The following is a 112,143-nucleotide window of genomic DNA, read 5'->3' as shown; positions in this document are numbered from 1 at the left end:
GCGCGCGCCTCGGCCTGGCTACGGCCCGTCTTGGCGGCGATGACCTCGACCGAGTGGTCGGTCATCGGTGTGTCCAGAAAGCCCGGACAGATCGCGTTCACCGTTACCGGACTGCGCGCGATTTCCAGCGCGAGCGATCTGACAATCCCGATTACTCCATGTTTTGCAGCAGCATATGGCACGACCTTCGCGTATCCCTTCAACCCGGCTGTAGACGCGATCGCGATGAGCCGGCCCCATCCGTCCATCTGCCGAAGCCCCTCGCGCAGCGTCAGGAACGCGCCCGTCAGGTTTACCGCGATCATGGCGTTCCACTGCGCAAGCGTGGTCCTTGTCATCACGCCGCTATCCGCGGCCCCCGCGTTCGCGATCACGATCTGGCAGGCGCCGGCCTCGGCAAACATCGCACGAACCGCGTTTTCACTGGTAACATCGCTTTGGACCCAGCGGATCGCCTCATGCTGGGCGGCGGCGGTCTGCAGCGCCTCGGCCCGGCGGCCAGTGATCACGACCTCGGCACCTGCGCGGGCGAAGCCAAGCGCGAGATCGGCGCCCGCGCCAGAGCCGCCCCCGGTGATCAGAACCCTCTTTCCTTCCAACGTCATGCCCTGATCACCTCCACCGCCTTTTCGTGAAGCCGCCGCGCCTGATCGCGCCCGCGATGATAGGGCGTCGGCCATTGCTCGGCCTCGTCGCCCAGTTCGACTGCGGCGTGCAGAGTCCAGTAAGGATCTGCCAGATGCGGACGCGCCAGGCAAACCAGGTCGGCCCGCCCCGCCAGGAGGATCGAGTTTACGTGATCAACCTCGGTGATGTTGCCGACCGCCATGGTCGCCAGTCCCGCCTCGTTCCGGATGCGATCGGAAAACGGGGTCTGGAACATGCGGCCATAGACCGGCTTCGCCTCGGTCGAGGTCTGGCCGGCGCTGACGTCGATGATATCGGCCCCGGCATCCGCGAACATCCGCGCGATGCTCACCGCCTCCTCCGGGGTCACGCCGTGATTGCCGACCCAATCATTGGCAGAGATGCGCACCGACATCGGCCTGTCCTCGCCCCACGCGGCGCGCATCGCGCCAAACACCTCCAGCGGCCAGCGCATCCGGTTTTCAAGGCTGCCGCCATAGTCGTCCGTGCGCCGGTTCGACGTCGGGCTGATGAAGCTGGAGAGCAGGTAGCCGTGCGCCGCGTGCAGTTCGATCATGTCGAAACCGGCCCGGTCCGCCATCCGGGTCGCACGGACGAATTCGTCGCGCACCCGCGCCATGTCATCGGGCGTCATTTCCCGCGGCACTGGATGAAGGGGCGACCAGGCAATCGCCGAGGGGCCGATCGTCTCCCACCCGTCGGCCAGGGGCATCTCGTCGTCCTCCCACGGGACCTGGACCGAGGCCTTGCGCCCCGCGTGCCCGATCTGGCAGCAGACTTTCGCCGTCGTCTCGGCATGGATGAAACCGGTCAGCCGCTTCCATGCGGTCTCATGTTCGGGCGCGTAGAGGCCGGTGCAGCCAGGGGTGATCCGACCCTCGGGACTGACGCAGGTCATCTCGACGCAGACAAGCCCTGCGCCGCCCTTGGCGCGTTCGGCGTAGTGGACGAAATGCCAATCCGTCGGGCAGCCATCCATGGCTCGGTATTGGGCCATGGGCGATACGACGACACGGTTCTTGAGCTTCATGTCGCGCAGGCGGAAGGGCGCGAACATGGGTGCCCGGCCGGGCTGCCCCCCCGCCTGTTCCTGAAACCAGTCCTCTGCCCCGCGCAGCCATGCCGGATCGCGAAGGCGCAGGTTTTCGTGGCTGATGCGCTGCGACCGGGTCAACAGCGAATAGGCGAACTGCAGGGGCGGCATGTCCAGGTAGCGCTCTACCTCCTCGAACCACTCAAGGCTGTTGCGCGCCGCAGACTGCAGGCGCAGCACCTCGGTCCGCCGCTCTTCCTGATAGCGTTCGAAGGCCGCCTGCAGGGTCGGTTCCGCATGCAGATAGTCGGCAAGGGCGATTGCACTGTCGAAGGCAAGGCGTGAACCCGACCCGATGGAGAAATGGCCGGTCGCCGCCGCATCCCCCATCAGGACGACATTTCCGTTGTACCATCGTTCGCAGATCACGCGCGGAAACTGCATCCACACAGCCGAGCCGCGCAGATGAGCCGCATTCGACATGAGCGCGTGCCCGCCCAGGTGGCGTTCGAAGATCTTGCGACAGGTTTCGACCGTCTCTTCCTTGGACATATGCTCGAATCCCCAGCGATCCCAGGTCTCGGGCAGGCATTCGACGATGAAGGTCGCCGTGTCGGCGTCGAATTGGTATACGTGGGCCCAGACCCAGCCGTGCCGTGTTTTTTCGAAGATGAAGGTGAAGGCGTCATCGAATTTCTGATGCGTGCCAAGCCAGACGAACTTGCAGCGGCGCAGGTCGATATCGGGGCGGAACACATCTTCGTATTCCTTGCGCACCCTCGAGTTGATGCCATCGCAGCCGACAACCAGATCGTAGTCCTTCCGATAGCTCTCGGCGCTGTCGAATTCGGTCTCGAACCGCATCTCGACGCCCAGTTCGCGGGCCCGCTCCTGCAGCAGGATCAGCATCTGCTTGCGCCCGATCCCCGCGAAACCATGCCCGCCCGAAACGGTGCGGTGACTATCGTGGATGACGGCGATGTCGTCCCAATAGGCGAAGTGGCTGCGGATCGCGTCGGTCGACTGCGGGTCGTTCCCTTGCATGCGGCCAAGCGCATCATCCGACAGCACGACGCCCCAGCCGAACGTGTCGTTCGCGCGGTTGCGCTCCAGCACGGTCACTTGGTGCGAGGCGTCGCGAAGCTTCATCGAGATCGCGAAGTACAGACCCGCCGGCCCTCCCCCTAGACACAGGACCTTCATCTGCCGCCTCCCTCCTCAGACGCGGATCAGACTGGCATTGGCGCAAATTAATTTCAAGCTTGAAATTTCTAGCTTGAAGTTTTGGCGGCGGGCGGCATCATGGATTCGGGTATCCGCCAGGGGCAATCATGACGAAACCTCGGATCGGCATCGCCGGGCTTGGCACAATGGGACTTGGGATCGCACAGGTCTTCGCGTCGGCGGGCTTCAGCGTTGTCGCGACGGACGCTCAGGCTTTGGCACGCGAAAACGCCCGCGACCGAATGGCCAGCGCCTTGGGTAAACGGGTCGAGGCGGGCAAGCTGTCGTCCCAGGCGCGCGATGATACCCTGTCGCGCCTGACGATCGTAGCCGCGCCCGAGGACCTGACGGGGTCATCGCTCGTGATCGAAGCCATCATCGAGGACATGGTAGCCAAGCGCGCCCTTTTCGCGCAGATCGAACCCGCGCTTTCGCCCGAAGCGGTTCTGGCGACCAACACCTCTTCGCTTCCGGTCGGCGGAGTCGCGCAGGGCTTGACGCGTCCCGGGAGGCTTCTTGCCCTTCACTTCTTCAACCCCGCCCCCGCCATGAAGCTTGTCGAGCTGGCCGGTCATGCCGATACGGACGGGGACGCCATCGCGCTTGCCCGAAGATTAACCGAAGCGGCCGGCAAGACCGTGATCGACTGCCCGGACAGACCGGGGTTCATCGTCAACCGCTGCGCCCGCCCCTATTACGGCGAGGCCCTGGCACTTCAGGAAGAAGGACGAAGCCCTGCCGATATCGATGCCGCGATGCTTGCAGCGGGCTACCGGCTTGGCCCGTTTTCGCTGATCGACCTTGTCGGTGCTGATGTGAACCTTGCCGCGACGCGCGGCATGTGGACCGCGATGGATGGCCATCCACGCTACCATGTCTTCGACTCTCTCATACGGCAGGTGCAATCGGGCGCGCTTGGGCGCAAGGCGGGGCGCGGCTTCCTGTTTCCGGATGCGCCGGGCGCCCCTCCCGCCGACGCCCAGGCCATCGTCAAGCGGATCGAGTCCACGCTGATCAACGAGGCGGGCTGGCTGTTCGCGGAAGGTGGCGTGACACCCGACGGCATAGACACCGCGATGCGGCTGGGGCTGAACTTCCCCTACGGCCCCTTCGCCGCCCTGCAACGACACGGGCGGGACAGCGTGTTGGAAACGCTTGCCGCCCTTGAAACGGCGGCGCCGGCGCATCTGGCGGGGCGTTATCGGCCCGCGCCGATAGTGACCGGCGGATAGGCTAACCCACCACCCGGCTCACCCCGTCAATGGTGGCGATGGCCCCATACATGTCGGGCCTGCGGTCGCGGAACACGCCCCAGAACCTCCGTTGACGTTCGATCGCTGCCAGATCGAAGGTTGCGGTGATCACCGCCTCTTGATCGCGCCCTGCCTCGGACACCTTGGCCCCGGTCTGGTCCGCGATGAACGAGGATCCGTAGAACGTCACGGATGTCTGCCCGTCCCTTTCGGTCCCGATGCGGTTCGAAGCGACCAGGGGCATGATGTTCGCCGCCGCATGGCCCTGCATCACGCGCTGCCAGTGCGCCGCGCTGTCAAGTTCCGGAAAATGCGGCTCCGATCCGATCGCGGTCGGAAACAAGAACACCTCGGCCCCCAGCAGCGCGAGCGAGCGTGCCGTTTCGGGGAACCACTGGTCCCAGCAGATGCCGCAGCCGACACGGGCAAAGCGCGTCTGGAAGACCTTGAATCCGGTATCGCCCGGCGTGAAGTAGAATTTCTCTTCGTAGCCGGCGCTTTGCGGGATATGGGTCTTGCGGTAGGTGCCCAGGATTTCGCCATCCGCGTCGATCATCGCGAGCGTGTTGTAATGCGCAAGACCCGCGCGCTCGAAGAACGAGATCGGGAGAACGACGCCCAGGCGGCGCGCCAGATCGCGGAAATGCGCGACGCCGCGATCTTCGCTCAGCGTCCGCGCAAGGTCCAGGTGACGCTCTGCGATCTCAAGGCAGAAATAAGGCGCCTGGAAAAGCTCCTGCAGCAGGATGATCTGCGCGCCCGCATCTGCCGCCCGCATCACCAAGGCCTCTGCCCGGTCGAGCGTTTCGTCGGCATCCCAGCTGCAGGCCATCTGGGTCGCGGCAAGCGTCACTACGGTCATATTGCCCTCCGTCGTCGCTGGAATGAGACATAGCAGGGCAAGACGGCACGCCATATTCCCCCAAAGGGATAGGCGGCCCCGTTCCCCTTCTCGCCCGCCACGCGACCGAAGCGCCCGCGCGACTTGGCGCGGATCGGTTCGGTCTATGCGCAGCGCATTAACGCGCGCAGAATTTTCAAACATTGTTCACCAGTGGATAATTCAGCGCCACAAAGCGCATACACACGGCAAAGGGAGACAGGATGACGATGGATCGCAAGGTTGGATTTGCTCTTCTTCGCCAGTGCGGCTGGTTGGCCGCCACGTCGCCCGAGTTCCAGGACGCGGTGCTGACACGCGCCAACTACTACACGTTTGAAAAGGGCAAATGGATCTACCGCCCCGGCGATGCTGGTGATGGCCTTTGGGGGATCATCGACGGCGGGGTGCATGTGGTTCTGACGCAGGGCAAGGACGGGCCGCGCGCGGGCGTCTTTGCTTCGACGGGGTTCTGGACCGGCGAAGGTAGCCTTCTGGCGCGGGAACCGCGCACGATCGGCCTGCGCACGACGCGGGAAACGCAGATGGCGCACCTGCCCGGCCGGGCCTTCTTGACGATCGCAGCCGAACAGCCGGACGCCTGGCGTTGGGTGGGGTTGCTGACCTTCTTCCACATGGTCGGCGCGCTGTCGCTGCGCGAAGACCTGTGCATCCGGGACCCCGAGGCGCGGGTGATTGCATCGCTTTGCCGGATGCTGACCCCGCATTGGGGCGGCCCGGCCATCAACAGCGGCATCGAAAACGTCGAGGTGACCATCGACATAAGCCAGACCGAACTTGCCGAGCTTTGCAACGTGTCGCGGTCGCTGCTTGCCAGCCTGCTGGCAAAGCTGCGGCAGCAGGGGGTGATCGAGTCCGGCTACGGCTCGATCACGGTTCTGAACCCCGCCGCGCTGGAGCAGCGCCTGCGCGACTTTGACTGAACGGCGCGCTCACGATCCAGGGAGCCGAGAACGCGCCGTAACCGAAAATACAAAGAGAGGGAGAAATCTCGAAATGGACAACAAAATCAATACTTCAGATATGCCAAATGGGCACTGCGCAGGCGCCGGAATCAGCCGCCGCCAGTTCGTCGCCGGAGGCACCGCGATCACGGCCGCCGCGGCAATCGGGATCGCGCAGCGTGCGGCTGCCGCCGGCGCGACACCGCCGAACATCGTCTACATCATTTCGGACGATCAGGGCTATGCGGACGTCGGCTATAACGGGTCGGACATCATGACCCCGAACATCGACAAGCTTGCGGCCGAAGGTGCGCGGCTTGAGCAGTTCTATGCCCAGCCGATGTGCACGCCGACGCGCGCCGCGCTGATGACGGGACGCTATCCTCTGCGCTACGGCTTCCAGCTTGGCGTGATCCCGTCCGGCGGCTCCTACGGGCTTCCGGCCGACGAATACCTTCTGCCCGAGGCACTGAAGGATGCCGGTTATCGTACCGCCATGGTCGGCAAGTGGCACCTGGGCCATGCGGACGTGAATTTCTGGCCGCGCCAGCGTGGCTTCGATTCCTTCTACGGCGCCCTGGTGGGTGAGATCGACCATTTCGAACACGGGGCCCATGGCGTGCTCGACTGGTACCGCGACAACGAATTGCTTGAGGAAGAAGGCTTCGACAACACGCTGTTCGGACAGGAAGCCGCCCGCGTCATCGAAGGCCATGACACCGCGACGCCGCTGTTCCTGTACCTTGCCTTCACCGCGCCGCACTCGCCGTTCCAGGCGCCCGAAGAATACGTGGCGAAATACGCCCATATCGAGGATGAGCAGCGCCGCTACTACGCCGCGATGATCGGCGTGATGGACGACGAGATCGGCCGTGTCGTGGCCGCGCTTGAGGCGAAGGGAATGCGGGAAAACACCTTGATCGTATTCCAAAGCGACAACGGCGGCGTGCGCTCGGCCATGTTCGCAGGCGAATCCAAGGTGGGCAACAACCTGCCCGCCGACAACAGCCCCTATCGTGACGGCAAGGGCACAACCTACGAGGGCGGCACCCGAGTCTGCGCGCTGATGAACTGGCCGGGCAAGGTGCAGGCGGGCGAGGTCACTGGCATGATGCATGTCGTCGACATGCTGCCGACCCTCGCCAGCCTGGCAGGCGCCTCGCTTGAAAAGAGCAAGCCGCTTGACGGGATGGATGTCTGGGCGACTGTAAGCGAAGGCCAGCCGTCCCCGCGCACGAGCATGGTCTACAACGTCGATCCGACGAACGGGACGATCCGGGAGGGCGACATGAAGCTGCGCTGGACCGCCGCATTGCCCGGTATGGTCGAACTCTACGATCTTGCCGCCGACCCGGGCGAGACGACGAACATCGCCGAACAGAAACCCGAGGTCGTCGATGGGTTGAAGGCGGAAGTGATCGAGATCGCCAAGGAAATGGCGCCGCCGCTTCTGATGATGGAAGCGATCAAGCTGACCTTCGGGGCGCCGCCGGTCTCGGCCGATCCGTCGTCGATGTTCAACCAGCTCGGCGAGTAAGCCGCCAAGGATACGAGAATACCATGCGAACCCAGGCCAATGTCACCTCTATTCGCCCAGCCGGGTCCAATCCACCCGACGGAATGGTGCGACTGTCCGGCGGCCTGTTTCGCATGGGCTCGGATCATCATTACCCCGAGGAAGCGCCTGCGCACATGGTCAGGGTCGATCCGTTCGCGATTGACGAAACACCCGTCACGAACGACCAGTTCGCCCGGTTCGTCGCCGCGACCGGATATGTGACGCAGGCTGAAATCGCACCGCGCCCGGAGGATTATCCGGGCGCGCTGCCGGAATTCCTCAAACCAGGCTCGGCGGCATTCGTGCCGCCGGGTGCACCGGTTCCCCTGGGCACGCCCCTGCCCTGGTGGCGCTACGTCGTGGGCGCCAACTGGCGGCACCCCTACGGCCCGGACTCCTCGATCGAGGGCTTGGGCGATCACCCGGTCGTGCAAGTCACCGTCGCCGATGCCGCGGCCTACGCCGAATGGGCGGGCAAGTCGCTTCCGACCGAGGCGGAGTGGGAATTCGCCGCGCGTGGCGGGCTCGAGGGCGCGGATTACGCCTGGGGCGACGAACTGACACCGGGTGGGCGACACATGGCCAACACCTGGCAGGGCGCGTTCCCCAACGAAAACCTGGCCGAGGACGGATACACCCGCACATCCCCGGTCAGGGCCTTCCCGCCGAACGGATACGGGCTGTTCGACATGATCGGCAACGTCTGGGAATGGACCGAGGATTGGTACATCGCGCGACATGCCTCGGACGCGGCGAAGCCGTGTTGCGCACCGCAAAACCCGCGCTCTCTGGACAGGGATGGCAGCGTCGACTCGGCGGATCCCGCACGGGTTCCGCGCAAGGTGCTGAAGGGCGGATCCCATCTTTGCGCGCCAAGCTATTGCCGACGCTACCGGCCGGCAGCCCGCCAGCCCGAGGCGATCGACACCGCGACCACGCATATCGGGTTCCGGTGCGTGCTGCGGGGCTGACCCCGCCGAACGTCAGAACGATTGGCCGATATAGACGTAGGTGAAGGAGTCGCCCTCGCTGTTGAGGGTCTGGTCCACGCTGAAATCCAGCGGGAAGTCCTTTGACAGGCGGAAGCGGAACCCCAGCCCGCCTGCGTACAGCGGCGCGCCCATGTCCGAGAAATTCGCCCCGACCATCGAAGCGCCAGCGAAGACGGTAGCGCCCCAGCGGCTGCCAAGACGGTAGCGGAACTCTGCCTGGGCAGAAAGCAGGGCATTGTCGATGTATTGCCCAGCCGCGAAGCCGCGCAATCCGTCCGTCAGTCCGACGCTGCACATGTTGAAGAAAGGCGCCTCGCGCGAAGCGCGACACGCGGTGGCGCCAAGCGCCAGGACACCGTTTTCGGCGACCGGCATGTAGGTTCTGGCAAAGGCCGTGCCTTTGGTGAAGGCGTTGTCGAAGTCGCCGATCCCGATCCCACGCTGCACCAGGAACGAACCGTAGAAGCCCCCGGTCGGATAGATCGTGTCGTCACGCGTGTCGAAAGTGATCTCTGGTCCCAGCACGACCTGCCGCACCCCGACGTCAAGGCCGGGCAGGTTCGGGAACTGAACGCCGCCCGCCTCGGCAGAGCGGATGGTCGTATCAAGGTACTGCGCGTCGATGCCCAGCGACAAGCTGTCGGTGAGGCCGTAGCCGAAACCGAGCCTGGCGAAGTCCCCCTCCTGCGACAGGGGCACCGGGTCGAAGCGAACGCTGCCGATGCCGTAGATCGAATAGTTGACCTTGGCCTTTCCAAGCAACGCCTGAATGCTCCAGCGCGCATCGTCGAAGCTGAGGTTGGCTGCGGCACCGGTGCCGATGCTGCCGTTCGACGTCTTCATCCTGGCGGCGCCAATGAACGACGTGTCCGATCCTTCATCCAGCTTGAACAGGTAGCCGCCCGTAAGGATCAAGCCATTCCCCAAGGCCGGGCTTTTCAGCGGGATCGGCGCGACGATTATCGACCCGCTGCCGAATCCGAACTTCGCGTCCTCGGCTTTGGTCATGTTGTCGGCCAGCAGGGTCGACACCTCGTCCTCGGCAGCGGCGCTGGATACGCCTCCTGCGATTGCGACGGACGCGAAAAGAACCCCGCGGCAGACCCTTTCCAGACCGGTTCGCCAGCGATGTGCAAGTGGGGTTCTCATTGCGCGCCTCCTGCGGGACCGCCTGCAGGGGCCGCCCCGTCAAACGATGCGCCGGGCCGGCAGGCCCGGCTGCAGGCAGGGGTCAGAACCGGCGCGTCATGCCGACAATCGGACCATATTGCCGCATGTCGTACGAAAAACCGTCCGAGGAGTAATCCACGCCCATCGCCCTGAAACCGAAAGCTGCCGACCAGTTGTCGCTGAACCGGTAATCGAACGCGGCAAGCGCATCCCAGCTCAGGTCCGAACCGCCAGCGCCGACAAGCGCCCAGGTCTTCAGCGTCCACTTCGGCGCCACGTCGAACGAGGCCTTCACACCGACCGTCGCGTCGGTCCAGCTTTCGGTGTCCGCGGCCGCAAGCGGGCCGGGCGAGAGGCTCAGTTCGTTGTCGAAGCGGAAGTACTTGAGGCCGCCGACAAGGTCGACATTGTGATGGTCCGACTCCGCGACCCGCCAGGTGGCCGCCGCCAGCGCGAAGAACGCCTTTGAATCCATGCTGCCCTGAAGAACGCCGCCCTGCGCGGTCGCGGTGGCGCCCAGGCTGACGTAGTTGAACTCGCCCAGAAAGCCCATGCGGTTGCCCTGGACCTCGAATATCCCGGCCGCCGCCATGTCCACGTTGTCAAGGATGTCCCCGAAGCGCAGGTCCACATCGGCCTCAGGCAGGCCGAGGATGGACTGGGTGCCTTTCAGACTGGATCCCCAGAGATAGAACGTTCCCGAATATTCGAGCCCAGAACCGCCCGAGCCCGCCATTTCATCCGCCATGGCCGGTCCCGACGCTGCACAAGTCAGCGCCAATGCGGCGGCCAGCCCGCAAAAACCGGAAGCGGGTCTCCCGTTCGCCGGCACGGCGCGGCTGGATTGCTTGCGACCGTCACGATGATTGCCCACCATTTTCCGACCCTCGAATTTGTTGCCAAATGACAGGACCCTACCGCCCTTCGCGATACATCTCCTGTCCGGGTGACGCTCGCACGCCAAAAGGCGGCAGAGTGTCCATGGGTGGACGGTTCGATTAAATATGTTCGCCTCTGCCACCTGCTCGCGCGGCATCCCGGGCGGCCGGGCGCAGTCTTGCACGGTATCGTAGGGCCGCAGGGACTGGCGCCAGGCCCGTCATTGAACGCGTCACGCATGGCGTCGCCCCGTCACCCGAGTTCCGGTGGCGCCGACCCTCAGACGGCCGTTGCAAAATTCTGCCAGAAGTCGCGCCGATCATTGGTTCGCGGAAAGGGAACCTTTGGCACGGGCACGCCAAGGAAGTCGCATAGCGGCGCCCATCCCTCGGCCACATCGAAGACCAGAAGACGGTCTTCGGGGATCGCTTCGCGAACCTCGGCAAGACGCCTGTCAAAGGCCTTCAGGCCGGCCTCCTGGTCCCTGAAATCGCTTCCGAAGGTCTTTTCGCCGATGGTCTGGACGCACCAATCGCACATGTCGCGAATGGGCCCATCCGGCAGTTCCATGCCGGCGTCGATGAACTTCATGATCGTGTCGGAATAACTCTGCCACCATGATTCCGCGGATCTGGTCGTGTGGATGATCCGCGCATCCGGGAACGCGACAGAGAGTTCGCGCCAGAAATGCGCTGAGGGCCAATCTATGCTGGCACCATAGCCCGACAACAGAAACTCCCAGTCAACGCTCTCCCCCCTGGAGGCGGCTTGCCAGTAGGGAACCTGCCAGAAGTTGCCGTAGATCTCCCCCATGTGGTGGCACTTCCCAATTCCCAGCATTTCCAGCGCCCGCTTGACACTCATAGTGCCGGTGCGTCCGAACCCTGAGCCGATGACACGCAACGTCATGCCCGCTCCATATGAAGATGCCTCTATGAACGTGTTGGATCAATGCGTGCTTGATAGCAGAGAATCGCCGTCAGCGCTGCAACATCAATGCGCCTTGCAAGAGGGTTTCGCGGCTGCATCACGTAAGGACGGCGAAGCATAAGGCGACCCGAGGGGCCGAGCTCGCGCACAGATGGGCTGGATTGTTTTGGTGGAGCAGAGGGGGATCGAACCCCTGACCTCGTCATTGCGAACGACGCGCTCTCCCAACTGAGCTACTGCCCCGCACCGGTGGCGTATTTGGCCGAAGCGCCGGGGGTTGTCAAGCGATCCCCCCGGCGGCGGCGCGAGATTTTTCGTCAGGCGGCCGCCGGCGCCTTCTGACGGACGAAGGCCTCGATCTCGGCGGCGGGGCGCGCACCGGCAAGCCGCGCGACCTCGCGCCCGTTGGCATAGAGGATCAACAGCGGAATGCCCCGGATTCCGAGGCGCTGCGAGATGTGGGGGTGGTCCTCGGTGTTGATCTTGGCGAACCGGGCCCTGCCCTTCAGGGCCATCGCGGCCTGGGCAAACTGCGGGGCCATCATGCGGCATGGGCCACACCAAGGCGCCCAGTAATCAACCAGCAGCGGCAAGGTGTCGCCTCGCACCATCTTGTCGTGCGCAGGCGGATCCAGCTCGGCAACCTTGCCGCTGGCAAGCGGGTCACCGCAGGTGCCGCACTTGGGCCCGCCGGCGATCTTGTCGGCGGGCACGCGGTTGGTCTGACCGCAGGTGGCGCAGGTGAGTTTGAGGCTTTCAGTCATCGCACCCTCACATAACATTTATTGAATATATTGGGTGAGCCACGGGCCGCCGCAAGTCCCGGTCAGAGAAGATCTTCCTCTTCACCCGTCACGTCGATGCCAAGCGCTTCGAGCCCTGCCTCCAGATTTTCCGGGAGATGCGGCATCCCCATCAGATAGTCCGAGGTCGGTGTCGTCGCCTCGGACATGGCGGTGGCCACGGCCTCGTCGAAATCCTCGACGTCGAATGACCCGCGCCCGATCCAGGCAACGGCCGTGAGCTCGGCCTTTTCATCGGTATTGAGCGCGTCGATGAATTCGCGAAGCTCCTTCGCGGCGATGGCACCCTCACGGGCAAGCAGGATGACCTGCACGGCAGTGGCGGGGGCAAGTTCATTCATGTCACGGCCTTTCCAAAACGTGCCTTGGATCAGATCATGCCCTTCAGACCCGCACCTTGTCCAAGATCAAATCGCGGCAGGTCTGACCCCGACGGCACGCATGGCGGGGCAAGGTCGCTGCCGCAGGCCCCGGACGCTGATCCGGAACCCGCGGGAGTGGATGCCCCGTTCCTTGGGTGCCTGGGCGCTCTATTCGGCCGCCTCGGCGTAGCTTTCGACCGGCGGGCAGATACAGACAAGGTGACGGTCGCCATAGACGTTGTCCACCCTTCCGACGGGCGGCCAGTACTTGTCGACCCGGAAGGCCCCCGGCGGGAAGCAGCCCTGTTCGCGCGAATAGGGCCGGTCCCACTCGCCGATCAGCGCGTTGACCGTGTGCGGCGCATGCTTCAGCGGATTGTTGTCACGGTCGATCTTTCCATCCTCCACGGCCGCGATTTCCTCGCGGATGGAAAGCATGGCGGCGACAAAGCGGTCAAGCTCGGCCTTGGTTTCGGATTCCGTGGGTTCCACCATCAGCGTGCCGGCGACGGGCCAGCTCATCGTCGGCGCGTGAAAGCCGTTGTCGATCAGTCGCTTGGCGATGTCGTCCACGGTGATGCCGGCGCTGTCGGCAAAGGCGCGGGTGTCCAGGATGCATTCATGCGCAACCCGGCCCGCCCGGCCCCTGAAAAGGATCGGATAGGCATCCTCCAGCCGCTTGGCGATGTAGTTGGCGTTCAGGATCGCGACCTTGGTCGCCTGCGTCAGCCCCTGCCCGCCCATCATCAGGATATAGGCCCAGCTGATCGGCAGGATCGAGGCCGACCCCCAGGGCGCGGCGCTGACCGGCCCCTCGGTCCCGCCCGTCGCAGGGTGGCCAGGCAGGTGCGGCGCCAGATGCGCCTTGACCCCGATCGGCCCCATGCCCGGGCCGCCGCCGCCATGCGGGATGCAGAAGGTCTTGTGCAGGTTCAGGTGGCTGACGTCGCCGCCCAGGTCCCCGGGCCGCACCAGGCCCACCATCGCGTTCATGTTGGCGCCGTCGATATAGACCTGGCCGCCGTGGTCATGCGTGATCTTGCAGACCTCGCGCACGGTTTCCTCGAACACGCCGTGGGTCGAGGGATAGGTGATCATGCAGGCGGCAAGATCGGCCCCGGCCGCTTCGGCCTTGGCGCGGAAATCCTCGACGTCGATGTCGCCATTCGCGGCCGACTTGACCACGACCACCTTCATCCCCGCCATCTGCGCCGAAGCCGGGTTGGTGCCGTGGGCGGACACCGGGATGAGGCAGACGTCGCGATGCGCCTGACCGCGCGCACGGTGATAGGCCTGGATCGTCAGAAGACCCGCGTATTCGCCCTGCGCGCCCGAGTTCGGCTGAAGGCTCATCGCATCGTAGCCGGTGATGGTGCAAAGCTTGTCGGACAGGTCGCGGAACAGTTCCGCGTAGCCCTGCGCCTGATCCACTGGGGCGAAGGGGTGAAGGTTCGCGAACTCGGGCCAGGTGATCGGCATCATCTCGGCCGCCGCGTTCAGCTTCATCGTGCAGGAGCCGAGCGGGATCATCGCGCGGTCCAACGCAAGGTCGCGATCGGCCAGGCGGCGCATGTAGCGCATCATCTCGGTCTCGGCCCTGTTCATGTGGAAGACCGGATGCGCCAGGTATTCGCTGTCGCGCAGAAGCGCGTCAGGGATGCGATAGCCCGGCGTAATCCGGTCGTCCTTCTGGTCGATCCCGAAGGCGCGCCAAAGCCGCTCGACGGTTTCGGGGCGCGTCGTCTCATCGACCGAGACGCCGACCTTGGTCTCACCGACCTTGCGAAGGTTGATGCGTTCCTTCCGAGCGGCCTTCAGGATGATGCCCTGCATCGGGCCGACCTCGACCGTGAAGGTGTCGAAGAAGTGCTTCGGCGCGACCTTGTAGCCTGCCTTCTCCAGCCCCGCGACGGTGCGCACCGCTTTGCGGTGGATACGCTGGCCGATGGCCTTCAGTCCTTCGGGCCCGTGGTAGACCGCGTAGAATGAAGCCATGTTGGCCAGCAACGCCTGCGCGGTGCAGACGTTCGAGGTCGCCTTTTCGCGGCGGATGTGCTGTTCGCGCGTCTGAAGGCTGAGCCGGTAGGCCTTGCCGCCCTGCGCATCGATCGAAACGCCGACGATGCGGCCGGGCATCTGGCGCTTGTGGGCGTCCTTGCAGGCCATGTAGGCCGCCGAGGGACCGCCATAACCCATCGGCACGCCGAACCGCTGAGTCGAGCCGACGGCGATGTCCGCCCCCATCGCACCGGGTTCCTTCAGGATCGTCAGCGCCATGATGTCTGCGATCACGATGCCGACCGCGTTCGCGGCATGCAGCTGTTCTATATGAGGGGTGAAATCGGTCAGATCGCCGTGGGTGCCCGGATACTGGAAGATCGCGCCGAAAACCTTGTCCGCCTCGATCTTCGCCGGGTCGCCCACGATGATCTCGATTCCCATCGGTTCGGCCCGGACTTTCATCACCTCGATGTTCTGGGGATGGCAGTTCTCGTCGATGAAGAAGGCCGTGGCCTTGGACTTCGCCACGCGCTGCGCCATGGTCATCGCTTCCGCGGCAGCCGTCGCCTCGTCCAGAAGCGAGGCATTGGCGATCTCGAGCCCGGTCATGTCGCAGACCATGGTCTGGTAGTTCAGCAGCGCCTCAAGCCGGCCCTGCGAAATCTCGGGCTGGTAGGGCGTGTAGGCAGTGTACCAGGCGGGGTTTTCCAGGATGTTGCGCTGGATCGCGGGCGGGCAGACTGTGCCGTAGAAGCCCTGCCCGATCATCGAGGTGAAGACCTTGTTCTTCTTCGCGACCTGCCGCATGAACCACAGAAGCTCGCGCTCGGACTTGGGCTTGCCGAAATCCAGCGGTTCTTCCTGGCGCAGGGATTTCGGAATGGTCTGGTCAATCAACTCGTCCAGATCCTTCACCCCCAGCACCTTGAACATCTCCTCCATCTCAGCCGGAGAAGGGCCGATGTGGCGGCGGTTGGCAAAGTCATAGGGCCTGTAGTCGGTGGGGGTGAAGGTCATTTCCCTTGGTCCTTATCCGATCATCTCGTTGTAGGCAGCCTCATCCATCATGCCGTCGAGCGCGGAGAGATCGGCCACCTTCATCTTGAAGAACCACGCCTTGCCGGTGGGGTCCTCGTTCACCATGGCGGGATTGTCCGCCACATCGCCGTTGACCTCGACGATCTCGCCATCCAGAGGCGCGCGGATGTCGGACGCCGCCTTGACGCTTTCGATGACGACGATTTCATCGCCGGTCGACACCGACGTTCCCGGCTCGGGCAGTTCGACGAAGACGACGTCACCCAGCTGCTCGGAGGCGTGCGAGGTGATCCCCACCACGACCACGTCTCCATCGACGCGCAGCCATTCATGATCTTCTGTGTATTTCATAGTGGGACTCTCCTGTTGATCAGCGTTTGTATCGGTTGGGAAGGAAGGGCATCGGGACGATCGCAGCCGGCAGGCGCTTGCCGCGCACGTCGCCGTAGACGGTGGCACCTTCCGACAGATCGGCCGGAAGATAGGCCATCGCCATCGGCCCCTCGATCGAGGGGCCGAAACCGCCCGAGGTTATGGCGCCGATGGGCTCACCGCCCTCGGTCCCCGCAAATATCCAGGTGCCCTCGCGCATCGGTGCGCGGCCCTCCGGCCTGAGACCCACGCGCAGGCGGGACGGACCCTTGGCCAGTTCGCGCAGGATGCGATCGGCGCCCGGAAAGCCGCCTTGGCGCGCGCCGCCTTCGCGCCGGGCCTTCTGGATCGCCCAGGTCAGGTTCGCCTCGACCGGCGAGGTGGTGGTGTCGATGTCGTGCCCGTAAAGGCACATCCCCGCCTCGAGCCGCAGCGAGTCGCGCGCACCCAGACCGATGGGTGCAACCTCCTCCATCGCAAGCAGCGCCTCGCACAGGGCGCGCGCCTGGGCGTTGGGTACCGAGATCTCGAAGCCATCCTCACCCGTGTAGCCAGAGCGTGAGATCCACAGGTCTACGCCCTGCCAGTCGAGGACCGCGACCTGCATGAAGTTCATCCCCGCCACGGCAGACACCAGCCGCGACAACGCGGCCTCGGCCTCAGGTCCCTGCAGCGCGACCAGCGCGCGGTCGGTGATTTCTTCGATCTCGCAGACGGCGGACAAGTGGGCGCGCATATGGGCCACATCCTGACCCTTGCAGGCGGCATTCACCACGACGAACAGGTGATCGCCCCTGTTGGCGAACATGAGATCGTCAAGGATGCCGCCCGCGTCGTTGGTGAAAAGCCCGTAGCGTTGCTTGCCCTCGGGCAAGCCCAGCACGTCGACCGGCATCAGCCTCTCGAACGCCAGCGCGGCGTCGGCAAGCGTTCCGGACTTTGGCCGCAGGATCACCTGCCCCATGTGGCTGACGTCGAAAAGACCGGCCCGGCTGCGCGTATGCAGATGCTCCTTCAGCACACCCATCGGGTATTGCACCGGCATCTCGTATCCCGCGAAGGGCACCATCTTGCCGCCAAGCTCGATGTGAAGATCGTAAAGAACCGTGCGTTCAAGGTCGGCCATGCCGCTGTCCCCCATCGCCGGTTCGCATGATCCGGCACCGCTCAGGGCGGAACCATTCCCCCCTTTCGATGCCCCCTCTGTCCTTTCGCCTGAGATCGTTATCCCTTCGGCGCCCCGCTGGTATTCCGGGGTCTCTCCAGAGTCTTTCGTCATCAGGACGGTCCTGGTGCCTGAGAGTTTACCGGGGCGGTTGCTCCTTCGGCACCGGCCCGGGTCTTGCCCTGCCGGATTCTCCCGATCCTGACAGGGTAGCAATAGCCGGGCCAGGGGGTGTCTGGCAATAGAGTATGCAATGGAATACATCATTGCGCGGGTCACCCCCCTGAACGCAATTTGCTTGCGCGCAGCGCCGATGCCTAAGATGAAGGCACCATGACCAACGCACGTCACCCCGCCTTTTTCGGCTACGGATCGCTTGTGAACCGTGCCACGCATGATCATGCGCCCAGCGCGCCCGTCACCCTGTCGGGCTGGCGTCGCGTCTGGCGGCAGACGGTTCTTCGGCCCTATGCCTTTCTGTCTGTGGAACCCGCAGAGTCAGAGATTCAGGGGCTGGTGGCCGCTGTGCCGGACGACGACTGGGCGGCCCTTGACCGGAGGGAGTCCGCCTACCTGCGCCACAGCGTCAGCCCCGCCAGCCTGAGCGCGCCCGACTGGGCCGAGACGGTCCAGATCTACGCGGTCGACGACACCCATCATGCGCCGGACGCCTCGCACCCGATCCTGCTCAGCTACCTGGACGTCGTCGTTCAGGGGTTCCTGCGGGAGTTCGGACGCGACGGCGCGCGCGGCTTCTTTGCCACGACCACGGGTTGGAGCGCGATTCATGACGACCGTGCGGCGCCGATCTATCCCCGCCACCAGGCGCTGACGGGGACGGAACGGCGGCTTGTCGATGACTGCCTTGATGAATGGGGCATAGTCCGGCTGCCAGGCTGATGCGTCGCGCCTAGCCGCGCAGCGGGAACATAAGCTCATAGATGCTGACGTCGGGTGCGCCCACGACCTTGTAGGCGGCAGGGATGGTCTTGGCCATCTCGCTTTGCCGGAACTCCGCGATCGCCTCGGCCGAGTCCCACAGGTAAAGACCGCCGTAGTGGTTGGGCTTGGTGGACTTCAGGTAGAACTTCTGGACCAGCGCGGGCAGCGCGCGGAAAGCGGGCGCGCGTTCATGGGCAACCTGCAGCGCTTCGCGTTCGGTCAGGGTCGTTTCGAACTGGACGAATTGAGCGAACATCTTTCTTCTCCCTTTTGCGTGTTCCTGATCGGGTCATTCGACCTGTCCCCATACTCGACTGTTCATCTGCGCAAATAAATTCGCTATATTAGCAAAACTGATTTGCAAAAACGGACATCAAGGTGCCACAGGACACGGGCGCGCATTCCTCACGGCTGGACTGGAACGATCTGGAACTGATCCTGGCGATCTGCCGGGCCGAAAGCCTGTCGGGCGCGGCGCGGATGCTGGGTCAGACCCATTCGACGATCTTCCGTCGGATCAACGCAGCCGAGGCACGCACCGGCGTGCGCTTCTTCGACCGCTTTCCCCATGGCTACGTGATGACCGATGCCGGGCGCGCCGCCATGGCCCATGCCGAAAGGATGGAGAACGAGGTCCACGCCCTGGGCCGGACGATCCTGGGCCGGGACGAAAACCTGCGCGGCCGGATCCGCGTGACCTGCCCGGAATCTTTCGCCGAGGAACACGCGCCCGGCATGATCGCGCGCTTCTGCCGCAAGCATCCTGAGATCCAGATCGACCTTGCGCCGGGCCACGGCGCGGCCGACCTGAACCGGCGCGAGGCAGAGGTGGCAATCCGCGCAACGCGCGCCGCCCCCACCAGCGCCTTCGGCCGCAAGATCTGCGACTTTCGCTTCGCGCTTTACTCCAGTTCGGCCTACCTTGCGTTGGCAGGGCGCAAGCCATTGCCCGACCATGATTTTTGCCTGATCGAGGGGACGCTTGGATGGCTGGTTCCGCGGATATGGAAGACCGCCGAGCAGGGCGAACAGCGCGTCGTGTTCCAGTGCCGCGCCTCGCGCGCGGTGCAGAATGCGGCGGCCGAGGGGTTGGGGCTGACCTTCCTGCCCTGCTACGTCGGCGATGCGGACGACCGCCTGCTGCGCGTGTCGGACCCGATCGCCTGGCTCGATCTCGATCTATGGGTCCTGACGCACCGCGATCTGACCAACACTGCGCGGGTTCGCGCGTTCATGACGCACCTTTACGGCGAGCTCAGCGCGCGCGCCTACCATTTCGGAGGCGACATGAAGCCGACGGACAAGGTGAACCTTCTCAGGCGCGGCGAGTAGGGCCGACTAGCCCTTCGCGCGCACCTCTTGCAGAAGCGGCATAAGCTCGGCCATCTCCGGCCCATGCGCCTGCCCGGTCAGGGCAAGCCTGAGCGGCATGAACAGCCCCTTGCCCTTGCGGCCGGTCTTTTCCTTGACCACGCTCGTCCACTCCGACCAGGTCGTGTCGGTGAACGGCGGCTCGGGCAGGAGCGCCATCGCTTCGCGGACGAAATCGGCGTCCTCTTCGGCAATCACCGGTTCTGCCCCGTCACGGCACAGCGCCCACCATCCGGCCAGGTCGTCGAGCTTGGTGATGTTCTTGGATGCGACCGCCCAGAACCGTTCGGCCTTGTCCGACGGCACGCCCAACGCTGCGATCCGGTCCCTGACAGCTTCGTAGGGCAGCGCCTGGTTGCGCGCGCGCGTCAGGGGCCAGAGGTCCTCGGCGTCGAACTTCGTCGGCGCGGCGCCGAACTGCGACAGATCGAACCCATCAGCGATTTCGTCCAGCGACATTTTCAGCTCGACCGGTTGGGACGAACCGAGCCGCGCCATCAGGCTCAGCAGCGCCTCCTTGGCGACACCCTGCGCCCGCAGGTCACGCAGCGACAGCGTGCCAAGCCGCTTCGACAGTCCTTCGCCCTGGGGACCGGTCAGCAGTGAATGGTGCGCGAAGGCGGGCGGCGTGCCACCGATCGCGTGCATGATCTGGACTTGCGTCGCCGTATTGGTGACGTGGTCAGCGCCGCGCACGATATGGGTGATGCCCATGTCCACGTCGTCGACCGAGGACGCGAAGGTGTAAAGCACCTGCCCGTCCGCACGGATCAGGACCGGGTCCGACACTGACGCCGTGTCGATCGAGACTGCGCCCAGGATCCCGTCCTGCCACTCGGTCCGTTGCTGGTCGAGAAGAAACCGCCAGTAGCCTTCGCGCACGCTGCGCAGCTTAGCCTTTTCTTCTTCGGACAGCTTCAGCGCCGCGCGATCGTAAACCGGTGGCTTGCCCATGTTCAGAAGCTTCTTGCGCTTCAGGTCAAGCTCGGTCGGCGTTTCGAAGCATTCGTAGAACACGTCCTTGGCCCGCAGATCCTCGGCCACTGCGGCGTAGCGATCCAGCCGGTCGGACTGACGTTCGACCCGGTCCCATTGCAGGCCCAGCCATTCCAGGTCCTGCTTGATCCCGTCGGCATATTCCTGTTTCGACCGTTCGCGGTCGGTGTCGTCCAGACGCAGGATGAAGGTGCCGCCGGTCTTGCGGGCGATCAGGTAGTTCATCAGCGCGGTGCGCAGGTTGCCCACGTGGATGTAGCCGGTTGGCGAGGGCGCGAAACGGGTGACGGTCATCGGAAGCCTCCTGTTGCCGCCCCCTCTTTCACAGGACGCGCATTTTGTCCATATGAGGGCGGTTGAAGGAGAGCGGCATGAACGACTGGCTGGGGCGCGCGGCGCCCGACCTGGAAGCGATCGAGACGCTGGCGCGCGCGACCATCGCGGAACTGCCCGGGCAGTTCGCAGGACCCGCACGCAGCGTTCTGCTTCGGGTCGAGGATTTCGCGCCCGAGGACATCTTGGATGAGATGGGAATAGAGGACCCATTCGAACTGACCGGCCTTTACGAAGGCATCCCCATGACCGAGAAATCCGTCATGGACGTGGTCGACAGGCCCGATACCATCTGGCTTTTCCGTCGTCCAATCCTGGATGAGTGGACCGAGAGAGGCGACGTCACGCTGGGCCAGATGGTCGCGCACGTGCTGGTCCACGAACTGGCGCACCACTTCGGCTGGTCGGACGAACAGATCGCCGCGATCGACCGCTGGTGGGAGTAGCGGGGCGCCCCGCCCGGCGACGGGCGCCCCGCCCCGATCCGTCAGAGATAGCCTTCGTTCGTCAGCGACATGGGCCGCGACGTGCTGCCGTCGGCGAAGCCGATGCACCGCCAGCGTGCACGGTCAGGGCCCACGCCCACGATCACTTCGGTCCCAGCTTCTGAATAGCTGGAGCTTAGCAGGACGACGTCCGGGTTGTTGGTTTCGACCGTCACCGCGCGAAGGCAGGCCTGGTCTGCCGCCGACGGTGCCATGCCCGAACCGCCGCCCATGTCGTCGACGCAGCCCGCAAGCAGCCCCGCCGAAGCAAGGACGAACCCGTACTTGAGATATCCCATGTCATTTCCCCCTGTTTCAGACACTTGCACCAATTCCGTTCACTCGATGCCTACGATGAAGCTGTAGGACGTCTCTGCGCTGCCCCGGTTGATGACCTCGACGACGTGGTCGCCCGACTGCCAGAGCTGACCGCGGTATTCCTGCGCGGCGGTCATTTGATCCAGCAAGAAAGATCCGTCGGGGTTGAATATCTGGTAGTACATATCCGGACCGAAGGCCGCGACGCGGGCGTAAAGGAACTGCCCCTCGCCGGCACCGATCACGTAACTGCGGGATTCACCGGGCGCGAGAGAGCCTTGGATCTCTGCGCCGCTGGATCCGGGCGCGAAGGAAACGCGCTCTCGCGATGTGCCGCCGACCTCGCCCGCGGTGAACGCGGACGGCGCCGAAACTTGTCCGGTACCTTCGACAAGGAAATCCCCGGCGGCCCAGCCTTCGTAGCCGGGATCGGCCAGCGTGGCCACGCGGCACCACCGCCGACCCTCGGTCATGCGGCAGCCGAGATTGCGAAGCTGCGTGCCGTTGGCAAGCTTCGCGACAAGCCCGGCTCCAGCCGATGGACCCGCGCGAAGATTGAGCCCGCCGCCGGTCGTCTGAACGGCGTAATAGTCCGGCCCGCCCTGCAACCCGTCGGCGTAGTCGCCGGTGACGACGGGACCGGTTTCTCCGGTGATGGCGACGTCAAGCGTATAGTCGGAAACCTCGTTCCGGCGCGCGGCGGACCGCATCATGTAGACGGAAATCGTGTATTCACCCGACGTTTCCAGCATTCCGTCGAAGCGATTGAGGTCGGGCACGTTCGCGCCGGTCAGTCCGCTGTTGGCGATCGCCTGGTCTCCGGGACCGCTACCGGGCGCATAGACGTTGAAGTAGGTAGCAAGGTTCGACGGCGCGAGGCTGATGGTCATTCGCTGCCCCGCTTCGGCACCGATCATGTATGAGACGGACTCATAGCCGGTGATGCGGCCCCTGATCTCGGCACTTGTCTCTCCAGCGGCAAAATGGATGGACTCCGTCCTGATATCCTGCGCGGCGGCGGCGCTTGAAAGGGCAAGAAACACGGCTGCAGACCAGTTGAACAATCCATTCACGGCGGTGCCCCCCCCGAATTTGACAGCTCAATCGGATTGCAAAAACGAAACCACGTCCGTGCACCCTCAAGAGCGGGAATACAATGTTTGGGAAAGTGTCCCCAAATCCGGCCGGAACATCCACTAAAAACCGTGTAAATTTGGGCAGTTTGCACATGGTTCAAATCCGTCAGCCAATTTTTCAGCAGAATGAAACAGCTGATCATCTGCTGCTGATGCCTGATGAGTTCCGCCAACCGACCTGAGCGAGATTCGATTGCCGGCGAAGGGCATAGCTGCTGGAATAGGGGTGCCTTTTGCAATTGATCGACCCCGTCAGTCGATCTGGCCACCGATCGCATCGCCGGGGACATAGCCTCATGCCACAAGCGCTTCTCGTCCTTCTTCTCTGTCAGCTGGCCGGAGAGGCGATCGCGCGGCTCATACCGGCCCCGCTGCCGGGACCTGTATTCGGAATGCTGCTGATGTTGGGGCTCTTTGCGGCATCGCGCCGCTTCGTCGATTTCATGCGACCCCTTGCAGAGGGGATACTGGCAAACCTTTCGCTGCTGTTCGTTCCGGCCGGTGTCGGCGTGGTCGGCCATATCGCGACGCTGGGCACACAGGCGGCGACGCTGATCGTCGCCGTCGTGATTTCGACAATGCTCGCCATTGCGGCCGGTGCGGCTGTCTTCGTGGCGGTCGCGCGGATGACGGGGGCCACGGATGACTGATCTGGCCGCATTCTGGAGCTATCTGTCCGAAGGTCCGCTTCTTTGGCTGTCGCTGACCCTGCTCGCCTATGTCGTGGGCGACGCCTGCTTCCGATGGTCCGGCCGCAAGCCCTATGTCAATTCCGTCCTGATCGCTGTGGCGATCCTTGCGGCCACGCTCTGGCTCACCGGGACGGCCTATGCCACCTATTTCGAGGGCGCCCAGTTCGTGCACTTCCTGCTGGGTCCAGCGACCGTCGCGCTGGCGTTGCCGCTTTTCGACAACCTCGACCGGTTGCGGCGCGCGGCGCTGCCGGTGATTGCGGCACTTATCGCGGGCTCCGTGACGGCCACGGCTTCGGCCGTGGCGATTGCGGCCATACTGGGCGTGGGCCCCGTCGAGCTGGCGTCCATCGCGCCGAAGTCGGCCACCGCGCCGGTCGCCATCGGCATATCCGAACGCGTCGGCGGCGCGCCCACACTGACAGCGGTCCTGGTCATCCTGACAGGAATCGTGGGCGCGGTCGTGGCGACGCCGCTTCTGAACGCGCTGCGGATCCGCGACTGGCGCGCGCGGGGATTGGCCGTCGGGATCGCAAGCCACGGCATCGGCACCGCGCGCGCATTTCAGGTCAATACCACCGCCGGCGCATTCGCGGGTTTGGGCATGGCGCTGAACGCAGTCGCCACGGCCTTCATCGCGCCGATCGTGTTGTGGCTGTTTTCATGAAGGCGACACCACACGGCATTGTGAAATACACGGCCGTTTCGGCACCCTAGAATTTCCCGACCAAAAAAGAGGGAGATACGCATGACTGTCAAGACCGGACTGTCCCGCCGCAGGGCGCTTCTTTCCGCCGCAGCCCTTCCCCTGGCCGCTGCCATACCGGGCCGCGCCGCCGCAATGGTCGCAAAACAGGGAATGAGCATTCCCACCTTCAAGCGCTTCGCATTGGGGGATTTCGAGGTCACCACGCTTCTGGCCGGAACCCGCGCGGTGGAAAACCCGCATGACATCTTCGGGCTGAACGTCAGCGACGAAGAATTCGCCGCGGCCTCCGAAGCGGCCTTCATTCCGACCGACGTCGCCCAGTTCTTCTTTACCCCCACGCTGGTGAACACCGGCGACTCGATGATCCTATTCGATACCGGACTGAACCCGGAGGGCATCACCGCGGCCCTTGCCGCCGCCGGTCACACGCCCGACCAGATCAACACCGTCGTGATCACACACATGCACGGCGACCACATCGGCGGGCTGATGGGCGAGCAAGGCGCGACATTCGCGAACGCGGGCCACGTGACCGGCGCGGTCGAGCACAATCACTGGATGGGCGCGGGCAACGAAACCTTCGACACCAAGGTCCGTCCGCTGAACGACCGCTTCACGTTCCTGGACGACGGCGGCACCGTGGCCCCCGGCATCACCGCGATCGCCGCTTTCGGGCACACGCCCGGCCACATGGCCTTTCGCATCGAAAGCGCCGGCAAGGCCATCGTCCTGATCGCGGACACCGCCAATCATCCGGTCTGGTCGCTCGCGCGACCTGACTGGGAGGTGAAGTTCGATGCCGACAAGGCGCGCGCCGCCGAAACCCGCAAGAGCCTTTTCGGCATGATCGCCGCGGACCGACTGCCCTTCATTGGCTATCACATGCCCTTCCCTGCCACAGGCTTCATCGAGCCTGCAGGCGACGGGTTCCGCTATGTGCCGACCTCGTACCAGCTGATGCTGGGCTAGGCGTGGCAGCGATCGCGCTTGGCGCGGCGGCGTTTTCGCGGCACTCTGTCAATGAGCATTCGGAGAGCCGACATTGACGCCCATCGTCACGCTCACGCTGAATCCCGCGCTCGACCTTGCCGTCGAAACGGACGCCGTAATCGCCGGCCCCAAGCTTCGCTGCAGCGCCCCGCGCGTCGATCCGGGCGGCGGTGGGGTGAATGTGTCCCGCGTGATCAAGCGCCTCGGCGGAGAGACTCTGGCACTTGTCGCAATCGCAGGCGCAACGGGTGAAAGGCTGGCGGCGGCGCTGACGCGCGAAAACGTGCCATTCTGGTCCTTGCCCGCCCCCGGCGAGACGCGCGAAAGCCTGACGGTCACGGACCGCACGAGCGCACGGCAGTACCGCTTCGTCCTGCCCGGCCCCGCTTGGCGCCGCGGCGATGTCGGCGCAGTCCTTGACACCGCCAGCCAGTCCGTGACGCGGGGCCAGTTCCTGGTCCTGTCCGGGAGCCTGCCACCGGGCGTGCCCGAGGACTTCGTCGCGGAACTTGCGCATCGTATCGCCCAAGCGGGCGGGCTTCTGGCCGCCGACACATCTGGCGGGGCGCTGGCCGAAACCTCGGCCCGCGCCCCGAGGCTCGACCTGCTTCGCATGGATGAGCGCGAGGCAGAGGCGCTTGCCGGGCATGCCCTGCCGGAGCCGGGCGACAGCGCCGACTTTGCCGAAGCGCTTGTGCAAAAAGGCGTGGCCAGACGCGTGGTCGTGTCTCGCGGGGCGGAGGGAACCGTCATGGCGGGCCCCGAGGGCCGTTTCCATTCAAGGGCCGCCGCTGTTCCGGTCAAGAGCAGGACGGGCGCGGGTGACAGCTTCGTGGCCGCGATGGTCCTGTCGCTTGCGCTTGGGGAACGTCCCGAACGGGCCTTGCAGGCCGGCATGGCCGCGGCCAGCGCCGCCGTGATGACTGGCGCGACGGAACTTTGCCTGGCCGAGGATGCCCGGCGTCTGATCCGGGAATGCCCGGTCACGGAGCTTTGACCGGCATGAAGGGATCGCCCGACAGCACGCGCGATACGGCCAAGGGAGCCTTTGGCGGGTCTCGTCACCGGCTGCGCATGGCGTGGCTGCCGGGCCTGCTGTGGGGTTTGATCGCCCTTGTCGCGCACCCCGCCCTTTCCGCGCCTCTGGACTACCTTCTGGATGTCCGAGGCTCGCAGGTCGGGTTCGAGGTGGAATTCAACCAGGGCATCATCCGCGGCACGATGCCGATCGCCTCCACCGCGGTCGTTCTGGACTTCGACAATGCCGCCAACAGCCGTGCCGATGTGATCCTGAACGCCGACGGCGCGCGCGCGAACGTGCCATTCGCGACCCAGGCAATGAAAAGCGAAGGCGTGCTGGACACCGCGCGGTTTCCGACGATCACATTCACGGGCACGAAGTTCCGCCGCGACGGCGATGCGGCGTCGGTCCAGGGCACGATCACGTTGCGGGGGCAGACCCGGCCCATCACGCTGGACGCGCAAATATTTCGCCCGCAGGGAACCCAGCCCGGCTACCGGGAAAGGCTGTCCGTACAGCTGACCGGAACGCTGCTGCGATCGGAATTCGGCGCCACCGGTTTTGCCGACATGGTAGGCGACAAGGTCCGGCTGAGAATCCTGGCGCGCCTGGTGCTGTCGCCATAGCCGGTTTTCCGCCCGCGCCCCGCGTTTTTGGTATGGGCATTCCGCGGCGCAGGCGACAAGGTACCGCCGAATACCAGAGTCCCGACGATGCGCCTTCTCATCACATTTGCCGCCCTCTTCCTGTCGGTCTTCCTGCTGCAACTCGGCACGGGGTCCGTCGCCCCGCTCGACGCGCTTTCCGGCGTGGAGTTGGGCTTTTCCAAGTCCGAGATCGGGACGCTTGGATCGGCTCATTTTCTTGGCTTCTTCATCGGCTGCTGGTGGGCGCCAAGGTTGATGGGTGCGGTTGGCCATTCGCGCGCCTTCGCGGCTTTCACCGCGTCGGGCACGATCGGGGTGATCGCGCACATGATGATCGTCGACCCCATGGCCTGGGCGGCGCTCAGGATGCTGTCAGGGCTTTGCGTCGCAGGCGCCTACACCGTTATCGAGGCATGGCTGCAGGCCAAGGTCACGAACGAAACGCGCGGCCGCGCCATGGGAGTCTACCGGATCGTGGACACCGGCGGATCGCTGGCCGCGCAGCTGGTCATCGGCGTTCTGACGCCGGCGGCCTACTTCTCCTACAATCTGCTGGCGCTGCTGTGCTGCGCGGCGCTTCTGCCGATGCTGGTGTCCAAGTCAGAGGAGCCGGCAATGAACGCCGCCCCCAGGCTGCGGCCTGCGCTGGCATGGAAAAGATCGCCGCTGGGCGCGGTAGGCGTGATCGTGTCGGGCGTGACCAGCGCCGCGTTCCGAATGGTCGGCCCGGTCTACGGACTGGAGGTCGGACTGACACAGGACATGATCGCGCTGTTTCTTGCGGCCTTCGTCGTCGGCGGCGCCCTGGTCCAGTTTCCGCTCGGCTGGCTCGCGGACCGCTATGACCGACGCCACGTGTTGATCGCAATCTCCGCCGCCGCAATCGTGTCCTGCACCGTGACGATCGGAGTTTCGGGGATGGGCACCGTTGCGGTCTTTGCCGCGACGGCCTTCTTCGGTGCGACCACGATCCCGATCTATTCGCTCTCGACGGCCCATGCCCACGACTTTGGCCAGGACGACGAACGGGTGGAGCTTTCGGCGGCGCTGATGTTCCTCTACGCCGTGGGGGCCATCGCCTCGCCCGCGGTGGCGTCGTGGCTGATCGAGGTCTACGGCCCGTCGGCCATGTTCGTCTTCATCTCTGCCATACACGTCCTGCTGATCGTATTCGGTGCACTGCGGATGCGTGCGCGTCCGTCGCGCGGGCCACGAACCCCCTATATCTACACGCCGCGCACGTCCTTCATCGCAGGCCGCCTGTTCCGGCGCACGCCCAGGGAAGGATAGCGCCGGCGGCGGGGGGCCGTCTGCCCCCCGCACCCCCCGAGGATACTTGAGAAAAGAAGACGGAAGGCGCCGCGTGATGGCCGCGCGCCCCGTCCCCTCTGGCCCTTGACGCGCGCAGGCGCTAAAGGGGCCGGGACAAAAGGCAAAGGCGCGCGCATGGCCCGGATTCTCATCACCTCCGCAATCCCCTACATCAACGGGATCAAGCACCTTGGCAATCTTGTCGGTTCGCAACTGCCGGCCGACCTTTACGCCCGCTACAACCGCATGCGCGGGCACGAGGTGATGTTCATCTGCGCAACGGACGAACATGGCACACCAGCCGAGCTGGCCGCGGCCAAGGCCGGAAAGCCGGTCGCGGAATACTGCGCCGAGATGCACGGGATCCAGGCAGAGATCGCGCGTGGATTTCGCCTGTCCTTCGACCACTTCGGGCGCTCGTCGTCCGAGCGCAACCACCGGCTGACCCAGCACATGGCGCGGAAGCTGGGAGAAAACGGGCTGATCGCCGAGGTCGTCGAAAAGCAGGTCTTTTCCGTCGCCGACAACCGCTTCCTGCCCGACCGCTACATCGAGGGCACCTGCCCCAACTGCGGCTACGAGAAGGCGCGCGGCGACCAGTGCGAGAACTGCACCAAGCAGCTGGACCCGACCGATCTGATAAACCCACGTTCCGCCGTGTCAGGGTCGACCGAGCTTGAGGTGCGCGAGACCAAGCATCTTTACCTGCGGCAGCGCACGTTGAAGGAAAAGCTGGGCGAGTGGATCGACAGCAAGACGGACTGGCCCGTGCTGACGACCTCGATCGCGAAGAAGTGGCTGAACGACGGCGAGGGCCTGCAGGACCGCGGCATCACCCGCGACCTGTCCTGGGGAGTTCCCGCGCAATTCGAGGGCGCGCCCTGGACCGGAATGGAAGGCAAGGTCTTTTACGTCTGGTTCGACGCGCCGATCGAATACATCGCCGGAACCGCCGAATGGGCCGATGCCAACGGGCTGGACGACACCGCCTGGGAACGCTGGTGGCGCACCGACAAGGGCGCGGACGACGTGACTTATGTCCAGTTCATGGGCAAGGACAACGTGCCGTTCCACACGCTTTCCTTCCCGGCGACGATCATCGGATCGGAAGAGCCCTGGAAGCTGGTCGACTACATCAAGTCCTTCAACTACCTCAACTACGACGGCGGGCAGTTCTCAACCAGCCAAGGGCGCGGCGTCTTCATGGATCAGGCGCTGTCGATCCTGCCGGCCGACTATTGGCGCTGGTGGCTGCTGAGCCACGCGCCCGAGAACTCGGACAGCGAGTTCACGTGGGAAAACTTCCAGGCCAGCGTGAACAAGGACCTGGCGGACGTGCTTGGCAACTTCGTCAGCCGCGTGACCAAGTTCTGCCGCTCGAAGTTCGGCGAGGTCATCCCCGAAGGCGGCCAGACCGACGAACGCGCCGCCACCCTTGTCGAAGAACTTGAAACCCGCGTCCGCGCCTACGAAGGGCACATGGAGGCGATGGAAATCCGCAAGGCGGCGGGCGAGCTGCGCGCGATCTGGGTGGCGGGGAACGAATACCTTCAATCGGCCGCGCCCTGGGCAGTCTTCAAGGACGACCCGGAGCGCGCGGCGGCGATGGTTCGGCTGGGCCTGAACCTGGTCAGGCTCTACGCCGTCCTTTCCGAGCCGTTCATACCCGACGCCTCGGCGCGGATGCTTGCGGCCATGGGGACCGAAGACCGGACCTGGCCCGGCGCGATCGCAGAGGCGCTGGCCGCGCTGCCGGCCGGACATGCCTTCGAAACGCCCGAGGTCCTGTTCCGCAAGATCGCGGACGAAGAACGCGAGGACTGGCAGGGCCGCTTCGCGGGCGTCAGGACCTGACAGAAGGCGTTCTGGCCGGGGCACGCATCCGACTGACACGCGCTTGCGGTCCGCCGCCGATGCGGCAAAACTCGGCGCATGCAGATGGACGCAGGGCGGGAACGCGATGACCAGATCCAGCGGGGAACCCGAGGGCACGGCCACCGAGGTTTTTTCCGCCTTTCTCAAGCTTGGCCTGACGTCTTTCGGTGGGCCGATCGCGCATCTTGGCTATTTCCGTGATGAGCTGGTGACACGGCGCGGCTGGCTGTCCGATCACGCCTATGCCGATCTGGTCGCCCTTTGCCAGTTCATGCCGGGACCGGCTTCGTCCCAGGTGGGATTTGCACTGGGCCTGATGCGGGCCGGGTGGCTTGGTGCGCTGGCGGCATTCGTGGCGTTCACCCTGCCTTCGGCGCTGATCATGCTGGTCTTCGCCATGACGGCGGCCAGGATATCGGGCCCCGTCGGCACCGGCGCCCTGCATGGACTCAAGATCGTCGCCGTCGCCATCGTCGCGCAGGCTGTCTGGGGCATGGCCCGCAGCCTTTGCCCGAACCGCGAAAGGGCCAGCATCGCCGTGGGGGCCGTCGCGATCCTCGCGTTCGTTCCGGGGGCCTTGGGGATGGTGGCGGCGATCATCTTTGGCGCTGCCGCCGGGGTGATGTTGGGCCAAGGTACGAGCCAGGCCGTCGGCGGCCATGTCCCCATGCCCGTGCGGCGCGGCCAGGCGGGGCTTGCACTGGCCATCTTCGTGGCGCTGCTCGCGATACTGCCGATCGCGGCCGGCGGCGCGCAGATCCTGGCCGTCATCGACGGATTCTATCGTGCGGGCGCGCTGGTCTTCGGCGGTGGTCACGTCGTGTTGCCGCTGTTGCAGGCAGAGGTGGTCAGCCCGGGCTGGGTATCCCCGGACCAGTTCCTGGCGGGCTACGGCGCAGCCCAGGCGGTTCCCGGCCCGCTGTTTACCTTTTCGGCCTATCTCGGGGCCACGCTTGGGCCAGAGCCCAACGGGATTGCCGGCGCGATGGTAGCTCTGGCGTCGCTGTTCCTGCCTGGTTTCCTGATACTGATCGCGATCCTGCCGTTCTGGGACCGGTTCCGCGCGATGCCCTCGGCGCAGTCGGTGATGCAGGGCGCGAATGCCGCGGTCGTCGGCATTCTTGGGTCCGCGCTTTACACTCCGGTCTTTACCGGCGCGATCGGCGACACGCGGGATTTCGCCCTCGCCATTGCCGCCTTCGTCGCCCTGACCGCATGGCGGGCGCCGCCCTGGACGGTGGTCATGTTCGCCGCGGCCGGGGGGATTGGCCTGAGACTCGTGGCGTGATCCGTCAGGACGCTGAGACGCGGCAGCCCTGCCCCTACTGGCGAACCAGCAGATAGCCCCTGGAACGGTTGTCATTGTCGGAATCCGGCGTGTTCATCGCCTGGAAAAGGTCATCGGTGCGAACCCAGACGGGCGGGTACTTGTAGCGGGTCACGTCGAGGATCAGGAACCTGTCGGTCTCCGCGTCATAGGCGCCCAGCGGCGAGATGTGCCCGCCCCTTTCCTGCCCGATGCTCGAGCGCAGGTAATTCACCAGGACAAAGCTTTCCGCGTCGTCGATGCTTTCGCGCGCCAGCGTTCGGAACTCCTCGACCGAGGACTCCTCGGCGTGGCGGACGGTCGCCTTGAGCGAATGCGCCTCGAACATGGCGCCAAGCTCGTCCAGGGTCAGGCCGGCTCTTTCGATCAGGGCCCTGGGTTTGACGGCCTCGGTCGCGGGGGTGAAGACGTTGTCCTGGTCGAACATCCCAAGCCCCAGCGTCATGTTCGACGCGGGCCGTGGCACGTTCAGCGCATTCAACACCATCGACATCGACGCCGGCCCGCAGAAGGCGGGATGAACCTGGTTGGTGAAGTGGATGGACAGTTCGAAATAGTCGGACCTCGCTTCCGACCCGATCAGCAGCGCCTGGCCGTCGACGCTGTTGAGCGCGATCAAGCCGTCCGGCAGCGGCAGGGTCTCTGCGATGGCCGGCGCCGCAAAACCAAGCAACAGCAGGCAGGACAGCTTGCGCAGCATTCCACATCCCCTTGAAAGGGCCGCTGCTGACGCGTCCGCGGCCCCTACGGAAAAGCGTAGCCCCGACGCCCTTCCAGATCAATCCTGACGGACGTGCATCCCCGCTCACGCGCCCTCGCCCCAGGGAGCCGAACGCGGGCACGCCCGAGCCAAACCGGAACCGCCCACCTTGAGAAATCGCCTTTAAAGCAAGGAATTTAGCCCTGCACATGCCACATGGTTGAACCGCCCGGCGATGCCGTTCGCGTTCGCTATTCGGCAGCAGTCATGGTATGCTCTCGCACTCACAACAATCCAGAAGGAGGGCGGTCATGACCCCTTGGGAATTGCACGGACGTGAGCTTGCCAACTGCAACTGCGCAACGGGCTGCCCCTGCCAGTTCATGGCTTTGCCGACGAAAGGCAACTGTGAAGCCGCAGCGGCATTCGAATTCGACTCGGGCCACTACGGGGACGTCGATCTGGGTGGAACGCGCTCGGCCATGGTGGTGCACTGGCCCGGTCCCATCCATGAAGGCAACGGAACGATGCAGATCATCATAGATGAAGATGCCTCGGCCAAGCAGCGCGAAGCGCTGTACAAGATCATGACGGGCGAAGACACCGAGGACATGGCGACGATGTGGTGGGTCTTCTCTGCAATGTCCCCCAACAAGCTTGAGACACTCTACAAACCCGTCAAGCTTTCGATGGACATGGAAAGCCGCAAGGGCCGGGCGAACGTCGCCGACGTCTTCGAAACCGAGGCGACCCCGATCCTCAACCCCGTGACCGGCGCCGAGCATCGCGCGCGGATAAACCTGCCCCACGGGTTCGAGTTCCGCATCGCGGAAATGGCGAAGGGGACGACACGCACCCATGGGGCGATCAATCTGCCCAACAATAACGACACCCATGTCCACATGGTCGAGATTCACCTGTCGCACAAAGGTGTCGTCGAGGCCGCCTGACGGAGTGCAGGATCATGACCAGCGCAGGAATGGCGGAGCGATTGCTCCGGCGTGACAAGGCCGTGCTGATCGCGGCGATCGGCGTTCTGTTCATGCTTACCGGACTTTACACCGCCTACGGCATCGGCATGAACATGACCGCGCTCAGAATGACCGCGATGCGCGCGATGCGGGACATGCCCGGCGCAAGCGCGCCTGGCGACTGGACGGCGGTCTATGCAATCCTGATCTTCCTGATGTGGTGGGTGATGATGATCGCGATGATGCTTCCCAGCGTGTCGCCCACGGTCCTTCTCTATTCCGCGCTGCTCAGACAAGGCGGGTCCAAGGACGGGATCCCGCAGATCGCGATGGTCTTTCTTGGGGGCTACCTGACCGTCTGGGCCGTTTTCAGCGCCATCGCCGCGTCGACGCAATGGGCGCTTGAGGCGACGGGATATGTCTCGGCCACCATGATGACGCTGATCGACACGGTTCCGGGGGCACTGGTCCTTATCCTGGCCGGTTTATTTCAGTTCACGCCGCTGAAGGGCGCATGCCTGCGGCACTGCCGCGCCCCGGCCGAGTTCATCACCCGCAGAAGGCGCCCCGGCGCCACGGGCGCCTTCGTCATGGGTCTTGAACATGGCGCCTATTGCCTGGGGTGCTGCTGGTTCCTGATGGCGCTGCTCTTCGTCGGCGGAATCATGAACCTTTTCTGGATCGTCGGGATTGCGGCCTTTGTCGCGGTCGAGAAGCTGACACCCTTCGGCGGGACCTTGGCGAAGCTTGCCGGCGCGGCGCTTGTCCTTTGGGGCGGCTACATACTGGTTGGCTCTGTCTAGCAGCAGACCACGCTTGCCCGGCGCCGTCGGGCAAGCGCGTCCCTGGCACTATCCGGCCACCTGAACCAGGGCGGGCATCGCTTGCCGCGTGCCTTTCCTGACCATCAGGAACAGCGTCGTGACAAGCACAAGGTTCACGACGCCTGCGCCGACCGCGACCGCGAAGGTGAGAACGTAGGTCCCGCTGAGATCGAAGAACAGCCCGCCCAGGTACCCGCCCAGTCCGTGACCGGCCCAGGCGAAGGCCAGGATGATGCCGGTTGCGCCCGCCCTGCTTTCGGCCGGGGTCAACGCCCGGATCGAGGTCAGGACACCGGTCATGACGCCCGCATATCCGAAGCCGTAGATCGGCGCGAAAAGGTAGAACAGGCCAAGGTCGTCGATCGTGGTGAAGACGAAGACCAGCGCGGTCTGCCAGGCAGAGGCCGCCAGGTAGGCCGGCACCGCGCCGATCATGTCGGAAAGCCGCCCAAACGCCACGCGCCCGAAGATCGCGGCGATCATCATGACGAACACGACGCTGCCTGCCTCGGGGGCCGGGACACCACAGCCTTGGATCAGCGGGACCAGGTGCATCAGCGGCACCGACATGAGACTGCAGCAGAACAGGACAGCGGCGCTCATCAACACGACGACATGCGGCAAAGGAATCGACGGAGAGGGTTCGGCGATGGCCCGCCCAACGGCGGCGGGCGCCGGTTCGGGCTTGCGCACTAGCAGCGCAAGCGGGACAAGCGAGACAAGGGAGAAAACGCCAAGCGCAAGCAGGGCGCCGCGCCAGCCCAGGGCGTCGATCAGGATCGCGTTGGCGAACGGGATGCCGCCCTGCCCGATTGCCTGGCCGGCGGCGACGATGCCAATAGCAAGCCCCGCCCCGGTCCTGAACCACCCGCCAACCAGCGCGAACAGCGGCGCGAACAGCGCACCGCCCCCCAGGGCGCCCGCCACGAAGAAGATCGCATAAAGCTGCCAGAGTTCCGCCGCCCAGGATGCCGCGATCATGCTGCCAGAGGTCATGGCGGCGCCAAGCAGCACCACCAGCCGGATGTTCAACCGGTCCGCGGCAAACCCCATGAAAATCCCGCCAAGGGATATTCCCACGAGTCCGGCCGTATTGATGAAGGCGATGTCGCCACGCCCCCAGCCGAACTCCTGTTCGAGCGGGCTGAAAAAGGCCGACAGGCCGTTCACGAGCTGGCCCATGGCAATGGCAAGCATCGCGGCGGCGATCGCGACGACGACCCACCGGTAGCGGCTCGGGGCGTCTGACATCGGGGTCATCTGAATACTCCTCTTGGATCTGGACCGCGCCTCAGGCCGCGGACTTGCGGGGATGAAGCCAGCCGGGAAGGAAGCGATAGGCGTCCCCGGCAGCGGTTTCTGGCAGCTCAACGCCGGCCGCCTTGACCAGCTTCTGCAAGGCGCCGCTGTTGTGCGCGTCGAATGTCTCGGTCGCACCTCCGACGTGCGTCCCGCCGACGAAGATCTGCGGGATCGTCACGGCGCCGGTCTTGCCGGCCAGCGCCTTGCGAACGGCGCCGCCCCAGTCGTTTTCGCGGTATTCCCCCGCATCCAGGTCGACCGAGCGGTACAGGATGCCCGCGGCGGCAAAAAGCTTGCGCACCGACCAGCAGAATTCACACCACTCAAGTGCGAAAAGGACGACCGGTTGTTCCGTGTCGGCCAGGATCGCATCGACATGATCGACGGCGGCGACCGTCGGCGCAGGCGCAGCGGACCGAGCGGCGGGCGCTGGCGCGGGCGCAGACGCCGCATCGAACCTGAAGCGCGGGGTCGACGCCGCGATCGCGTTTTCCTCGTCGCTCATGGTTTCGTCGATGTCGGCGAAGAGCGGCGTCGACAGGTAACGCTCGCCCGTATCGGGCAGCATCGCCAAGATGCGCGATCCCTTGGGCGCGTGGCGTGCGACCTCAAGTGCCGCGGCAAAGGTCGCCCCGCCTGACGTACCGCACAGGATGCCCTCGTGCCGGGCAAGATCGCGGGCACATTTCAGCGCCGCACCGCCATCCACCGGCTGTATCCGATCGATGTGGCCGGCCTCAACCACGTCCGCCGCCAGCTTTGGAATGAAGTCCGGCGTCCAACCCTGCATCAGGTGCGGACGGAAGGCGGGGTGGCTGGCGGCCGGTGTGCCGTCATCCGCAAAGGCCTGCGCGATCCCCGATCCCAGCAGAGCCGAGTTGTCGGGTTCGGCCGCAACGACGTGGGTTGCGGGGCTTTCGGCCTTGATGACGCGGGCGACGCCCTTCATCGTGCCGCCGGTACCAAAGCCGGAAACCCAGTAATCCAGCGGCTTGTGGCCAAAGGCATCCAGGATTTCGCGCGCAGTCGTGCGGGAGTGGATGTCCGGCCCGGCCTCGTTTTCGAACTGGCGGGCAAGGAACCATCCGTGCTGATCTGCCAGTTCCTTGGCCTTGGCAAGCATGCCCGACCCCTTTTCGGAGGCCGGCGTCAGGATGACGCGCGCGCCCAGAAAGCGCATGAGCTTGCGCCGTTCCACCGAAAAACTTTCGGCCATGGTGACGACCAGCGGATAGCCCTTGGCCGCGCAGACCATGGCCAGGCCGATACCGGTGTTGCCCGAGGTGGCCTCGATCACGGTCTGGCCGGGCTTCAGCGTTCCATCGCGTTCGGCGGCCTCGATGATGCCGAGGGCAAGGCGGTCCTTGACGGAGCCCATCGGGTTGAAGGCCTCGAGCTTGACGTAAAGCTCTATACCTTCCGGGGCGAGCTTGTTGATGCGCACGATCGGGGTGTTGCCGACGGTGCCAAGGATGGAGGTGTGGGGGGCATTCATCGTGACGGCTCCTCAGATCAGGGGGACGACGCAGTGGGCGAAGACGGCGGCAGCCGTGGCTGCCGAACCCGCGAGCGCGTAGGTGCGCGCTGCGCGCTTCGACGTCCGGCGCGGCCAGTGGCTGTAGGGTCCGATGATGTCGGGCTTGGGCGCGTGCATTTGCGGGGATGTGAAGGTCTGGGGGGGCATGCTGTTTTTCCTTTCGGGGATGGGGATCAGGCGCTTTTGCGGAACGCGGTGGCGGCGCCCGCCTGCATCGTCGCGGCGACCGCCGTGTATGCGGCAAGCCAGGCGTTGCGGATCTTGGGAGTGAAAGAGGGGCCGTGGATTTCGGCGATGGCATGGATCAGCGCCCGTCCGACGGCATCGTAGTGCGCATCGGTGACGCCATAGCCGACGTGGCGGCGGCCAAGGTCTTCCAGGGCGGGGACAACGGCGGCCAGCCTGTCGGCGTGGTGAACGACCATTCCGATCGCGGCGGCAAGCTTGCGGCGTTGCGATTGCAGGTCGGAGCCGGCAAACATCGGCCTTACTTCAGGCGCGATGCGGAAGAGTTCCGCGTAAAAGCGCTGCGTCAGGGTTTCCGGGTCCATCGACAGGGCGGTCCAGCTCTGGCGGATGGCGGTGACGTCTTCGGGGCTGAGGGTCATGGTGGCATCCTTCCTTCCGGTTGATGCCGCCAACTTGCCTTCGGACCGTTTCAGCGCTTTGTCGCCCCGGCCCCTTCAGCGTTTCGATTGTTTCAGGAGGGATCGTAGATGTATCCCACACCGCGCACGGTGCGAATGACCTCGGGCTTTTGCGGATTGATCTCGATCTTCTTGCGTATGCGCGAGATCCGGATGTCGATCGACCGGTCGAAGGGATCCCAGTTGCGATCATGCGCCCCCTCTAGGATCTGATCGCGATTGAGCACTCGGCCGCGGTTCCTGGCGAACAGCTTGAGCAGGTTGAACTCCATCGAGGTCAGCGGCACCTCGTTCCCCTCTTCGTCGAGAAGCTTCGCCGCGTCGAGGTCAAGCCAGGTCTTGCCGAAGCGAAAGCGCGCGCGCTCGGTCGCGGGTTCGGCCGTTGCCGTTACGCGGCGGCGCAGCACGGCCTTGATGCGGGACGCCAGTTCGCGCAGGTCCACGGGCTTGGCCAGGTAATCGTCCGCGCCCATTTCCAGCCCGACCACCCTGTCGACCACCTCGCCCGCCGCCGTTAGCATGATGACAAGCGGCGCGTCCGGCCCCTGCAGGCTTCTGAGGACCGACAGGCCGTCCTCTCCGGGCATGTTGATGTCCAGCAGGATCAGATCGGGCTTCTGCTTGCCGATGGCCGCGCGCAGCTCTTCCGCGTGCGCTGCAAGGGTCGTCCGGAAGCCGCGCTTTCCCAGATATTCGGCCAGCATATCGCGCAGTTCGCGCTCGTCGTCGCAAATGAGGATGTGATCACTCACGCCGACCCCCGCCGTTTCCCCAGCATGGACTGCGCAAGCTTGCGAAGCTCGGCCGGTGCGATGGGTTTTTCAAGGAAGGGGCGGCCCGCGCCGTCAAGGAAGCCGCGTGCCTGGGGGCTCATCGTGTCACCGGTCACGAAACCGACGCGCCGTGCAAGCGAAGGGCGCTTGCGAAGCAGGGTCTCGTAGAACCCGCGCCCGCCCATGCCGGGCATATTCAGGTCTGTCAGGATCAGGGTGAAGTCCTGGTCATCGGTCATTTTCAGCGCCGCCTCGGCGGTATTGGCAATCGCAACGTCGAACCCGTCCCTGACCAGGATTTCGCGGATCAGATCGGATACGTCCTCTTCATCGTCGACGACCAGAATTCGGCCCCTGGACTGGTTCGCCTCATCCGCCTGCCGGGCCATGACGCCTGGATCGGCCTCCGTCGTCGAGGGCAACCGAACCACGATCACGGCGCCCTTGCCGCTGTCGGGCATCACCCGGATCTGCCCCGCATGGGCCGTCGCGATCCGGTGGCAAAGCGCAAGTCCGATCCCGGTGCCAGAGCCCACGGGCTTGGTCGTGAACAGCGGGTCGAAGATGCGGCTCTGGATCTCGTCCGGGATGCCGGGGCCATTGTCGGCCACGGTGATTTCAAGCATTCCGGCGCTGGCGTCGTGCCGCGCCGTGATGCGGATAAGGTCCCCCCTGCCGCTTTCGCTGATCGCCTGATCGGCATTGGTCACGAGGTTGATCAGGATCTGCGCGATCTGGTGCGCGTCCCCTCTGATCGGTGGCAGATCCGGGTCGAAATCGGCTTCGATACGGGTCGAGATGCCGTCAGCCCCGTTCAGCAGCGCGTCGATGGCTATTTCGAGCGTATCGGTCACGTCGATAGGCACCAGCCGCGCGGGCTGCTGCCGGGCCATCGCCAGGAAGGACTTCACGATCTTGGCGCAGCGCTCGGCGGCCTCACTGATCTTTTCGACGCGGCGCAGCGTTTCGGGCGCGATGTTTTCGTCGCGCAGCATCAGCGCGTGTCCGACGACGACGGACAGCGGATTGTTCAGTTCGTGCGCGACACCGGCCAGAAGCTCGCCCAGGGCCGACATCTTCTCCGCCTGGAATATCTGTTCGCGCTGCTCGGCCAGCGTGCGGCGAAGTTCGACCTCCTTGCTGATGTCGACGGTCGTGGAAACGATCACGTCCTCGCCACGATAGTCGATCAGGCGGGCCGAGATCATGCAGGGAAAGCGCGCGCCGTCGGCCCGGACCCCCATCACGGTCATGTCGTCCACCCGACCGTCGGGCAGAAGGGCGGTGATGAAATCCGCGCGCTCCTCGCGCGAGGCGAAGACGCCGTTCGGGCGCTTGCCTGTTCCAAGCAGCTTGGCGGCGGCGGGGGTGCGATAGATCACCTCGCCGTCGCCGACACGGGTCATGACGATGTTGGCCGGGCAGGCCTCCAGAACCTGACGAAGCAGCATGTCCGCCTCGCGTTCGTTCTCCTCGAAGCTCAGGCGTTCGGTGATGTCGTTCTGGACCAGGACGAAACCGCCCGTCGCAGTGGCCCGCATCAGCACCTGGTAGACGCGGCCGTTCGCGTCGAACTCGACGGGCATGGCGCCGCGCTCGCCATTGGCCAGGCGTGCCTCCATCCAGGCCAGCCTCTCCCGTGCGGTTCCAGGTAAGCCCCCCCGGCCGACCCATTCGCGCAAAAGGATGTCCCAGCTCAGGCCCGGGTGCAGCAGGTCGGCGATCTGCGGGTTCATGGTGCGGAATCCGGCGTTCAGCCGGATCAGTATCGCTTCCTCGTCGAAAACCGCGAGCCCCTCGGACAGGGCGTCGATCACTTCGTCCAGCATGTCCGCGGCACGTTCGGGAATGCCGTCATTGCGGTGCGTGTCGGGCACCGATGGATCGAAACGCACCGCCATCGTCAGGTCCCCTCGGCGGCGTGTACGTCGGCCTCGATCCGGAAGACCTCTTCGGGTTCCGCGTCGGTCAGTTCGATCTTGCCTTGGGAAAGGGCGACGAACCCGTCATCGAGCTGCTCGGTCATCATGCGGTTCGCGACGATGCACATGGGGTTGGCGAAGTACCGCAAGCGGCTGGCGTGGATGACCGCCGCGCCGAAGACGTCATAGATGTATTTCTGAACCCCCACGACGGATCCCACCACCGGGCCAGCGGCGATCCCGATGCGGCAGGTCCACTTGATCGGATGCGTCTCGTTGCGCTGCTTCAGGTAGCGGATGAAGCGGACGGCTGCATTCGCCGCCGACTGTGCGAAATCCTCTGCCGGGTCCGGCATGCCGGCCATTGCGATATAGAAGTCGCCCACCGCGCGGATGCGCGCACAGCCGAACTGTTCTCCGATCCGGTCGAAGGCGGTGTAGATGTCGTTAAGCTCGCTGACGATGACGCCGGGGTCGTGGGCGGTGACCATCTCGGCGAACCCGATGAAGTCGAGGCAAAGAACCGCGACCGGATCGTAGAGGCGCGGGGTCACGATGCCGAAGGTCTTGTACTCCTCGTAGACCGAGCGCGGCATCATGTTCAGCAGCAGCTTTTCGACCTGCTCCTTCTCGCGCTTGATCTCGCGCGTATTGCGCTCGACCATCATCGAGTAAGAGTCGATCATCGATTCCAGTTCCTTGATCCGCGAGATGTTCTGACAGACCAGGACCGCGATCGCCTCGTCGCTTTCCAGCGCCCGGTTGAATGCCAGCGCGACCGTCATCGTACGCCGTCGCAGGCGAAAGGTCGTTTCCGTCGTATGGCGCCCCTCACCGGCCAGGGCGGCTTTGAGCGCCTCGGTGTCGAAGCCCGCGAAAAGATCGGTCAGGTGCTGGCCCACCTCGATGTCACCGAACCATTCCTTGAATGTATCGTTGCAGAACCGGAGCCGCAGCGTCTCGAGGTCCAGCAGCGCGACGCCAACGCCGATCGCGCGCAATAGCTGTTCGTTGATCGCGGCTATCGACAATCGTCTACTCCACCACCAGTTTCCGACGCGCCTCGAAACCGGCAACCACGGTCTCCGCGTCCTCTTCGCTGACGCCGTGATCCAGCAGGGTCCGGCAAAGGATGCCCTTGAGCGTGTCGAAATGCGCGTTTGTGATCGTCAGTCGCGCGTGCATCTTCTCGATCTGGTCGTCCGTGTAGGACGCCGGCCCCCCCATCAGCGAAGACACGAATTTGGTCTGATGGTCCACGATGCGCGCCATCTCGACGTCGTCGAAGAAGGGGCCGACTTCATCGTCGTCCAGAAGCCGGTCATAGAGATCCAGAACGATCTTGCTGACAACGGAAAATCCACCGTACTTGTCGAACAGTGTCCTTGCCAAGTGAACCCCTTTCTGGCCCGTGGGGGCCGTCTGGTCACCGATGTTCCTGTGCTTTGTGACATCGAGCATGATCAAACCGGGCCCATGTGGCAAGCGTTTCGGTCGGTCTTCGCGACCAGCATTCCGCGCAGTTGTTTCATCTCTGTGTCTCGCGGCACCCCGCTTCGTTTCAAATGTTTCAGCCATTCGCCGCGCGCCGCAGCAAATGAAGCACGCCGACCGGTCCGAGGACATTCGGCTGAAACGGTGTGGGGCGATATTCACTGCATCGAAACGATGAATGGAGACAGACATGAAAGCCCTGAACGACCTTCACTGCGCGCTGATGAGCCGCAAGGAGGCGCGAACACTCTACCGCGCCACACGCCACCTTGAACCCTGGTTGGCGCGCGACATCGGCCTGCATCTCGATCACACGGCGCGCCTTGCGCATCGCTTTTGATCGCCAGCCGGTTCCCGGACTTCCTCCCTGACTGACCCGCCCTTGCCGGCGGGTCTTTTTTTTGTGGATGCTGACGATGGTTTCCGCGCGCGGTGATGCCCGGACAGGAAAAGCCCGCCGAACGGCGGGCTTTCGTTGGATCCAGAAGTTACTCAGGCGGCCAGTTGCAGCGATGCGCCCAGTTCGGCGATGCCGTCCTGATTGGCCTTCATCGCCTTGTTCAACCTGCGGTGATGGCCCTGGATCGCCTCCATCGACCACTCGAGAGAGGCGATCTGATCGGTGATCCCGAAGAAGTCCGACGACATCGTATCGCGCAGCACGGGGTATTCGCCAAGGCGGCCCCGCATGATCGCCCCCGCCAGCAGCTCGGCGTCGCGCAGCGCGTCGGTGATCCCGTGCGCGGTCAACGGGTCGCGGAAATAGCCCGCATCGCCGACCAGTGCCCATCCCGGACCGACGGACTGCCGGAAATAGCCAAGGGCGCCCGGAAACGTCACGGGGCGTTCGACGGGAACCGCCCCGGCGATTTCCTGCGCCAGAACCGGAAGATGGCGCTGGATCAAAGTTTCCTGCGCGGCGCTGCCGGTGGCCCGGGACCGAGCCAGAACGGCAGGTGCGACGGCCACGAAAACGCAGGCCAGGCCATCGTTCGTCGGGATGATGCCGCCGGCGGCGCCGGGTGCGAAATGCCAGCGATACCCGCGGTTGGGCAGCCCGCTCATGTAGCTGTAGACACAGGCGATGGAATTGTGTGCCTGCCGGTTGATGCCCGCGCCGACATGCCGCGCGATGGCGGAGCGGCGGCCGTCCGCGCCGATGACCAGATCGGCCCCGACGAATTCGTTCGCACGCGACGCGGCGCGCAGCGTGACGCCGCGGACACGGCGGTCGTCATCGAACACGAGGCCGCTGCAGCCGGTGCCGTAGCGGAACTCGGCGCCGGCGCGGATCGCGGCGTTTGCGATCGTCGCGTCCAGAAGGCTCCGCCGCGGGGCGTAAAGTGCGTCGACGCCGTGTTCGGCCTTGATGTCGACGTCGAACACCTGATCCTCGTAAAGAAAGCTGGTGCGGCGGATGGCGGGCGTCCCGGCCTTGATGATGGTGTCGAGCAGGCCCCACTTCTTCAACTGGAACACCGCGCCCCGCATGAGCGCGTGCGTCGACATCGTGTCGGTTCCGGGCTGATCGTGATCGACGACAAGGACCTTGGCCCCCTGCCGGGCAAGCAGCAGCGCGGTCGCGGCCCCGGCGCAGCGGGCACCGACGATGATGGCGTCATAGTGGGTCGTATTCTGTTTCGTGGTCATGTTCTGTCCTTTCAGGCGGCGCGCGCGGCGCCTTGGTCAAGGTGGCGGGATACGGATGCTGCGATGGCCTCGGCGTCGGGGCCGAAGCCGTAGATGAAGGCAGAGCTGCGGTGCCGCATGAACGGCAGGCCAAGCGTGTAGAACCCGGCCACTGGCGTGTGGCCGCCATCGCTCATGACCTCGCCCGAGGCATCAAGGACGGGAACCTGCAGCCAGGGATAGCTGCGTCGGAAACCCGTGGCCCAGATCACCGTCGCGAACTCCCCCGTCGAAAGACTGGATGCGGCGAAGTGCGATGTCGGCGGGACTTGCACTGTCCACGCCTGCGCATCTGCGGGCGCGTCGATGCCGGACGACAGGATGTGCCCGTCGATTACTGACATCAGCTTGCGCCGACGAACCTCGGCTGCCGCGCATTCCATCGCGAGGGTGGGAGCGAAGCGCAGGCAATCCCCCGACAATCCGGAGGTGCGGCCCGCGATCCGAACGCCCTGCCCCGCCAGCGCGGCAAGGCTGATTTCATGGCTCTCCGGGCTGCCGATCAGCTGCAGAGAGGGCAAGGCCACCGGTCGGGACCTGCTGCGCGACCGGGGTTCATACAGGAAGCCGCTGGCATCGAGCCAGTGGAACAGATCCCGCCCGCGGTAGCGGCGCGGCGCACGCACGTGCCGTCCGGTCGAAATCGTCACAGGCCGGCCGCTGGCCCGGATTTCTGCGGCCAGTTGAACTCCGGTGGCGGATGCGCCGACAACCAGAACGCCGCCCGATGGCAGCGCGTCCGGCCCCCGGTAGCTTGACGGGGTCAGTTGGCAAAGCCGGTCCGGCAGGCCCCCCGCCCAGGCGGGGACAGCGGAGCGGTCGCACGCGCCCGTCGCCAGGACGACGGAGCGGCAGGTCCACTCACCGTTGGTGGAGACGACGCGGAACCCGCGCCCGGCGCGCATCACCGACAGCACGTCGCATTCCGTGATGACCGGCGCCGCGATCCCATTGCCGTAAGCGCCAAGCAAGTGCGCGAACCGGCTGGCCGCCATGAAGGCATCCGGCGCTTCGATCGCGCCCATGCCCGGCAACGCGTTCATCCAGTTTGGTGTCAGAAGCCGCAGACCGGGCCAGCGCTCGGAATGCCAGCGCTCGCCGATCCTGCCGCGCTCAAGCACGGCGTGATCGATGCCGCGCTGGATCAGCGACCGGCTCATGGCAAGGCCGGCTGGCCCTGCACCGATGATGATGGCATCCCTGCGCGTCGACATGGGTTTGCTCCTGAATCCTGCGTTCCCGGGCAATCTGACGGTGCGGTGTTTCAGCCCGACTTCGCCGGGCCGCGCATCGCGTTTCATTTGTGTCCGGCCCGTCTGCCGGCACGGACAGGGCACGATTTCCGACGCAAACGAAAACGCCCGCAGCTTTCACTGCGGGCGTTCAGCCGGGCCGGCGCGCAGGCTCAGGCAGCCATGGGCCAGTCCTGGCGCTTCTCTTCCATCGCGTCGAAGGGAAAGTGGCTTCGTTCGTTCCACCAGGCGATGAAGTCGCGAAAGGTTTCTCTGGTTTCCATGTGACTGAAGCCCTGGCCGTAGGTCGGGAATTGCGGGGTCTTGGACATTTTCATTGTTCCTTGCGTTCGCTGTGTTGATGGATGGCGGGGACAGGCCCCGCCATCTCAGTTCGCGACGGCCGCGACCGTCACCGGGACGCCGTTGGTCAGCACGTCGAACACGGCAGAGCGCGCGACGGACTGCTGGACGATCTGCTCAAGCACCTCGTCATCCGCGTCGCCCTTGATCTTGAACGTCGCGCGGATGCCCGCGAAGCCGTTGCGCACGCCCTTGTCGAGACCAAGGATACCGTTGAGGTTGATGTCGCCCTCGACGGTCGTCTCGACCGAATGCAGCTTCACCTGGCGGATCGACGCGATGTTGCCGATCCCGGCGGTGATACAGGCCGACAGGCCGGCAAGCAGCATCTCGACCGGCGTGACGCCGTTGTCCGTGCCGCACAGGACCTGCGGGTGATCGCCGTCGATGGAATATTCCTGGCGGTGCTGCTGTTCGGCCATGGCGCCGAAGTAGCCCGGAAAGGCGGTCCGGGAATGGGTGCCGGAAAGCCATTCGCCATTCGCGCGGAAGGTGAACTTCGCGATGTCTGGCTGCTGGCCCACGACGCCAAGCGTGGCGATGAAGGTCGGCACATCGACGCCGTTCATCGCGACTTTCGCGGGTTTTTCGGTGGTCATAACGGTCATGGTAGTCTCCTGTCTGTCGGTTTGAATGGTCCGGGCGATCCGTTCGCCCGATGGACAGGAGGTCTAGGCGCCCTTCGTTTCAGCGGAATTGCGGCGCATGTTTCAATGGTTTCGGGACATGGATCAAAGCCGCTGCACCGGGGCGAGCGGCGGCTGACGGGGCCGCCGGCTTCAGCGCGCGACCAGCCGTCGCGCGGCAAGCCAGCTCGCTAGGGCCATAAGACCGGCGGTCGCAAGACACAGCGAAAGCCCGCCCCACTGGTAGCTCAGACCGGACAGCAAGGTGCCGATCAGCCGACCGGCCGCGTTGGCCATGTAGTAGAAGCCCACATCGCGGGTGATGCGCTCGGCCGAACCGAAGGCAAGGATCAGGTAGGAATGGACCGATGAATTCACGGCAAAGACGAAGCCGAAAAGGATCAGCCCGGCGGCCAGCGTCGCCGTCAGCCAGACCGAAGGCTCTCCGGCGGCCCAGACCACGGCGGACAGAACGAAGGGGATCGGCACCAGCAGACCGGACCAGAGGATCGCCTTGTGCACGGTCTGCGCCTGTGACTGGCTGCGGGCACCCAGAAGCATGGGGGCAGCGGCCTGCACCGCGCCATAGGCGATGATCCAAAGCGCCATGAATCCGCCGACAAGAAAGAAAGCCTCACGCCGCCCTTCGGCTGTGCCGTCGGTCAGAACCGCGTGGAAATAGACCGGGATACCGACGACGAACCAGACATCCCGCGCGCCGAACAGGAACATCCGCGCAAGGCTGAGCCGGTTGACGCGCGCATCGCCAGAGCGCCAACCACCCCACCGCTCGGCCGCCTTCATCCGGCCGGGCAGGCCCGCGGGCAGGAACAGGACGACGGACACCAGGATTGCAGCCAGAACGGCCGCCATGCCCCATATCGCCGCCTTGAACCCGGCAAGCCCCAACAGCGCGGCGCCAAGGAAGAAACCCGCGCCCTTCACCGCGTTCTTCGATCCGGTCAGGGCGGCGACCCATCGGAAAAGGCCGCCATCCTCGGCCGGCGCCAGCAACTTGACCGCGGATTTCGACGACATCTTGGTCAGGTCCTTGGCCACGCCCGAAACCCCCTGCACCGCCATGACGAAGGCGACCGAGGCCGCGACGCCCCAGGCTGGGTCAAGTTGCGCCAGGGCCGCAAGCGCCGCGATCTGCAACGCAAGTCCGCCGTAAAGCGTCGCCGCAAGCCCGAAGCGCGCGGCCAACCATCCGGCGCCAAGATTGGTCGCGATCCCCGCAACCTCGTAAAGCAGGAACAGCCACGCCAACTGCACCGGCGAAAAGCCAAGCGTGTTGAAGTGCAGCAGCACCAGCATCCGCAGCGCGCCGTCCGACAGCATGAACGCCCAATAGGCAGCCGTCACGGCGGCGTAGGCGCGGATCGGATTCGGAGCAGCCGCCGCGTTCGTCACATCGACCCCGCGACCATGCGCGCGATGTCGCCAAGCCGGCAGGCATAGCCCCATTCGTTGTCATACCAGGCGTAGATCTTCACCTGGGTGCCGTTGACGACCATTGTGCACGGCCCGTCGACGATCGAGGATCGGGGGTCATTGGTGAAATCGCAGGACACCAGCGGACGGGCCTCATACCCCAGCACGCCCTTCAGCGGCCCGTCGGCCGCGGCGCGGAACAACGAATTGACCTCTTCGACCGTGGTCGCGCGTTCGACCTCGAACACGCAATCGGTCAGCGAGGCGTTCAGAAGCGGCACACGAACGGCGTGGCCGTTCAACCGGCCCTTAAGTTCCGGATAGATCAGGGTGATCGCGGTGGCGCTGCCCGTGGTCGTCGGGATCAGGTTCATCAGGGCCGAGCGCGCGCGGCGCATGTCCTTGGCGGGCCGGTCCACGATGGTCTGGGTGTTTGTCACGTCATGGATCGTGGTGATCGACCCATGCCGGATCCCAAGCGATTCATGGATGACCTTGACCACCGGAGCCAGACAGTTCGTCGTGCAGGACGCGGCTGTGATCAGGTTCTGGCTGCCGTCGTAAAGCTGGTGATTGACGCCGTAGACCAGGTTCAGCGCCCCTTCGTCCTTGACCGGCGCGCTGACCACGACCTTTCTTACCCCCGCCGCGTAATAGGGCGCGATCTTTGCCGCGGTCTTGAACACGCCCGTGCAGTCGATCACCAGATCGACGCCCAATTCGACCAGCGGCAGCGCCTCGTTCGCCTTTTCATGCGTCAGGCGGATCTCCTGCCCGTTCAGCACCAGCGCCCCGTCCCGATGATCCACCGGCGTGCGCCAGCGACCGTGAACGCTGTCGAACTCCATCAGAAGCGCATGTTGCGCTGCGTCCCCGATGGGGTCGTTCAGAAGGACGACCTGGCCGCCCGCGCCCGTGTCTATCAGGTCCCGCAGCAGGAGTTTTCCGATCCGGCCAAGACCGTTCACTGCAATTCTGGTCATTCGATCAGCCTTTCTGGGCGGTTTTGGCGTCCCGGCCGATGGCATCGACGCGTGATTGAAGCGACATGCGGCCAAGGCTTGCGAACGGCAATTCGACAAAGGCCGCGATCCGGCGTCGCAGCGCGGCGTAGGTCTGCGCGAAGACCAGCGCCTTTTCCGCATCGGTGCCGGTGGCCTTCACCGGGTCCGGCAGCCCCCAGTGCCCGGTGATCGGTTGACCCGGCCAGGGCGGGCATTCCTCGGCCGCGGCGGTGTCGCAGACGGTGAACACGAAATCCATGGCTTCGGAATCGGGCTGCTGAAACTCGGACATGTGCTTCGAACGCAGTTCCGCGACATCATGGCCGTTGCGCCGCAGGACCTCCAGCGCGAAGGGGTTCAGCGCGGTGTTCGGTCGCACACCGGCCGAGAAGGATCGGAACTTGCCCTGTCCCAGGTCGCGCAGAAGCGCCTCGGCGAAGATCGAACGGGCAGAGTTGCCGGTGCAGATGAACAGAACGGCGAAGTCGGTATCGCGCATGGCGGTGGAACCTTCATGGGTGCGAAAGAGTGGCGACAGAATATCCGGGCGCGCCCGCCCGACATCCAGCGCCAGGTAGCCGATCAGGGCTTCCGTCGCGCCGATGTCGGCCGCGTAGTATAGCGACCGGCCCTTTCGCTCGACCCGGACCAGGCCGGCAGAGGCCAAGTCGGACAGATGATGCGATAACGTGTTCTGCTTCAGTTGCAGCGCCTCTGCGATTTCGGTCGGGCGGACGCCGCCGGGCGCGAAACGCATCAGAAGCCGAAACACCGCCAACCGGCCGGGGTGGCCGAGCGTCGCGAAGGCAAGGGAGGCTCTATTACTTTCCATATTTCCTGAAATACGGATATTTTCGATCTCGTCCAGTGAAGATTTCATGACAATACGGGCTGGTGCGGCCAATAGCCGCCTAGGCACAGGGTGGCTGATTGACCCAGGTTAATGCGACGGTTTGGGTACTGGGATCATGTGCAACCAACCCTTCAGCCCAAAGGAGTTCAAGATGGTAACGAAATCGAAGACGACCGTCAGCGAACTGATGAAGCAGGCTCAGGACTCGCTCTTGCCCACGCGGCTGGCCACGCCGCAGATAGAGCAGTTCTGGCGCGCCCAGGACCGCATCCTGGAAGACGCTGAGGTATATTCAAGGAACTGGTTCGCGCGGCGCCACCAGGCTGCGCAGAGCGCGCTTGAAGCTGTACGCGAGGCGAACGGAGAGGCCGCAGACCACGCGGCGGCGCTGCAAGTGATGATCGGCTGGCAACAGCATTCGATGCAGCGGATGACAGAGGACATGCAGCAGTGGCTGGATCTGTGCAGCCGCTGCGCCAGCAGATTTGCGGACGACACGACTGCATCGAGGAAAGGCGCTGACTGAAGGCCGGACACCCCGCCACACCACCACAACGAAAGCTCTGCAATATGGATGACAAGACTGCATACCGCCAGAAGCTCGAAGCGAAGCTCGACAGGTGGCGGGCCGAAATTGACAAGCTGGAAGCTCAGATGGCCGTGGCGAATGTCGACACGCGCTCGGAGGTCAGAAACCTCATCGTGCACTTGCGCAAGCGGCAGACCGAAGTGCAGGAAAAGCTGGAGGAGATGAACAAGGCCAGCAGCGATGCGTGGAAAGAGATGACGCACGGAATCGAAAAGGTTCTGGACGACTTCGCCACGTCTGTTTCCAAGGCGATCGAGCGGGTCGACAAGAGTTCCTGAGCCGACGTTTCCCGCGACCGGCCCCTGCTGCCCTGCGTGGCCCGGAAGCGCGCACGCTGGCGTCGTTCGACAAGACCAAGGGGGCAAAGATGATCAGCATCGAACACAGCAGGTACAACAACCTGATCGTCATCCGCGCGACGGGCACATTGACGGCGCGGGACTACGAACTTGGTGTGCCAGAGTTGGAGCATGCCCTGGAATTGTCCGAGGGTCCGCTTCGTGTCATGATCAAGCTGGAGGATTTCAGAGGTTGGGAAATCGAGGCTCTTTGGCGCGATCTGAAATTCGACTACAAGCACTGGAGTTCGTTCCGCAGGATCGCCGTCGTGGGCGAGAACGCGTTGGAGAAATGGGGAACGATCCTTTCCAAGCCATTCACCAAGGCCGAGATGCGATATTTCCCGGTAAGCGAGGAGGCCAATGCCGAGGCTTGGTTGCTTCAGAACCCGGCCTCGGTCGCTCAGGGTGTCTAAGCGGCATCAGCCCCCTGCCCCTCTGTCGACATCAGGAGTTCAGAGCGTCTTTCGGCCTGTCGCTTTTGAACGGGCCGATGCGCGGCAGCGCGGCACAGAGGTCGCCAAGCAATCCGCGCACATGGTCCTGCGCGATGACGCCTTTTCGACGATCATCGTCGCAATGCGCCAGGGCCGCGTAATATTCGAGAACATCCGCAGGTTCGTGGTCTACCTGATGTCCTGCAACGTGAGCGAAGTCCTTGTGGTCGGCCTTGCCGTGGCGTGTGGCCTGCCAGCGCCACTGCTGCCCTTGCAGATACTTTATCTGAACCTGGTGACGGACGTGTTCCCGGCCTTCGCCCTTGGCCTCGGCCGGGGGGATGAGAACATCATGCGAAAGCCGCCGCGCGACCCCAAGGACCCTTTCGTCACGCGCAGGCACTGGGTCCTGATGGGCGTGCTGGGCGGCGCGATAACGCTTGCCACGCTTGGCGCATTCGCCCTGTCGCTGTTCTGGCTGGGCCTTGGAACCGGCCCCTCGGTCACTGTGGCTTTCGTGACGCTCGCGCTTGCGCAAACCTGGAACGTCTACAATCTGCGCGACCCGGAGGCGGGTTTTTTCAGGAATGACGTCACTCGCAATCCCTATGTCTGGGGGGCGGTGGCGCTGTGCATCGCCCTTGTCGCGCTTGCGCTCTGGCATCCGCTCCTTGCGGGGCTGCTCAGGCTTGCGCCGCTTGAACCGCCTGGCCTGGCGCTTGCCTTCGGTTCAAGCCTGGTGCCGCTGGCACTGGGACAACTCTGGATAGTGACGGCACGGGAAAGCGTCGGACAAGGGGGATGCAGGACAGCACCCGCCGCGCGCTGATCCGCCGGACCGTGCGGGCGTCGCGGGGCACGGCGACTATGTCGCGTAGGGCAGCTGATGCTTGCGGACGATCCTGGCATCGGCTTCGGCCATCACGACCATGCCGCGCTTGTTCCGGATCTGCTTGTTGGTGCGCTTGATCATCCCGTGCCGCTTGCCCGCATGCGCGCGCAGGACCTTGCCGGTGGCGGTTACCTTGAAGCGCTTCTTGGCGGAACTCTTGGTTTTCATCTTGGTCATGCCACCCCCTTCCATTCCGGGCATTGGGCGTATCGGGGCAAGAATAGCAGCCAGCGAGCAGGGCGAATTAACCAGCGTTAAGGCATTCATGCCGCCCGGCGGAGCATTCTGAAGGCATGACGTCAAGTCATGCGATCCCTGCCGGGTCGGGGCGCACTTCGTTCGCGAACTGACCCTGCCGGCCACCCTTTGTCCATCGCGCAACAAGGAGCCCTGATGCAGTCGCCCCTCGAAATCGCCTTCATGCACGTAGCCCCCTCGGACGAGATCAAGGCGCTGGTTGCAGAGAAGGTCGCAAGTCTGGACGGTGTCTACGGCGGAATAACCAGCTGCCACGTCTACATCAGCGCGCCCCACCAAAGCCAGCGCCAGGGAAACCTGTTCGAGGTCACGGTCGAGGTCCGGGTGCCGGGCAGCGAACTCGTGGTGCACCACCACAAGAAAGATGTGCCCGAGCATGAGCATCTTCGCGTCGCAGTGCGCGATGCCTTCGCGGCAATGGACAAGGAACTGAAGCGCTGGAAGGATCAGGTCAAGGGTGAGGTCAAGGCCCACGACGGCCCCCTGCAAGGCCGTGTGACGGAAATCCACCGCGATGAGGACTATGGCCAGATCATCGCGACCGATCAGCGGCTGGTCTACTTCCACAGGAACAGCGTGGTCGACGGCAGCTTCGACGAACTTAGGCCCCGCGATCCCGTAGAACTGGTCGTGCGGAGCGACGAAAGCGAGATAGGACCACAGGCCAGCACGGTCCGGCGCATCGGGGCGCTTGAGTTCGATCCGACACCGAAAGGAAGCCGTCGATGACTGTCTGGGCCGTCGACGTCGCCATCATCGGCGCGGGCACCGCGGGTCTTTCGGCCCGGGCAGAAGTGGCGAAGCGCACGGACAGCTACATGGTCTTCGACCCCGGCCCCTACGGCACGACCTGCGCAAGGACCGCCTGCATGCCATCCAAGGCGTTCCTGCAGTCGGCCCACGATTTTCACCGGCGCAGGACCTTCGATGATCTTGGCATAACGGGTGCCGAACATTTGCGCGCCGACGGCGCCGGTGTTCTCGGGGCGACCCGCAAGATCCGCGACAGGCTGGTCGAAGGCGTGAAGCAGGGGATGGAGGATTGGCGTCAAACCCATCTGGTGCAATGCGCGCCGAGGTTCAGTGCCGACGGAAGCCTTCAGGCCGACGACACCAGCTATCTGGCGCGCGCGACGATCGTCGCAACGGGCTCTCGCCCTGTCGTCCCGCAGGACTGGTACGATCGGTTCGGAGAGCGGATCCTCACGACAGATGATTTCTTCGAACTCGAGAACCTGCCCCGCCGCATCGCCGTCGTCGGGCTTGGCGCGGCCGGTCTGGAACTTGGGCAAGCCATGGCCCGGCTCGGCGTCGAGGTGATGGGGTTCGATCCCTCTGCCACGATCGGCGGGCTTGCCGACCCGGTTCTGCAAGATCGGCTGCGCGAAAGCCTGGATGCGGAAATGGTGATCGTGCGGGCGCAGGTCGATCTGAGCGAAGGCAAGGACGGCGCGATCAAGGTGCAGTGGGACGAAGGGGAAGCCGAGGTCGACTGCGTGCTGGCTGCGATGGGCCGCAAACCAGAACTGGGCGACCTGGGGCTGAGCCATCTCGGGATTGACCTGGCCGAGGACGGTCTGCCGGATCTTTCGCAGGGGCAGCTCAATCCGCCCGGCACGCGGGTCTACTTTGCGGGCGACTCCGGCCGGGGCCCCGCCCTGCTGCACGAAGCCTCCGACGAAGGACACGTCGCAGGATACTTTGCCGCCCGCGATCAGGACGCCCTGTTCCGCAGGCGCGTTCCACTTGCGATCGTGTTTTGCGAGCCGCAGATCGCCTTGGCCGGCGCGACATGGGATGAACTTGAGGCGCGCGGGGAAGAGATCGTGATCGGCGAGGCGTCCTTTGACCGCGCAGGTCGCATCCAGTTGCAGCGGGAAAGCGGCGGCGCCCTGCGGGTCTACGCGGAGCGGGCGACAGCGCGGCTGCTTGGCGCGGCGATCCTTGCCCCCGAGGCCGAACATCTGGGCCACCTGATCGCTTCGGCGATCGAACATGAAGACGATCTGAGTGCGCTTCTGCGCATGCCTGCCTACCACCCGACGCACGAGGAGGTCCTGCGCCGCGCACTGCGCGCGACACTGAAGAAATGCGACGTTGACGTGCCCGAAATCGAACTGGTCCGCTGCAAGGAAACGCCGGTGGACTGCGACGAAGGCTGACCGAGACAAGGGCCGGTCCGACAGGGCAGCGAAACACAGTCCTGCTGGCGAAACTTGGGCCCTTTTTCCCGGCAAGAGGAAACTTCCGCCATGCCGGAGCTGCCGGAAATCGAAGCCTTCCGAAGGCAGTTCGATACCTCCGCGATCGGGCGAAGGGTGGACTCTGTGGATGTGGCGGATGAACCGGTACTGGCTGGCCGCTCCGCCAGGGAACTACGCCAGGCAACCGCGGGCGATGCCTTCTGCAAGGTCCTGCGTCACGGCAAGCTGCTGTTCGCCCGGACGAACGGCGGCACCTGGGTCGTGTTTCGCTTCGGCATGACCGGCAGGATTGCGATGCTGGAACCTGATGGAGATCCGCCCGATCACACCAGGATCATGTTCGGCTTCAACGACGGGGGACGCATGGCCTTCGACGACCAGCGCAAGTTCGGCTCCGTCGAACTGGCCGCGGATGTCGAAATCTACCTTGAGCGGAACGACATCGGACCCGACGCCCTTGGCGTCTGCGAACACCGCTTCAGGCGGATCATCGGCTGCACGCGCGGACAGGTGAAGCCGGCGCTGATGGACCAGTCCAAGCTTTCGGGTATCGGGAACGTCTATTCGGACGAGATCCTCTATCAGGCAGGCATTCGACCGGATGCGAAGGGCCAGGCGCTTGACGACGGCCAGCTGGAAAGGCTTCACGGCCAGATGCGCATGGTGTTGGAAACGGCAATCAACAGGATCGCCACGGGCAAGGACTTGCCGGACGATTGGCTGACGCCCCACCGCGGCAAGGACGGAAAGTGCCCGGACTGCGGCGAACCCCTTGAACGCAAGCGGATCAGCGGGCGCACGGCGTGGTTCTGCCCGCGAAGCCAGCACCATGGACAAGCGGGCTAATGCGCGCCAAACGGTCAGCGTCCGTAGATGCCCACCAGTTCCGTGAACTCGATCACGATGGGCTGGGCCAGCGCGATCAGCTCGGTGCAGGTCGCGCCGGGTGCGGCGGCGGTGATCCTGTCGCTCAGAGCGCTCAGACGGAAGTGATAGCTGTGGGGTGCGTCGCCCTTTGGCGGACATGGCCCCGCATAGCCCGGTTGTCCAAAGTCGTTGATCGCCTGGCTGAATCCCGGTTCCTTCGTTTCAGGCCCGAAACCGGCGCGCAGGTATCCGCTGTCCGGAGCGATCCCCCAAGCCGCCCAGTGGTGAAACACCCCGTTCGGGGCATCCGGATCGTCGCAGACCAGCAAGAGCTCCTTCGTGCCCTCCGGCAGATTTTCCCACCGAAACGCCGGAGAGACATTTTCACCGTCGCAGGTGTGGCGGACAGGAATGGTTTCCCCCGGATTGAAGTCGGGGCTGGTCAGAATGATCATCTTCACCTCCTGCGGTGGTCGCGCAGGCACAAGCCAAGACCAGCCGGCCCCGCCGCGCATTATCGCGCGTTAAGTCCGCCAGCCTCCGCACCAGCCACAGGCAGGTTTTTTTCGGCAGAACCGCGATCAGCCCTTGGTTTCCAACGGAAACGAAAAACCCACCTTCACCCTATCCATGACCACGCTCGTCTTGAAGCGCGTGATGTTATCCTCGGCGAAGAAATGGCGCCGCGTGAAACGCTCGTAGTCAGCCATATCGACGGCGGAAAGGATCAGGATGAAGTCGCTGTTGCCGGTGACGTAGTAGCACTGCATCACTTCCGGGGCGTCGCGCATCCGGCTGCGGAAAAGGTCCAGGTCCGCTGGCCGTTCCGAGTTCAGCGTGACCTCGACGATCAGCATCAGGCCCCGCCCAAGCTTCTGCGGGTCAAGAATCGAGATATCCGCCTCGACATAGCCCTCGGCGCGCAGCTTGGCCAATCGCTTGCGGCAGGCGTCAGGCGACAGGCAGACGATCTGCGACAGCGCCTCGGCGGTCAGCCGGTTGTTCGCCTGGATGGCTTCAAGAATGAGGGCATCGAATCTGTCCATGCCCCGTTCTGTCCGAAAACGCGCCCAGCTCCAAGCAAAGAACAGCCAATCAGCCGGTTTCACGCCCAAACGACCATATCACGGCCGAATATCGGACCGATGGCAGCCAACTTGTCCGGGAAGTGCAGCCCCCGTTCCGGTTAGCTTCCGGTCAAACAGAAGCGGAGCGCACGCATGACGCAGGTGATCGACAATCCTTTCCGCGGCAAGGGCATGCCGGATCTTCCGCGCGCCAAGGGGGCGGACACGCGCGCCGTGGCCGCCCTGTTGGCGCTGTGCCCGGCGCACAGGATCACGCCGCTTGTGGACAGCCCCGACCTGGCGGCACAGGCGCAGGTCGCCCGCCTCACGCTCAAGGACGAACGCGGCCGGATGGGACTGGGCAGCTTCAAGGCGTTGGGTGCGGCCCATGCCATCGCGCGCGAGGCCGCAAAGGCTGGAGGAGACCTGAGCAAGGCGCTGTCCGGCCGGACCTATGTGACCGCCAGCGCCGGCAACCATGGCCTTTCGGTCGCGGCGGGCGCGCGCGTGTTCGGCGCGGCCGCGGTCGTCTACCTGTCCGAAGCGGTTCCGCAGGCTTTTGCCGACCGGCTGGCAGCACGTGGCGCGCGCGTCGTTCGGGCGGGCTCGGATTACGAGCAAAGCATGGAGGCCGCGGCGCGCGCCGCCGAGGAAAACGGCTGGACGTTGCTGTCGGACAGTTCCTGGCCAGGCTACACTGAGCTCCCCTTCCACGTCATGGAAGGCTACCGCCAGATGGCCGTCGAGATCGCCAGCCAGATGCAAGAGCCTCCGTCGCATGTCCTGTTGCAGGCAGGCGTCGGCGGACTTGCCGCCGCGATCGCTGCCGAGTTGCGCGAAACCTGGGGTTCGGCGCCCCAGATGATCGTCGTCGAACCCGACGTTGCGCCTGCGCTTTACGAAAGCATCCGTTCGGGCCGGCCGGTCACCACCACCGGCCCGGCGTCCTGCATGGGTCGTCTGGACTGCAAGACGCCGTCGCTACTGGCGCTTGCGGACCTTGCCTGCGATGCGGACCGTTTCACGATCCTGTCCGAAGACGAGGCAAAGGCGGGCACGGACGCGCTTGCCGCGGCGGGGCTGGAAACGACGCCCTCGGGCGGGGCTGGCGTTGCGGCGCTTCTGGCAGGGATTGACGGTGTCGGGCGCGACGCGCATGTGCTGTGCATCATCAGCGAGGGGCCCGCGAATGGGTGAAGCGTCCTTGATATTCCCGGCGGGTGAATATCGCCGCCGGACTGCCGCCCTGCAGTCGGAAATGGCGCGTCACGGGCTTGACGCGCTTCTTCTGACGACGCCGCCCGATGTGTTCTACGTGACCGGCTTCCTGACCCGCTTCTGGGAAAGCCCTGCGCGGCCCTGGTTCATCGTCGTTCCGGCCAAGGGCGACCCGGTGGCGGTCATTCCCGCGATCGGGGCGGAACTGATGGGGCGGTGCTGGATCGACGATATCCGCACCTGGGATGCGCCCGACCCGCACGACGACGGCGTGAGCCTTCTTGCCGACACCGTGGCCTCGATCACTCCGCAAAGGGCAAGAATTGGTCTGCCCATGGGCCTTGAGACGCATCTTCGCATGCCCGTCGCCGACTTTGCGCGGCTGCAGGCGCGTCTTCAGCCCCGCGAATTTGCCGACGGGACCGCAGCCATCCATCGCGTGCGCGAGATCAAGTCAGAGGCGGAGGTCGAAAAGATCCGCGCCGCCTGCGCGATCGCCGACGCAGCCTATGAACGAGTGCCAGAATTTGCCCGCCCCGGCGTGCCGCTTGCGCGGGTTTTCAGGGAATTTCAGGTGGCACTTCTGCAAGAGGGCGCGGACTGGGTCAGCTATGTCGCGGGTGGCGCGGGGCCTGGCGGCTACGGCGATGTCATATCACCTGCGGATGACCGCCCCCTGACCCCGGGCGACATCCTGATGCTGGACACCGGCGCCGTGCGGGACGGCTACTTCTGCGACTTCGACCGCAACTACGCCATCGGCCGCGCGCCCGACGATGCGCGCCGTGCCCATGCGGCGCTTTACGCCACGACCGAAGTCGCACTGGATCGGCTGCGCCCCGGCATGTTGGCCTGTGACGCGCATCGGATCCTGACCGACGCGCTTCGCGCCGAGGGCGCGACACCGGGCGGGGGGCGGCTTGGCCATGGCCTTGGCCTGACGCTGACCGAATGGCCATCGTTCACGCCCAAGGACACGACCGTGCTTCGCGAGGGGATGGTCCTGACGCTTGAACCGGGTGTGGAGATCGTCCCCGGCCGCATCCTTGTCCACGAGGAAAACATCGTCCTGAGGGCAAACGGCCCAGAGCTTCTGTCGCGGCGCGCGCCCTCCGAACTGCCGGAGATCCACGAATGAAGACTGTCGGTTTCGATCTCGTCGGTCCAATCGGTGCCAAGGCCACTTTGGGTCTGATCGTGCTGCAGGCCGACGAGACGCTGGAACAGGATTTCCGGCGGCTGTTTCCCGACCGGGATGTCGCGCTCTACGTCAGCCGCATCCCTTCGGGCGAAGAGCTTTCGACTGACTCCATCGCTGCGATGGAGGCGGAACTGCCGCGGGGGGCACGGCTTCTGCCACGTGCCGCGCGCTTTGACGCCCTGGGGTACGGCTGCACCTCCGGCACCACGCTGATCGGGGCCGAAGCCGTCGCCAGGATGGTGCGGCGCGGCGTCGAAACGCCGGTGGTGACCGATCCGCTGACGGCGGCGCTGGCGGCCCTGGCAGCCCTTGGCGTGAAGCACATCGGGCTGGTGACGCCCTATGTGGAAAACATCGCCGCGCCGGTTCGCGATGCGTTCGAGGCGGCGGGCTTCCCCGTCGCGGCCGCGGTCACCTTCGGGGAAGAAGCAGAGGCGCGGGTGGCACGCATCGCGCCCGAGTCAATCCGCGCCGCCGCGCGCGAGGTCGCCGGTTCGGAAGGTGTCGAAGCCCTGTTCCTGTCCTGCACGAACCTGCGTACGCTGGACGTGATCGATGATCTGGAATCAGAGCTTGGCATCCCGGTGCTCAGCAGCAATCAGGTTCTGGCCTGGCACATGGCGCGCAGCACGGGCGCAACGCTGGCCAAGGACGCGCCGGGACGGCTGCTGCAGACGCTCTGACGGCGGCAAGGTCTGCGACCGGCACCGATCGCGAAACCGGGTCGAACCCGCCCTTGGAAAGGCAGTCGAAACACAGATGAGCATACACAGGAAGATCACTGACAGCCTGGCCCGCAACCGGGTGGAGTTCGTCACGACCGTGCCCTGCAAGCAGCTTGCCGGGGTGATTGATCTGCTGACATCGGATGACCGGTTCCTTCATGTCCCCGCAAACAAGGAGGATGAGGGGATGGGCCTGTGCGCGGGCGCCTACATGGGCGGCAAGCGCGCCGGCATCATCATGCAGAACACCGCCATCGGGGTCACGATCAACGCTCTTGTCACGCTGATCCAGTACTACAACATCCCGCTGCCGATGCTGATCAGCTATCGCGGCGAAGTCGGCGAAAAGGTCGCCTGCCAGGTCGAGATGGCCGTACACACCAAGGGGCTTCTGGCGCAGTTGGGGATCCCGACCTATCACTTCCACCGACCCGACGACGCCGAGGAACTGGACGGGATCCTGGCCCACTGCTTCATGGCGAGGAAGCCCGTCGCCATCCTGATGGACGCAAGCTTCTGGGGAGGCGCGAAATGATCCGCAGCGACATCATCAGGTCGATCCTGCCGGTCATCGACGACGCGCTGGTCGTGTGCAACATCGGCCTTCCCAGCCAGGAGCTGTTCCTTCACGGCGACCGTCCGGCGAATTTCTACATGCTGGGAACGATGGGTCTTGCCTCATCAATCGGGCTGGGGCTGGCCTTGGCGCAAAAGGCGCCGGTGGTGGGCATCGACGGTGACGGCTCGGTCCTGACGAACCTTGGCACTCTGCCCACGATCGCCAACAACGTGGCGAGCAACTTCACCCTGCTGATCATCGACAACGGCAGCTACGGATCGACCGGCGACCAGCCGACCTACGCCGGACAAAAGACCTCTCTTGCCGCCGTGGCGCGGGCCTGCGGATGCAACCACGTCGTCGAATGCAGGGCCGAGGACACCGCAAGGACACTTCGCGACGCGTTGGACGGCGGGCGGATGACGGTGATCGTGGCAAAGTGCGACAGCGGCAACGTCCCGGTGCCGGTCATTGACCTTGACCCGGCCGTGATCCGCCATCGGTTCATGCAGGAGGTTGTCCGGCGCAACGCCGAATAGCACCGCTTGGGCGTGATTTGGTGGTGTTGTCGGCAACGCTCCTGTGCATAGTCGTCGCACGGTCCCGAACGGGGCCTGGCGGGGGACATGACTGATGGACCGCTTGAACAGCGACCGCTTCAAGACGGCTTTCCTGCTGGTGGGACTGACGGGCCTTCTGGCCGGGCTTGTGCTTTGGTCAGCCGGGCAAGCGAGAGCAGCCGATCTTGTCTGGACGTTGGGCGTCCTGCCGATCCTGGCCGCGCTTGTGGTCGAGATCGTGCAAAGCCTTCGAAGCGGGGAAGTCGGGCTGGACATCGTCGCAGCACTGTCGATGACCGCGGCCCTGACCTTCGGCGAGACATTGGCGGCCGCCGTCGTCGCGGTCATGTATTCTGGCGGCACGTTCCTTGAAAGCTACGCCGAGCGCAGCGCGCGGCGGGAAATGCACGATCTTCTGTCGCGCATCCCGCGCAAGGCGACCCGGCACCGCGATGGCGCGCTTGAAGAGGTGGCGCTGGATCAGATCGCCCCTGGCGACAGGCTGCTGATCCGGCAAGGCGATACCGTCCCGGTTGACGGGCGCGTCGCATCGGACGTCGCCTACCTGGACACATCAGCCCTGACAGGTGAATCGCTTCCCGCACGCCTGACCGAAGGCGAGGACGCCATGAGCGGCTCGACGAACGCGGGCGAGGCGTTCGACCTTGTCGCGACCCGCATCGCCAAGGACAGCACCTATGCCGGCATCGTCAGGCTGGTCGAGGCGGCGCAGCGGTCCAAGGCGCCGATGTCGCGGCTCGCCGACCGCTGGTCGCTGGGGCTCCTGGCGATCTCGGTCTCCATCGCGCTGGCGGCATGGTGGGCCACCGGCGATCCGATCCGGGCGGTCGCCGTGCTTGTCGTGGCGACACCCTGCCCGCTGATCCTTGCCGTGCCGGTGGCGCTTGTCGCCGGCCTATCGCGCGCCGCCCATTTCGGCGTACTGATAAAGGGGGCGAAGCCGCTGGAAGCAATGGCGCGTATCCGCACCCTGATCCTGGACAAGACCGGAACCCTGACGGACGGGCGCCCGCAAATCGTTTCGATAGAAAGCCGGGGCGACCATGCGGACGACGACATCCTGCGGTTCGCGGCGGCGCTTGATCAGGCTTCCAAGCACCCCGTCGCCCAAGCCCTTGTCGCGGCCGCACGCCTGAAGCGACTTGACCTGCCAGTGCCGACCAGGATCACCGAGATCCCGGGTGAAGGCGTCATCGGCACGGTCGACGGGCAAGAGATCATGGTTGGCGGCGATGAGTTCGTCAGCCGCCACGCAAGCGAGCCGCCGGGAACTGCTGCGCCGCTTTCGGCGGGCTCGGTCCACGTCGCCGTCGCGGTCGATGGGCGCCTGGCCGGTCGCCTGGTCATGTCGGACCCGCTGCGCACGGAAGCGCCCGACATGCTGCTGCGCCTGCGCAGGCGGGGCATCGGCCGGATCCTGCTTGCGACCGGCGACAGGGCGGAGGTCGCCGAAAGCGTGAGCAGCGGGCTGTCGCTGGACGGTGTGCGCGCTGGATTGACCCCCGACCAGAAGGTGCTTCTGGTCCTGACCGAGCGGACCGACAGCCCGGTCATGATGGTGGGCGATGGCGTCAACGACGCGCCGGCGCTGGCAGCGGCAGATGTCGGTGTCGCCATGGGGGCCCGCGGCGCCGCCGCCTCGGCCGAAGCGGCAGACGTGGTGCTTCTGGTGGATCGGATCGACCGCCTGGGGCCGGGCATAGAAATCGCCCAACAGGCGCGACACATTGCCATTCAAAGCGTGGTCGCCGGCATCGGCCTGTCCGTGATGGGCATGATCGCAGCAGCCTTCGGCTATCTCACGCCGGTCGAGGGCGCGGTGATCCAAGAGGTCATCGACGTGGCTGTGATCCTGAACGCGCTGCGCGCGCTGCGCATCTCACCGCAGGGGGTAACGGAACCGCAGGCCGCCATCGAAAGCGCCTGAGACGGCGATAGCCGCTAGATGCCCGACCGCAGGCCAAGGCCCTGGCCCCCGCTAGGCGCTTCTTGCCCGCCCTTCGTTCGTCGCGGAAATCGCATCCTCGATCATCGACTTCGCCGCCCGCCAATCGGCGCGCATGTCCCGGGCAAGCGCGCGGATATCCCTGGCACTGCCGGGCTCTCGCAACAGATGTTCCAGCCCGACAAGATCCTCGCGCAGGGACGTCGCGCCCAGAAGCGCAACCGCACCGGCAAGCTTGTGCGCCTCCATCGGCAGGCTGTCCATCCGCGTCCCGGCCTGGATCCCCTGCGACAGCATTTCGGCGAAGCTTTCGACGCCATTGTCGACCTCGCCCAGGATCCTTGCGATCTTTTCCCGCCCAAGTGCCTCGATCAGGTCGCCAAGGGTGGTCATGTCCATCGGCGCGTGCTCCGGCTGCGGGCGCGCCTGGCTTCGAATGCTCGGGTCGGCCAGCATTTCCCGCAGCCGCCCCCTGGAAACCGGCTTCACGATCGCGCCAGTCATGCCCGCCATGAGAAACTTGTCGATCTCCGATTTCTGCGCATGCGCAGTCACAGCCAGAATGGGCACGTCGCGGCAGGGTCCGGTGCCCGCGCGGATCTTCCGGGTGGCCTCCACGCCGTTCTGCCGGGGCATGCTTATATCCATCAGGATGACGTCGAACGGCTCGGCCTGCGCGCGCGCGACAGCCTGTTCACCGTCAAGCGCGCAATAGACCCGGTGACCGTCCGCAGTCAGCATGTCCGTCATGATCTCCAGATTGATGCTGTTGTCCTCGGCCAGGAGTATCCTGAGCGTTCGCTGCGCGGTCACGACGTTGGGCTGACCGGCCCGGATCTGAGCTTCCGCGGCCTCCGCGCGCTCCTCAACTCCGGTTCGGCGCAGCGGCAGGCTCAGCCGGAACACGCTGCCGCCCCCGATCCGGCTTTCGACCGTCAGGGTCCCGCCCATCATCTCGGCCAGGCGGCGGCAAAGACCCAAACCCAGCCCGGTCCCTTCGGCGCGACGCTCATAGCTTGTGTCGATCGTGACGAAATCTTCGAAGATGCGCTCAAGGTTTTCCTCGGCGATGCCGATGCCGGTGTCGCACACCTCGATCCGGGCGAATTCGAGGGCATCGTCCTCGCAAAGGCGAATCCTGATTTCACCAGACTGCGTGAACTTGTTGGCGTTGCTGACCAGATTGATAAGGATCTGGCGAATGCGCCTGGGGTCGCCAAGAAGGGGCGTGGACCTTGCGCCCACCTCTTCGACGATCAACGCGTTGCCACGTTGCCGCGCCGCGTGAATCTGGTTCTCGACAACCTGTTCCGCAACCTCCTTGAGATCGAAGGGCTCGCGTGCGGACTCGATGCTGCCCGCATCAAGCTGGGATATCTCAAGCACCGAGTTCACATGGCTCAGCAGGATATCGCTCGACGTGTTCATCGCCTGAACGATCTTTTGCTGACGCGCCGTAAGCTCGGTGTCGGAAAGCACCTGCAGCGCACCAAGCAGGCCATTCAGCGGCGTGCGGATTTCATGGCTCATCACGTTGAGCATCCGCGCCTTGGTGGTTTCACCGGCCACCGCGCGTTCAAGGGCTTCGTTCAACTCCTGCTCACGAACAAGCCTTGGGGTTATGTCCGCGACCCACACCAGCACGCTTCTGCCAGCGGGGCCGTTGATGACGGACATCGACACCTCGACCGGGAATTGGCTTCCGTCGCTTCGGCTTGCGTACTTGATGCTTTCCGCCAGGTGTTCCGCGATCTCGGTCTCGTGCCGGGACCCGGACATCAGACGTTCGATGGCGTTCTTGATGCCGGGATCCAGCGGCACGTCCTTGAGAAGCTTTCCAAGGACGCCGTCCCTTGGCAGCTCGAACATCTCTTCGGCAGCCCGGTTGTAGTCGAGGATCGCGCCGAAGCTGTCGACGGTGATGACGGCGCGGTTGGTGCGCGAAAGGATTTCCTCGATCCGGGAATTCGTCTCGCCGATGCGTTGGGCGCGCAACTCCGCGCTTTTGGACAGTCGGAGAACGAACAGCGTGCTGAGCATCAGGGCAAGGATCAGAAGAACGGCCAGCGCGCCAAGCCGAAGCAGGGTCGTAACCAGCTGTTCCCGGAGCCCGTCGGCGAACAAGGTGCGGTTGCGCACGGTATCCAGCGACATCTGGCGCACCGCTCCGCGCGCGGCTTGTGTCAATTTCTTGAGCTGCGGCAATGTCGCTGCAAGGACGGGATCGGGGGAGTCGATCAGGGTCACCGCTTCGTCCAGGTAAATGCGAACGTCCGCAAGTCCGCGCGCAAAGCGCTCTTCCTGCCGCAGGCCGCTGAACCCGGTGCCTTCCTCGATCGTCGAGACACGGCTGAAGAAGATGTCGAACGAGCGCCTGATCCTTGTCAGCTGCGCGGCGTCGGGGGATTCCATACTGTTCGCGATGGCGATCTGCAGGGTGGTCAGCTCAACCTCGGCCTGCGAGATGTTCCACAGGACGCGGTCCTCAACCGCGGACCGGTGCTCTTCCAGGTCCAGCACGACGCTCTGGATCAGGAAGGCGCTTCCGACGCCGCACAGGATGAAGACCAGGACCGCCCACCACGTCGCATTCGTGAAACAGGCGAGGCCTACGCGAAATATGCGTGTTGCTGCCCTGGAGATGCCAGTGACAACCAGATTTTTCATGTCCACGGCGGCCCGGTCCATAGCCTCCCTCGCCCCATGGTCCCGAAGCTTCGAGCCTAGTTGCGGATATCCAGGCTGACAAGTTGCCAGACGCTGCGCGAATAGATCAGATCGGTCCGATAGCTGCTGTCGTCATCGAAGGGATACACGATCCAAAGCGGCCCCTTTTCGCGCAGCGACATCAGCTCTTCGTTCATCATGTAGGCAAGGATCGGCCCGTCTTCCGTCGCATCGCTGACCGGAATGTCCGCGCCGTAGTCGTTCGCGGCACTTGCCCAGATGAGTTCCCCCTGCACCCCCACCCGGTCGAGAAGATGCTTCAGGCGGATCCCTTCGAATTCCTGGACACCTTCGGTCCAGATCGTCGAGGTTTTCAGATGGACGTGCCCGATGGCACGCAGGCTGTCCATGTCGAAGACCGCGCAATCCTCTTCGTTGCGCACCTCGATCTCACCGCAAACCCGCAGCACGACCTCACCCGTCGGAGGCGGCAGCGGCAGCGGCTGCTGCGCGGCGGCGGCCAGACCCAGAAAACCCGAGCCAATCACACAAAGAAAGACGCGCGGGACGTCGATGGGCATTTCCGGCTTCTCCCTTCGAGACTGGAGAACTCACATCGTTTCAGATCGCGGTACATGTTCCCAGGACAACCGCAAGACCTTTTTAGCATAGCCCGTCCGCCCGGCGAATTGGCAAATTTCCTGCCGACCGGCTTGCGCCAGCCCGCGAAAAAGGCTCATTGTACCCGTCAAGTTGGACATTTCGCGCTTTGAAGCAACAAGAACCTAATCCATGAAGATCATCGTCGCCGACGACCACGCGCTTGTGCTGGAAACACTTGTGGCATTCATCGCCACCCATCCCGACATGGATGTCCGGTCGGCGGCCAATCTTGACGCGACGCTGGAACTGATCGGTAACGAAGGCGCGTTCGACTGCATCCTGCTTGACTACAACATGCCCGGAGCAAACGGCCTTGAGGGGCTGCAGCGTGTCCTTGAGGCGAATGCTGGCGGCGCGGTCGCGCTGATGTCGGGCAACGTGGCGCGCAGGACCGTCGAACAGGCGATTTCGGCCGGAGCGGCGGGATTCGTCCCCAAGACCCTGAGCGCCAAGTCGCTTGTCCAGGCCATACGCTTCATGGCGACAGGCGAAATCTATGCCCCTTTCGAGTTCATGACGCGTGAAAGCGAGGACACGAGCGGCCTGTTTTCACCGCGCGAGCTCAGCGTTCTCAGATGCGTCTGCGACGGCAAACCCAACAAGGTGATCGCGCAAGAGCTTGGCGTTCAGGAAGTGACGATCAAGGCGCACGTCAAGAACATCTGCCGAAAGCTTGAAGCGAACAACAGGACGCATGCGGCGATGATCGCCAGGGATCGCGGCATCCTCGCTTTCTAAGGCCTTCGCGCGGTTGAAACCCGCATGCTTGCTGTCACGGACTGACAGGCAGGAGGCACGCCCAGTGTCTCCGGGGAAAGCGAACGCGCTTCACAAGGGCGCGGCTTTGAGCAGCCATCATGCAACCGTCGCTCAACGCCTCATGGCGTAGCGCGCCACAGGCGACTTGCCCGTGCCGACCGCAAAAGATGCCCTTTTCGGAATTTGAGTGGTGGACAGATGGTAAAGAAATGTTACCAATATGCGGGCGAACAGAAGCTGGAGGCTTTTCGAAAGACCCAAACCTGCAAGACAATATCGGGAGGAGAATGAATGACGACCAAGACCACCACGCGCAGGGGCGCTCTCAGGGCTTTTGCTGCGGCAGGCGCATCGACCCTTGCAGCGCCGCACATCGCTTCGGCGCAAGCAAACGGCACGACATGGAAGATCCAGACATCCTGGCCTGGCGGCGCCGGCCTTCAGATCTTCAAGGACTGGTGTGCCACCATCGTTGAGAAAACCGGCGGGGAGCTTGCGTTCCAGCCCTTCGGCGCGAATGACGTCGTGGGCGACTTCCAGCTGTACGATGCCGTCAAGAACGGCGTTCTGGATGCGGTGAACCCGTTCACGATCTACGCTCAGGGCATCATTCCGGCGGCGACGTTCCTGACGTCCTATCCGCTTGGCCTGCGCAACCCGCATGAATTCGACGTGTTCTACTACGGCCTTGGCGGGCTTGAGATCGCGCGCGAACTTTACGCGGCGCAGGGCATGTATTTCGTGGGACCGGTGCACCACGGGCCGAACATCATCCACTCCAAGGTGCCGATCCGCTCGATCGACGACTTCCGGGGCCGCAAGATGCGCCTTCCCGGCGGTATGGTCGCCGAGGTCTTCACCGAGATCGGGGCCGAAACCACCGTTCTTCCGGGATCGGAAATCTTCCCGGCGCTGGAAAAGGGCACGATCGACGTGGCCGACTACGTGGGACCGGCCGTGAACTACGCGCTCGGCTTCAGCCAGGTGACGAACTACATCTCGATGGGGCCTCCGGGCTTCATGTCGGTCTACCAGCCGGTCGACATCATGGACATCACCGTGTCCCAATCGTCCTGGGATGCGCTGTCGCCCGAGATGAAGCAGTTCGTGGAACTGGAGACGCACGCATATTCGGACATGCACCATGCGGCGATCCAGAAGGCCGACCAGGAAGCCTGGGCCAAGTTCGAGGCCGACGGCACCGAGATCACGCGTTTGACGCAGGACGATGTCGAGCTTCTGACCGAAGTCGCCGTGCCGATCTGGTTCAAGTACGCCAACCGCGACAAGGACGCCGCGCGGGTCTTCAAGATCCAACTGGACTACATGATGTCAGGCTCGCTTGGCTACGTCACGCCGGAGCAGATCGAAGGCCTTACCCTGGACCTCTGACCGCAAAGCAAATCGGCCGGGCCTGGCGTAATCGCCATGGCCCGGCCTCGCCATGAGGCGGCACATCATCAGGACACCGCAATGCCCAACATCGACTTCACCCTGCCCCATTGGGCTTATTGGCTCGGGCTGCTGCTATTCCCAGTCGTGGGAATGATCCTGGCGCGCCGCGCGCGCCCGAAGCAGACCAGCTACAGCGCCGCGCTTGCCTATCTGATCCTGGTGACGGGCGGGATCCTCGGATTGCACCGCTTCTATCTGAGAAGCCTGCTGGGGCTTCTCTACATTCCCATCTTCCTGTTCGTGCTTTGGAGCAATGCGGCGGAACGCGATGCCCGCGCGGAACTGTCGGATGCGATCAACCTGGTCAGGGTGGCCGAGCGTGTGGTCGAACGCGAAGCCCCCCGCATCGAGGCGGCCGAGGCCGACATCGACGCGCTGAGGGCGGAAGTGGCGGCGGCCGAGCCGGAGTCCTTTGCCAAGAAAAGCGCCGAGCGCCGGCTGAAGCGGGCCGAGGACGCGATGACCTCTGGTCGCGATCGGATTGCCACGGCCGAGGCCGACCTGTCGCAGGCACAACCTGTCGCGGACGCTGCAACGGAAAAGCGGGCGTTCTGGGCCAACGCGGCGCGCTATGCGTTCTACCTGATCCTCGCACTGATGGCGATCGATGCGCTGCTGATCCCTGGCCTTGTGCGCAAGGCCAACGAAAGCCTGGCGCTGGAACTGCCAGAGGAAACCTTCATCGACGCCGAAACGGCAGCCAAAGCCGCGCAGATCGACCCGGACGCCCGCAAGCCGGACCACGAATGGGCGCAAAACTGGATCGACAAGCTGTCGCTTCATGCCGGCGAATTCGTCAGCTACTGGGCGGTGATCGCTGTCTTCGTCTACTACTTCGAGGTCATCAGCCGCTACGTGTTCAACTCTCCCACGAGCTGGGCGCATGAATCGATGTATCTGATGTTCGGCATGCAGTACCTGATCGCCGGTGCATACGCGATGCTGACCGAAGGCCATGTCCGGGTCGACATCTTCTATGCGTCGATGTCGCCGCGACGCAAGGCCTGGACCGACCTCTTCACTTCGATCTTCTTCTTCATCTTCGCCGGAACGCTTCTGGTGACGTCCTACATCTTTGCCATGGACGCCATCGCGGTGCCCTCGGGCAACTCCGTCGTGTCCGAATGGGCGCGCGGCCAGATCGGCTTTTGGCAGATGCTGGGGGCCCTCTCGCTGGGCGACTGGACCGATCCGTCGATCCGCTGGGGCGAAATCAGCTTCAATGAATGGGAAGTGCCGCTCTGGCCGATGAAATGGATGATGTTCGTGGGCGGCGCGCTGCTGGTCCTGCAAGGCATATCCAAGCTTTCCAAAGACATCCGCGTTATCGCGAAAGGGGCCTGACGCATGGGACTGGACATTTCAATCGAGCTGCTCACGCTCATCATGTTCGGCTCGCTGCTGGTGCTCCTGATGGCGGGGCTTCCCCTTGCCTTCGTCACCGGCGGTCTGGCCTGCGTCTTCCTGTTCATCCTGGGGGACGCACGCGCGCTGAACATCGTGCCAAGCCGCATCTTCCCGCTGATGACGAACTATCAGCTGTCGGCGATCCCGTTGTTCATATTCATGGCCGCCATGCTGGAGCGAGCCGGGATCATCAACGACATGTTCGACGTGATCTACAAGGTGCTTGGCGGCGTGAAGGGCGGGCTGGCGTCGGCCACGATCATCGCCTCGACGATCCTTGCGGCGATGGTAGGCGTGATCGGCGCCGCAGTCGTGACCATGGGCATCATCGCCCTGCCGGCCATGCTGAAGCGCGGCTACGACCCCAAGATCGCCATGGGCGCGATCATGGCGGGCGGAACGCTGGGCATCCTGATCCCGCCGTCGATCCTGGCGATCATCTACGCGGTCGTCGCCGAGCAATCGGTGGGCGAACTGTTCATCGGCGCCGTCATACCGGGCCTGATGCTTTCGGGGCTCTACATCCTCTACGTGACCGTCCGCAGCTACATCAACCCGCGCCTCGGCCCGCCGATCCCGATAGAGGAGCGGGTCAGCACGCGGGAAAAGCTGCACCTGCTCGGCAAGATGTCGGCGCCGATCAGCCTGATCGTCGTGGTTCTGGGCGTGATCTTCTCGGGCGTGGCGACACCGGTCGAGGCCGCAGGCATCGGCACCTTCGGCGCCTTCATCGTCGCGGCCATCCACCGCCGGCTTGACTGGCCCACCATCCGCGAGGCCTGCCTGACCACGCTCAAGGCCAGCGCCATGGTCATCTGGATCATGTTCGGCGCGACCATCTTCGTCGGGCTCTATGTGCTGGAAGGCGGGCAGGAGTTCGTGCAGGAGACCATGCAGGGCATGGGCCTAGGCCCCTGGGGCATCCTGATCGTGATGCAGATCATCCTGATCGTGCTGGGCATGTTCCTGGACTGGGTGGGGATCCTGCTGCTCTGCGTGCCGATCTTCGTGCCGATCATCAAGTCGCTTGGCGCCGCCGCCTTCGGTTTCGACAACACCGACGACCTGGTTCTGTGGTTCGGTGTGCTGTACCTCGTGAACATGCAGATGAGCTTTCTGTCGCCGCCCTTCGGCTACGCGCTTTTCTATCTGCGCGGCGTCGCCCCGGACTCGATCCCGATGAGCGACATCTTCCGCTCGGCCATCCCCTTCCTGCTGCTGCAGATCGTGGGACTGCTGATCTGCATGTTCTTCCCAGAGGTCATCACGTTCCTGCCAAATCTCGTCTACGGCTAGGTCAAGGGCGCGATTGTCAATGACCCGGCGATAAGGGAAAACACCCCGGTGCGGACTGGTTGCCGCGCCGGGGTTTTCGTTTGCAGGCAAAGGATCGGATGCCGTGACCAGGATCGAGCAGGTGGCAAACCTTCCGGACGGAAGCCCCGTCGAACGGGTCCTGCTGCGGGGCGGCGGGCTGACCGCGTCGGTGCTCAGCCACGGCGCGATCCTTCAGGACCTGCGGCTGGACGGACATGCGTCCGCGCTCGTCCTGGGCTTCGCGCGGTTCGAGGACTACCTTTCCAGCCCGTTCTGTTTCGGGACAACCGTGGGCCGCTGCGCCAACAGGATCGCCGGCGCCTGCTTTGAACTGGACGGCGCCGTCCATCGGCTGGATGCCAACTTCCTTGGCAAACACCACCTGCACGGCGGCAACTCTGGCATGGCCAATCAACTCTGGTCGTTCGAGGATGTCGGCCCCGATCACGCCACCCTGGGCCTTGTGCTTGGCGACGGGCACATGGGCTATCCCGGCGTACTGACCACGCGGGTTTCCTTTGCCCTGCTCGCCGGTGGCGTTTTGGACATCCGGATGACCGCCACGACGGACCAGGCCACCCTTTGCAACCTGGCGCATCACAGCTACTTCAACCTTTCGGGCGCGCCCGACATCCTGGACCACCGGTTGCAGATATTTGCTGATCACTATCTGCCTGTGGACCACGAACTGATCCCCACCGGGCGCGTGGCCCGGGTCGCGGGGACCTGCCTTGACTTACGTGACGGCCAGCGTCTTGGCGATGTGTGCAGCCGATCGGCGATCGACCACAACCTTTGCATCGGACAAGACAGGAGCCCCCTTCGGACTGTCGGGGAACTGAGGGGCGGCGACGTGCGGATGCAGATCAGGACGACCGAACCCGGCCTTCAGGTGTTCGACGGCGCGCCGATCGTGGCGGAGGCGCCGGGGTTGGACGGGCGCAGGATGGGCGCCTACGCGGGCATCGCGCTGGAACCGCAGGTGTGGCCGGACGCGATCCATCACCCCAACTGGCCGCAGCCGATCCTGAGGCCGGGAGAGACCTACAACCAGCACACCCAGTTCGTCTTCGCGAAATCGGCGGACTGATCTGCCGGGACGACCGCCAACCCTACGGAGCCCCGCCCGGTCGGTTCAGGCTCGCCCCGCCGATGTGGGAGAGGCGGGGCGAGCACTGGCCCGGACCGGATTGGGAAAGGGTCCGGGTCGCACCCTGACCGGCATCGGGACAAAGCCGGCAGGGATTGGTGAGGGTGGCGGCGCAAAGGGTATCGGTGCCAAGCCACCGTCAATTTTCCAAGGTCAGAGTTCTGCCACCGAAGACGGCGGCATGACGCAGAGCCGATTGCACGACCGGCCTGCGACGCGAAGGGATCAGACCGTCGGAGGTGCGCGCAACCCATGCGCGGGGTCACGCGCGGCACGCGGGGCGCGGCTTTCGCGTGGCGGCGCCACGACAGCGGCAACCACCAGGTCGGCAGCCGCGACCTCGCCCCACGGATCGGAAAGAAGCGTGCCCCCTGCGATGTGACAGGCGGCGCAATCGCCCTTTGACAGCTTGCCATCGACATCTGAGCCGCCACACAGGGCCGACACATCCGCCCCGGCCAGCGCCAGAGCCTCGACCGCCGCCTCGTCTGCGGATGCCACGCGGTGCCCGGCGCCCAGGGCCACGAAGGCCAAGGCAAGCATTGCCACCATAGCAAGGCCGGTCAGACGTGAGTGCAGGGCATCAATCATTGCTTTAACGTGTGACCGGTCGCGGCGCTTTGCAAGATGCCCACACGACACCGGCCAAGGGTGCGTCACTTTGCGCCAGCCCCGTGCCGAATGTCCTGATCACCCCGTCAGCGCGGGGCATCCCGAAATGCCGGGGCTTCCCAAATTCCCGGAATCAGCCATACTCGGCCCGCGCACCTGTTTCGGGGCGCCTGTGCGGAGCGGCGCATGTCGCGCATCGTGGTTCTGGACATCATGAATCGCCGGACGACCGGCTGTGACCTGGTTCCCTGTTGACCGGAAGGCTGTTCGCCGTCCGCGTTCCCTCCAGCACCACCAGGTACTCATTCGATGCAACAAAGCTTGCGGCTCGCCGTCGACATTGGCGGAACCTTCACCGATACCGTCCTGATCGAGGATGCCGACCGGATCGTCGCCTCGACCAAGACGCTCACCACGCACCAGAATCCCGCGGATGGCGCGATAGAGGGCGTTCGCAGGGCGCTGTCCGCCTCGGACCGCGGACTGGGTGAGGTGACGGGCTTTATCCATGGAACGACGCTTGCCACCAACGCGCTGATCGAGAAGCGCGGGGCGCGCGTCGTCACCGTCACCACCGAGGGGTTTCGCGACATTCTCGAGATCGGGTATGAGCGTCGCTACAGCCAATACGATATCAACCTGCGCAAGGCCGACCTGCTGGTGGGGCGTGACCGCTCCCTGACGATCCGCGAACGCATGTCGGCGGACGGTCAGGTCCTGATCCCGCTGGATGAAGGCGCGATCCCGGACCTTGTGGCGCAGATCGACGCGGCCGGCGCGGAAGCGATCGCGATATGCCTGCTGCATTCCTACGCGAATCCCTTGCATGAACAGCGCCTGCGCGAAGCGATCGCAAGCGCCCGGCCGGGGCTTTCCATCTCGATCTCGTCCGAGGTCAGCCCCGAAGCACGGGAGTTCGACCGGCTCTGCACCACGCTCGCCAATGCCTATATCCAGCCGCTGATGGCACGCTATCTCAGCGCGTTCGAGGCGCGTTTCGCGGTCGAGGGCCTGGCTTGCCCGATCCTGATGATGACAGCGGGTGGCGGTATGACGACCGTCAGGACAGCCGCCGCGTTTCCGATCCGGCTGGTCGAATCCGGGCCTGCGGGCGGAGCCATACTGGCGGCACGCATTGCCTCGGAATGCGGGCTGGAAAACGTGCTTTCCTTCGACATGGGCGGGACGACAGCCAAGCTTTGCCTGATCGACGGCGGTTCCCCGCAGACCTCTCGTGCATTCGAGATTGCGCGGGCGGCGCGGTTCATCAAAGGGTCGGGAATGCCGGTCCGCATCCCCGTGATCGAGATGATCGAAATCGGGGCGGGCGGCGGATCAATCGCGGCCATCGACCGGCTGGGGCGCCTCACCGTCGGACCGCAAAGCGCGGGATCGGAACCCGGACCGGTCGCCTTTGGCCGAGGGGGCACCCAGCCCACGGTCTCGGACGCCGACATCGTGCTGGGCTATATCCGGCCGGAAACCTTCGCGGAGGGTCAATTCACAATAGATCCGGCACCGGCGGCAGCGACCCTTGCGGAAACGCTCGGCGAAAGGCTTAGCACCGGCGCGCCGGGGGCGGCCGACGGCGTCAGCCGCATCGTGGATGAGAACATGGCAAGCGCGGCACGGATGCATGCCGTTGAATCTGGCAAGGACCTGGGCGCCAGAACCATGATCGCCTTTGGCGGCAACGGCCCGCTTCACGCCTGCCGCGTGGCGCGGGCCGCCGGCATTTCCCGGATACTGATCCCCGCAAATCCGGGCGTCGGATCGGCGGTGGGCTTCCTGTTCGCCCCGGTTTCCTACGAAATCGTCCGAAGCAGGTATTCGCTGCTTGAGACGCTTGATCTCGGTGGGATCAACGCGCTTTTGTCCGGCATGGTGGCCGAGGCGACGGGCGTCGTGCGTCAAGGTGCGCCTGCGGCTGATACGGCAGTCGGCCGGACCGCGTTCATGCGCTACCACGGCCAGGGCCACGAGATCGAGATCCCGCTTCCCGACCGGGACCTGCAGCCAGACGACATCGGGCCCCTCACGACAGCGTTCGAGACGGCCTATTCGCGGCAATTTTCCCGTCCGGTGCCAGGGATGAGCATCGAGATCCTGAACTGGTCGGTCCGCGTCGCGACGCGCGCCGAAGCGCCTGCCGCTTCTTCGGCAGAACCACCGGAGTCGACGCTCGCACCCGACAGCAAGCGGACCATCATCTGCGACCTGTCAGGCAAGCCCCGCGATGCCGCCTTTGTCCCACGCGAAAATCTGGCGCCGGGTAGCCGGATCACCGGCCCCGCCCTGATTGCCGAGCCGCAGACGACGACCTTCGTCGGCGCGGATTTCACCGCCCGCGTCGATGCGCGCGGGAACCTTGTCCTGACACGCGACCGCATCGGAGGCTGACACATGAGCGATCTTTCCCCGGCGCGGCTTCAGGTCATGTGGAACCGGCTTCTGGCGGTCGTGGAAGAGCAGGGCCAGACCCTGATCCGCGCGGCCTTTTCGCCGATCGTGCGCGAATGCGGCGACATATCGGCCGGCATCTTCGACATCCAGGGCCGCATGCTTGCCCAGGCCGTCACCGGTACACCGGGCCACATCAACACCATGGCCGAGGCCGTCAAGACACTTCGCGAGCGTTTCCCGGTCCGGAACATGGCGCCGGGCGACATCTACCTGACCAACGATCCCTGGCTGGCCTCGGGGCATCTGAACGACTTCCTTCTGATGATGCCCGCGTTCAAGGACGGTCGCGTGGTCGGCTTCACCTCCTGCACCTCGCATCTGGTCGACCTTGGCGGGCTTGGCATGGGTCCCGAAGGGTCGGACATCTACGACGAAGGGCTGCTGATCCCGCCGTGCAAACTTGTCGAGCGTGGCGAGGTGAACGCCCTGCTGCTGGACATCGTCAAGGCCAATTCGCGCGAACCCATCGCGAACGAGGGCGACATCTACGCCCTGATCGCCTGTTGCGAATCTGGTGCCGCCCGGCTGGTCACGATGATGGAGGACTTCGGGCTGGACGACCTGAACGACCTTGCCGACCACATCATCGACACGTCGCGGCGCGGCACGCTTGCCGCGATCGCCGAGGTGCCCGAAGGGGTTTACCGCAATGTCCTGACCGTCGACGGCTATGAAAACGAGCTTGACCTGCACGCCACACTGACGGTGACCAAGGACCGGCTGCACCTGGATTTTTCCGGCACGTCAGGCTGCTCGAAGAAGGGCATCAACGTGCCGCTGAACTACGCCACGGCCTATTCCGTGTTCGCCATGCGCTGCATCATCGGGCCGGACATTCCCAACAACGCCGGCTCGCTGGAGCCATTCGAGGTGACGGGACCCGCAGGGTGCATCCTGAACGCACAGCGCCCCGCCCCGGTCGCGATGCGCCACACGCTGGGACAAATGACGCCGGACCTTGTTCTGGGCTGCCTCTCACAGGCGTTGCCGGACCGCGTTCCAGCTGAAGGGGCGTCGTGCATGTACGATCTGCCGATGCGCCACACGCCGGAAGCCGTCCACAACGGCGGGCGCCGCTTTGCGGTCGAACTGGTGCACAACGGCGGAACCGGGGCGCGACCGATGGCCGATGGCCTGTCCGCCACCGCCTACCCATCCGGCGTTTTCGGCTCTCAGGTCGAGATGACCGAAGCCGTGGCCCCTGTGACGATCTGGCGTCGCGAACTTCTGCCGGATTCGGGCGGCGCGGGACGGTTCCGCGGCGGCCTTGGTCAGAGGATCGAGATAACCTCGGCGGTGGGCGAACCCTTCCTTGTCTTCCTGTCGGTTGAACGTTTGCGCAACGCCGCGAAGGGTCGCGCGGGCGGGCTTTGCGGCGCGCCGGGGCGGATCAGGGTCACCGGGCGCGATGCCGACATCGCGGGCAAGTGCGAACTGCGCGTCGAACCCGGCGAGCGGTTGATATTCGACACGCCTGGTGGCGGCGGCTTTGGCGACCCCGGCGGCCGCGATCCAGCGGCGCTTGCGCAAGATGTCGCCTGCGGACTGATATCGGATCACGCGGCCGCGGCTCTTTACGGGGCGAAGGCATGATCGCGCCGGTTCCGAGCGTGGCTTCCATGGCCCCCTACGCGCTTGCCGACCAGGGACCTGCTGGCGCCATCTCGCTTGCGCAGAATGAAAGCGCGTTCGGCCCCAGTCCGATGGCGATCGCCGCCGGACAGGCGGCGCTCGCGCAGTCGGGGCTTTATCCAGATCCGGAGTGGACCGGACTTCGCGCCGCGATCAGCGAGGTACATGGGCTGGACGCGCAGCAGATCCTGTGCGGCGCCGGGTCGATGGAGTTGATCGGCTGTCTGATCCGCGCCTTCGCCGGGCCGGGGGATGAAGTTCTGGGCAGCCAGTACGGATACCTGTTCACGAAAACGGCCTGCCAACAGGCTGGCGCTTCCTTCGTCGCCGCACCCGAGGCTGGCTTTACCTTGTCCACCGACGCGCTGCGCGACCGGGTCACGCCGCGCACGCGGATCGTGTTCCTGTGCAATCCCGGCAACCCGACGGGGACGCGCATCCCGAACGCCCAGATCGAGGCACTGCGCGACGATCTTCCGGGCGACGTGCTGCTCATCGTCGATCAGGCTTACGGGGAGTTCGACGATCAGGACCCGGCTTCGATCTTCGCCCTGACCGGTCGCGGCGGTACGGTCGTTCTGCGCACCCTGTCCAAGGCCTATGGGCTGGCCGGTGCGCGCACGGGTTGGGGCCTGTTTCCGGAGGCAATCGGCGCGTCGGTTCGCAAACTACTGAACCCAAACAACGTTTCGGCCGTCAGCCAGGCCATGGCAGAGGCGGCTATGCGCGATCAGGGGCACATGCGCGCGACAGTCGCCGGAACGGTGGAAATCAGGGCCAGGTTCGCCTTGCAGCTGAAAGCGGCAGGCTATGACCTTCCTCACAGCCACGCGAACTTCGTCCTGATCCCCTTCGCCAACGCCGATGCCGCGCAAGCCGCCGACACGCGCCTGCGCGACGCCGGGCTTCTGATGCGCGGCATGGGCGGCTACGGCCTGTCCCATTGCCTGCGCGCGACCATCGCCGCGCCCAAGCACATGGCGCGCGCTGCCGAGATTCTTGCCACCTTCAAGGAGCATGGTCATGACCGCTGATCCCCGCGCCATCAAGATCGGGGTTCTTGTTCCCTACACCAACACGAATCTTGAACCCGACATGATGCTCATGCGCCCCGAGGGCGTTTCGCTTCATTTCGAGCGGTTGGGGGACTACGACGTCGATGCCATCCCCGGCGCGGACCAGATGGCTCGGCTTGGCGCATCGGACATCACCGAGACGCTGAGGCTGATCTGCGGCGTCCGGCCACGGGCGGTCCTTTACGGCTGCACCTCGGCCACACTGACGCATGGGGCGGGCTTCGATCGCGACCTGTCGGCCAGGATCAGGGAACGGTCGGGGGCCGTGTCGCTGACCGCCGCCGGTTCCGTGGTCGCTGCGATCCGGGCGCTAGGGGCCACGAAGATCGGCTTCTCTTCGCCCTATGTCGGGCAGATCAACGATCAGGCCGTCGCCTTCCTGGCCGATGAGAGGATCGAGACCGTGTCCCGCGCGGACATCGGGCGAGACCTTGGCAACTACGGCCAGGGTGAACTGTCCCCGGACGAGGTGTTCGATCTTGCCATGCGCGTGAACAAGCCGCAGGTCCAGGCGATCGTGCTGTCGTGCACCGACATGCGCTCGGTCGAGGCCGTCGAGCGGATCGAGGCCGCGACGGGAAAGCCGGTCGTCACCTCGAACCAGGCGATGATGTTCGCGCTTTGCCGCGCGCTGTCCCTGCCCCGTCCCAAGGCCGCACCGGGACGGATTTTCGACCTGCTTTGAGCGTAGCTGCGGCAGATCACCCGATCCGCTGCCTGCTTGTGACCTCAGGGTTCGCCCGCGCCGATTTCCTCTTTCCGGCGGGCGACATAGGCGTCGAGCTCTTCGCGGATCGCGGGGTCCATGACAGACTCTTCGTAATCCCGAAGCGCCTGCTGCCAGATGGCGGTTGCGCGCGTCAGCGCATCCTTGGCGCCCGCCGCTTCCCATCCGCCGTAGTTGGTCCAATCGGACAGCATCGGACGGTAGAAAGCGCTTTCGTACCGGGCCATCGTATGTTCGGCGCCGAAGAAGTGCCCCCCCGTCGGAACCGAGGCAATCGCGTCGAAGCCAAGTTCTGCATCGGAAAAGTCGATCGGGCGCAGGATTTCCATCATGTTTTGAAGGATCTCGACGTCCAGAACCAGCTTTTCATAGGACGCGGTCAGGCCGCCCTCAAGCCAGCCAGCGGCGTGATAGACCATGTTCGCCCCACCCATGACCGCGCCCCAGGTGGCCATGCCGGTCTCATACGCGGCCTGCAGATCGACCACGTTCGAGGCATTGGCGTTCGAAGTGCGGTAGGGCAGACGGTAGCGCCGCGCAAGCTGGCCCGACACGATGTTTGCCTTGGTGTTTTCCGGCGTGCCGAAGGCTGGCGCCCCCGACCGCATGTCGACATTCGAGGTGAACGCCCCGTACATGACCGGTGCACCGGGGTTCACGAGCTGGGTCAGCACGATCCCGAACAGCGCCTCTGCGTTCTGCTGGGCAAGCGCCGCGGCCAAGGTCACCGGCGTCATCGCGCCCATCAGCGTGAAGGGGGTCACCGTCACCGGCTGGCCGTGTTCGGCCATGGCCATCAACCCGTCGCCCATCGAATCGTCGAACAGCCGCGGCGAGTTGACCGAGATGATGGTTATGACGCCAGGATCCTTCGCCATCTGATCGACCGTGATGCCGCGGGCGATGGCCATCATGTTGATCCCGTCCATCGCGCGCCCGCGTCCGATCGCCGTGCAGTGGAAGGACAGGTCCGAAAGCGTCAGGTTGGCGCGATAGGTATCCAGGTGGCGGTTGTTCGCGGGCAGCTCCTGCGGCGCGGTCACCTGGTTTCCGATGATGTGGATCGCGTTGAAATGATGCGCGAGCCGGATGAAGTTCTCATAATCGCGCATGTTGCCCGCGCGGCGTCCATTCACGCAGTCGTGGACGTTCGGGGGACCGGCCACCAGGCCGAAGGTGATGTTCCGTCCCCCGATGGTCAGCCGCCGCGACGGGTTGCGCGAGGTCAGCGTGAAACTGGATGGCACCGTCGCAAGGGCCGCGTCAACCATTCCCTCGTCGATGCGGATGGTGCTTTCGGACCGGTCCACGATCGCGCCCGCGGCTTCGAACAGGTCAAGGACCCGCCCGCCCATGACACGGATGCCAAGCTCCGACAGGATCCGCATCGAGGTGCGGTGGATCGCCTCCACCTCCTCTTCGGTCGCCATTTGCAGGCTCGCGTAGGGGTTTTCCACCGCACGCCACGGAAGCTGCGCTATCCCGGCCCCGCCGCGGGATGACTTCTGTCTACGCCCGCCGCGTCTTTCTTCGCTCATGCCCTTCGTTCCTTCAGTAACCCCGCACGGGGTCGACCACGTTGGTCAGTGCCTCACCACTCCGGTAACGTTTCAGGTTTTCGCAAAACATCTTGACCGATTTCTCCGCCCAACCGTCATAAACCGACGAACAGTGCGGGGTCAGGATCACATTCTCCATCGCCCAGAGCGGGCTTTCCTGCGGCAGCGGTTCCTGGGCAAAGACGTCCAGCGCCGCGCCCTTCAGCCGTCCGGTCCGAAGTGCTTCGATCAGCGCCGCCTCATCGCACACTCCCCCGCGGGAAACGTCGATCAGAACGGCGCCGGTCTTCATCGCGCCGAATGCCGCGGCGTCGACCAGCCCGCGCGTCGAGGGCAGAAGGGGTACGCAGACCAGGATGAAGTCGGCGCGCGGCCAGAGCCGCGAAAGCGCGTCCAGCCCATGCACTTCGTCGAAATTGGGCGTGGGCTGTGGACGCGCGCGGACGCCCAGGACCGACATCCCCATGGCCTTGGCCCGCATGGCCGCCGCCTGCCCTGTCTTGCCCAACCCCAGCACGAGAAGCGTGCGCCCCCCGATCGGCGTAACCCTGCCGTCGATCCAGCGCCGTTCGGCCTGCGCGCGGGCAAAGCCTTTCAGGTCCAGCGAAAACGCCAGCGCGGTGCCCAGTACATATTCTGCCATCATGTCCGCAGCGACGCCGGCGGCGTTGGTCACCGTCACATGCTCGGGCTTCCAGGGCATCAGGTGATCGCATCCCGACCCGCCCACCGAAACCCATCGAACCTTGGGGCTTTCCACAAGAGCCGCGCGGGGAAAGCCGGGACCGCCCCCGAAGCGCACGGAATAGACGACATCGGCGCCGCTTTCGGCCAATGCCGCCGACAGCCCGTCGTAGCTTTCGCAGGTCGCGATGGTCAGGTCGGGATGATGCGAGACCACGATCGACCGCGCCGCGTCTGGCAGGTCGGTGTGCAAAAGCACCACTGGCTTGCCGTGTTTCATTTTCTTGCTCCGGATTGGTACAGCCTTGGTACGACGCACGGGCTTCGGATGTCGATGCAAATCGGCCGTGGGAGCGCAAGCCGCGGTTACGGACGGAAAGACCGTGCCATCAGCGGCGGAATGCGGCCGGGCCTCAGGACAGCCGCTCAGCACCGCCCGGACCGATCGCATGGGCTGCGAGGTGGCGGTAGAACGGACGGTGATGATCCAGAAGCGCGCGCAGGCGCGGTTCGGTCCGCGCGAGATCGTCGAACTTGCGTTCCTGCTGGGCGATCTCCTCGGGGCTCAGCGGCCGGATACCGCTGGCGCGGCTGACATCCCCATGCCAGCCACCGACCTGCGCCCAGTCCTTTGGAGGCTCGCGCTGCCAATCGAAAGCCGCGGAAACGTGCTTCAGGCCGATCCGCTGCCACAGCGCCCCGATCACGCCTTCGGGGTCGGCGCGCACGTCGTCGGCCACGATCACCGGGGGCGTCTGCCCCCTGGCCGCAAGGGCATCGAAATGGTGGGCCTGCGCCTCAAGCCCGATCTCTTCCAGCGTAAGATCGGGGTCGAGCTTGTGGTAGGAGGGGATCGAGGCGATCGGGTCGCGCACAAGAAAGACATTGGTCAACCGGGCCGAAAAGTCCGTGTCGGCCAGGATGTGCGGATAGACATAGTAGGACATATCCTTGAAAAAGACCGGCGCCTTTCGGGCGCGGTCCAGGATCATGTCGCGGATCGCCTCATAGCTTGTCGGATGGTCCTTCTGCACCTCGAAATGCGGCATGATGCGGACCCGGCGGTGAACGTAGTAATCGTACATGAAGGGTTCGTGCAGGCTGTCCAGATCACCGCGTTCACGCATGATCCGTTCCATTGCGGTGGACATCGACCGGGGATGGGACCAAAGCGCGATGATCGGGTGGTCTGTCATGCCTTCATCCTTGTGTTGGCCGGATCGTAGGGCGCGGTTTCCAGCACGCGGACCGGCTGCCGCCGACCCAGGATCTCAACGCTCAGACCATCCCGCAAGCCCCGTTCGCGCAGATAGGCCAACGCCAGCGCCTGCCCCGTCCGGTGACCCCACGCGCCAGAGGTGACGACGCCCACCGGCCTGTCTTGGTGGAACAGCGTGTGGCTGTAGAACGGATCGACACTGTCGGTTTCGACCGAAAGCAACACCATTTCCCAGCGGCCCGGCTCGGCCTTGCGCCGCAAGAGCGCCTCTTTCCCGATGAAATCCCGTCCCTCCGGCCGGATCAGGCCGCCCGCGCCGGTTTCGGCCGGGGTGCGTTCGGTCGTGAAGTCGCTCCCCCACGCCCGGTAACCCTTTTCCAGCCGCATGGAATTCATGGCGTAGGCGCCGAAAAATCCGATCCCGTGCGGTTTGCCCGCCGCCTCCAGCGCGTCGAAGAGCGCGGGACAATCGGCGCGCCCGGCGTGAAGCTCCCACCCAAGCTCGCCAATGTACGAAACGCGCAGGGCACGGACTGCGACGCCTGCGACGGTGATGTCCCGCACAGCGAGCCAGGGAAATCCGGGTCCCAGGTCGGCGTTTGTGAGCGAGGAAAGGATCGCGCGCGACTTCGGCCCCATCAGCGCGATCACGCCCATTTCCTCGGTCACATTGGAAAGGCGGACTTCGAAGCCCGCCGCGCGCGCGCGCAACAGGTCTTCGTCCATTTCCTCGGCCGCGGCGGCGGAGGTCAGGTAGAAAAGGTCTTCGGCCAGCGCGGATACGGTGAATTCGCACGCGGTCCCGCCTGCGGGCGTCAACGCATGGGTCAGGCCGATTCGCCCGACGTTGGGTGCGCGATTGGCGCCCAGGGCGTCGACGAAGGCGCGCGCGTCGGCGCCCGACACCTCGAACTTGGAAAAGACGGACAGGTCGGCAAGGCCCGCGGCCTGTGCCACTGTCCTGACCTCGTTCGCGACATAGGGAAACCAATTGGCGCGGCGAAAGGTCGGCACGGCCTGGTCGCCCGACCGGTCGGAAAACCAGTTCGGCCTCTCCCAGCCGTGCGCGGCCCCCATTACCGCGCCGCGCGCAAGCATCCGGTCATGCAGGGCCGAAAGCCGCTTGCCGCGCGCGGCGGGCCGCTCCTCATGTGGATAGTGGACGCCGAACTGCAGCCCAAAGCATTCGATCGCCTTCTTGACCCTGTAGTCGCGGTCGGCCCAGGACCCGAACCGGCGACTGTCGACGGCCAGCGCATCCATGGGCGGCGCGCCGTGCGTCATCCAATGAGCCAGGAACCAGCCGGCGCCGCCGCCCTCCATCACCCCCATCGAGGACCCGGTGAGCAGCCAGGCGTTCGCCAGCCCGTGCGCCGGCCCGATCAGCGGGTTGGCGTCGGGAGTGAAGGTTATGGGCCCGTTCACGACCGATTTCACGCCCCCCGTTTCCAGCGCCGGTATCCGCGCCATCGCCGCCGCGATGATGTGCTCCACCCTGTCCAGATCGGGCGGCATCAGTTCGGCCCCGAACTCGGGCGGCACGCCGTCGATCGACCAGGGCTGGGCGTCCCTTTCGTAGGGGCCAAGGATCAGTCCGTCACGTTCCTGGCGAACATACCAGCTTTCCTCCGGGTCGCGGATCATGGGCAGTTCCGGCAGGCCCGCCGCGATGCGGTCGGCCACCGCGGGGATGGTGTCGGTGACAAGATACTGGTGCAGGACCGGGACCGAGGGGATGTTGAGCCCCATCATTTGCCCGACTTCCCACCCCCAGGTGCCGGCAGCATTGACGATGTGGCGGGCGTTGATCACGTCCCGCCCGGTCTCGACCCGCCAATGGTCGCTCTCGCGTCGGATCGCGAGGACAGGATTACGGCGCAGAATCGCCGCCCCCCTTTCCCGAGAGACCTTCGCCATGGCGTTTGTCGCCAGCGTCGGGTCCACATGGCCGTCATCGGGCTCATAGATACCGCCCAGGATGCCGTCGGTCCGTGCCAGCGGATGCAGCGCCGCAACCTCATCCGGCGAGGTCAGAAGGCGCAGGTCGTAGCCGGTGAATTTGGAAAGCCCCGCGACATGGGCGAATTCGTCCATCCGGTCGGGGTTTGACGTGATGCGCATCGCGCCCGAGCGATGGAAGCCGCAGGTCCCCCCCGTCTCTTCGGGCAAGATGTCACGGTATAGCCGAACCGAGGTGGCGCGCAGTTCCTGGATTGTGGCGTTGTGTGCGAAGTGCGTGCACAGACCCGCCGCATGCCAGGTGGAGCCATGCGTCAGGTCGTTCTTTTCGGTCAGGACGACATCCGTCCAGCCTGCCTTGACCAGGTGGTACATCAGCGACACGCCCATCGCACCGCCGCCGATAATCAGTACCTGTGCGTTCAGCGTCATGCGCGCATCCGTTCGCCTGCGGGATCGAACGGCGGCCTTTCCAGCACCCTGGCCGGGCAAAGCCGCCCCGCGATCTCGATTTCAAAGTTCCTTGCCGCCGTGTCGGCGGGTCGTTCGCCGGCACTGACCGCGATCATGCCAAGGGCCAGCGTCTTGCGGGTACGGGCGCCCCGTGCGCCCGAGGTCGTCATGCCGACGACCGCGCCATCTTCGCGGATCGGTTCGTCGTGCAGCATCAAGGGATCGCCTTCGACCTCGAACAGATGCAGTCGGCGCTTCAGTCCCTCTGCCCTCTGCCGTTCTAGCGCGGGTTTGCCCAAGAAGTCCTTGGTCCAGTCCACGGTGAACGAAAGCCCTGCCTCAAGCGGCGTGATCTCTGGCCCAAGGTCGTGTCCCCAGTGGCGATAGCCTTTCTCGATGCGGCAGGCATCGAGGGCATAGTGCCCCATGGGACGAGCACCAAGAGCGAAGAGGGCGTCGAAGACGGGCACGCGGCTGGCGACCGGAACGGACAGTTCCCAGCCAAGCTCGCCCACGAAGCTGACACGTGTCGCGCGGCAGTTATGGCCAACCACCGTAACCGCACGCGTGGCGGCAAAGGGGAAATCGTGCCAATCGTCGGGCGAAAGCCGGGTTAGCAGGTCGCGCGATCCCGCCCCCATCACGCCGATCACGACCTCGTCCTCGGTCGCGTCCCCGATCGTCACGCCGCGCCCGGCGCAGGACCGGCGCAGCCAGGCCAGATCGCGCCAGCGCGTCGCGGCGCCCGAGGTCACGCGAAAGCGGTCGGGCCCGAACCGCGAGATGGTCACATCCGCCTCGATCCCCCCCTTGGCATTCAAGAGCGGGGTGTAGACGGCACGCCCCACCTCAACGTCCAGGTTTCCCGCGGCCAGAAACTGCAGGGCGGACAATGCTTCGGGGCCGGAAACGTCGAACTTGCCGAAGGGCGACAGGTCGACCAGCGTGGTTCCGGTGTCCATCACGGCCGCCTCGCGGTGCACGATCTCTTGCCATGGCTGTTCGCCGACCGAATAGGGCAGATGCCGCTCGCTCGCGTCGGACGCATACCACAGGCCGCGTTCCCACCCCGCCGTCAGGCCAAAGACCGCCCCCGCCGCAGCCCAACGGTCGTGAAGGGCGGACTTGCGCAGACCGCGGCCCGCCTTGCGCTGCTTGAAGGGCCAGTGAATGGCAAAGACATCGGCCACGGCCTCTTCCATCCGGGTCTGGACGTGGGCCGATGCGCCGGTCAGCGGATCGACGCGGGCGATGTCGACCTCCCACAGGTCGATGGGGGCGGCGCCCTCGATCATCCAGTCCGCCAGCACCCGCCCGATCCCGGCCGAGGACATGACACCGACCGAGTTCATGCCGGCGGCGACGAACAATCCGTCCACTTCGTTCGTCTGCCCGATAAGGGGCTTTGAATCGACGGTAAAGCTTTCCGGCCCGTTCATGAAATGCTGGATGCCTGTGCTTTCCAGCGCGGGGATCAGCGACAGGGCCGCGTCCATGAAGGGCGCGAACTGATCCCAATCCTCGGAGAACTCAAGGAACGGTCTGCTCCCGTCCGGCCCGTGGGGATCCCAGCACTTGGCGTGGGGCTCGAAGCCGCCGATCACCAGCTTACCGGCATCGCCCTTGACATAGATCCCCCGGTCCAGATCGCGCAGGACCGGGTAGGGATGCGGCAACCCGGGCATCGGTTCGGTCACGATGTACATGTGTTCGACCGCTTGAAGCGGCAGCGCGACGCCTGCCGCGTCGGCCAGCCGCTTGGACCAGGCCCCGGCGCACAGCGCGACGCGGTCTGCCAGGATCTCGGACCCGTCGGCCAGCCGCACACCCTTGGCGCGCCCGCCTTCGACCAGCAGCGCCGCGACTTCGGTGTTTTCGCGTATCTCCGCCCCCGCCGCCCGCGCGGCCTTGGCATAGGCCATGCACAGGTCGACGGGATTTACGTTCGCATCCTCTTCGACCCGAAGCGCCCCCACGATCCCGGTCGTATCCAGGCCCGGAACGCGCAGGTCCACGCCCGGCACGACCGTCGGGGTCAGTCCGAAATGCCGACCAAGCGCCGCGATGCGCGAAAGTTCGTCCATACGCGCCTCTTCGCGCGCAAGCCAAAATCCGCCCGTCCGGCGATAGCCCGTGGACAGACCGGTCTCTTGCTCCAGGCGCGGGAAAAGCTCTCCCGCGTACATCGCAAGCCGCGTGAGGTTGGGCGTGGCACGCAGCGGTCCCACGATTCCGGCCGCGTGCCAGCTGGTGCCCGAGGTCAGCTGGTTCCGCTCAAGCAGCACGACGCCCTGCTGGCCGAGGCACGTCAGATGATAGGCCAGGCTCAGGCCGATCGCGCCACCGCCGATGATGAGTGTTTCTGGCATCTGACGCCCAATGGTGAGTTTCCGCACCACTGATCCCGCGCAAGGGGCATTGATCAAGCCCGCCTGCACAATATTAAAGTTTCTAATGAAGAACAGGGCCTTCGCCAGATTCGGAATCGTCCGGCACGGGCGCCCCTACCCAATCAGGTGAGGCAGAATGCCGGACTCAAAGAATTCTGACGTGAAATCAAGCCACTCACCCGACTTCAACCTGTTTCGCGCGGTCGAGATCTTCATGGCCGTGGCCGAGATGCAGCAAGTGACAACAGCGGCGCGGGCGCTTGGCATGACGCAATCCGCCGCATCGCAACACCTGAAGAATCTGGAAACCGCGTTCGGCGTGAAATTCATCGACCGCTCGCACCGCCCGGTCACGCTGACCCACGCGGGCGGCATCCTGCAGCGTCACGGTTTCCGCATCCTGAACGAGATCGAGGATCTGAAGGCCAACATCCGTCGCCTGAACGCCACGACTTTGCCGGTCCTGCGCATGGGGCTGCTGGCCTCGATCGCGACGACGCTGACACCCGGCCTTTTCGACTTCGCGGTCAATGAGCTGGGCGTTCCCGAACTGATCCTGTCGGCGGGCCTTGCCATAGACCACAGGTCAGCGCTGAACGCGCGCCAGATCGATCTGGCCGTGACATCGGAACTGGTCCAGAGCGACATCGACGATCATGTGATCCCTGTTCTTGACGAGTCATTTTACCTCGTTCTGCCAGAGTCTTACGACGGAGACCCCGCGGATATCGAGGAAATCTCCGCACGCCTGTCGCTGGTTCGTTTCGGCGTCGCGACGCCCGTGGGACGGCGCACCGACCAGCATCTGCAGCGCTGCCGTCTGCATTTCCCCCGCGCGATGGAGGCGGACCGCTCCTCGATGGTCGTCGCCGGGGTCGTGACGGGAAAGTGCTTTGCGATCCTGACCCCCTCGCTTCTGATCGACGCCGTTGCCGAGGGAATGAAGCTGCGGATCGAACCCTTGCCCTTTCCCGGTTTCCGGCGGCGGATCCAGGTCGTGACGCGAAACGGCGAACACGAGGAAATCGCCAAGGCCCTGGCCCGGCAATGCGCCCAGATCCTGCGGACGCATTTCGCGATGCGCTTTCCTGCCATCGCGGGCGAAGTGGACTATCATTTCCCCGCGCTGGCCGATCCGGCCCAAGACTAATCGGCATCATTAGTAAATACGATGCTTCACGCCGCCACTAGGCGGAGCGCAAAACCGCTGCGTAGATTATCCCCGACAGCGCCAGAAGCCGGGATGCCGATGCAGCACGATCAAGATGCCAAGGACCGGCGCGGAACCCGCCGGGAGGGCCGGAGCGAAAAGATCAGGGCTCGGACCGCGCGCAACGCGATTGCAGCGCCCTATACGATCAGGCGCATCGGCCTTGTCAGCCTGATCGACGATGAGTCGATCGCGATCATCGAACGCAACGCCGACCGGATTCTCGACGAGATCGGGATGGAGTTCCGCGGCGACGCCGAGACTCTGGATCTGTTCCGGCGGCATGGCGCCCGCGTCGATGGCGAACGCGTCCGCTTCGATCCCGGATGGTGTCGCGACAAGATCAGAACTGCCCCGCGCGTCTTTACCCAGCACGCCCGGAACCCCGCCCGGTCGATCCAGGTCGGGGGCAACGCGCAGGTCTATTGCCCGAGTTTCGGCCCCCCGTTCGTCTACGATATCGAGCGCGGTCGGCGCTACGCGACGATCCAGGATTTCCGCGACATCACGAAGATCCATCACCAGCTTGCGGCGGTCAATCACTCGGGCGGCGTGGTGGTCGAACCCGTAGACCTGCCGGTGCCCGTGCGCCATCTGCACATGGCGCACGCCCATCTGACGCTGAACGACAAGCCCTTCATGGGGGCCGTGACCGCCCCCGAGCGGGCGCGCGACACGATCGAGATGTGCAAGCTCGCGATGGGTGCCGAGTTCGTCGAGAACAACTGCGTGCTCTATTCCGTCGTCAACACCAACGCCCCGCTGGTGATGGACGAAACCATGCTGTGGGCGCTGAAGGAATACGCGAAGGCCGGGCAATGCACTGTCGTGTCGCCCTTCGTCCTTGGCGGCGCGATGTCGCCCGTCACGATCGCCGGTACGCTTGCGCAGGTCCTGGCCGAGGTCCTGGCCTCGGTCGCGCTGATCCAGCTGATCCGCCCGGGTGCGCCCGCCGCCTTCGGGACGTTCTTTTCGCCCATATCGCTCAAGACCGGTGCGCCGACCTTTGGCACGCCCGAAGGCACGCAGTTCCAGATGTGTGCCAAGACACTGGCCGACCGGCTGGGTCTGCCGTTTCATTCCGTCGGCGCACTGACCGCATCCAAGGTGCCCGACGCGCAGGCGGGGTACGAAAGTCAGGCGCAGCTGATGGGCGCGGCAATGGCGGGCGTCAACTTCATCATCCACGCGACCGGCTGCCTGGAGGGGCTTCTGACCACGGGCTACGAGAAGATCGTGATGGATGCCGATCGTTGTTCCGCCATGATGCGCTTCGTGCAGGGCGTGGATTTTTCCGAGACCGCGCAGGCCATGGACGCGTTTCACGAGGTGCCGCCCGGCGGACATTTCCTGGGCGCCGCGCATACGCAGGCGCTGTTCGAAACCGCGCTCTGGATGGGCGACATGTCCGACAACGGCACCTACGAACAATGGAGCGCCGAGGGCGCGCTGTGGGAACACGAGCGTGCGGCGCTGAAGGTCAGGAAGCTCTTGCAGGATTACGAGGCGCCCCAGATGGACATCGCCGTGCGCGAAAGCCTTGACGATTTCGTCGCCCGCCGCACCCGAGAGATAGAGGGAGAGACCGCATGACACTGCCTGTCGACTGGAGCCTTGAGGGCACCGCGCGCCGCCGCGACAGCTACTATGCAGCGAGCCAGAGCAAGTTCGTTCCGTTCGAAAAGCCGATGATCTTCCGCAAGGGGTCGATGCAGTACCTCTGGGACGAGGCGGGGAAGAAGTATGTCGATCTGCTGGGCATGAACGTCTGTGTCTCGGTCGGCCATTCGCATCCCGTGGTCGTCAAGGCCGCGGCCGACCAGGCGGCGGAACTGACCCATTGCACGACGATGTTCTACCACCCCGTGCCCGCGCACCTGGCAGAGGAACTGGCGGCGACCATGCCAAAGGGGCCGAAGGGCGACATCGAATGGGTCGTGCACTTCACCAACTCGGGCTCCGAGGCCATCGATCTCGCCATGGTGATGGCGCGCAGCTACACCGGCAACCTTGACCTTCTGGCGTTGAGGAACGGCTACCACGGTCCGACCTCGGCGGCGCAGTCGATCACGGGGATCGCGGCGTTCCGCCACCCCGGCATGCCCGGAAACGTCGCCTTCGTCGCCGAGCCGAACCAGTATCGCGGCATCTTCGGGTCCGGTGCCCAACCCTATCTGGACGAAATCGAGCGGACCATCGCGGTGGCGACCACGGGCCGCGTCGCAGGGATCTTCGTGGAATCCGTGCAGGGCTATGGCGGGATCGTGGAAATGCCGCCCGGTTACATGTCGGGCGCGGCCGAGCGTGCGCGTGCGGCGGGCGGACTTTACATCGCGGACGAAGTGCAATCGGGCTTCGGGCGCACCGGCGATCACATGTGGGGGTTCGAGGCCGACGGCGTGATCCCCGATATCGTGGTCATGGCCAAGGGCATCGGCAACGGCTTCCCCCTTGGCGCGGTGGTGGCGCAGAAGCGCATCGCCGCGCCAATGGCTGAAAAGTTCATGTTCCACACCTATGGCGCCAATCCGACAAGCTGCGCGGCTGGCCGCGCCGTACTGCAGGTTCTGCGCGAAGAGAAGCTTCAGCAGAACGCGAAGCAGGTCGGCGGTGCGTTGCTTGAGCGGTTGAACGATCTGAAGCAGCGTCATCCGGTCATCGGCGACGTCAGGGGCCGCGGGTTGATGCTGGCGATCGAGATGGTTCGCGACCGCAAGTCCAAGGAACCCGACCCGCAAACCACAGCCGCCGTGTTCGAACAGTGCCGCGAAAGCGGGCTTATCCTGTCGAAATCAGGCCCCACGCGGTCGACACTTCGGATGGTGCCGCCGCTGTGTCTGGCGATGGAGGATGTGGACAAGGTGGCCGATGGGCTGGATCGGGCCTTCACCAATGCGAACTAGCGAAAGCCCACTTGGCCGGCCCGGCCTAGCCTGCCACGGTCACCAGCCTCTGGCGACCCAGGCCCTCGACGCCCAGTTCCATCACGTCACCCGGTTTCAGGTAGGTCGCGGGCGACTGTCCCATTCCGACGCCGGGTGGTGTGCCGGTGGCGATGATGTCGCCCGGATGCAAGCTCATGAATTGGGACAGGTGCGAGATCACGGTCGCCACGCTGAAATGCATCGTGCGGGTTGAGCCGTCCTGATACCGGTGGCCGTTGACCTCAAGCCACATGGCCAGGTTCTGCGGATCGGGCACTTCGTCGCGCGTGACCAGCCAGGGGCCGATCGGGCCGAAGGTGTCGGCGGACTTGCCCTTCACCCACTGGCCCGAACGGTGCATCTGAAAATCCCGTTCGGATAGGTCGTTGACGACGCAGTAGCCCGCGACGTGGTTCAGCGCGTCTTCCTCGGAGACATACTTGGCGGTCTTGCCGATCACGACGCCCAGTTCGACCTCCCAATCGGTCTTGACCGAGGTGCGCGGGATCTCCACGGCGTCGTTGGGTCCGCAGATCGCCGATGTGGCCTTGAAGAACACGATCGGCTCCTCCGGAAGCTTCATTCCGCTTTCCGCGGCGTGATCGGCGTAGTTCAGGCCGATGCAGACGAACTTGCCGACATGCCCCACGCAGGGCCCGATGCGGGAGTTCCCCGAAACCAGGGGCAGCTTATCCGGGTCCAGAGCGCGAAGCGCCTCAAGCCGGTCATCCCCCAGCACCGCCCCCGAGATATCCTCGAACACGCCCGAAAGGTCGCGGATATTCCCTTCGGAATCGAGCATGCCGGGCTTTTCCTGTCCCGCGAACCCGTAGCGCAGCAGTTTCATGGTGCCTTCCCGTTCTTTGCCTCTGGGCCGACAGGGATGACATGCGATCGGCCGGGGGTAAATCGGCAATCTGCGCGATCGGCGACATGGGGTCCCTGCTGGCCGCCACTCATCCGGCGCGGCTTGAAAGATAGTCGACCATCCCTTCGCAGCTTTCGATCTGCGGATGGTCGGACTCGGGGATGTCGATGTGCAGCGCCCCCGCAAGAGCCGTGACAAGGTGCATTTGTGGAATCGGGTTTGATGATCCGGTCCTGTTCCATCGCTTGAGCCTCTGGTTGATCACGGCGACTTTAGGGAACAGGGCACCGCCGCAGGTGAAGCCGATCAATCCGGGTCGGCGTCCTTGGCCCGCGCGCCGGCGGTTCCGGGACCAAACCGGATCAGTATGCTTGTTTCCCGCAACTCTTCTGCCGGGGCGCCGCGATCGCGAAAGGAAACTCACGCTTGATCGGGGTCAGTGCGACGCGCCCCTTCCGCGCTAGACTGGACAAGGTTGGCGGAGGACAGACATGCGGTTCGGCATCTTGATCACTACGCTTCTGGCGACCTGCGTCGCGGCATCGCAGGCGCTTGCCGGTCCCGAAACGGAGGCGCTTGGCGGGGATCTCTACATCGGCGGCTCCGGCACGGCCCGCTCGATCGAGGCGGATCGCGATGTCTTTGCCGGAGGCGCTTCGCTCAGGCTGGACGGGACCGTCGCGCAGGATTTGCACGCAACAGGCTTCGACCTGGAAATCGAGACGCGGACGGAGGGCGATCTCTACGCTGCAGGCGGCGCGATCACGATCCGGGCCGAAACCGGCGGCGATCTTTCCGCAGTCGGGTTTTCGGTGCGCACCGCCCCCACGGCCACGACAGGCGGAAACGCCCGCCTGGCGGGCGGAACCATGACCATCGAAGGGCCGGTTTCCGGGGCGCTTGTCGCCTCGGGGGCCGAGATCATCCTGGATGCGCCGATCGAGGGTGATGTCTGGCTGGCGGCAAGGACCATCACCTTTGGTGAGGCGGCGCGCATCGGCGGACGCCTGACATATTCCGCGCCGGACGAAATCGACATTCCCGACACCGTCCTTCCCGCCGACCGCATCACCTACAGCAGGCTTGAGGGGCTGCGGGTTCTTGAAACGGCAAGGGACGCCTGGCGGGATCACGGCTACCCGATGGTTCCCGCCTTTCTGTCGGTCTTCGCCGGCTTCGTCGTGATGATCGCGTTTCTGATCGGCCTTGCCGCAGTCTGTCTGAGCGCCTTTCCCCGGCAGGTCGACAGATTGCGCCAACTGGCCGACGGCAGGCCCGCGCTCACATTGCTGGCCGGCATCGCGGGCCTGTCGATGCTGTTCGGGCTTGCCCCTGTCGGCGCGCTGACGGTCGTGGGGATCCCGCTTGTCCCGGTCGTGATGCTTGCCATCGTCGTGGTCGGCACGCTGGGCTACGCGCTTGGGGTTCATATCCTGGCCATGCGCTTGGGGCCGCTCTTCCGCGTCGATCCCGAAGAGGGGCTTTGGCACAAGCTGGGGCTGTTTGCCGCGACGCTGTTGATTGCCTGTCTATTGAACCTGGTGCCGGTCATCGGCTGGCTGATCAACTACGCTCTCGTCCTGTTAGGCGCGGGCGCGCTGACGCGAGCTTTGTTCGGCGGACCGCTTGGGGGTGCGGGCGCCACGACGGTGCTGGGCGGCGCGCGCAGAGGCGCCTAGCGCCAGCCTGAAAGGAGAATGCCATGTCCGCCAAGGGACTAGAGGTCATCGATCACACCGTCCAATTGACGCACGAATGGATCAACGAATTGACAGGGAGGGCATCCTGGGCCAGCCATCGCGACGCCCTGCGCTTGCTTCGGGTGACGATATCGGCCATCCGCGATCATCTGCCCCATGACGAGGCTGTCCAGTTCGCGGCACAGATGCCGCTGCTGATCCGGGGCATGTACTTCGAGGGCTGGCGGCCCTCATGTACCCCGTTGCCCGAGAGGGATGCCGAGGGCTTCCGCGCCCGGATCGAAAGCGAGGTCGGATCGGTGGCAGAATACGCCGGCCCCGAGGATATCTCGGAGGTTTTTCGCGTGTTGAACGGCCGCATCTCGGCTGGCGAAATAGCGCAGGTCAGGGCGGCGCTTCCCAAACCCATACGCGATCTGTGGCCCGCACCATGAAACGGTGATCACCCTCCCTCGGCGACGGATTTCATTCGTGGCATGTCGAGGATGAGCATCGTCTGCGCCCCGTCCAGCGCGATCAGCCTGCTTTCGCGGAACTGCGTGATCGTCCGACTGACGGTTTCCGGTGTCAGCCCAAGGTGATCGGCGATGTCCGCGCGGTTCATCGAAAGCCGGATCAGCCGGCAGGCCCCCGCACCTTCGCCGATGCGATGTTCAAGCCAAAGGATGAACGCAGCGACCTTTTCAGCCGCCGATCTGCGCCCAAGCATCAGGAAATGGTCCTGAAGCGCCCGGATTTCCTCTAGTGCGGCAGCCAGAACGCGGGCGTGAAGGCCAGGCTTCTGTTCAGGGGGCGCGGCAGGATCGTAGCGGTGCGCGATGACCTCGACCGGCGCGACCGCAACGCATTCCGTCGAGTGGCGCCCGTCGACCGGAAGACCGACGATATCTCCGGGAAAAGCGAAAGCCACCACGTGTCGGCGGCCGTCTTGTTGAATGCGCGTCAACCGAAGTGAGCCGAAAACAACTTCGTATACAAAAACCGCGCGATCCGCTTCGTAGAATAGGTGCTCTCCCTGACTCAGATATCGCCTGAAACCGTCGGCGCCCTCATTTTTGAGTGCGGTTTTCGGCTTCAATGCCGAATGGACCGAACGGAAATGTCCGGATGCATTCTCAAACATGACGGCCCCCTTGATCACTTGGGCCATCATGACTTTTGGATGTCGCAGCAATATCTTTGCTTCTGTATCAAAGTGTATGCGAAGCGAATATCGCCTTGCCGATTCAATGCACAGCTTTGAATATTGGATTTCGTCACGAATGCGTGAGTGTTGGTTGGGGTTTGATCGTGGCTGGCAAAGCTATTCTGGTCGTGGACGATGATGCCGCGGTGCGAACGCTGCTGCGCCGTTGCCTTGCCAGCGACGGCTTCGACGTCTGCGAGGCCGCAACAGGAGACGAGGCCCTGACACTCGTCCAGGGCCGAGACTTCGACCTGATCACGCTTGATCTCAACCTGAACGGCAGCGACGGTTTCGACGTGGCACGGCGGATCTGCAGGGTTTCAAGCGTGCCGATCGTCATGGTGACGGGGCGCGGCGATGTCATAGATCGCGTGGCCGGACTTGAACTTGGGGCGGATGACTACATCACCAAGCCCTTTCATGTTCGCGAGGTCCTGGCGCGCGTGCACTCCGTCCTGCGCCGTGTCGGGGGCGACACATTTCAAAAGCCGGTGGAAGCCGCCGGAGGCGCGCTTCGCGAATTCACCTTTGCCGGCTTTCGCGCCATTCCCGACACGCTGGAATTTTACAATCCGCAGGGGCATCCGATCGAACTTACGGCCGGTGATTTCCGCCTGCTGACGGTTTTCCTGGAACACCCCCGCGAGGTTCTATCGCGTGAGCGGATCATGAACCTCGTGAACGGCGTAGAGTGGACGCCGCTGGACCGGACGATCGACAATCAGGTTGCGCGCCTTCGAAAGAAGATCGAGGCGGTTCCAAGCGCGCCAAAGCTCATCAAGACTGTGCGCGGTGTCGGATACACCTTCGCGGCCGAGGTGTCCGGATTTTAGGATCAGCCGACACGGCTGGACATTAGTATCCGCAAGCTGGACGCGAGCTCGCTTTGCCGGTAGGGTTTTTGCAGCAACTGCAGCCCCTCCAGCGGATCGCCAGCTGGCTGCAGCAAGTCACCGGAAAAGCCCGAGGTCATGAGGACGGCAATGTCCGGCCGTTCGCTCAACACCTTGCGGGCCAGGTCGAAGCCGTTCAGCGGCCCCGGCATCACCACATCCGAAAAGACCGCGGCGATGTCGGGCTCCTGCTCAAGCTTCGCGAGTGCCTCTGAGGCGTCGGCGACAGCGACGGCGCGGTATCCAAGCGCCTCGATCCGTTTGACGGTCAGCTTCCTGATCGCGGGGTCATCCTCGACCACAAGGACCAGCCCGCCATTTGCGGCGCCTGCGTTCGGGCTTGCGACGGGCTCATCCGGCAGCGCGGGCGCGTCCAAGGCATCCACGGGAAAGTACAGGCTGACCGTCGTGCCAAGGCCGACCTCGCTGTAAAGCGTCACCTTGCCACCGGACTGAACGGCGAAGCCATAGACCGTTGCCAGTCCCAGCCCGGTCCCCCGACCGGATGGCTTGGTCGTGAAGAATGGCTCGAAGGCGTGCTCCTTCACCTCGTCCGACATGCCCTGCCCGTGGTCGGTGATCGATATCCGGACATACAGGCCGGGGGTCAGCTGGGTTTCCTCGACCCCGTAGCCATCGATCAGGATATCCGACGTGCTGATCACGATGTCGCCGCCGTCGGGCATGGCGTCCTGCGCATTCATGACAAGGTTGATCAACGCGTTTTCGAACCCTGCAGGATCGATGTGGATGTGATCGACGCTGGAACGGAACAGGCAGCGCAGCCGCGTCCTGGGTGAAAGAACGCGTTCCACCAGCTTCAGGGTTTCCGTGATTGCGGGATTGACCTTCAGCCTGACCGGCCTGATGTGTCCGTTCCGCCCATGCGCCAGCAGCTTGCCGATCAGCTTCGTGCCCAGTTCGGCGGCCGACAGCGCCTCGTCCACAAGTATGCGTTGCTGGGGCTTGGCAAGCCCTTGTTCCAGCAGTTCGAGGTTGCCGATGATGATCGTCAGGATGTTGTTGAAGTCGTGCGCGACACCGCCGGTCAGTTGGCCAAGCAGTTCCATGCGCTTGGCGGCCTCCATCGCGCTTTGGCTTGCGTTGCGCGCCGACAGGTCGCGGAAGATGCCGACGAAGACCGGCGCGCCGTCCACGTCGCCCCGACCGACCGACAGATGCACCGGACAGATGCTGCCATCCTTGCAAAGCGCGTCCAGATCGCGGGCTTGGCCGACAACCTTGCCTCCGCCCGTGATCAGATGTTCCGAGATAAGGTCGCGGTGCATCCCGGCCGGAGCGTCAGGAACAAGCATGTCGATCGGCTGGCCCGTCAGCTCGGCGGCCTCGTAGCCGAACATTGCGCAGGCGGCCGGGTTCACCTGAACGATGCCGCCGTGGCGATCGATGATCACGATCGCGTCCACGGCCGCCGAAAGGATGGTGTCAAGCAAGACCGTGCTTTCTGTCTTGCTCGACATCGGACAGGCTCCCTGAGGATTGCGATGCCTGCAACCTCGCCCTTCGGGGCGCCAGCGTCAATCTCGGCTCGGAGTTTGCCTTCTATTTCCCGCAGTAGCGCTCTGTCAGCGCGCGCCCGCCATCGTCCGAGAGTTCCAGTTCCTGAAGCACTGCGATGTAAACCGAAAGGTCGGCCAGAGTGATCACGCCCAGGAGCCTGCCCTGCTCCGCCACCAGGAACTTGCGCCGCCCGTCCATCGTCATGCGGCGCATCAACGTGGTCATGGCCAGATTGGGTGGGATTGTGTTGGCGTCGTTGCTGCCGACATAGATGTCCGCCACATGTGTGTCGTCCCAGTTTTCCTGATCGATCGAACTGATCAGGGCGGTGTCCACGTAGCCAAGCAGGTGTTCGCCTTCGGTCACGGGCAGGAAGCTGCGCGAATGGCGCAGGATGATCCGGTCCACGGTCTCCGACAGCGTGTCCTCGGGCGCCGCCGCATGCAGCTTTCGGGTCATCAGGGCCGAAACCGTCTTGTCCCTCAGGGCGTTACGGATCGCCAGTTGCTGCTGCGCGCCGCGGGCGGCAAGAAGCAGGAATATTCCGATCAGGATCTGCCAGGCCCCGGCGACCGAGGCCCCCGAAAAGAGCGAAACGAACCCGATCGCAATCAGCGCCAGCGCGCAAAGCACCGAAACCCTGACGGCAGCGCGGGTCGCGCCAGGAAGGCTTCCGGTGATCTGCCACAGCACCGCCCTCAGGACCCGCCCTCCGTCCAGGGGAAAGGCCGGGATCAAGTTGAAAACCGCCAGCGCGAAATTGATCAGAGCGGCATATTCAAGCACGGCAAGGTAGGGTGCCATTGCGCCGCTCGGCGCGATGAGGGTCCGGACGGCGTATGCGGCGGCGGCGACCAGGGTCGGCACCATCAGGCCCGCGAGTGCGATCGAGACCTCGGAGAGCGGATCTTGGGGATCCTCGCCGGTCGCGCTCATGCCCGCGAAGTGATGCAGCGGCTTGTCCCTGGCGCCCGGCTGAAGCCGGCGCGCCGCCGCCGCGTGCGCAAGTTCGTGCAGGATGATGCTTCCGAACAGCACGAGCGTCGCGATGACGGAAAGCAGGAAATAGTCGCCGCGATGAAGGTCCGGAAGCCGGTCGGGGAAGAAGCCGGACAAAAGCGACCAGACCATCAGGGCGGCGACAAGCAGCCAGCCGGGATCAAGCTTGGCCCGAAATCCCAAAATCTCAATCGACCAGATCGCGCGCGAGAACATCACCCTCTCCGTCACACGTTGCAGACGGACATGTTAGCAGCTCGGTCCCATGCACCATTGATCCCGATCACCCTGACGTTCGCATTGTGCCTTTGCTGACCAGGGCTACCGTCCTCAAGGTTCCCCGCAATCAGCGCTCAAGCTCTTCGGATCGCGAATATCACGCGGATTGGAACTGACCGGCGTCAGTCCGTGTTTAGTCAAGGCGGGTAGTCTTTCCCGGAACGTCCCGAACGGCGGACTGCCATCCGGCGGGAACAGGCGCGGCAGACCCCACGGACTCCCATCGCCGCCCGATGAACGGGCGGCCCAACGCCTGGGGATACAATGACCGATTCCGGCTCCTTCTCTCAATTCGGCATCTGTGACGGCGCGCGCGCCGGACGACCTTGGCACGCGGAGGCCAGACTGGCCTTCCAGCGCACGACCAGCCTGCACAAGATCGAGCGCGCGGCCGGCGCGCTTCTGGGGATGGAAGCAGACGCGGCCAAGGCGGTCTACTTTGTCCTTTCCGGCTGGCTTGCCTCGTCGAAATCCCTGCGAAACGGTCAGCGCCAGATCGTCGACATCCAGCTTCCCGGCGAATTCATCGACACCCGATTGTCGGATATGCAGGCAAGTGCCACGCAGATCGAAACGCTGACCCCGGTCACGCTTGCAGTCGTCCCGCGCGGCAACTGGATGCGGCTTTTGCAGGAATACCCCGAGATCCTGGCGCGGCACGAACGCGACGTCGCCGCCGTCTTGTCGCGCATGTCCGAACGAATGCTACGCCTTGGGAAAAGCAGCGCCCAAGCCCGCATTGCCTACACCCTGATCGAGCTGGGGCTGCGCTCAAGCGCCTTCGGCCCGGGTGAGAGTCAAGAATTCCACATCCCGATGACGCAGCAGTCACTTGGCGATTTCACGGGGCTGTCTTCGGTACACGTCTGCAGAACGCTTGGTCAGCTTGAGCGCATGGGGGTCGTATCTACAAACGGTCACATGGACATCCTGATCCATGACATCGAACAGCTTGCGGCCATCGCCGAAATCGACGTGGCCCTGCTTCGCGGCGAATTGAATTCGGCAGCCTGACCAGGTTTGGCGGATGAAGGACGAAACGGAGAGCGACCGCGCAGACGCTTGAGGCGATCGCCGCGCGGCTGCACACGACCGGCGAGATCCACGCGATCGTGCGGACGATGAAGGCGCTCTCCTCGGCGCGCATCAGGCAATACGACAACGCGGTCGAGGCCATCGGCGACTTCGAGCGCACGATCGATCTTGGCCTGAAAATCGTCCTTCGAAACAGGGGCCTGGCCCATTCGCCAAAGGCAGAGCCTTGGGGGTGTGGCATGATCGTCATCGGGTCGGATCGCGGTCTTTGCGGGTGGTTCAACGACCGGATCAGCGACTTCGCGGTCGACCGGCTGAAGCGCGCTTCAAGCGATGGCGACCAGCGCCTTTGCGTGCTTGGCCAGCGCGCCGCGGTCAAACTGGAGCTTGCAGGCTGCCGTTCGGATCCGCGCTTCGCGCTGCCCGGCTCCGCGGGCGGGCTTGCCGATACCGTTCGCGCGGTTGCCGTCCAGGCCGACCGCTGGACACATGACGCGGGTATCGGACGGGTGATGATGCTGTTCAATCGGCGCGTCGGCGTGGATCTGGCAGAGCCGACCGAGTGGCAGTTGCTGCCGCTGTGCAATGAATACCTTGAGAACCTCGCCAAGGCAGCCTGGCCCTCGCGCAGCCTGCCCACCTACCGGAGGGAGACGCAAGATCTGTTTTCCCGGCTCATCGGGCAGCGCATGTTCGTCATGCTTTAGCGTGCGCTGGCGGAATCTCTTGCCAGTGAACACGCGGCGCGGTTGTCGGCGTTGCAGGGCGCGCAGCGCAACATCGAGGAGCGTCGCGAAGACTTGATGGATGACTATCGCCGGACGCGCCAGCAGTCGATCACGCGTGAGCTTCTGGACATCCTTGCCGGGTTCGAGGCGGCGAGCGAGCGAACGGAAGACGCGCAGCACCGAGAATAAGGCAATACATTCCAATTCTTCTCGGACCCCGGCGACGAACAGCCCGGAAAAACCCGTTGCGCCCTCGCCTTGGAAGCCGCATTCGCCCTGTTGAGCGCCACGCACCGCAGGTGCATCTGGACGCAAAATCTATGGGCCGTGAACCCTTGTAAGCCTGGTCTCAGCGCGCCATAAAGCGCCATGAGCGAAGCGCAACCGCAGGCTGAAGTCTTTAATGCGATCTGCGTCGTGCAGGCGGGCCGGCTGGCCTATGAGGCTGTCATCTTTGCCGCGACCTTCCGGGCCGCCAACCCGGGTTATCAAGGCCGTCTGATCATGGCGGAACCCCAGCCTGGACCGCTCTGGAAAGACGAAACCCGTGTGCCCGACGATGTGCGCGCCGTGCTTGGGCGGCTGGGGGCGGAGATAGTTCCGTTCGAAAGCCGCCACTTCGGCCAGCCCTACCCCTATGGCAACAAGATCGAGGCGCTGTCGATCCTGCCGTCTGACCGGCCCTTTGTCTTCTTCGACACAGATACGGCCTTTGTCGGCCCTCTATCGGAACTGCACTTCGATTTCGACCGCCCCGCCGCGTCCATGCGCCGCGAAGGCACCTGGCCCGAGATCGAGCTTTACGGCCCCGGCTACACCCGCACGTGGAAATCACTTTACGACAAGTTCGGTCTCAACTTCGAAGCATCGCTGGACCGGACGAAGCCGGACGAGTACTGGGAACGCTACCTGTATTTCAACGCCGGCTGGTTCTTTCATCGCGATGCCGCGCTCTTCGGGCAACGGTTCCTGGAATACGCGCTGGCGATCCGGGACGATGCACCAGAGGAACTGGTGTGCCAGTCGCTGGACCCCTGGCTTGACCAGGTCGCCCTTCCACTGGTCATCCATTCGTTCGGCGGCGGGCGGCCGGGACCGGATCTTGCGGGTCTGGACGGCGATGTCAGCTGCCACTACCGCCTGTTGCCCCTGCTCTACGCACGCGAGGACGACCGGGTCGTGGCGGCGGTCGAAGAGGCATTGGCCCCGAACTGGATCAAGAAGGTGGTGAAGGAATACGAACCGATCCGAAAGTTCGTCTATCAGGGCAAGGGCAAAGAAGTGCGGGCGATGTTCGACCGGACGTGCCTGCCTGCCAGGGAACAGGCCATCCGCAACAGGATCAAGGCGGCCAAGCTCTGGCTTCGCTGAGCGGTCAAGGGGCGCGGATGTGCCGGAAGCTGATCGAGACCCTTGAAAGCCTCGCGCCAAACCCAAAGTCTTGCTCGACAAGCATTGGACCACGATCATGAAAACGCTTCTCGTCCTTTCCCTATGCAGCCTTGCCGCCCTTGCCCACCCCGCCTTGGCTGAGGTGAAGACCCCCGATTCCCGGTCGGAAATCGCGCTCAGCTTTTCACCCCTGGTCAAGGCGACGGCGCCTGCGGTCGTCAACATCTACGCCCGCCGGATCGTCGAGCAGCGCCAAAGTCCCTTCGCGAACGACCCTTTCTTTTCCCAGTTCTTCGGGCTCGGACAGGCGGCGCCGCGCGTCCAGAACTCGCTGGGCTCGGGCGTGATCCTGCGCCCGGACGGGATCGTGGTGTCGAATTATCACGTCGTCGGCGGTGCGGACGCGATCCGCGTCGTGCTGTCGGACCGGCGCGAATTCGACGGACGTGTGATCCTGTCCGATCCCGCGACCGATATCGCGGTGATCCAGCTTGAGGGCGCGTCCAACCTTCCAGCCCTCGAGCTGGCCGATTCCGACCGGGTGGAGGTTGGCGACCTTGTGCTGGCCATTGGAAATCCCTTCGGCGTCGGGCAGACCGTGACCTCGGGCATCGTGTCGGGCCTTGCGCGCTCGGGGGGCGGGATGGGCCAGGGGCGCGGCTATTTCATCCAGACGGACGCGCCGATCAACCCCGGCAACTCCGGCGGCGCGCTGATCGACATGGCGGGCCACGTCGTCGGCATCAACAGCCAGATCATCACCCGGTCCGGCGGATCGAACGGCATCGGCTTTGCCATACCGGCCAACCTCGTGCGGCAGTACGTCGCCCAGGCCGAGGCCGGAAACTCCGAGATCGCGCGTCCCTGGTCCGGGATCGAAGTGCAGGTGGTCGACGCCGCCATCGCCGAAGCGATGGGAATGCCTGCCCCGCGCGGCGTCGTCATCGCCCAGTTGCATCCCGAAAGCCCCTTCACGCAAGCGGGCCTGCAAACGGGCGACGTCATCACCGCGATCGCGGGGCTGGACGTCGACGGCCCCCAGGAGCTGGAGTTCCGCCTGACCACCATGGGCACCGGCGGCACGGCGCCGGTTTCCTTCTGGCGTCACGGTCACCTTGAGGAAACGCAGATCACCTTGTCGCCGGCGCCCGAATCTGGCGGCCGCAGCCTGCGGATATCCTCGAACACGATCTTCGACGGCCTGTCGGCCGCGGTCCTGAGCCCCGCGTTGATCCAGAAACACGGGCTGCCCCTTTCGGCAGAGGGGATCATCGTGACCGATGTCGCCGGCGCTGCCCGCGCGACGCGGCTGCAGAAGGGCGACGTCATCCTTGCGATCAACGGGCTGGACATCCGCTCACTCGATGACCTTCAGGCCGCCGCGACCAGCACCACCCGGCGCTGGCAGCTGGCCTTCGTGCGTGACGGCCAGCGCATCGTGCTCAGACTTCGGGGATAGTCGCCTTAGTCCTTGCACAGCGGTTGTCACCGGGAATGGCTTGCCCTAACGTCGGCGCCGCATCATTTCCTGCGGAGACCCCGATGACCAAGACCTACGGCTTCGACACGCTGCAAATCCACGCCGGCGCCCGGCCCGATCCGGCGACGGGTGCGCGGCAGGTCCCGATTTACCAGACCACGGCCTATGTCTTCCGCGATGCCGATCACGCGGCGGCGCTGTTCAACCTGCAAGAGGTTGGCTACATCTACTCGCGCCTGACCAATCCCACGGTCGCGGCCCTGGGCGAACGCATCGCCTCGCTCGAAGGTGGCGTGGGCGCTGTCTGCTGTTCGTCGGGCCACGCTGCACAGATCATGGCGCTGTTTCCGCTGATGGGACCGGGGCGCAACATCATCGCCTCGACCCGGCTCTACGGCGGCACCGTCACCCAGTTCAGCCAGACCATCAAGCGCTTCGGCTGGTCGGCCAAGTTCGTCGACTTCGATGACCTGGACGCGCTGGCTGCGGCGATCGACGACGATACACGGGCGATCTTCTGCGAATCCATCGCGAACCCCGGCGGCTATGTCACCGACATCCGCGCGGTCGCGGATGTTGCCGACAAGGCGGGTCTGCCGCTGATCGTCGACAACACCTCGGCCACGCCCTACCTGTGCCGGCCGATCGACCTGGGTGCCACGCTGGTTGTCCATTCGACGACCAAATACCTGACCGGCAACGGCACGGTGACCGGCGGCGCGATCGTGGATTCGGGCAACTTCAACTGGTCAGCATCGGACAAATTCCCCTCGCTCTCGACGGCCGAGCCGGCCTACCACGGGCTCAAGTTCCACGAGACCTTCGGCCCCCTTGCCTTCACCTTCCACTCGATCGCCGTGGGCCTACGCGATCTGGGCATGACCATGAACCCGCAAGGCGCGCACTACACGCTTCTGGGGATCGAAACGCTGTCGCTGCGCATGCAGCGCCACGTCGAAAACGCCCGCAAGGTCGCGGAATGGCTGGAAAACGATCCGCGCGTGGACTTCGTGACCTACGCCGGCCTGCCCTCCTCGCCCTATTACGAGCGGGCCCAGAGGGTCTACCCCAAGGGCGCGGGCGCGCTTTTCACCTTCGCGGTGAAGGGCGGCTACGAGGCCTGCGTGAAGCTCGTCGATTCGCTGGAACTCTTCAGCCACGTCGCGAACCTGGGCGACACGCGCTCGCTCATCATCCACTCTGCCTCGACGACGCACCGCCAACTGTCGCCCGAGCAGCAGAAGGCCGCCGGGGCCGCGCCCAATGTCGTCCGCCTCTCGATCGGGATCGAGGATGCCAACGACATCATCGCCGACCTTGATCAGGCGCTTTCGAAGGCCACGGCCTGATCCCGGCAGGAACACAAAGTCCGGGGGCGCTTGTTGGCGCCCCCTTTTCCCTTTCACGAACGCCGATGGCTACTGGTCGATCTCCCAGCTGATCGACACGCTGGCGGACACCGTGACCTCGCCCTCCGCGATCGGCACCGGCGCGGCGGCGCGCTCGAAGGCGACAGCCCCCATTCCGCCCATGGGCATGGCCACACCGCCTTCGCTGATCGAGACGATCCGGCCAAGCCTTACGTCTGCGGCCTCGGCCAGCAATTCGGCCTTGCGGCGCGCATCGGCCATGGCGGCAAGTCGCGCCTCGTCCGCCTTGGCGTCAGATTCCTCCAGCCCGAAGAAGACGCCGTTGATCGTGTTCGCCCCTTCGCCGACCGTCGTATCGAGCAGCGCTCCCAGTTCGTTCAGCGCGCGCACCTTGACCGTAACCATGTTCGACGCCTGGAACCCGGTCAGCTTCGGCCCCCGTCCCTCGTTCGCCGAGGAATAATCGTAGACCGGCCCCAGCGAGAGGCCAGAGGTCTGGATGTCCTTTTCGGCGATGCCCGAGGCGGTCAACCGGGACAGGACCGCAGCGATCGCTTCACTGTTGGCGTCCAGCGCCTCGCGTGCGGTGGAGCCATTGGTCGCAACCCCAAGCGAGATGGTCGCCATGTCGGGCATGGCTGCGATCGTTCCTTGGCCGGTGACGGAGATCACCGAAGGCGCATCTTGCGCGAACGCGGGTGACGCGATCAGAAGAGCCGAGAAGACTAAGGGCAATATCCGCATGAAAACCTCCTGTTGGCGATGCCGGATTGTCGACCATGGGACGCATCCCGCAATCCATTCCTTGGCGTCATCACTTTCCATGGGCGGATTTCTGCTTTAGGAGGAAATTGCGGCGCCCCTCCGTTCCGGTGGCCGCGAAGTAGTGGTAGACGCTCGGCATGAAACCCGGATTTGCGCTTTCGTTGTCGGATGAACGGATCGACCTTCTTGCCAGGACGGCAGACGGCTGGATGCATTTGGGTGCTGTCGCCCCCGATGCGGCCGATCTGCCCGCGCGGATGGCCGATCTCAGGGCCAAGGCGCTGGCCCTTTCGCCGGAAGGCATGCAGACCAAGCTGATCCTGCCGGCAAGCCAGATCCTTTATGCCAACATCGATGCACCGGGGCCCGACAAGGCGAGCCGTCGCAAGCAGATCGAAGCTGCACTTGAGGGCTGCACGCCGTACCGCGTCGAGGAACTGGTCTTCGACTGGTCCGGCAAGGGGCCTAATGTGCAGGTCGCAGTCGTCGCGCGCATGACGTTGGACGAGGCCGAGGGCTTTGCCGAAGAGTTCGAATTCGCACCGGTATCCTTCGTGACCTGCCCCGCGGAGGGGCAGTTCGAGGGCGAGCCGTACTTCGGCCCAAGCAAGCGGCAGTCGGCCCACTTGCCAAACGGCGCGCGGCTTGATCGCGACCAGCAGCCGGTACGCACCCCCTTCCCGCCGCTTGATGCCGGACCGGTCGAGGCCGCGCCCGAGGCGGCCCCAGAGAACCTGGAAGTGGCGCCCGAAGCGGAGGCGACTCCGCAAGCCCCGGACGTCACACCAGAACCTGAACCGGGACCGGAACACCTGGAGGACACCGACGCGGCTGCCGACGCGCCGATCGCCGAAACCGGATCACAGCCCGAACCGGCACTGTCAGCAGTTGAACCGGCTGACCGTGCCGACGAAGCCAACCCGAGCCCGGAAGACTCGACCGCCTCCCCCGAGGATCAAGAACCCGTCGAGGACGAGGCTCCATTCACCAATGTTGAGCTTTCCGAAGATGGTGACATCTTCCCGGAAAATGCCGACGAGTGGATCGAAACACCGCCGATGGCCACCGATGAGGAGACGGGCGAAACGCCCGCTGAAGACAGCGGTACCGCGCCCGGTTTCACGTCGCATCGTTCGCCAAGCCTTGCCATAGGCGGCGCGACGCGCCTTGAGAGCATCACATCGCGCATCCAGATGGCCACTGGCGCGGCGACGCCCGCTTCGACGCGAAGGGCTTCCAATCCCGCTCGTCCGCTGCCCCCGGCGGCATCGCCCTTGCGCGCCGCGCCGATGCCCCCGCTTTCGCACGAGGACGCGATTGCCGCTGGCGGCACGCTGATGCGCGCGCTGGACCGGGTTCGCGCCCCCGTAGGCAAAGCAGAGCAAGAGGCGCGCCAGCGCGCGAACCGTCGTCATCTGCGCAACGCGACCGCGGCAGCGGCAGTCCTGTTCGCAGGCGTCGTTGGTCTTTGGTGGTGGTACTTCGACGCGCAGTCAGAATCCTCTTCCCAGGCCGAAGTCGTCGCCTCGGCGCCCCTCGCGGCAACCGAGGATGGCTCTGCGCCGCAAGCGATCAGCGAGGAAAACCAACCGGTCGGGGCCACGCCGATGGATTCCGGCCAAGCCCAGACGGAGCCGGACGCGCCCACCCCCGAGATGGCTGGCTCGGCGCCGGTACCCACGGACGAGCCCGGGCCAGACCTTCCGGCTCTGACGCCGTCGCTTGGCGCGAAGCCCGCGCCGGACGCGCCTGTCGGCAGACCGGACGCCGCCCCTGAAAGCGCGGTTGCAGGCGTTCTGCCCGCCCCCTTGGAAGAAACCGCCGTCGCGGGCGCGGATCCGGCGCCGGACACCCCGTCCGAGCCGGTGGCCTTCGGCTCGCTTCAGCGGTTTGATGCGGATGGCGACGTCGTCCCCACTGCCGAGGGTGTGCGCACGCGCGAGGGAATCATCCTCTATGCCGGCAAGCCCGAGAACGCACCGCCCAGACGCCCCGCCGCCATCGAGGCGCTGGCGGTCTCGACCGCCGAAGCGGCAGTGCCGTCACAAGAACCTGATGCGCAGGAGGCCCAGCCGGCCACCGACCTTGCCGGGGCGCAGCCGACCCCGGACGACACGGAATCCGTGCCCGAACCGCTTGATCCAGCAACGGCGAAGAAACGCCCGGTCGCACGCCCGGCCGCCATCGTGCCGCCCACCGAACCCGCCGCAGAACCCGGCAACGAACCGGCGACCGTGGATGAGGCTTCGGCCGAATCCGCCGTACCGCCCGACCCGGTCACAGCGGCGCGCCAGCCCTTGGCGCGGCCCGCCGCTGTGGAAACCGCGGCTGCGGAAGCCCCACCCGCACCCGTCGTGACCGCGTCCCGCTATGCGGTCGCGACCTCGCCCAGCCCCACGGCACGCCCCGCGAGGCTGAATGCCGCGGTCGACAATCGCGCGGTCGAGGCAGCGCTGGCCGCGGCCCTGGCGGAGTCCTCGGCAACGGCCACGGCCAGCGTCGCCGCAGATGAGATAGACGAGCCGGAACCGGTTTCGGCCGCGCCCGACATCCCCACGAAGGCAAATGTCGCCAAGCAGGCCACCATCGCCAACGGAATCGACCTTGGCGAACTAAGCCTGATCGGGATCTTCGGCCCCGCTTCGAAGCGGCACGCGCTTGTGCGCACTTCAAGAGGCAAGATCCTCAACGTTTCAGTTGGTGACAAGCTGGACGGGGGCAAGGTTTCCGCGATCGGGGACGGACAGCTGGCCTATATCAAGGGCGGCAAGACGCATGTCCTGAAGATGACCAGCAAGAGCTGACCCTTACGACTGAAAAATCGATGATTTCCCCGAAAGGGTTGGGGGCGTCCTTTTCCAGGGCGCTGGTCTTTCCCTTAAACCGTCTTCAGGACACCTCGCGCGATCTGGTCGGCTTCGATCGATTCAAAAAGCGCCTTGAAATTGCCTTCACCGAAACCCTCGTCACCCTTGCGCTGGATGAACTCGAAGAAGATCGGACCGATCACGGTTCTTGAGAATATCTGAAGCAGGATCCTGGTTTCGCCACCGTCGACGACGCCCTCGCCATCAATCAGAATGCCGTGCTTTGCCAGGCGATCGACCGGCTCTTCGTGCCCGACGACCCGCTCATGGCTCATCTCGTAGTAGCTCATCGGTGGTTTCGGCATGAAGCGCAGCCCACGACCATGAATCTCGTCCGTCGAGGCGTAGATGTCCTCGGTCCCGACGGCGATGTGCTGAATGCCCTCGCCCTTGTAGCGGCGGAGGTATTCGACGATCTGCCCCTTCTCGCCCCGGTCCTCGTTGATGGGGATCCGGATGCGCCCGCAGGGCGATGTCAGCGCACGCGAAAACAGCCCCGTGTACTTGCCCTTGATGTCGAAGAACCGGATTTCCTTGAAGTTGAACAGATCGCTGTAGAACCTGAACCACTTGTCCATGTTGCCCTTGCGGACGTTGTGGGTCAGGTGATCGAGGTAGTAGAACCCGACGCCCTCCGGCTTGGACTTCTGCAGCCAGTCGAATTCCTCGTTGTAGGGGGACGTTTCGTAATACCGGTCGATGAAGTAGATCAGGGAACCGCCGATGCCGCGGATGGCCGGCACGTTCATCGCCTTGTCATCGCCTTCGTAGGGCTCGGCGCCAAGGGCGACCGCATGCCGGAAGGCATGACGCGCATCGACGACCCGCCACCCCATCGCGGGCGCACAGGGCCCATGCTGCGCCACGAAATCAGCAGCGAAGCTTCCCGGTTCGGCGTTCAGGATGTAGGTGATGTCGCCCTGCTGCCAAAGCTCGATCGCCTTCGACCGATGGCGGCCGACAAGTTCATATCCCATGCGGGCGAAAAGCCGCCGCAGTTCGTCAGGTTCGGGGCTGGCGAACTCGACGAACTCGAAGCCATCCGTGCCCGCTGGGTTCGCCGTCGAAATGACTGACTTCGGTGCGGAATGTGGAAATGGGCCCATGATTTGCGCCTCCTGCTCGCGGTCAGGAAAAAGTATCGCACTCGTCACGCGAATGTTGCGCCTTTGTAATGATATTTTGCTGGTATCACGCGCAAATCACGCACTACACTGCAAGCAAATGCAAAATCCACGCATAAGCCTTGATGAAACGGATTCCCGGCTCCTTGCCGCGCTTCAGCGCGACGCCCATCTGACGGCGCAGGAACTGGGCGAGGCGCTGAATCTTTCCCCAAGCCAGGCCGGGCGGCGGCGCCAGCGGCTTGAGGCAGAGGGTTTGATCTCTGGCTACGCTGCCCGGCTGGACCCGGCCAGACTGGGGCTCTCGGTCCAGGCCTTCATCCGGGTCCAGATGGCGCGCCATGGAACCGAGACGGCGATCGCCTTTTCCCGCGTCGTCGAGACCCAACCAGAGATCATCTCTGCCTGGACCCTGACGGGGGAGGCGGACTACCTTCTGCGTGTCTACTGTGAGGATCTTGGCGCCCTCAACCGGCTTATCCATCAGGTCCTGCTTGCCCAACCTGCGGTCGCGCGGGTGGAAAGTCAGATCGTAATGGATCAATTCAAACCCGACGCCCCCCTGCCCGTCTGAGAGGATCATGGAAGGCTTTCTGTTCCAGGCTACGCTGTATCTGATCACGATGGTCATAGCGGTTCCCATCGCCTCGCGGCTGGGGCTCGGGTCTGTGCTTGGCTATCTTGCGGCCGGCATTCTGATCGGCCCCGTTCTAGGCCTCGTCGGCTCGGAAACGCAGGATCTGCAACACTTCGCCGAATTTGGCGTCGTGATGATGCTGTTCCTGATCGGGCTGGAGCTTGAACCGAGGGCGCTTTGGGCCATGCGCAACAAGCTTCTGGGGCTGGGCGGGATGCAAATCGTGCTCACGACCTTCCTGATCACCATGGGCGGTCAGGCCCTGGGCTACGACCTGCGCATTTCCTTCGCCGTAGGGCTGACGCTGTCGCTGTCCTCGACCGCGATCGTGTTGCAGACGCTATCGGAAAAGAAACTGATGCAGACCGCCGGAGGGCGCAACGCCTTTGCCGTGCTTCTGATGCAGGATATCGCGGTCATCCCGATCCTGGCGTTTCTGCCGCTTCTGGCGCTTCCCGGCGCGCGTGCGATCGCGCATGCCGAAGACGGAGCGGGCCACGCCGCGCAAAGCCTGATCGAAAGCCTGCCGGGTTGGGGTGTCACGCTTGTCACGTTCGGGGCGGTCGTGGCGACGGTCGCGGGCGGGCACTATCTGGTCCGGCCGATGTACCGCTTCGTTCATGGCGCCCGGCTGCGGGAAATTCACACCGCCTTCGCGCTGATGATCGTCGTGTCGATTGCCTCGCTCATGCTTTTGGTCGGACTGTCACCCGCGCTCGGCACCTTCCTCGCCGGCGTCGTGCTTGCCAACTCCGAGTTCCGGCACGAACTGGAAAGCGACGTGGCACCCTTCAAGGGGCTGCTGCTGGGGCTTTTCTTCATCACGGTTGGGGCCGGAATCGACTTTGGCGTCCTGTTCGACCGGCCATTGACCATCATGGGCATGACCCTTGCGCTGGTGCTGGTCAAGGGGGCGGTCCTGTTCGTGCTGGCACTGGTTTTCAAGATGAAGGGCCGGAACAAGTGGCTGTTCACGCTGGGCCTTGCCCAAGCAGGTGAATTCGGCTTCGTCCTGGTGGCCTTCACGCTGAAGCAGCGCATCATCGGCACCGAACTGGCCCAGACCCTGCTGCTGGTCATCGCGATGTCCATGTTGGTCACGCCGCTTTTCTTCATCCTGCACGATGTGCTGGCGCGCAAGCTGGGCGATGACACAGCGCCGGTCAAGGACGACGAGATCGACGATCAACAGCCCATCATCATAGCCGGGGTCGGCCGCTACGGTCAGGTCGTCAACCGCATGGTTACGAATTCGGGTTTTAAGACCACGGTCATCGACCACGATCTGAAAACCGTACAGTTGTTGCGGCATTTCGGGTTCAAGGGCTATGTCGGCGATCCGACCCGGCCAGAGTTGCTCAAGGCCGCCGGTCTGACAGAGGCGCGGGTACTGGTCGCCTGCATGGACGACCCCTCTGCCAACATCCAGATCGTCCGCTACGCAAGACGTCAGCGCCCCGACCTTCACATCATCGCCCGCGCGCGCGACAGGGAAAACGTCTATGAGCTTTATCGTGCAGGGGCGAATGACATCGTCCGGGAACACTTCGACTCGAGCCTGAGGATGGGCCGCTATGTTCTTGAGAACATGGGTCTATCCGACTACGAAGCGCACGAGCTTCAGGCGTTGTTCTACAAGCTCGACCGAGAGGCGGTGCGCGACCTTGCTACGCTGTGGAAGCCCGGTGTACCGAACGAGCGCAACCCGGAATATGTCGCACGGGCAAAGGCGCTGAACCGGGATCTTGAGGCGACCTTGATGGCGCAATTCGCGAAGGCGCGTGAACCCAAGTCGTCAGAACGCAAGTCCGAGGACCGCGAAGCGGAACAAGGCCACGTCGACGAAGAATGAAAACGCGGCCCCGAAAGGCCGCGTTCGAAAGGTATCTTTGATCCTGGTGTGGTCAGGCCGCGCGCGACAGAAGGACGTCGTCGACCTTCTTTTGCGCGCCCGCCTCGTCCACGCCGGACACGGCCGCGACTTCGCGGGTCAGTCGCTCAAGCGCAGCTTCGTAAAGCTGACGTTCGGAATAGGACTGTTCGCGCTGATCATCGGTGCGGTGCAAGTCGCGCACCACTTCCGCGATGGACAGAAGATCGCCCGAGTTGATCTTCTGTTCGTATTCCTGGGCGCGGCGCGACCACATGGCGCGCTTGACCTTGGCCTTGCCCTTCAGCGTTTCAAGCGCCTTGCTGACCACGTCGGGGGTCGAAAGCTGACGCATGCCGATTTCGGTTGCCTTGTGCGTGGGCACACGCAGCGTCATCTTGTCCTTCTCGAACGAGATGACGAACAGTTCGAGCTTCAGGCCGGCAATTTCCTGCTCTTCGATCGACATGATCTTGCCCACGCCATGGGCGGGATAGACCACAAAGTCATCGGGCCGAAAATCGGTCTTCTTGGTCTTGGTCATTCAGTTCTTCCTCGCAAAGGATCCGCGTTGAGCGAAAAAAACCTCTCCGAAACAGGATTTCGGACTGGGCAGAGCGACAGCGGATCGAAAGCCGCCGCAGTTCACATCTCTGCGGAGGCTTTGGGCATCCTCGTTCTTTGTGACAGCAATATAACAGAAAACCGCCCCCGAAAAAAGGGGGGCGCCCCCGATCATAGTTCGAATGCGACATGCATAATGTCGCATTTTGGCGATTCCGTCCACCGAATCAATGGAACGATTCGGGGAGATCAGTCCCCGCTGCCAGCCGCTTCCGAGAAATACTTGCTGCGCTTGTCGGCTTCGCCGTCGCGCTCTTCCGCCTCGGGCAGAGGATCCTTGCGTTGCGTGATCACCGGCCACATCTCGGAATACTTGCGGTTGAACTCGACCCACTCTTCCATGTCGGGCTCGGTATCGGGCCGGATCGCGTCGGCCGGGCATTCCGGTTCGCAGACGCCACAGTCGATGCATTCGTCAGGGTGGATGACCAGCATGTTCTCGCCTTCGTAGAAGCAGTCCACAGGACAGACTTCGACGCAGTCGGTGTATTTGCAGGCGATACAGTTGTCGGTCACGACATAGGTCATGGGCGGACCCCGAGGCTTGGATTGCAGTCGCTACCTAGCCCCACGCCGCGGATCATTCAAGACCGGCGGCACCGGAAAGTCTGTCCTTCGCAGTTGCGCGACGCTGGCGGGAAATCATTCCTGCCCGGCGTCTTCGCCGTGCGCAGCCGGGGCATCCAGATCGTCGTAAAGCAGACGGGCTTCCGCCGCGGGGCCGCGTCGCGCCCCGATGGCAAGCACCCGTACGACCCGGACGGCGCCGCCCTGGGCAAAGGTCAGCACATCCCCAGCGGC

At 64.6% G+C, this 112,143-nt stretch carries 104 protein-coding genes, 1 tRNA gene, 2 pseudogenes and 1 riboswitch (2 of these 108 running past the window's edge); of the genes and pseudogenes, 54 read left to right on the top strand and 53 right to left on the bottom strand.

What is annotated here, in order from left to right; genetic code table 11:
* Nucleotides 1–605, bottom strand: the 5' portion of a protein-coding gene (locus OEW28_RS07610) for an SDR family NAD(P)-dependent oxidoreductase (RefSeq protein WP_263734100.1). 136 nt of this gene lie to the left of the window's left edge; the window shows 605 of its 741 coding nt (coding positions 1–605); its start codon is at nt 603–605; the stop codon falls past the left edge of the window.
* Nucleotides 602–2,884, bottom strand: coding sequence for a bifunctional salicylyl-CoA 5-hydroxylase/oxidoreductase (locus tag OEW28_RS07605; RefSeq protein ID WP_263734099.1), 2,283 nt, complete (start codon nt 2,882–2,884; stop codon nt 602–604). Before OEW28_RS07605 ends, OEW28_RS07610 begins: the two co-directional genes overlap by 4 nt.
* 128 nt (nt 2,885–3,012) lie before the next feature.
* On the opposite strand from OEW28_RS07605, the gene OEW28_RS07600 reads away from it, so the two are divergent.
* Nucleotides 3,013–4,137 carry a 3-hydroxyacyl-CoA dehydrogenase gene (locus OEW28_RS07600; protein WP_263734098.1) on the top strand — a complete coding sequence of 375 codons (1,125 nt, stop codon included), beginning with the start codon at nt 3,013–3,015 and terminating at the stop codon, nt 4,135–4,137.
* A 1-nt stretch (nt 4,138) separates the two neighbouring features.
* On the opposite strand, the gene aguB is transcribed toward OEW28_RS07600, so the two are convergent.
* Nucleotides 4,139–5,020, bottom strand: a complete 882-nt coding sequence (gene aguB, locus OEW28_RS07595; RefSeq protein WP_263734097.1) for an N-carbamoylputrescine amidase — start codon at nt 5,018–5,020, stop codon at nt 4,139–4,141.
* Nucleotides 5,021–5,262: 242 nt separating this feature from the next.
* On the opposite strand from aguB, the gene OEW28_RS07590 reads away from it, so the two are divergent.
* The 3 genes from OEW28_RS07590 to OEW28_RS07580 all read left to right on the top strand — a co-directional run bounded on the left by OEW28_RS07590 (nt 5,263) and on the right by OEW28_RS07580 (nt 8,532).
* Nucleotides 5,263–5,982: a Crp/Fnr family transcriptional regulator gene (locus OEW28_RS07590; protein WP_263734096.1), complete on the top strand. Its 720-nt coding sequence runs from the start codon at nt 5,263–5,265 to the stop codon at nt 5,980–5,982.
* Between the two features lie 73 nt (nt 5,983–6,055).
* The gene (locus OEW28_RS07585; protein ID WP_263734095.1) at nt 6,056–7,540 is read left to right on the top strand and encodes an arylsulfatase B; all 1,485 of its coding nucleotides are present in this window, start codon (nt 6,056–6,058) and stop codon (nt 7,538–7,540) included.
* 23 nt (nt 7,541–7,563) lie between these two features.
* Nucleotides 7,564–8,532, top strand: coding sequence for a formylglycine-generating enzyme family protein (locus OEW28_RS07580; RefSeq protein WP_263734094.1), 969 nt, complete (start codon nt 7,564–7,566; stop codon nt 8,530–8,532).
* A 12-nt stretch (nt 8,533–8,544) separates the two neighbouring features.
* Here the strand turns inward: OEW28_RS07580 and OEW28_RS07575 are convergent, their stop codons facing one another.
* From OEW28_RS07575 to gcvT, 9 genes are all read right to left on the bottom strand, one after another.
* Nucleotides 8,545–9,702, bottom strand: a complete 1,158-nt coding sequence (locus tag OEW28_RS07575) for a BamA/TamA family outer membrane protein (RefSeq protein ID WP_263734093.1) — start codon at nt 9,700–9,702, stop codon at nt 8,545–8,547.
* An 82-nt stretch (nt 9,703–9,784) separates the two neighbouring features.
* Complete coding sequence (locus tag OEW28_RS07570; RefSeq protein ID WP_263734092.1) at nt 9,785–10,471, bottom strand: hypothetical protein; 687 nt, start codon at nt 10,469–10,471, stop codon at nt 9,785–9,787.
* Between the two features lie 410 nt (nt 10,472–10,881).
* A complete protein-coding gene (locus tag OEW28_RS07565; protein WP_263734091.1) occupies nt 10,882–11,511 on the bottom strand; it encodes a sulfotransferase family protein in 630 nt (209 codons plus the stop codon).
* Between the two features lie 188 nt (nt 11,512–11,699).
* A tRNA-Ala gene (locus tag OEW28_RS07560) sits at nt 11,700–11,775 on the bottom strand.
* A gap of 74 nt (nt 11,776–11,849) precedes the next feature.
* A complete protein-coding gene (gene trxC / locus OEW28_RS07555; protein ID WP_263734090.1) occupies nt 11,850–12,296 on the bottom strand; it encodes a thioredoxin TrxC in 447 nt (148 codons plus the stop codon).
* A gap of 62 nt (nt 12,297–12,358) precedes the next feature.
* Nucleotides 12,359–12,676, bottom strand: coding sequence for a DUF3775 domain-containing protein (locus OEW28_RS07550; protein ID WP_263734089.1), 318 nt, complete (start codon nt 12,674–12,676; stop codon nt 12,359–12,361).
* Between the two features lie 189 nt (nt 12,677–12,865).
* Complete coding sequence (gene gcvP / locus OEW28_RS07545; protein WP_263734088.1) at nt 12,866–15,715, bottom strand: aminomethyl-transferring glycine dehydrogenase; 2,850 nt, start codon at nt 15,713–15,715, stop codon at nt 12,866–12,868.
* A 12-nt stretch (nt 15,716–15,727) separates the two neighbouring features.
* Complete coding sequence (gene gcvH, locus OEW28_RS07540; RefSeq protein ID WP_263734087.1) at nt 15,728–16,087, bottom strand: glycine cleavage system protein GcvH; 360 nt, start codon at nt 16,085–16,087, stop codon at nt 15,728–15,730.
* 19 nt (nt 16,088–16,106) lie between these two features.
* The gene (gene gcvT, locus OEW28_RS07535) at nt 16,107–17,234 is read right to left on the bottom strand and encodes a glycine cleavage system aminomethyltransferase GcvT (RefSeq protein ID WP_263734391.1); all 1,128 of its coding nucleotides are present in this window, start codon (nt 17,232–17,234) and stop codon (nt 16,107–16,109) included.
* 149 nt (nt 17,235–17,383) lie between these two features.
* A riboswitch (glycine riboswitch) is annotated at nt 17,384–17,481 on the bottom strand.
* A gap of 125 nt (nt 17,482–17,606) precedes the next feature.
* Between gcvT and OEW28_RS07530 the strand changes: the two genes are divergently transcribed.
* Complete coding sequence (locus OEW28_RS07530) at nt 17,607–18,173, top strand: gamma-glutamylcyclotransferase family protein (protein WP_263734086.1); 567 nt, start codon at nt 17,607–17,609, stop codon at nt 18,171–18,173.
* 10 nt (nt 18,174–18,183) lie between these two features.
* Here OEW28_RS07530 and OEW28_RS07525 read toward each other — a convergent pair whose 3' ends face one another.
* The gene (locus OEW28_RS07525) at nt 18,184–18,471 is read right to left on the bottom strand and encodes a YdhR family protein (RefSeq protein WP_263734085.1); all 288 of its coding nucleotides are present in this window, start codon (nt 18,469–18,471) and stop codon (nt 18,184–18,186) included.
* A 122-nt stretch (nt 18,472–18,593) separates the two neighbouring features.
* Between OEW28_RS07525 and OEW28_RS07520 the strand changes: the two genes are divergently transcribed.
* Nucleotides 18,594–19,547, top strand: a complete 954-nt coding sequence (locus OEW28_RS07520) for a LysR family transcriptional regulator (RefSeq protein ID WP_263734084.1) — start codon at nt 18,594–18,596, stop codon at nt 19,545–19,547.
* 6 nt (nt 19,548–19,553) lie between these two features.
* Here the strand turns inward: OEW28_RS07520 and gltX are convergent, their stop codons facing one another.
* The gene (gltX, locus tag OEW28_RS07515) at nt 19,554–20,876 is read right to left on the bottom strand and encodes a glutamate--tRNA ligase (protein WP_263734083.1); all 1,323 of its coding nucleotides are present in this window, start codon (nt 20,874–20,876) and stop codon (nt 19,554–19,556) included.
* 77 nt (nt 20,877–20,953) lie between these two features.
* On the opposite strand from gltX, the gene OEW28_RS07510 reads away from it, so the two are divergent.
* Nucleotides 20,954–21,361, top strand: coding sequence for a metallopeptidase family protein (locus tag OEW28_RS07510; RefSeq protein WP_263734082.1), 408 nt, complete (start codon nt 20,954–20,956; stop codon nt 21,359–21,361).
* A 41-nt stretch (nt 21,362–21,402) separates the two neighbouring features.
* Here the strand turns inward: OEW28_RS07510 and OEW28_RS07505 are convergent, their stop codons facing one another.
* Together OEW28_RS07505 and OEW28_RS07500 are read right to left on the bottom strand one after the other, a co-directional pair.
* Complete coding sequence (locus OEW28_RS07505; RefSeq protein WP_263734081.1) at nt 21,403–21,699, bottom strand: hypothetical protein; 297 nt, start codon at nt 21,697–21,699, stop codon at nt 21,403–21,405.
* Between the two features lie 39 nt (nt 21,700–21,738).
* Entirely contained in the window at nt 21,739–22,608 is an 870-nt protein-coding gene (locus tag OEW28_RS07500; protein WP_263734080.1) for an SH3 domain-containing protein, read from the bottom strand.
* 542 nt (nt 22,609–23,150) lie between these two features.
* Between OEW28_RS07500 and OEW28_RS07495 the strand changes: the two genes are divergently transcribed.
* The 8 genes from OEW28_RS07495 (at nt 23,151) to chrA (ending at nt 31,387) form a co-directional block, all read left to right on the top strand.
* Nucleotides 23,151–23,504 (top strand): CidA/LrgA family protein, encoded by a 354-nt coding sequence (locus OEW28_RS07495; protein WP_263734079.1) that lies wholly within the window; start codon nt 23,151–23,153, stop codon nt 23,502–23,504.
* Nucleotides 23,497–24,213, top strand: a complete 717-nt coding sequence (locus OEW28_RS07490; RefSeq protein ID WP_263734078.1) for an LrgB family protein — start codon at nt 23,497–23,499, stop codon at nt 24,211–24,213. The genes OEW28_RS07495 and OEW28_RS07490 overlap by 8 nt, the downstream gene beginning before the upstream one ends.
* 81 nt (nt 24,214–24,294) lie before the next feature.
* Entirely contained in the window at nt 24,295–25,224 is a 930-nt protein-coding gene (locus OEW28_RS07485) for an MBL fold metallo-hydrolase (protein ID WP_263734077.1), read from the top strand.
* Nucleotides 25,225–25,297: 73 nt separating this feature from the next.
* Nucleotides 25,298–26,242, top strand: a complete 945-nt coding sequence (locus OEW28_RS07480) for a 1-phosphofructokinase family hexose kinase (RefSeq protein ID WP_263734076.1) — start codon at nt 25,298–25,300, stop codon at nt 26,240–26,242.
* Nucleotides 26,243–26,247: 5 nt separating this feature from the next.
* Complete coding sequence (locus tag OEW28_RS07475; protein WP_263734075.1) at nt 26,248–26,892, top strand: YceI family protein; 645 nt, start codon at nt 26,248–26,250, stop codon at nt 26,890–26,892.
* Between the two features lie 87 nt (nt 26,893–26,979).
* Nucleotides 26,980–28,203 carry an MFS transporter gene (locus tag OEW28_RS07470; RefSeq protein WP_263734074.1) on the top strand — a complete coding sequence of 408 codons (1,224 nt, stop codon included), beginning with the start codon at nt 26,980–26,982 and terminating at the stop codon, nt 28,201–28,203.
* Between the two features lie 156 nt (nt 28,204–28,359).
* Nucleotides 28,360–30,078 (top strand): methionine--tRNA ligase, encoded by a 1,719-nt coding sequence (metG, locus tag OEW28_RS07465; protein WP_263734073.1) that lies wholly within the window; start codon nt 28,360–28,362, stop codon nt 30,076–30,078.
* A 106-nt stretch (nt 30,079–30,184) separates the two neighbouring features.
* Nucleotides 30,185–31,387: a chromate efflux transporter gene (gene chrA / locus OEW28_RS07460; RefSeq protein ID WP_263734072.1), complete on the top strand. Its 1,203-nt coding sequence runs from the start codon at nt 30,185–30,187 to the stop codon at nt 31,385–31,387.
* A 34-nt stretch (nt 31,388–31,421) separates the two neighbouring features.
* On the opposite strand, the gene OEW28_RS07455 is transcribed toward chrA, so the two are convergent.
* Nucleotides 31,422–32,126, bottom strand: coding sequence for a phytochelatin synthase family protein (locus OEW28_RS07455; RefSeq protein ID WP_263734071.1), 705 nt, complete (start codon nt 32,124–32,126; stop codon nt 31,422–31,424).
* 311 nt (nt 32,127–32,437) lie between these two features.
* On the opposite strand from OEW28_RS07455, the gene OEW28_RS07450 reads away from it, so the two are divergent.
* Together OEW28_RS07450 and OEW28_RS07445 are read left to right on the top strand one after the other, a co-directional pair.
* Nucleotides 32,438–33,076 carry a DUF1326 domain-containing protein gene (locus OEW28_RS07450; protein WP_263734070.1) on the top strand — a complete coding sequence of 213 codons (639 nt, stop codon included), beginning with the start codon at nt 32,438–32,440 and terminating at the stop codon, nt 33,074–33,076.
* Between the two features lie 14 nt (nt 33,077–33,090).
* On the top strand, nt 33,091–33,900 hold the full coding sequence (locus OEW28_RS07445) for a DUF2182 domain-containing protein (RefSeq protein WP_263734069.1): 810 nt from the start codon (nt 33,091–33,093) through the stop codon (nt 33,898–33,900).
* Between the two features lie 48 nt (nt 33,901–33,948).
* Here the strand turns inward: OEW28_RS07445 and OEW28_RS07440 are convergent, their stop codons facing one another.
* The 9 genes and pseudogenes from OEW28_RS07440 to OEW28_RS07400 form a co-directional block, all read right to left on the bottom strand.
* Nucleotides 33,949–35,181 (bottom strand): MFS transporter, encoded by a 1,233-nt coding sequence (locus OEW28_RS07440; protein WP_263734068.1) that lies wholly within the window; start codon nt 35,179–35,181, stop codon nt 33,949–33,951.
* A gap of 31 nt (nt 35,182–35,212) precedes the next feature.
* The gene (locus OEW28_RS07435; RefSeq protein ID WP_318527515.1) at nt 35,213–35,587 is read right to left on the bottom strand and encodes a glutaredoxin domain-containing protein; all 375 of its coding nucleotides are present in this window, start codon (nt 35,585–35,587) and stop codon (nt 35,213–35,215) included.
* A 93-nt stretch (nt 35,588–35,680) separates the two neighbouring features.
* Nucleotides 35,681–36,718 (bottom strand): annotated as a pseudogene (locus OEW28_RS07430) (PLP-dependent cysteine synthase family protein); the annotation flags it as partial.
* Between the two features lie 12 nt (nt 36,719–36,730).
* The gene (locus OEW28_RS07425) at nt 36,731–36,907 is read right to left on the bottom strand and encodes a hypothetical protein (RefSeq protein WP_263734067.1); all 177 of its coding nucleotides are present in this window, start codon (nt 36,905–36,907) and stop codon (nt 36,731–36,733) included.
* A 26-nt stretch (nt 36,908–36,933) separates the two neighbouring features.
* The gene (locus OEW28_RS07420) at nt 36,934–37,368 is read right to left on the bottom strand and encodes a globin domain-containing protein (protein WP_263734066.1); all 435 of its coding nucleotides are present in this window, start codon (nt 37,366–37,368) and stop codon (nt 36,934–36,936) included.
* 92 nt (nt 37,369–37,460) lie between these two features.
* Complete coding sequence (locus OEW28_RS07415) at nt 37,461–38,159, bottom strand: response regulator (RefSeq protein ID WP_263734065.1); 699 nt, start codon at nt 38,157–38,159, stop codon at nt 37,461–37,463.
* A complete protein-coding gene (locus OEW28_RS07410) occupies nt 38,156–40,081 on the bottom strand; it encodes a hybrid sensor histidine kinase/response regulator (protein WP_263734064.1) in 1,926 nt (641 codons plus the stop codon). The genes OEW28_RS07415 and OEW28_RS07410 overlap by 4 nt, the downstream gene beginning before the upstream one ends.
* A 2-nt stretch (nt 40,082–40,083) precedes the next feature.
* A complete protein-coding gene (locus OEW28_RS07405) occupies nt 40,084–41,133 on the bottom strand; it encodes an adenylate/guanylate cyclase domain-containing protein (protein WP_263734063.1) in 1,050 nt (349 codons plus the stop codon).
* Nucleotides 41,134–41,137: 4 nt separating this feature from the next.
* Nucleotides 41,138–41,563: a group I truncated hemoglobin gene (locus OEW28_RS07400; RefSeq protein ID WP_263734062.1), complete on the bottom strand. Its 426-nt coding sequence runs from the start codon at nt 41,561–41,563 to the stop codon at nt 41,138–41,140.
* 223 nt (nt 41,564–41,786) lie between these two features.
* Here OEW28_RS07400 and OEW28_RS07395 point away from each other — a divergent pair, with 223 nt between their 5' ends.
* Nucleotides 41,787–41,936, top strand: a complete 150-nt coding sequence (locus OEW28_RS07395; protein ID WP_263734061.1) for a hypothetical protein — start codon at nt 41,787–41,789, stop codon at nt 41,934–41,936.
* 152 nt (nt 41,937–42,088) lie between these two features.
* On the opposite strand, the gene OEW28_RS07390 is transcribed toward OEW28_RS07395, so the two are convergent.
* The 7 genes from OEW28_RS07390 to OEW28_RS07360 all read right to left on the bottom strand — a co-directional run bounded on the left by OEW28_RS07390 (nt 42,089) and on the right by OEW28_RS07360 (nt 48,776).
* Entirely contained in the window at nt 42,089–43,246 is a 1,158-nt protein-coding gene (locus OEW28_RS07390; protein WP_263734060.1) for an NAD(P)/FAD-dependent oxidoreductase, read from the bottom strand.
* A gap of 11 nt (nt 43,247–43,257) precedes the next feature.
* Nucleotides 43,258–44,499, bottom strand: a complete 1,242-nt coding sequence (locus OEW28_RS07385) for a flavin-containing monooxygenase (protein WP_263734059.1) — start codon at nt 44,497–44,499, stop codon at nt 43,258–43,260.
* Nucleotides 44,500–44,690: 191 nt separating this feature from the next.
* Nucleotides 44,691–44,849, bottom strand: coding sequence for a hypothetical protein (locus OEW28_RS07380; RefSeq protein ID WP_263734058.1), 159 nt, complete (start codon nt 44,847–44,849; stop codon nt 44,691–44,693).
* Between the two features lie 57 nt (nt 44,850–44,906).
* The gene (locus OEW28_RS07375; RefSeq protein WP_263734057.1) at nt 44,907–45,488 is read right to left on the bottom strand and encodes an OsmC family protein; all 582 of its coding nucleotides are present in this window, start codon (nt 45,486–45,488) and stop codon (nt 44,907–44,909) included.
* A 171-nt stretch (nt 45,489–45,659) separates the two neighbouring features.
* Nucleotides 45,660–46,919 (bottom strand): organoarsenical effux MFS transporter ArsJ, encoded by a 1,260-nt coding sequence (gene arsJ, locus OEW28_RS07370; protein WP_263734056.1) that lies wholly within the window; start codon nt 46,917–46,919, stop codon nt 45,660–45,662.
* Complete coding sequence (locus OEW28_RS07365) at nt 46,916–47,923, bottom strand: ArsJ-associated glyceraldehyde-3-phosphate dehydrogenase (RefSeq protein ID WP_263734055.1); 1,008 nt, start codon at nt 47,921–47,923, stop codon at nt 46,916–46,918. The genes arsJ and OEW28_RS07365 overlap by 4 nt, the downstream gene beginning before the upstream one ends.
* Before the next feature lie 4 nt (nt 47,924–47,927).
* On the bottom strand, nt 47,928–48,776 hold the full coding sequence (locus tag OEW28_RS07360) for a metalloregulator ArsR/SmtB family transcription factor (protein ID WP_263734389.1): 849 nt from the start codon (nt 48,774–48,776) through the stop codon (nt 47,928–47,930).
* A gap of 172 nt (nt 48,777–48,948) precedes the next feature.
* On the opposite strand from OEW28_RS07360, the gene OEW28_RS07355 reads away from it, so the two are divergent.
* The 4 genes from OEW28_RS07355 to OEW28_RS07340 all read left to right on the top strand — a co-directional run bounded on the left by OEW28_RS07355 (nt 48,949) and on the right by OEW28_RS07340 (nt 50,990).
* Nucleotides 48,949–49,323 (top strand): hypothetical protein, encoded by a 375-nt coding sequence (locus OEW28_RS07355; protein ID WP_263734054.1) that lies wholly within the window; start codon nt 48,949–48,951, stop codon nt 49,321–49,323.
* Between the two features lie 44 nt (nt 49,324–49,367).
* Nucleotides 49,368–49,664 carry a sll1863 family stress response protein gene (locus tag OEW28_RS07350; protein WP_263734053.1) on the top strand — a complete coding sequence of 99 codons (297 nt, stop codon included), beginning with the start codon at nt 49,368–49,370 and terminating at the stop codon, nt 49,662–49,664.
* Between the two features lie 89 nt (nt 49,665–49,753).
* The gene (locus OEW28_RS07345) at nt 49,754–50,140 is read left to right on the top strand and encodes a SpoIIAA family protein (RefSeq protein ID WP_263734052.1); all 387 of its coding nucleotides are present in this window, start codon (nt 49,754–49,756) and stop codon (nt 50,138–50,140) included.
* Between the two features lie 121 nt (nt 50,141–50,261).
* Nucleotides 50,262–50,990 (top strand): cation transporting ATPase C-terminal domain-containing protein, encoded by a 729-nt coding sequence (locus tag OEW28_RS07340; protein ID WP_263734051.1) that lies wholly within the window; start codon nt 50,262–50,264, stop codon nt 50,988–50,990.
* A gap of 36 nt (nt 50,991–51,026) precedes the next feature.
* On the opposite strand, the gene rpmI is transcribed toward OEW28_RS07340, so the two are convergent.
* Complete coding sequence (gene rpmI, locus OEW28_RS07335; protein WP_263734050.1) at nt 51,027–51,230, bottom strand: 50S ribosomal protein L35; 204 nt, start codon at nt 51,228–51,230, stop codon at nt 51,027–51,029.
* Nucleotides 51,231–51,446: 216 nt separating this feature from the next.
* Here rpmI and OEW28_RS07330 point away from each other — a divergent pair, with 216 nt between their 5' ends.
* The 3 genes from OEW28_RS07330 to OEW28_RS07320 all read left to right on the top strand — a co-directional run bounded on the left by OEW28_RS07330 (nt 51,447) and on the right by OEW28_RS07320 (nt 54,361).
* A complete protein-coding gene (locus tag OEW28_RS07330; RefSeq protein ID WP_263734049.1) occupies nt 51,447–52,040 on the top strand; it encodes an HPF/RaiA family ribosome-associated protein in 594 nt (197 codons plus the stop codon).
* Complete coding sequence (locus OEW28_RS07325; protein ID WP_263734048.1) at nt 52,037–53,473, top strand: dihydrolipoyl dehydrogenase; 1,437 nt, start codon at nt 52,037–52,039, stop codon at nt 53,471–53,473. The genes OEW28_RS07330 and OEW28_RS07325 overlap by 4 nt, the downstream gene beginning before the upstream one ends.
* Before the next feature lie 90 nt (nt 53,474–53,563).
* Entirely contained in the window at nt 53,564–54,361 is a 798-nt protein-coding gene (locus tag OEW28_RS07320; RefSeq protein WP_263734047.1) for an Fpg/Nei family DNA glycosylase, read from the top strand.
* Between the two features lie 14 nt (nt 54,362–54,375).
* On the opposite strand, the gene OEW28_RS07315 is transcribed toward OEW28_RS07320, so the two are convergent.
* Both OEW28_RS07315 and OEW28_RS07310 read right to left on the bottom strand, forming a co-directional pair.
* Nucleotides 54,376–54,837 carry a YbhB/YbcL family Raf kinase inhibitor-like protein gene (locus OEW28_RS07315; RefSeq protein WP_263734046.1) on the bottom strand — a complete coding sequence of 154 codons (462 nt, stop codon included), beginning with the start codon at nt 54,835–54,837 and terminating at the stop codon, nt 54,376–54,378.
* A gap of 126 nt (nt 54,838–54,963) precedes the next feature.
* Nucleotides 54,964–55,428: an Lrp/AsnC family transcriptional regulator gene (locus OEW28_RS07310; protein ID WP_263734045.1), complete on the bottom strand. Its 465-nt coding sequence runs from the start codon at nt 55,426–55,428 to the stop codon at nt 54,964–54,966.
* A 174-nt stretch (nt 55,429–55,602) separates the two neighbouring features.
* Between OEW28_RS07310 and OEW28_RS07305 the strand changes: the two genes are divergently transcribed.
* The 6 genes from OEW28_RS07305 to OEW28_RS07280 all read left to right on the top strand — a co-directional run bounded on the left by OEW28_RS07305 (nt 55,603) and on the right by OEW28_RS07280 (nt 61,660).
* Entirely contained in the window at nt 55,603–56,646 is a 1,044-nt protein-coding gene (locus OEW28_RS07305; protein WP_263734044.1) for a pyridoxal-phosphate dependent enzyme, read from the top strand.
* Complete coding sequence (locus OEW28_RS07300) at nt 56,639–57,805, top strand: M24 family metallopeptidase (RefSeq protein ID WP_263734043.1); 1,167 nt, start codon at nt 56,639–56,641, stop codon at nt 57,803–57,805. Before OEW28_RS07305 ends, OEW28_RS07300 begins: the two co-directional genes overlap by 8 nt.
* Nucleotides 57,802–58,551 carry a maleate cis-trans isomerase family protein gene (locus OEW28_RS07295; protein ID WP_263734042.1) on the top strand — a complete coding sequence of 250 codons (750 nt, stop codon included), beginning with the start codon at nt 57,802–57,804 and terminating at the stop codon, nt 58,549–58,551. The genes OEW28_RS07300 and OEW28_RS07295 overlap by 4 nt, the downstream gene beginning before the upstream one ends.
* A 76-nt stretch (nt 58,552–58,627) precedes the next feature.
* Nucleotides 58,628–59,128 (top strand): sulfopyruvate decarboxylase subunit alpha, encoded by a 501-nt coding sequence (gene comD, locus OEW28_RS07290; protein ID WP_263734041.1) that lies wholly within the window; start codon nt 58,628–58,630, stop codon nt 59,126–59,128.
* Entirely contained in the window at nt 59,125–59,691 is a 567-nt protein-coding gene (gene comE, locus OEW28_RS07285; RefSeq protein ID WP_263734040.1) for a sulfopyruvate decarboxylase subunit beta, read from the top strand. The genes comD and comE overlap by 4 nt, the downstream gene beginning before the upstream one ends.
* A gap of 94 nt (nt 59,692–59,785) precedes the next feature.
* The gene (locus OEW28_RS07280; RefSeq protein WP_263734039.1) at nt 59,786–61,660 is read left to right on the top strand and encodes a heavy metal translocating P-type ATPase; all 1,875 of its coding nucleotides are present in this window, start codon (nt 59,786–59,788) and stop codon (nt 61,658–61,660) included.
* A 51-nt stretch (nt 61,661–61,711) separates the two neighbouring features.
* On the opposite strand, the gene OEW28_RS07275 is transcribed toward OEW28_RS07280, so the two are convergent.
* On the bottom strand, nt 61,712–64,345 hold the full coding sequence (locus tag OEW28_RS07275) for a hybrid sensor histidine kinase/response regulator (RefSeq protein WP_263734038.1): 2,634 nt from the start codon (nt 64,343–64,345) through the stop codon (nt 61,712–61,714).
* 56 nt (nt 64,346–64,401) lie between these two features.
* Nucleotides 64,402–64,926 carry a putative pterin-binding protein gene (locus OEW28_RS07270; protein WP_263734037.1) on the bottom strand — a complete coding sequence of 175 codons (525 nt, stop codon included), beginning with the start codon at nt 64,924–64,926 and terminating at the stop codon, nt 64,402–64,404.
* A 211-nt stretch (nt 64,927–65,137) separates the two neighbouring features.
* On the opposite strand from OEW28_RS07270, the gene OEW28_RS07265 reads away from it, so the two are divergent.
* The 5 genes from OEW28_RS07265 to OEW28_RS07245 all read left to right on the top strand — a co-directional run bounded on the left by OEW28_RS07265 (nt 65,138) and on the right by OEW28_RS07245 (nt 71,036).
* Nucleotides 65,138–65,746 carry a response regulator transcription factor gene (locus OEW28_RS07265; RefSeq protein WP_263734036.1) on the top strand — a complete coding sequence of 203 codons (609 nt, stop codon included), beginning with the start codon at nt 65,138–65,140 and terminating at the stop codon, nt 65,744–65,746.
* A gap of 312 nt (nt 65,747–66,058) precedes the next feature.
* Nucleotides 66,059–67,159: a TRAP transporter substrate-binding protein DctP gene (dctP, locus tag OEW28_RS07260; protein ID WP_263734035.1), complete on the top strand. Its 1,101-nt coding sequence runs from the start codon at nt 66,059–66,061 to the stop codon at nt 67,157–67,159.
* A gap of 81 nt (nt 67,160–67,240) precedes the next feature.
* Nucleotides 67,241–68,566 (top strand): TRAP transporter small permease subunit, encoded by a 1,326-nt coding sequence (locus OEW28_RS07255; RefSeq protein ID WP_263734034.1) that lies wholly within the window; start codon nt 67,241–67,243, stop codon nt 68,564–68,566.
* A 3-nt stretch (nt 68,567–68,569) separates the two neighbouring features.
* Complete coding sequence (locus OEW28_RS07250) at nt 68,570–69,925, top strand: TRAP transporter large permease (protein WP_263734033.1); 1,356 nt, start codon at nt 68,570–68,572, stop codon at nt 69,923–69,925.
* A 103-nt stretch (nt 69,926–70,028) separates the two neighbouring features.
* Nucleotides 70,029–71,036 carry an aldose epimerase family protein gene (locus OEW28_RS07245; RefSeq protein WP_263734032.1) on the top strand — a complete coding sequence of 336 codons (1,008 nt, stop codon included), beginning with the start codon at nt 70,029–70,031 and terminating at the stop codon, nt 71,034–71,036.
* Nucleotides 71,037–71,321: 285 nt separating this feature from the next.
* On the opposite strand, the gene OEW28_RS07240 is transcribed toward OEW28_RS07245, so the two are convergent.
* Complete coding sequence (locus tag OEW28_RS07240; protein ID WP_263734031.1) at nt 71,322–71,687, bottom strand: hypothetical protein; 366 nt, start codon at nt 71,685–71,687, stop codon at nt 71,322–71,324.
* Nucleotides 71,688–72,017: 330 nt separating this feature from the next.
* Between OEW28_RS07240 and OEW28_RS07235 the strand changes: the two genes are divergently transcribed.
* From OEW28_RS07235 to OEW28_RS07220, 4 genes are read left to right on the top strand one after another with little or no spacing between them, the layout of a single operon-like run.
* Entirely contained in the window at nt 72,018–74,108 is a 2,091-nt protein-coding gene (locus tag OEW28_RS07235) for a hydantoinase/oxoprolinase family protein (RefSeq protein WP_263734029.1), read from the top strand.
* A gap of 3 nt (nt 74,109–74,111) precedes the next feature.
* On the top strand, nt 74,112–75,764 hold the full coding sequence (locus OEW28_RS07230; RefSeq protein WP_263734028.1) for a hydantoinase B/oxoprolinase family protein: 1,653 nt from the start codon (nt 74,112–74,114) through the stop codon (nt 75,762–75,764).
* A complete protein-coding gene (locus OEW28_RS07225; RefSeq protein ID WP_263734027.1) occupies nt 75,761–76,837 on the top strand; it encodes a pyridoxal phosphate-dependent aminotransferase in 1,077 nt (358 codons plus the stop codon). The genes OEW28_RS07230 and OEW28_RS07225 overlap by 4 nt, the downstream gene beginning before the upstream one ends.
* Entirely contained in the window at nt 76,827–77,564 is a 738-nt protein-coding gene (locus OEW28_RS07220) for a maleate cis-trans isomerase family protein (RefSeq protein WP_263734026.1), read from the top strand. Before OEW28_RS07225 ends, OEW28_RS07220 begins: the two co-directional genes overlap by 11 nt.
* Before the next feature lie 44 nt (nt 77,565–77,608).
* Here OEW28_RS07220 and OEW28_RS07215 read toward each other — a convergent pair whose 3' ends face one another.
* The 5 genes from OEW28_RS07215 to OEW28_RS07195 all read right to left on the bottom strand — a co-directional run bounded on the left by OEW28_RS07215 (nt 77,609) and on the right by OEW28_RS07195 (nt 85,849).
* Nucleotides 77,609–79,144 carry a trimethylamine methyltransferase family protein gene (locus tag OEW28_RS07215; protein ID WP_263734025.1) on the bottom strand — a complete coding sequence of 512 codons (1,536 nt, stop codon included), beginning with the start codon at nt 79,142–79,144 and terminating at the stop codon, nt 77,609–77,611.
* Between the two features lie 13 nt (nt 79,145–79,157).
* The gene (locus OEW28_RS07210) at nt 79,158–80,129 is read right to left on the bottom strand and encodes a D-2-hydroxyacid dehydrogenase (protein WP_263734024.1); all 972 of its coding nucleotides are present in this window, start codon (nt 80,127–80,129) and stop codon (nt 79,158–79,160) included.
* A gap of 133 nt (nt 80,130–80,262) precedes the next feature.
* Complete coding sequence (locus OEW28_RS07205; RefSeq protein ID WP_263734023.1) at nt 80,263–81,045, bottom strand: sulfotransferase-like domain-containing protein; 783 nt, start codon at nt 81,043–81,045, stop codon at nt 80,263–80,265.
* Entirely contained in the window at nt 81,042–83,459 is a 2,418-nt protein-coding gene (locus OEW28_RS07200; RefSeq protein ID WP_263734022.1) for a GcvT family protein, read from the bottom strand. Before OEW28_RS07200 ends, OEW28_RS07205 begins: the two co-directional genes overlap by 4 nt.
* Complete coding sequence (locus OEW28_RS07195) at nt 83,456–85,849, bottom strand: GcvT family protein (protein WP_263734021.1); 2,394 nt, start codon at nt 85,847–85,849, stop codon at nt 83,456–83,458. Before OEW28_RS07195 ends, OEW28_RS07200 begins: the two co-directional genes overlap by 4 nt.
* 157 nt (nt 85,850–86,006) lie before the next feature.
* Between OEW28_RS07195 and OEW28_RS07190 the strand changes: the two genes are divergently transcribed.
* From OEW28_RS07190 to OEW28_RS07180, 3 genes are all read left to right on the top strand, one after another.
* Nucleotides 86,007–87,020 carry a LysR family transcriptional regulator gene (locus OEW28_RS07190; protein WP_263734020.1) on the top strand — a complete coding sequence of 338 codons (1,014 nt, stop codon included), beginning with the start codon at nt 86,007–86,009 and terminating at the stop codon, nt 87,018–87,020.
* 99 nt (nt 87,021–87,119) lie between these two features.
* Entirely contained in the window at nt 87,120–88,673 is a 1,554-nt protein-coding gene (locus OEW28_RS07185) for a trimethylamine methyltransferase family protein (RefSeq protein WP_263734019.1), read from the top strand.
* Nucleotides 88,670–89,983 (top strand): aspartate aminotransferase family protein, encoded by a 1,314-nt coding sequence (locus OEW28_RS07180; protein WP_263734018.1) that lies wholly within the window; start codon nt 88,670–88,672, stop codon nt 89,981–89,983. Before OEW28_RS07185 ends, OEW28_RS07180 begins: the two co-directional genes overlap by 4 nt.
* A 25-nt stretch (nt 89,984–90,008) precedes the next feature.
* Here OEW28_RS07180 and OEW28_RS07175 read toward each other — a convergent pair whose 3' ends face one another.
* A complete protein-coding gene (locus OEW28_RS07175; protein WP_263734017.1) occupies nt 90,009–90,851 on the bottom strand; it encodes a fumarylacetoacetate hydrolase family protein in 843 nt (280 codons plus the stop codon).
* 512 nt (nt 90,852–91,363) lie between these two features.
* On the opposite strand from OEW28_RS07175, the gene OEW28_RS07170 reads away from it, so the two are divergent.
* The gene (locus OEW28_RS07170; protein ID WP_263734016.1) at nt 91,364–92,551 is read left to right on the top strand and encodes a hypothetical protein; all 1,188 of its coding nucleotides are present in this window, start codon (nt 91,364–91,366) and stop codon (nt 92,549–92,551) included.
* Between the two features lie 23 nt (nt 92,552–92,574).
* Nucleotides 92,575–93,006, top strand: a complete 432-nt coding sequence (locus OEW28_RS07165; protein WP_263734015.1) for a DUF2267 domain-containing protein — start codon at nt 92,575–92,577, stop codon at nt 93,004–93,006.
* 8 nt (nt 93,007–93,014) lie between these two features.
* Here the strand turns inward: OEW28_RS07165 and OEW28_RS07160 are convergent, their stop codons facing one another.
* Complete coding sequence (locus OEW28_RS07160) at nt 93,015–93,695, bottom strand: helix-turn-helix domain-containing protein (protein ID WP_263734014.1); 681 nt, start codon at nt 93,693–93,695, stop codon at nt 93,015–93,017.
* Nucleotides 93,696–93,862: 167 nt separating this feature from the next.
* Between OEW28_RS07160 and OEW28_RS07155 the strand changes: the two genes are divergently transcribed.
* On the top strand, nt 93,863–94,591 hold the full coding sequence (locus OEW28_RS07155; RefSeq protein ID WP_263734013.1) for a response regulator: 729 nt from the start codon (nt 93,863–93,865) through the stop codon (nt 94,589–94,591).
* A gap of 2 nt (nt 94,592–94,593) precedes the next feature.
* On the opposite strand, the gene OEW28_RS07150 is transcribed toward OEW28_RS07155, so the two are convergent.
* Both OEW28_RS07150 and OEW28_RS07145 read right to left on the bottom strand, forming a co-directional pair.
* On the bottom strand, nt 94,594–96,132 hold the full coding sequence (locus OEW28_RS07150; RefSeq protein WP_263734012.1) for a PAS domain S-box protein: 1,539 nt from the start codon (nt 96,130–96,132) through the stop codon (nt 94,594–94,596).
* A gap of 82 nt (nt 96,133–96,214) precedes the next feature.
* Nucleotides 96,215–97,387: a site-2 protease family protein gene (locus OEW28_RS07145; protein ID WP_263734011.1), complete on the bottom strand. Its 1,173-nt coding sequence runs from the start codon at nt 97,385–97,387 to the stop codon at nt 96,215–96,217.
* 327 nt (nt 97,388–97,714) lie between these two features.
* Here OEW28_RS07145 and OEW28_RS07140 point away from each other — a divergent pair, with 327 nt between their 5' ends.
* The 5 genes and pseudogenes from OEW28_RS07140 (at nt 97,715) to OEW28_RS07120 (ending at nt 103,434) form a co-directional block, all read left to right on the top strand.
* Nucleotides 97,715–98,464 (top strand): Crp/Fnr family transcriptional regulator, encoded by a 750-nt coding sequence (locus OEW28_RS07140; RefSeq protein ID WP_263734010.1) that lies wholly within the window; start codon nt 97,715–97,717, stop codon nt 98,462–98,464.
* Nucleotides 98,465–98,520: 56 nt separating this feature from the next.
* Nucleotides 98,521–99,402, top strand: a pseudogene (locus tag OEW28_RS07135) (F0F1 ATP synthase subunit gamma).
* 180 nt (nt 99,403–99,582) lie between these two features.
* A complete protein-coding gene (locus OEW28_RS07130; RefSeq protein ID WP_263734009.1) occupies nt 99,583–100,584 on the top strand; it encodes a hypothetical protein in 1,002 nt (333 codons plus the stop codon).
* Nucleotides 100,585–100,678: 94 nt separating this feature from the next.
* Nucleotides 100,679–102,064 (top strand): Do family serine endopeptidase, encoded by a 1,386-nt coding sequence (locus tag OEW28_RS07125; protein WP_263734388.1) that lies wholly within the window; start codon nt 100,679–100,681, stop codon nt 102,062–102,064.
* A gap of 83 nt (nt 102,065–102,147) precedes the next feature.
* Complete coding sequence (locus tag OEW28_RS07120) at nt 102,148–103,434, top strand: O-acetylhomoserine aminocarboxypropyltransferase/cysteine synthase family protein (RefSeq protein WP_263734008.1); 1,287 nt, start codon at nt 102,148–102,150, stop codon at nt 103,432–103,434.
* A gap of 69 nt (nt 103,435–103,503) precedes the next feature.
* Here the strand turns inward: OEW28_RS07120 and OEW28_RS07115 are convergent, their stop codons facing one another.
* On the bottom strand, nt 103,504–104,199 hold the full coding sequence (locus tag OEW28_RS07115; protein ID WP_263734007.1) for an SIMPL domain-containing protein: 696 nt from the start codon (nt 104,197–104,199) through the stop codon (nt 103,504–103,506).
* A gap of 158 nt (nt 104,200–104,357) precedes the next feature.
* Between OEW28_RS07115 and OEW28_RS07110 the strand changes: the two genes are divergently transcribed.
* Nucleotides 104,358–107,024, top strand: a complete 2,667-nt coding sequence (locus tag OEW28_RS07110; protein ID WP_263734006.1) for a hypothetical protein — start codon at nt 104,358–104,360, stop codon at nt 107,022–107,024.
* 74 nt (nt 107,025–107,098) lie between these two features.
* On the opposite strand, the gene hppD is transcribed toward OEW28_RS07110, so the two are convergent.
* Nucleotides 107,099–108,193, bottom strand: a complete 1,095-nt coding sequence (gene hppD, locus OEW28_RS07105) for a 4-hydroxyphenylpyruvate dioxygenase (RefSeq protein WP_263734005.1) — start codon at nt 108,191–108,193, stop codon at nt 107,099–107,101.
* A 118-nt stretch (nt 108,194–108,311) separates the two neighbouring features.
* Here hppD and OEW28_RS07100 point away from each other — a divergent pair, with 118 nt between their 5' ends.
* Both OEW28_RS07100 and OEW28_RS07095 read left to right on the top strand, forming a co-directional pair.
* A complete protein-coding gene (locus OEW28_RS07100; RefSeq protein WP_263734004.1) occupies nt 108,312–108,785 on the top strand; it encodes an Lrp/AsnC family transcriptional regulator in 474 nt (157 codons plus the stop codon).
* Nucleotides 108,786–108,792: 7 nt separating this feature from the next.
* Complete coding sequence (locus OEW28_RS07095; protein WP_263734003.1) at nt 108,793–110,700, top strand: monovalent cation:proton antiporter-2 (CPA2) family protein; 1,908 nt, start codon at nt 108,793–108,795, stop codon at nt 110,698–110,700.
* 52 nt (nt 110,701–110,752) lie between these two features.
* On the opposite strand, the gene OEW28_RS07090 is transcribed toward OEW28_RS07095, so the two are convergent.
* The 3 genes from OEW28_RS07090 to OEW28_RS07080 all read right to left on the bottom strand — a co-directional run.
* Nucleotides 110,753–111,262, bottom strand: a complete 510-nt coding sequence (locus OEW28_RS07090) for a CarD family transcriptional regulator (RefSeq protein WP_263721666.1) — start codon at nt 111,260–111,262, stop codon at nt 110,753–110,755.
* Between the two features lie 269 nt (nt 111,263–111,531).
* Complete coding sequence (gene fdxA / locus OEW28_RS07085) at nt 111,532–111,870, bottom strand: ferredoxin FdxA (RefSeq protein ID WP_263734002.1); 339 nt, start codon at nt 111,868–111,870, stop codon at nt 111,532–111,534.
* A 114-nt stretch (nt 111,871–111,984) separates the two neighbouring features.
* Nucleotides 111,985–112,143 carry the 3' portion of an RNA-binding S4 domain-containing protein gene (locus OEW28_RS07080; protein ID WP_263734001.1) on the bottom strand. It continues 147 nt past the right edge of the window, so only the last 159 of its 306 coding nucleotides appear in the window; its start codon lies beyond the right edge, outside the window; it ends in the stop codon at nt 111,985–111,987.

Source organism: Albidovulum marisflavi, from assembly GCF_025751435.1.
Taxonomy (GTDB): domain Bacteria; phylum Pseudomonadota; class Alphaproteobacteria; order Rhodobacterales; family Rhodobacteraceae; genus Albidovulum; species Albidovulum marisflavi.
Note: the sequence above shows the minus strand (reverse complement) of the source record. Positions and strands in the feature narration are given on the sequence as shown.

Bases quoted from the DNA above. Each gene is read 5' to 3' on its own strand.
- OEW28_RS07605 (WP_263734099.1), bottom strand. From the start codon at position 2,884: ATGAAGGTCCTGTGTCTAGGGGGAGGGCCGGCGGGTCTGTACTTCGCG.
- OEW28_RS07600 (WP_263734098.1), top strand. From the start codon at position 3,013: ATGACGAAACCTCGGATCGGCATCGCCGGGCTTGGCACAATGGGACTT.
- aguB (WP_263734097.1), bottom strand. From the start codon at position 5,020: ATGACCGTAGTGACGCTTGCCGCGACCCAGATGGCCTGCAGCTGGGAT.
- OEW28_RS07590 (WP_263734096.1), top strand. From the start codon at position 5,263: ATGACGATGGATCGCAAGGTTGGATTTGCTCTTCTTCGCCAGTGCGGC.
- OEW28_RS07585 (WP_263734095.1), top strand. From the start codon at position 6,056: ATGGACAACAAAATCAATACTTCAGATATGCCAAATGGGCACTGCGCA.
- OEW28_RS07580 (WP_263734094.1), top strand. From the start codon at position 7,564: ATGCGAACCCAGGCCAATGTCACCTCTATTCGCCCAGCCGGGTCCAAT.
- OEW28_RS07575 (WP_263734093.1), bottom strand. From the start codon at position 9,702: ATGAGAACCCCACTTGCACATCGCTGGCGAACCGGTCTGGAAAGGGTC.
- OEW28_RS07570 (WP_263734092.1), bottom strand. From the start codon at position 10,471: ATGGCGGATGAAATGGCGGGCTCGGGCGGTTCTGGGCTCGAATATTCG.
- OEW28_RS07565 (WP_263734091.1), bottom strand. From the start codon at position 11,511: ATGACGTTGCGTGTCATCGGCTCAGGGTTCGGACGCACCGGCACTATG.
- trxC (WP_263734090.1), bottom strand. From the start codon at position 12,296: ATGACTGAAAGCCTCAAACTCACCTGCGCCACCTGCGGTCAGACCAAC.
- OEW28_RS07550 (WP_263734089.1), bottom strand. From the start codon at position 12,676: ATGAATGAACTTGCCCCCGCCACTGCCGTGCAGGTCATCCTGCTTGCC.
- gcvP (WP_263734088.1), bottom strand. From the start codon at position 15,715: ATGACCTTCACCCCCACCGACTACAGGCCCTATGACTTTGCCAACCGC.
- gcvH (WP_263734087.1), bottom strand. From the start codon at position 16,087: ATGAAATACACAGAAGATCATGAATGGCTGCGCGTCGATGGAGACGTG.
- gcvT (WP_263734391.1), bottom strand. From the start codon at position 17,234: ATGGCCGACCTTGAACGCACGGTTCTTTACGATCTTCACATCGAGCTT.
- OEW28_RS07530 (WP_263734086.1), top strand. From the start codon at position 17,607: ATGACCAACGCACGTCACCCCGCCTTTTTCGGCTACGGATCGCTTGTG.
- OEW28_RS07525 (WP_263734085.1), bottom strand. From the start codon at position 18,471: ATGTTCGCTCAATTCGTCCAGTTCGAAACGACCCTGACCGAACGCGAA.
- gltX (WP_263734083.1), bottom strand. From the start codon at position 20,876: ATGACCGTCACCCGTTTCGCGCCCTCGCCAACCGGCTACATCCACGTG.
- OEW28_RS07510 (WP_263734082.1), top strand. From the start codon at position 20,954: ATGAACGACTGGCTGGGGCGCGCGGCGCCCGACCTGGAAGCGATCGAG.
- OEW28_RS07505 (WP_263734081.1), bottom strand. From the start codon at position 21,699: ATGGGATATCTCAAGTACGGGTTCGTCCTTGCTTCGGCGGGGCTGCTT.
- OEW28_RS07500 (WP_263734080.1), bottom strand. From the start codon at position 22,608: ATGACCATCAGCCTCGCGCCGTCGAACCTTGCTACCTACTTCAACGTC.
- OEW28_RS07495 (WP_263734079.1), top strand. From the start codon at position 23,151: ATGCCACAAGCGCTTCTCGTCCTTCTTCTCTGTCAGCTGGCCGGAGAG.
- OEW28_RS07490 (WP_263734078.1), top strand. From the start codon at position 23,497: ATGACTGATCTGGCCGCATTCTGGAGCTATCTGTCCGAAGGTCCGCTT.
- OEW28_RS07485 (WP_263734077.1), top strand. From the start codon at position 24,295: ATGACTGTCAAGACCGGACTGTCCCGCCGCAGGGCGCTTCTTTCCGCC.
- OEW28_RS07475 (WP_263734075.1), top strand. From the start codon at position 26,248: ATGAAGGGATCGCCCGACAGCACGCGCGATACGGCCAAGGGAGCCTTT.
- OEW28_RS07470 (WP_263734074.1), top strand. From the start codon at position 26,980: ATGCGCCTTCTCATCACATTTGCCGCCCTCTTCCTGTCGGTCTTCCTG.
- metG (WP_263734073.1), top strand. From the start codon at position 28,360: ATGGCCCGGATTCTCATCACCTCCGCAATCCCCTACATCAACGGGATC.
- chrA (WP_263734072.1), top strand. From the start codon at position 30,185: ATGACCAGATCCAGCGGGGAACCCGAGGGCACGGCCACCGAGGTTTTT.
- OEW28_RS07455 (WP_263734071.1), bottom strand. From the start codon at position 32,126: ATGCTGCGCAAGCTGTCCTGCCTGCTGTTGCTTGGTTTTGCGGCGCCG.
- OEW28_RS07450 (WP_263734070.1), top strand. From the start codon at position 32,438: ATGACCCCTTGGGAATTGCACGGACGTGAGCTTGCCAACTGCAACTGC.
- OEW28_RS07445 (WP_263734069.1), top strand. From the start codon at position 33,091: ATGACCAGCGCAGGAATGGCGGAGCGATTGCTCCGGCGTGACAAGGCC.
- OEW28_RS07440 (WP_263734068.1), bottom strand. From the start codon at position 35,181: ATGACCCCGATGTCAGACGCCCCGAGCCGCTACCGGTGGGTCGTCGTC.
- OEW28_RS07425 (WP_263734067.1), bottom strand. From the start codon at position 36,907: ATGCCCCCCCAGACCTTCACATCCCCGCAAATGCACGCGCCCAAGCCC.
- OEW28_RS07420 (WP_263734066.1), bottom strand. From the start codon at position 37,368: ATGACCCTCAGCCCCGAAGACGTCACCGCCATCCGCCAGAGCTGGACC.
- OEW28_RS07410 (WP_263734064.1), bottom strand. From the start codon at position 40,081: ATGGCGGTGCGTTTCGATCCATCGGTGCCCGACACGCACCGCAATGAC.
- OEW28_RS07400 (WP_263734062.1), bottom strand. From the start codon at position 41,563: ATGCTCGATGTCACAAAGCACAGGAACATCGGTGACCAGACGGCCCCC.
- OEW28_RS07395 (WP_263734061.1), top strand. From the start codon at position 41,787: ATGAAAGCCCTGAACGACCTTCACTGCGCGCTGATGAGCCGCAAGGAG.
- OEW28_RS07390 (WP_263734060.1), bottom strand. From the start codon at position 43,246: ATGACCACGAAACAGAATACGACCCACTATGACGCCATCATCGTCGGT.
- OEW28_RS07385 (WP_263734059.1), bottom strand. From the start codon at position 44,499: ATGTCGACGCGCAGGGATGCCATCATCATCGGTGCAGGGCCAGCCGGC.
- OEW28_RS07380 (WP_263734058.1), bottom strand. From the start codon at position 44,849: ATGTCCAAGACCCCGCAATTCCCGACCTACGGCCAGGGCTTCAGTCAC.
- OEW28_RS07375 (WP_263734057.1), bottom strand. From the start codon at position 45,488: ATGACCGTTATGACCACCGAAAAACCCGCGAAAGTCGCGATGAACGGC.
- OEW28_RS07365 (WP_263734055.1), bottom strand. From the start codon at position 47,923: ATGACCAGAATTGCAGTGAACGGTCTTGGCCGGATCGGAAAACTCCTG.
- OEW28_RS07360 (WP_263734389.1), bottom strand. From the start codon at position 48,776: ATGGAAAGTAATAGAGCCTCCCTTGCCTTCGCGACGCTCGGCCACCCC.
- OEW28_RS07355 (WP_263734054.1), top strand. From the start codon at position 48,949: ATGGTAACGAAATCGAAGACGACCGTCAGCGAACTGATGAAGCAGGCT.
- OEW28_RS07350 (WP_263734053.1), top strand. From the start codon at position 49,368: ATGGATGACAAGACTGCATACCGCCAGAAGCTCGAAGCGAAGCTCGAC.
- OEW28_RS07345 (WP_263734052.1), top strand. From the start codon at position 49,754: ATGATCAGCATCGAACACAGCAGGTACAACAACCTGATCGTCATCCGC.
- OEW28_RS07340 (WP_263734051.1), top strand. From the start codon at position 50,262: ATGGTCCTGCGCGATGACGCCTTTTCGACGATCATCGTCGCAATGCGC.
- rpmI (WP_263734050.1), bottom strand. From the start codon at position 51,230: ATGACCAAGATGAAAACCAAGAGTTCCGCCAAGAAGCGCTTCAAGGTA.
- OEW28_RS07330 (WP_263734049.1), top strand. From the start codon at position 51,447: ATGCAGTCGCCCCTCGAAATCGCCTTCATGCACGTAGCCCCCTCGGAC.
- OEW28_RS07325 (WP_263734048.1), top strand. From the start codon at position 52,037: ATGACTGTCTGGGCCGTCGACGTCGCCATCATCGGCGCGGGCACCGCG.
- OEW28_RS07320 (WP_263734047.1), top strand. From the start codon at position 53,564: ATGCCGGAGCTGCCGGAAATCGAAGCCTTCCGAAGGCAGTTCGATACC.
- OEW28_RS07315 (WP_263734046.1), bottom strand. From the start codon at position 54,837: ATGATCATTCTGACCAGCCCCGACTTCAATCCGGGGGAAACCATTCCT.
- OEW28_RS07310 (WP_263734045.1), bottom strand. From the start codon at position 55,428: ATGGACAGATTCGATGCCCTCATTCTTGAAGCCATCCAGGCGAACAAC.
- OEW28_RS07305 (WP_263734044.1), top strand. From the start codon at position 55,603: ATGACGCAGGTGATCGACAATCCTTTCCGCGGCAAGGGCATGCCGGAT.
- OEW28_RS07300 (WP_263734043.1), top strand. From the start codon at position 56,639: ATGGGTGAAGCGTCCTTGATATTCCCGGCGGGTGAATATCGCCGCCGG.
- OEW28_RS07295 (WP_263734042.1), top strand. From the start codon at position 57,802: ATGAAGACTGTCGGTTTCGATCTCGTCGGTCCAATCGGTGCCAAGGCC.
- comD (WP_263734041.1), top strand. From the start codon at position 58,628: ATGAGCATACACAGGAAGATCACTGACAGCCTGGCCCGCAACCGGGTG.
- comE (WP_263734040.1), top strand. From the start codon at position 59,125: ATGATCCGCAGCGACATCATCAGGTCGATCCTGCCGGTCATCGACGAC.
- OEW28_RS07280 (WP_263734039.1), top strand. From the start codon at position 59,786: ATGGACCGCTTGAACAGCGACCGCTTCAAGACGGCTTTCCTGCTGGTG.
- OEW28_RS07275 (WP_263734038.1), bottom strand. From the start codon at position 64,345: ATGAAAAATCTGGTTGTCACTGGCATCTCCAGGGCAGCAACACGCATA.
- OEW28_RS07270 (WP_263734037.1), bottom strand. From the start codon at position 64,926: ATGCCCATCGACGTCCCGCGCGTCTTTCTTTGTGTGATTGGCTCGGGT.
- OEW28_RS07265 (WP_263734036.1), top strand. From the start codon at position 65,138: ATGAAGATCATCGTCGCCGACGACCACGCGCTTGTGCTGGAAACACTT.
- dctP (WP_263734035.1), top strand. From the start codon at position 66,059: ATGACGACCAAGACCACCACGCGCAGGGGCGCTCTCAGGGCTTTTGCT.
- OEW28_RS07255 (WP_263734034.1), top strand. From the start codon at position 67,241: ATGCCCAACATCGACTTCACCCTGCCCCATTGGGCTTATTGGCTCGGG.
- OEW28_RS07250 (WP_263734033.1), top strand. From the start codon at position 68,570: ATGGGACTGGACATTTCAATCGAGCTGCTCACGCTCATCATGTTCGGC.
- OEW28_RS07240 (WP_263734031.1), bottom strand. From the start codon at position 71,687: ATGATTGATGCCCTGCACTCACGTCTGACCGGCCTTGCTATGGTGGCA.
- OEW28_RS07235 (WP_263734029.1), top strand. From the start codon at position 72,018: ATGCAACAAAGCTTGCGGCTCGCCGTCGACATTGGCGGAACCTTCACC.
- OEW28_RS07230 (WP_263734028.1), top strand. From the start codon at position 74,112: ATGAGCGATCTTTCCCCGGCGCGGCTTCAGGTCATGTGGAACCGGCTT.
- OEW28_RS07225 (WP_263734027.1), top strand. From the start codon at position 75,761: ATGATCGCGCCGGTTCCGAGCGTGGCTTCCATGGCCCCCTACGCGCTT.
- OEW28_RS07220 (WP_263734026.1), top strand. From the start codon at position 76,827: ATGACCGCTGATCCCCGCGCCATCAAGATCGGGGTTCTTGTTCCCTAC.
- OEW28_RS07215 (WP_263734025.1), bottom strand. From the start codon at position 79,144: ATGAGCGAAGAAAGACGCGGCGGGCGTAGACAGAAGTCATCCCGCGGC.
- OEW28_RS07210 (WP_263734024.1), bottom strand. From the start codon at position 80,129: ATGAAACACGGCAAGCCAGTGGTGCTTTTGCACACCGACCTGCCAGAC.
- OEW28_RS07205 (WP_263734023.1), bottom strand. From the start codon at position 81,045: ATGACAGACCACCCGATCATCGCGCTTTGGTCCCATCCCCGGTCGATG.
- OEW28_RS07200 (WP_263734022.1), bottom strand. From the start codon at position 83,459: ATGACGCTGAACGCACAGGTACTGATTATCGGCGGCGGTGCGATGGGC.
- OEW28_RS07195 (WP_263734021.1), bottom strand. From the start codon at position 85,849: ATGCCAGAAACACTCATCATCGGCGGTGGCGCGATCGGCCTGAGCCTG.
- OEW28_RS07190 (WP_263734020.1), top strand. From the start codon at position 86,007: ATGCCGGACTCAAAGAATTCTGACGTGAAATCAAGCCACTCACCCGAC.
- OEW28_RS07185 (WP_263734019.1), top strand. From the start codon at position 87,120: ATGCAGCACGATCAAGATGCCAAGGACCGGCGCGGAACCCGCCGGGAG.
- OEW28_RS07180 (WP_263734018.1), top strand. From the start codon at position 88,670: ATGACACTGCCTGTCGACTGGAGCCTTGAGGGCACCGCGCGCCGCCGC.
- OEW28_RS07175 (WP_263734017.1), bottom strand. From the start codon at position 90,851: ATGAAACTGCTGCGCTACGGGTTCGCGGGACAGGAAAAGCCCGGCATG.
- OEW28_RS07170 (WP_263734016.1), top strand. From the start codon at position 91,364: ATGCGGTTCGGCATCTTGATCACTACGCTTCTGGCGACCTGCGTCGCG.
- OEW28_RS07165 (WP_263734015.1), top strand. From the start codon at position 92,575: ATGTCCGCCAAGGGACTAGAGGTCATCGATCACACCGTCCAATTGACG.
- OEW28_RS07160 (WP_263734014.1), bottom strand. From the start codon at position 93,695: ATGTTTGAGAATGCATCCGGACATTTCCGTTCGGTCCATTCGGCATTG.
- OEW28_RS07150 (WP_263734012.1), bottom strand. From the start codon at position 96,132: ATGTCGAGCAAGACAGAAAGCACGGTCTTGCTTGACACCATCCTTTCG.
- OEW28_RS07145 (WP_263734011.1), bottom strand. From the start codon at position 97,387: ATGTTCTCGCGCGCGATCTGGTCGATTGAGATTTTGGGATTTCGGGCC.
- OEW28_RS07140 (WP_263734010.1), top strand. From the start codon at position 97,715: ATGACCGATTCCGGCTCCTTCTCTCAATTCGGCATCTGTGACGGCGCG.
- OEW28_RS07130 (WP_263734009.1), top strand. From the start codon at position 99,583: ATGAGCGAAGCGCAACCGCAGGCTGAAGTCTTTAATGCGATCTGCGTC.
- OEW28_RS07120 (WP_263734008.1), top strand. From the start codon at position 102,148: ATGACCAAGACCTACGGCTTCGACACGCTGCAAATCCACGCCGGCGCC.
- OEW28_RS07115 (WP_263734007.1), bottom strand. From the start codon at position 104,199: ATGCGGATATTGCCCTTAGTCTTCTCGGCTCTTCTGATCGCGTCACCC.
- OEW28_RS07110 (WP_263734006.1), top strand. From the start codon at position 104,358: ATGAAACCCGGATTTGCGCTTTCGTTGTCGGATGAACGGATCGACCTT.
- hppD (WP_263734005.1), bottom strand. From the start codon at position 108,193: ATGGGCCCATTTCCACATTCCGCACCGAAGTCAGTCATTTCGACGGCG.
- OEW28_RS07100 (WP_263734004.1), top strand. From the start codon at position 108,312: ATGCAAAATCCACGCATAAGCCTTGATGAAACGGATTCCCGGCTCCTT.
- OEW28_RS07095 (WP_263734003.1), top strand. From the start codon at position 108,793: ATGGAAGGCTTTCTGTTCCAGGCTACGCTGTATCTGATCACGATGGTC.
- OEW28_RS07090 (WP_263721666.1), bottom strand. From the start codon at position 111,262: ATGACCAAGACCAAGAAGACCGATTTTCGGCCCGATGACTTTGTGGTC.
- fdxA (WP_263734002.1), bottom strand. From the start codon at position 111,870: ATGACCTATGTCGTGACCGACAACTGTATCGCCTGCAAATACACCGAC.